Source organism: Micromonospora sp. DT233 (assembly GCF_049841815.1).
GTDB lineage: Bacteria > Actinomycetota > Actinomycetes > Mycobacteriales > Micromonosporaceae > Micromonospora.
On sequence record NZ_JBNCLB010000009.1, the window covers coordinates 1 to 85,289 of the forward strand.

The 85,289-nt window shown below is 74.1% G+C and carries 85 protein-coding genes and 1 pseudogene; 48 read left to right on the forward strand and 38 right to left on the reverse strand.

Annotation, left to right across the window (positions count from 1 at the left end; translation table 11 throughout):
- Positions 1–748: 748 nt before the first annotated feature.
- Positions 749–1,237 carry an RICIN domain-containing protein gene (locus ACLQ2V_RS19460; protein ID WP_425719946.1) on the forward strand — a complete coding sequence of 163 codons (489 nt, stop codon included), beginning with the start codon at positions 749–751 and terminating at the stop codon, positions 1,235–1,237.
- A gap of 1,041 nt (positions 1,238–2,278) precedes the next feature.
- On the opposite strand, the gene ACLQ2V_RS19465 is transcribed toward ACLQ2V_RS19460, so the two are convergent.
- Positions 2,279–3,448: an ISAs1 family transposase gene (locus tag ACLQ2V_RS19465; RefSeq protein WP_425719947.1), complete on the reverse strand. Its 1,170-nt coding sequence runs from the start codon at positions 3,446–3,448 to the stop codon at positions 2,279–2,281.
- Between the two features lie 352 nt (positions 3,449–3,800).
- Here ACLQ2V_RS19465 and ACLQ2V_RS19470 point away from each other — a divergent pair, with 352 nt between their 5' ends.
- Together ACLQ2V_RS19470 and ACLQ2V_RS19475 are read left to right on the forward strand one after the other, a co-directional pair.
- A complete protein-coding gene (locus ACLQ2V_RS19470; RefSeq protein WP_425719948.1) occupies positions 3,801–5,369 on the forward strand; it encodes an ISL3 family transposase in 1,569 nt (522 codons plus the stop codon).
- Positions 5,370–5,439: 70 nt separating this feature from the next.
- Positions 5,440–5,664 carry an RICIN domain-containing protein gene (locus tag ACLQ2V_RS19475; RefSeq protein WP_425720118.1) on the forward strand — a complete coding sequence of 75 codons (225 nt, stop codon included), beginning with the start codon at positions 5,440–5,442 and terminating at the stop codon, positions 5,662–5,664.
- 107 nt (positions 5,665–5,771) lie between these two features.
- Here ACLQ2V_RS19475 and ACLQ2V_RS19480 read toward each other — a convergent pair whose 3' ends face one another.
- On the reverse strand, positions 5,772–6,170 hold the full coding sequence (locus ACLQ2V_RS19480; RefSeq protein WP_425719949.1) for an antibiotic biosynthesis monooxygenase family protein: 399 nt from the start codon (positions 6,168–6,170) through the stop codon (positions 5,772–5,774).
- Positions 6,171–6,593: 423 nt separating this feature from the next.
- Here ACLQ2V_RS19480 and ACLQ2V_RS19485 point away from each other — a divergent pair, with 423 nt between their 5' ends.
- Entirely contained in the window at positions 6,594–7,091 is a 498-nt protein-coding gene (locus ACLQ2V_RS19485; protein WP_425719950.1) for an RICIN domain-containing protein, read from the forward strand.
- A gap of 168 nt (positions 7,092–7,259) precedes the next feature.
- On the opposite strand, the gene ACLQ2V_RS19490 is transcribed toward ACLQ2V_RS19485, so the two are convergent.
- The 3 genes from ACLQ2V_RS19490 to ACLQ2V_RS19500 are packed head-to-tail and all read right to left on the reverse strand — an operon-like array spanning position 7,260 to position 9,367.
- Positions 7,260–7,583, reverse strand: a complete 324-nt coding sequence (locus tag ACLQ2V_RS19490; protein WP_425719951.1) for an antibiotic biosynthesis monooxygenase family protein — start codon at positions 7,581–7,583, stop codon at positions 7,260–7,262.
- A 28-nt stretch (positions 7,584–7,611) separates the two neighbouring features.
- On the reverse strand, positions 7,612–8,409 hold the full coding sequence (locus ACLQ2V_RS19495) for an exodeoxyribonuclease III (protein WP_425719952.1): 798 nt from the start codon (positions 8,407–8,409) through the stop codon (positions 7,612–7,614).
- Positions 8,410–8,446: 37 nt separating this feature from the next.
- Complete coding sequence (locus ACLQ2V_RS19500; RefSeq protein WP_425719953.1) at positions 8,447–9,367, reverse strand: proteasome assembly chaperone family protein; 921 nt, start codon at positions 9,365–9,367, stop codon at positions 8,447–8,449.
- 396 nt (positions 9,368–9,763) lie between these two features.
- Here ACLQ2V_RS19500 and ACLQ2V_RS19505 point away from each other — a divergent pair, with 396 nt between their 5' ends.
- The 3 genes from ACLQ2V_RS19505 to ACLQ2V_RS19515 all read left to right on the forward strand — a co-directional run bounded on the left by ACLQ2V_RS19505 (position 9,764) and on the right by ACLQ2V_RS19515 (position 11,869).
- Positions 9,764–10,789 carry a peptidase M23 gene (locus ACLQ2V_RS19505; protein WP_425719954.1) on the forward strand — a complete coding sequence of 342 codons (1,026 nt, stop codon included), beginning with the start codon at positions 9,764–9,766 and terminating at the stop codon, positions 10,787–10,789.
- Between the two features lie 83 nt (positions 10,790–10,872).
- A complete protein-coding gene (locus ACLQ2V_RS19510; protein ID WP_425719955.1) occupies positions 10,873–11,019 on the forward strand; it encodes a hypothetical protein in 147 nt (48 codons plus the stop codon).
- A 46-nt stretch (positions 11,020–11,065) separates the two neighbouring features.
- Positions 11,066–11,869, forward strand: coding sequence for an EcsC family protein (locus ACLQ2V_RS19515; protein WP_425719956.1), 804 nt, complete (start codon positions 11,066–11,068; stop codon positions 11,867–11,869).
- A gap of 60 nt (positions 11,870–11,929) precedes the next feature.
- Here the strand turns inward: ACLQ2V_RS19515 and ACLQ2V_RS19520 are convergent, their stop codons facing one another.
- Positions 11,930–12,778: a GDSL-type esterase/lipase family protein gene (locus tag ACLQ2V_RS19520; protein WP_425719957.1), complete on the reverse strand. Its 849-nt coding sequence runs from the start codon at positions 12,776–12,778 to the stop codon at positions 11,930–11,932.
- Between the two features lie 189 nt (positions 12,779–12,967).
- Between ACLQ2V_RS19520 and ACLQ2V_RS19525 the strand changes: the two genes are divergently transcribed.
- From ACLQ2V_RS19525 to ACLQ2V_RS19550, 6 genes and pseudogenes are all read left to right on the forward strand, one after another.
- Entirely contained in the window at positions 12,968–13,231 is a 264-nt protein-coding gene (locus ACLQ2V_RS19525) for a DUF6343 family protein (RefSeq protein ID WP_425719958.1), read from the forward strand.
- 15 nt (positions 13,232–13,246) lie between these two features.
- A complete protein-coding gene (locus tag ACLQ2V_RS19530) occupies positions 13,247–14,659 on the forward strand; it encodes an NADP-dependent succinic semialdehyde dehydrogenase (protein WP_425719959.1) in 1,413 nt (470 codons plus the stop codon).
- A gap of 40 nt (positions 14,660–14,699) precedes the next feature.
- On the forward strand, positions 14,700–15,659 hold the full coding sequence (locus tag ACLQ2V_RS19535) for a TIGR03885 family FMN-dependent LLM class oxidoreductase (RefSeq protein WP_425719960.1): 960 nt from the start codon (positions 14,700–14,702) through the stop codon (positions 15,657–15,659).
- Entirely contained in the window at positions 15,656–15,913 is a 258-nt protein-coding gene (locus tag ACLQ2V_RS19540) for a UBP-type zinc finger domain-containing protein (RefSeq protein WP_425719961.1), read from the forward strand. The genes ACLQ2V_RS19535 and ACLQ2V_RS19540 overlap by 4 nt, the downstream gene beginning before the upstream one ends.
- A gap of 108 nt (positions 15,914–16,021) precedes the next feature.
- Positions 16,022–16,597 (forward strand): annotated as a pseudogene (locus ACLQ2V_RS19545) (snapalysin family zinc-dependent metalloprotease); the annotation flags it as partial.
- Positions 16,598–16,725: 128 nt separating this feature from the next.
- Positions 16,726–17,307, forward strand: a complete 582-nt coding sequence (locus tag ACLQ2V_RS19550) for a GNAT family N-acetyltransferase (protein ID WP_425719962.1) — start codon at positions 16,726–16,728, stop codon at positions 17,305–17,307.
- 110 nt (positions 17,308–17,417) lie between these two features.
- Here ACLQ2V_RS19550 and ACLQ2V_RS19555 read toward each other — a convergent pair whose 3' ends face one another.
- The 3 genes from ACLQ2V_RS19555 to ACLQ2V_RS19565 form a co-directional block, all read right to left on the reverse strand.
- Positions 17,418–17,603, reverse strand: coding sequence for a DUF397 domain-containing protein (locus tag ACLQ2V_RS19555; RefSeq protein WP_425720119.1), 186 nt, complete (start codon positions 17,601–17,603; stop codon positions 17,418–17,420).
- Positions 17,600–18,349, reverse strand: coding sequence for a Scr1 family TA system antitoxin-like transcriptional regulator (locus ACLQ2V_RS19560; RefSeq protein WP_425720120.1), 750 nt, complete (start codon positions 18,347–18,349; stop codon positions 17,600–17,602). The genes ACLQ2V_RS19555 and ACLQ2V_RS19560 overlap by 4 nt, the downstream gene beginning before the upstream one ends.
- Positions 18,350–18,544: 195 nt before the next feature.
- The gene (locus tag ACLQ2V_RS19565; protein ID WP_425719963.1) at positions 18,545–21,163 is read right to left on the reverse strand and encodes a glycoside hydrolase family 9 protein; all 2,619 of its coding nucleotides are present in this window, start codon (positions 21,161–21,163) and stop codon (positions 18,545–18,547) included.
- Between the two features lie 223 nt (positions 21,164–21,386).
- Between ACLQ2V_RS19565 and ACLQ2V_RS19570 the strand changes: the two genes are divergently transcribed.
- A complete protein-coding gene (locus ACLQ2V_RS19570; RefSeq protein WP_425719964.1) occupies positions 21,387–22,115 on the forward strand; it encodes a PP2C family protein-serine/threonine phosphatase in 729 nt (242 codons plus the stop codon).
- A 60-nt stretch (positions 22,116–22,175) separates the two neighbouring features.
- Here ACLQ2V_RS19570 and hrpB read toward each other — a convergent pair whose 3' ends face one another.
- A complete protein-coding gene (gene hrpB, locus ACLQ2V_RS19575) occupies positions 22,176–24,767 on the reverse strand; it encodes an ATP-dependent helicase HrpB (RefSeq protein WP_425719965.1) in 2,592 nt (863 codons plus the stop codon).
- 222 nt (positions 24,768–24,989) lie between these two features.
- Here hrpB and ACLQ2V_RS19580 point away from each other — a divergent pair, with 222 nt between their 5' ends.
- The gene (locus tag ACLQ2V_RS19580) at positions 24,990–25,616 is read left to right on the forward strand and encodes a GOLPH3/VPS74 family protein (protein ID WP_425719966.1); all 627 of its coding nucleotides are present in this window, start codon (positions 24,990–24,992) and stop codon (positions 25,614–25,616) included.
- 36 nt (positions 25,617–25,652) lie between these two features.
- On the forward strand, positions 25,653–27,173 hold the full coding sequence (locus tag ACLQ2V_RS19585) for an amino acid permease (RefSeq protein WP_425719967.1): 1,521 nt from the start codon (positions 25,653–25,655) through the stop codon (positions 27,171–27,173).
- 103 nt (positions 27,174–27,276) lie between these two features.
- On the opposite strand, the gene ACLQ2V_RS19590 is transcribed toward ACLQ2V_RS19585, so the two are convergent.
- The gene (locus ACLQ2V_RS19590) at positions 27,277–28,104 is read right to left on the reverse strand and encodes a SigB/SigF/SigG family RNA polymerase sigma factor (protein ID WP_425719968.1); all 828 of its coding nucleotides are present in this window, start codon (positions 28,102–28,104) and stop codon (positions 27,277–27,279) included.
- A 467-nt stretch (positions 28,105–28,571) separates the two neighbouring features.
- On the opposite strand from ACLQ2V_RS19590, the gene ACLQ2V_RS19595 reads away from it, so the two are divergent.
- Positions 28,572–29,306: a hypothetical protein gene (locus ACLQ2V_RS19595; RefSeq protein WP_425719969.1), complete on the forward strand. Its 735-nt coding sequence runs from the start codon at positions 28,572–28,574 to the stop codon at positions 29,304–29,306.
- Here the strand turns inward: ACLQ2V_RS19595 and ACLQ2V_RS19600 are convergent.
- Entirely contained in the window at positions 29,255–30,844 is a 1,590-nt protein-coding gene (locus tag ACLQ2V_RS19600; protein ID WP_425719970.1) for a phospholipase D family protein, read from the reverse strand. The two genes, ACLQ2V_RS19595 and ACLQ2V_RS19600, sit on opposite strands and share 52 nt — an antisense overlap.
- Positions 30,845–30,986: 142 nt before the next feature.
- On the opposite strand from ACLQ2V_RS19600, the gene ACLQ2V_RS19605 reads away from it, so the two are divergent.
- Positions 30,987–31,115, forward strand: a complete 129-nt coding sequence (locus ACLQ2V_RS19605) for a hypothetical protein (protein WP_425719971.1) — start codon at positions 30,987–30,989, stop codon at positions 31,113–31,115.
- A gap of 47 nt (positions 31,116–31,162) precedes the next feature.
- Positions 31,163–31,693 carry a GNAT family N-acetyltransferase gene (locus ACLQ2V_RS19610; protein WP_425719972.1) on the forward strand — a complete coding sequence of 177 codons (531 nt, stop codon included), beginning with the start codon at positions 31,163–31,165 and terminating at the stop codon, positions 31,691–31,693.
- Between the two features lie 166 nt (positions 31,694–31,859).
- Here ACLQ2V_RS19610 and ACLQ2V_RS19615 read toward each other — a convergent pair whose 3' ends face one another.
- Positions 31,860–32,447, reverse strand: coding sequence for a general stress protein (locus ACLQ2V_RS19615; protein WP_425719973.1), 588 nt, complete (start codon positions 32,445–32,447; stop codon positions 31,860–31,862).
- A gap of 205 nt (positions 32,448–32,652) precedes the next feature.
- Between ACLQ2V_RS19615 and ACLQ2V_RS19620 the strand changes: the two genes are divergently transcribed.
- Positions 32,653–33,432, forward strand: coding sequence for a glucose 1-dehydrogenase (locus tag ACLQ2V_RS19620; protein ID WP_425719974.1), 780 nt, complete (start codon positions 32,653–32,655; stop codon positions 33,430–33,432).
- Positions 33,433–33,507: 75 nt separating this feature from the next.
- Here ACLQ2V_RS19620 and ACLQ2V_RS19625 read toward each other — a convergent pair whose 3' ends face one another.
- Complete coding sequence (locus tag ACLQ2V_RS19625) at positions 33,508–34,902, reverse strand: glycoside hydrolase family 6 protein (RefSeq protein WP_425719975.1); 1,395 nt, start codon at positions 34,900–34,902, stop codon at positions 33,508–33,510.
- Positions 34,903–35,033: 131 nt separating this feature from the next.
- On the opposite strand from ACLQ2V_RS19625, the gene ACLQ2V_RS19630 reads away from it, so the two are divergent.
- Positions 35,034–35,534 (forward strand): metallophosphoesterase family protein, encoded by a 501-nt coding sequence (locus ACLQ2V_RS19630; RefSeq protein WP_425719976.1) that lies wholly within the window; start codon positions 35,034–35,036, stop codon positions 35,532–35,534.
- Between the two features lie 92 nt (positions 35,535–35,626).
- The gene (locus ACLQ2V_RS19635) at positions 35,627–36,598 is read left to right on the forward strand and encodes an NAD(P)/FAD-dependent oxidoreductase (RefSeq protein WP_425719977.1); all 972 of its coding nucleotides are present in this window, start codon (positions 35,627–35,629) and stop codon (positions 36,596–36,598) included.
- Between the two features lie 30 nt (positions 36,599–36,628).
- On the opposite strand, the gene ACLQ2V_RS19640 is transcribed toward ACLQ2V_RS19635, so the two are convergent.
- From ACLQ2V_RS19640 to ACLQ2V_RS19650, 3 genes are all read right to left on the reverse strand, one after another.
- The gene (locus tag ACLQ2V_RS19640) at positions 36,629–37,927 is read right to left on the reverse strand and encodes a cation:proton antiporter (protein ID WP_425719978.1); all 1,299 of its coding nucleotides are present in this window, start codon (positions 37,925–37,927) and stop codon (positions 36,629–36,631) included.
- A gap of 129 nt (positions 37,928–38,056) precedes the next feature.
- Positions 38,057–38,734, reverse strand: a complete 678-nt coding sequence (locus tag ACLQ2V_RS19645; protein ID WP_425719979.1) for an HAD family hydrolase — start codon at positions 38,732–38,734, stop codon at positions 38,057–38,059.
- A 10-nt stretch (positions 38,735–38,744) separates the two neighbouring features.
- Positions 38,745–40,901, reverse strand: a complete 2,157-nt coding sequence (locus tag ACLQ2V_RS19650) for a SpoIIE family protein phosphatase (protein WP_425719980.1) — start codon at positions 40,899–40,901, stop codon at positions 38,745–38,747.
- A gap of 216 nt (positions 40,902–41,117) precedes the next feature.
- Here ACLQ2V_RS19650 and ACLQ2V_RS19655 point away from each other — a divergent pair, with 216 nt between their 5' ends.
- Complete coding sequence (locus ACLQ2V_RS19655; protein ID WP_425719981.1) at positions 41,118–41,987, forward strand: mechanosensitive ion channel family protein; 870 nt, start codon at positions 41,118–41,120, stop codon at positions 41,985–41,987.
- Between the two features lie 47 nt (positions 41,988–42,034).
- On the opposite strand, the gene ACLQ2V_RS19660 is transcribed toward ACLQ2V_RS19655, so the two are convergent.
- Positions 42,035–42,427 carry a DUF6401 family natural product biosynthesis protein gene (locus tag ACLQ2V_RS19660; RefSeq protein ID WP_425719982.1) on the reverse strand — a complete coding sequence of 131 codons (393 nt, stop codon included), beginning with the start codon at positions 42,425–42,427 and terminating at the stop codon, positions 42,035–42,037.
- A gap of 155 nt (positions 42,428–42,582) precedes the next feature.
- Here ACLQ2V_RS19660 and ACLQ2V_RS19665 point away from each other — a divergent pair, with 155 nt between their 5' ends.
- Complete coding sequence (locus ACLQ2V_RS19665) at positions 42,583–43,029, forward strand: hypothetical protein (RefSeq protein ID WP_425719983.1); 447 nt, start codon at positions 42,583–42,585, stop codon at positions 43,027–43,029.
- 34 nt (positions 43,030–43,063) lie between these two features.
- On the opposite strand, the gene ACLQ2V_RS19670 is transcribed toward ACLQ2V_RS19665, so the two are convergent.
- From ACLQ2V_RS19670 to ACLQ2V_RS19690, 5 genes are all read right to left on the reverse strand, one after another.
- On the reverse strand, positions 43,064–43,276 hold the full coding sequence (locus tag ACLQ2V_RS19670; RefSeq protein WP_425719984.1) for a hypothetical protein: 213 nt from the start codon (positions 43,274–43,276) through the stop codon (positions 43,064–43,066).
- A gap of 237 nt (positions 43,277–43,513) precedes the next feature.
- Positions 43,514–43,777: a hypothetical protein gene (locus ACLQ2V_RS19675; protein ID WP_425720121.1), complete on the reverse strand. Its 264-nt coding sequence runs from the start codon at positions 43,775–43,777 to the stop codon at positions 43,514–43,516.
- Between the two features lie 145 nt (positions 43,778–43,922).
- The gene (locus tag ACLQ2V_RS19680) at positions 43,923–44,384 is read right to left on the reverse strand and encodes an SRPBCC family protein (protein ID WP_425719985.1); all 462 of its coding nucleotides are present in this window, start codon (positions 44,382–44,384) and stop codon (positions 43,923–43,925) included.
- A 48-nt stretch (positions 44,385–44,432) separates the two neighbouring features.
- Positions 44,433–44,849 carry a DUF2795 domain-containing protein gene (locus ACLQ2V_RS19685; RefSeq protein ID WP_425719986.1) on the reverse strand — a complete coding sequence of 139 codons (417 nt, stop codon included), beginning with the start codon at positions 44,847–44,849 and terminating at the stop codon, positions 44,433–44,435.
- Between the two features lie 100 nt (positions 44,850–44,949).
- Positions 44,950–45,927, reverse strand: coding sequence for a YihY/virulence factor BrkB family protein (locus tag ACLQ2V_RS19690; RefSeq protein ID WP_425719987.1), 978 nt, complete (start codon positions 45,925–45,927; stop codon positions 44,950–44,952).
- Between the two features lie 176 nt (positions 45,928–46,103).
- Here ACLQ2V_RS19690 and ACLQ2V_RS19695 point away from each other — a divergent pair, with 176 nt between their 5' ends.
- A complete protein-coding gene (locus ACLQ2V_RS19695) occupies positions 46,104–46,505 on the forward strand; it encodes a ChaB family protein (RefSeq protein WP_425719988.1) in 402 nt (133 codons plus the stop codon).
- Between the two features lie 30 nt (positions 46,506–46,535).
- Here the strand turns inward: ACLQ2V_RS19695 and ACLQ2V_RS19700 are convergent, their stop codons facing one another.
- A complete protein-coding gene (locus tag ACLQ2V_RS19700) occupies positions 46,536–47,969 on the reverse strand; it encodes an aldehyde dehydrogenase family protein (protein WP_425719989.1) in 1,434 nt (477 codons plus the stop codon).
- A 95-nt stretch (positions 47,970–48,064) separates the two neighbouring features.
- Here ACLQ2V_RS19700 and ACLQ2V_RS19705 point away from each other — a divergent pair, with 95 nt between their 5' ends.
- Positions 48,065–49,669, forward strand: a complete 1,605-nt coding sequence (locus ACLQ2V_RS19705) for a phytoene desaturase family protein (RefSeq protein WP_425719990.1) — start codon at positions 48,065–48,067, stop codon at positions 49,667–49,669.
- Between the two features lie 78 nt (positions 49,670–49,747).
- Here ACLQ2V_RS19705 and ACLQ2V_RS19710 read toward each other — a convergent pair whose 3' ends face one another.
- A complete protein-coding gene (locus ACLQ2V_RS19710) occupies positions 49,748–50,518 on the reverse strand; it encodes a polyprenol monophosphomannose synthase (protein ID WP_425719991.1) in 771 nt (256 codons plus the stop codon).
- 109 nt (positions 50,519–50,627) lie between these two features.
- Positions 50,628–51,167, reverse strand: coding sequence for an SRPBCC family protein (locus ACLQ2V_RS19715; RefSeq protein ID WP_425719992.1), 540 nt, complete (start codon positions 51,165–51,167; stop codon positions 50,628–50,630).
- A gap of 211 nt (positions 51,168–51,378) precedes the next feature.
- On the opposite strand from ACLQ2V_RS19715, the gene ACLQ2V_RS19720 reads away from it, so the two are divergent.
- From ACLQ2V_RS19720 to ACLQ2V_RS19760, 9 genes are all read left to right on the forward strand, one after another.
- The gene (locus ACLQ2V_RS19720; RefSeq protein ID WP_425720122.1) at positions 51,379–53,064 is read left to right on the forward strand and encodes an HAD-IIIA family hydrolase; all 1,686 of its coding nucleotides are present in this window, start codon (positions 51,379–51,381) and stop codon (positions 53,062–53,064) included.
- Positions 53,061–54,035 carry a glycosyltransferase gene (locus tag ACLQ2V_RS19725; RefSeq protein ID WP_425719993.1) on the forward strand — a complete coding sequence of 325 codons (975 nt, stop codon included), beginning with the start codon at positions 53,061–53,063 and terminating at the stop codon, positions 54,033–54,035. The genes ACLQ2V_RS19720 and ACLQ2V_RS19725 overlap by 4 nt, the downstream gene beginning before the upstream one ends.
- Complete coding sequence (locus ACLQ2V_RS19730) at positions 54,020–55,237, forward strand: glycosyltransferase (RefSeq protein WP_425719994.1); 1,218 nt, start codon at positions 54,020–54,022, stop codon at positions 55,235–55,237. Before ACLQ2V_RS19725 ends, ACLQ2V_RS19730 begins: the two co-directional genes overlap by 16 nt.
- The gene (locus tag ACLQ2V_RS19735) at positions 55,237–56,055 is read left to right on the forward strand and encodes a D-sedoheptulose-7-phosphate isomerase (RefSeq protein ID WP_425719995.1); all 819 of its coding nucleotides are present in this window, start codon (positions 55,237–55,239) and stop codon (positions 56,053–56,055) included. The genes ACLQ2V_RS19730 and ACLQ2V_RS19735 overlap by 1 nt, the downstream gene beginning before the upstream one ends.
- A 1-nt stretch (position 56,056) precedes the next feature.
- Positions 56,057–57,553 carry a PfkB family carbohydrate kinase gene (locus tag ACLQ2V_RS19740; RefSeq protein ID WP_425719996.1) on the forward strand — a complete coding sequence of 499 codons (1,497 nt, stop codon included), beginning with the start codon at positions 56,057–56,059 and terminating at the stop codon, positions 57,551–57,553.
- Positions 57,554–57,564: 11 nt separating this feature from the next.
- A complete protein-coding gene (locus tag ACLQ2V_RS19745; protein ID WP_425720123.1) occupies positions 57,565–58,251 on the forward strand; it encodes an SDR family oxidoreductase in 687 nt (228 codons plus the stop codon).
- Positions 58,248–59,234 (forward strand): glycosyltransferase family 9 protein, encoded by a 987-nt coding sequence (locus ACLQ2V_RS19750; protein WP_425719997.1) that lies wholly within the window; start codon positions 58,248–58,250, stop codon positions 59,232–59,234. The genes ACLQ2V_RS19745 and ACLQ2V_RS19750 overlap by 4 nt, the downstream gene beginning before the upstream one ends.
- Positions 59,218–60,201, forward strand: a complete 984-nt coding sequence (locus tag ACLQ2V_RS19755) for a DNA topoisomerase IB (RefSeq protein ID WP_425719998.1) — start codon at positions 59,218–59,220, stop codon at positions 60,199–60,201. The genes ACLQ2V_RS19750 and ACLQ2V_RS19755 overlap by 17 nt, the downstream gene beginning before the upstream one ends.
- Before the next feature lie 126 nt (positions 60,202–60,327).
- Complete coding sequence (locus ACLQ2V_RS19760) at positions 60,328–61,530, forward strand: serine hydrolase domain-containing protein (protein WP_425719999.1); 1,203 nt, start codon at positions 60,328–60,330, stop codon at positions 61,528–61,530.
- A 77-nt stretch (positions 61,531–61,607) separates the two neighbouring features.
- Here ACLQ2V_RS19760 and ACLQ2V_RS19765 read toward each other — a convergent pair whose 3' ends face one another.
- Together ACLQ2V_RS19765 and ACLQ2V_RS19770 are read right to left on the reverse strand one after the other, a co-directional pair.
- Complete coding sequence (locus tag ACLQ2V_RS19765) at positions 61,608–61,829, reverse strand: hypothetical protein (protein ID WP_425720000.1); 222 nt, start codon at positions 61,827–61,829, stop codon at positions 61,608–61,610.
- Positions 61,826–62,551 carry a hypothetical protein gene (locus ACLQ2V_RS19770; RefSeq protein ID WP_425720001.1) on the reverse strand — a complete coding sequence of 242 codons (726 nt, stop codon included), beginning with the start codon at positions 62,549–62,551 and terminating at the stop codon, positions 61,826–61,828. The genes ACLQ2V_RS19765 and ACLQ2V_RS19770 overlap by 4 nt, the downstream gene beginning before the upstream one ends.
- A gap of 164 nt (positions 62,552–62,715) precedes the next feature.
- On the opposite strand from ACLQ2V_RS19770, the gene ACLQ2V_RS19775 reads away from it, so the two are divergent.
- Positions 62,716–62,967 (forward strand): FadR/GntR family transcriptional regulator, encoded by a 252-nt coding sequence (locus ACLQ2V_RS19775; RefSeq protein ID WP_425720124.1) that lies wholly within the window; start codon positions 62,716–62,718, stop codon positions 62,965–62,967.
- 392 nt (positions 62,968–63,359) lie between these two features.
- Here ACLQ2V_RS19775 and ACLQ2V_RS19780 read toward each other — a convergent pair whose 3' ends face one another.
- The 5 genes from ACLQ2V_RS19780 to ACLQ2V_RS19800 form a co-directional block, all read right to left on the reverse strand.
- Positions 63,360–64,886 carry a hypothetical protein gene (locus tag ACLQ2V_RS19780; protein WP_425720002.1) on the reverse strand — a complete coding sequence of 509 codons (1,527 nt, stop codon included), beginning with the start codon at positions 64,884–64,886 and terminating at the stop codon, positions 63,360–63,362.
- Positions 64,887–65,391: 505 nt separating this feature from the next.
- Positions 65,392–65,985 (reverse strand): hypothetical protein, encoded by a 594-nt coding sequence (locus ACLQ2V_RS19785; protein WP_425720003.1) that lies wholly within the window; start codon positions 65,983–65,985, stop codon positions 65,392–65,394.
- A gap of 316 nt (positions 65,986–66,301) precedes the next feature.
- Positions 66,302–66,805: a hypothetical protein gene (locus tag ACLQ2V_RS19790; RefSeq protein WP_425720004.1), complete on the reverse strand. Its 504-nt coding sequence runs from the start codon at positions 66,803–66,805 to the stop codon at positions 66,302–66,304.
- A 60-nt stretch (positions 66,806–66,865) separates the two neighbouring features.
- Positions 66,866–68,497 (reverse strand): RecQ family ATP-dependent DNA helicase, encoded by a 1,632-nt coding sequence (locus tag ACLQ2V_RS19795; protein ID WP_425720005.1) that lies wholly within the window; start codon positions 68,495–68,497, stop codon positions 66,866–66,868.
- 147 nt (positions 68,498–68,644) lie between these two features.
- A complete protein-coding gene (locus ACLQ2V_RS19800; protein ID WP_425720006.1) occupies positions 68,645–68,770 on the reverse strand; it encodes a hypothetical protein in 126 nt (41 codons plus the stop codon).
- Between the two features lie 147 nt (positions 68,771–68,917).
- Here ACLQ2V_RS19800 and ACLQ2V_RS19805 point away from each other — a divergent pair, with 147 nt between their 5' ends.
- Entirely contained in the window at positions 68,918–70,468 is a 1,551-nt protein-coding gene (locus ACLQ2V_RS19805) for a glycoside hydrolase family 3 protein (RefSeq protein WP_425720007.1), read from the forward strand.
- A gap of 115 nt (positions 70,469–70,583) precedes the next feature.
- On the opposite strand, the gene ACLQ2V_RS19810 is transcribed toward ACLQ2V_RS19805, so the two are convergent.
- Positions 70,584–71,804, reverse strand: coding sequence for a cysteine desulfurase-like protein (locus tag ACLQ2V_RS19810; protein WP_425720008.1), 1,221 nt, complete (start codon positions 71,802–71,804; stop codon positions 70,584–70,586).
- A gap of 95 nt (positions 71,805–71,899) precedes the next feature.
- On the opposite strand from ACLQ2V_RS19810, the gene ACLQ2V_RS19815 reads away from it, so the two are divergent.
- From ACLQ2V_RS19815 to ACLQ2V_RS19845, 7 genes are all read left to right on the forward strand, one after another.
- Positions 71,900–72,265, forward strand: coding sequence for a hypothetical protein (locus ACLQ2V_RS19815; protein WP_425720009.1), 366 nt, complete (start codon positions 71,900–71,902; stop codon positions 72,263–72,265).
- 60 nt (positions 72,266–72,325) lie between these two features.
- Positions 72,326–73,150 (forward strand): DUF1206 domain-containing protein, encoded by an 825-nt coding sequence (locus tag ACLQ2V_RS19820; protein ID WP_425720010.1) that lies wholly within the window; start codon positions 72,326–72,328, stop codon positions 73,148–73,150.
- A 79-nt stretch (positions 73,151–73,229) separates the two neighbouring features.
- Positions 73,230–74,465, forward strand: a complete 1,236-nt coding sequence (locus ACLQ2V_RS19825; RefSeq protein ID WP_425720011.1) for a mechanosensitive ion channel family protein — start codon at positions 73,230–73,232, stop codon at positions 74,463–74,465.
- A gap of 270 nt (positions 74,466–74,735) precedes the next feature.
- Complete coding sequence (locus ACLQ2V_RS19830) at positions 74,736–75,170, forward strand: phage holin family protein (protein WP_425720012.1); 435 nt, start codon at positions 74,736–74,738, stop codon at positions 75,168–75,170.
- A complete protein-coding gene (locus tag ACLQ2V_RS19835; RefSeq protein ID WP_425720013.1) occupies positions 75,167–75,517 on the forward strand; it encodes a DUF3618 domain-containing protein in 351 nt (116 codons plus the stop codon). The genes ACLQ2V_RS19830 and ACLQ2V_RS19835 overlap by 4 nt, the downstream gene beginning before the upstream one ends.
- Entirely contained in the window at positions 75,514–75,786 is a 273-nt protein-coding gene (locus tag ACLQ2V_RS19840; protein WP_425720014.1) for a DUF4235 domain-containing protein, read from the forward strand. The genes ACLQ2V_RS19835 and ACLQ2V_RS19840 overlap by 4 nt, the downstream gene beginning before the upstream one ends.
- 318 nt (positions 75,787–76,104) lie before the next feature.
- A complete protein-coding gene (locus tag ACLQ2V_RS19845) occupies positions 76,105–76,308 on the forward strand; it encodes a cold-shock protein (RefSeq protein WP_091424054.1) in 204 nt (67 codons plus the stop codon).
- A 165-nt stretch (positions 76,309–76,473) separates the two neighbouring features.
- Here the strand turns inward: ACLQ2V_RS19845 and ACLQ2V_RS19850 are convergent, their stop codons facing one another.
- Positions 76,474–76,668 (reverse strand): hypothetical protein, encoded by a 195-nt coding sequence (locus ACLQ2V_RS19850; protein ID WP_425720015.1) that lies wholly within the window; start codon positions 76,666–76,668, stop codon positions 76,474–76,476.
- Between the two features lie 91 nt (positions 76,669–76,759).
- Positions 76,760–77,743 carry an aldo/keto reductase gene (locus ACLQ2V_RS19855; protein WP_425720016.1) on the reverse strand — a complete coding sequence of 328 codons (984 nt, stop codon included), beginning with the start codon at positions 77,741–77,743 and terminating at the stop codon, positions 76,760–76,762.
- Between the two features lie 85 nt (positions 77,744–77,828).
- Here ACLQ2V_RS19855 and ACLQ2V_RS19860 point away from each other — a divergent pair, with 85 nt between their 5' ends.
- The gene (locus ACLQ2V_RS19860; protein WP_425720017.1) at positions 77,829–78,623 is read left to right on the forward strand and encodes a trans-aconitate 2-methyltransferase; all 795 of its coding nucleotides are present in this window, start codon (positions 77,829–77,831) and stop codon (positions 78,621–78,623) included.
- Positions 78,620–79,645, forward strand: coding sequence for an adenosine deaminase (locus tag ACLQ2V_RS19865; protein ID WP_425720018.1), 1,026 nt, complete (start codon positions 78,620–78,622; stop codon positions 79,643–79,645). The genes ACLQ2V_RS19860 and ACLQ2V_RS19865 overlap by 4 nt, the downstream gene beginning before the upstream one ends.
- A gap of 289 nt (positions 79,646–79,934) precedes the next feature.
- Here ACLQ2V_RS19865 and ACLQ2V_RS19870 read toward each other — a convergent pair whose 3' ends face one another.
- Both ACLQ2V_RS19870 and ACLQ2V_RS19875 read right to left on the reverse strand, forming a co-directional pair.
- Positions 79,935–81,389, reverse strand: a complete 1,455-nt coding sequence (locus ACLQ2V_RS19870; protein ID WP_425720019.1) for a HAMP domain-containing sensor histidine kinase — start codon at positions 81,387–81,389, stop codon at positions 79,935–79,937.
- A gap of 29 nt (positions 81,390–81,418) precedes the next feature.
- On the reverse strand, positions 81,419–82,108 hold the full coding sequence (locus ACLQ2V_RS19875; protein WP_425720020.1) for a response regulator transcription factor: 690 nt from the start codon (positions 82,106–82,108) through the stop codon (positions 81,419–81,421).
- Between the two features lie 73 nt (positions 82,109–82,181).
- Here ACLQ2V_RS19875 and ACLQ2V_RS19880 point away from each other — a divergent pair, with 73 nt between their 5' ends.
- Both ACLQ2V_RS19880 and thrS read left to right on the forward strand, forming a co-directional pair.
- Positions 82,182–83,102 carry an ADP-ribosylglycohydrolase family protein gene (locus ACLQ2V_RS19880; protein WP_425720021.1) on the forward strand — a complete coding sequence of 307 codons (921 nt, stop codon included), beginning with the start codon at positions 82,182–82,184 and terminating at the stop codon, positions 83,100–83,102.
- A 97-nt stretch (positions 83,103–83,199) separates the two neighbouring features.
- Complete coding sequence (gene thrS, locus ACLQ2V_RS19885; protein ID WP_425720022.1) at positions 83,200–85,203, forward strand: threonine--tRNA ligase; 2,004 nt, start codon at positions 83,200–83,202, stop codon at positions 85,201–85,203.
- Positions 85,204–85,289: the final 86 nt, after the last annotated feature.

The following is an 85,289-nucleotide window of genomic DNA, read 5'->3' on the forward strand; positions in this document are numbered from 1 at the left end:
GGCCCGGCTCGTCGCGTACGCGGAGCCGGTCACGGAGCAGCCCCAGGGCGCCGCGTCCTGACCCGGCCGAGGGGGGGGGGGGGGGGGGGGCCCCCCCCCCCCCCCCCACGACGTGTGGGTGGGCGGCGGCCGCCGCGGGAACCGTGGCCCCTCCGCTAGCTTTCGATGATCAGGGCGTGGAACAGCCGTCGGAGTTCGTTGACGGTGAGCGGAATCAGGCTGTCCTGGCTGGTGGTGTTGGTTGTTGCCGCAGCGGCAAGGAACGCGTGAGCGGCGATGACGAGGCGGCCTGGAACGATTCCACGGGCTTCCTGGGTGCTCCGGAATTCTCATCTGTTGATCCGTCGTGCTCGCGGTTGGTGCCGCCTCTGGTGCCGGCCGCCGCCCCCACCCCGGCACCGACAACGTCGCCGGCTACCTCCGGGGCGGGGGCGCGGTTCGGCCGACCGGGTGTACGGCGACGACAGGCCGCCGGAACCGGGCCGATTGCCTGCGGTGGGCGGTGGGTGGGTATTGCCTCCGCTACTCCGGGTGGCACTCCGGCCCCTGCTGAGCCTGCGTGTCGCTGTTTGTGGGCCTCTTGCGTCACCGTCCACGTTAGGTGAATGGCGTCGAGGGGGACGTTGTCATCCCCTTTTAGGGGAGTCGTCCGTAGTGGAGCTTGCCGCTGATGGAGGTGCCTGCGAGACTGCCCATGCGTGTTACGGGAACGTTGCGCGGGTGAATCTTTGGCGAGGAAGAAGGAAGTATGAGAGTTGGAAGTTTCAAACGAGTCATTGCCAGGTTGGCAGTGGTAATGGTGGCGATCGGTGCCCCGGCAATGGTCACGGCGACGCCCGCCCAGGCCCAGTACGTCCCGGTCAACGCCTGGGGGAAGCTCTACAATGAGACCTCGATCGGCCATTCTCTGTATAGCGTAAATCCAAATTATTATATCTTTATGTCGTCCATCACTCCGCGGCAATCTTGGATCATCAAGGACAACGCGCCCAACGGGCATACTATTTTCCACGCTGCGGGCTGCCTGGACAGCAACGCTGCGGGAAGCGTCTACATTTTGGGTTGCAACAACGGCGATTATCAGCGGTGGCACTTCTATGCGATGCCTGGAACGAGCAACCACTGGCAGATCGAAAACAAGGCCACCGGCCTTTGCCTGAGTGTAAATCCTGGCGAAGTTCTGGCTGCCCGCTATTGTGAAGATAAGCCTGCTAATCGCTGGTTTGTTATTAGCTGAGCTGGGTCCTCGGTAGATGTCGGGTTCGCGCCTGGTGCTCGCGAGGCGCCAGGCGCGTAACCGCAAGGAGATCGGTGGTGTGGCCCGCGCCTGCTCGCTGTCGGGCCTGGGTCGGGGGCGGCACTTGCGTGACCACGAAGCCGATTGCGGAAAATTCCGTGCCACTCCTGTTCGGAGGGTTCATGCTTCGGGTCGTCGATAGCGGAATCTGACCAGTCGTAGGTGTCTTTGCGAGGCCGTGCCTAATGGTGCGGTAGGTGCGCCGCCGCCGAGGCGTTCGGCCCGGGACGGCCCGGCGGCCCATGCCTGGTAGGCCTCTTCGTTCTTTCATGTCGTCGTGTGGACGAAGTAGCGCGTGTCGCCGGCCATGGGGCGCAGCAGCTCGAAGCCGAAGAAGCCGGGGCGCCGTCCACCGCGCCGGCCCGGGCGGTGAACCACCCCTCCAGATCCTCGCCCGCGCCGTCCGGGACGTCGATTGCGATGATTTTGGGTGGCGAAGCGCCGCCCCAGTTCCTCGCCCGCGTACCCGGACCACTCCTGTCGGGTGTCGGTGTCGCGGCTGTCGACCGCGAACCGATGCTCGTGCGATGTCGCGGTGGGGGCGAGCGCCGGCCTGGGCGACCTGGCCGTGGTCGGCCGCGCGGGCAAGGACTACAGGGGGCAGCGCCAGGCCTGCTGAGCCGCACTGGGGTGTCTTTCGTCGGCGCAGGGCGTGGCTGTCGGGGTCAGCCCGGTAACCATCGTTTGCGTCGGCGGGGGTGCACCGGTCGTCCCGTCGCTCGCGTTCGGGACATCCGAAGAGGGATATGGCCGTATTTGGATGGGCGATGCGATGCTTCCCGTCGTGCGTGCGACGACGACCCGGCACCTGGGATGAGGAGCGCGCCGGATAGGTGGAGGAAATATGAGAGTTAGGTTCAGGGGAGTCGCCGCGCGGGCGGCACTGGTGCTGGTGGCACTCGCCGCCCCGCTGGTGGTAACGGGGGCACCCGCCCAGGCGCAGTATGTCTCTGTCTATAAGCCAGGGCCCCGGCAAAGTCGTCAGGTGATGCCGAGTAGTGCCAGCGGACGGGTGCTGTCGCGGGCGTGATGCCGGTTGGCGGCGGCGATGTTGGTGGTCCCGGTCAGGCGCAGGGCGCCGATGGCGGCGTTGCGTAGTGCGGCCATGACTTCGGGTCCGGTGCCGGTGCGGATCTGGGATCGGTCCTCGTCGTAGGTGACGTCGCGAACCCAGTGGACCTTGTTTTCAATCGACCAGTGGCCGCGGATCCACGTCGCCAGTTGTGCCGGTTTCGCCTGGTGCACGAGCAGGTCGGTGATGGCGTAGATGGTCTCGGTGGTGAAGCGTTTCGGCTGGTCGAGGCGGCGTCTGCGGCGGCGGATCTGGATGGCTTGGGCGGCGTGGGGGAAGTGGATGCCGGTGGAGATCGTCAGGATCTTGCAGCTGCGGATCTCGCGGCGGCCGTGTCCGCGGTCGGTGTCGCGGGTGGCGTCGGGGACTGCCCGCCAGGGCAGTGCGGTGAGCTGGGCGTGCAGGTGGGGCTGGTTGCCTTTGACGGTCAGGATCCAGTGTGCGCCGCGCTCGGCGAGGTAGGTGACGTGCTCGCGTTGGCAGTGCAGGGCATCGGCGGTGATCACGGTGTCGTGGAGGTCGCTGATCTGGTCGAGTAGCGGCGCGAAGCGGGTGATCTCGTTGGTCTTGCCGTCAACGTCGATGCTGGCCAGGACCACACCGGTGACCTGGTCGCAGGCGGTCATCACGTGCCGGGCCGGGGTGCCGGTGGTGCGGGAGCCGCGCAGGGCCTTGCCGTCGACGGCGATCGCCCGCGGGGTCGTCGAGGTTGTGGCGGTGGCCCGGCCGGCGAGCCAGACACCGATCGCCGCGGTCAGTAGCTGCGGGTCCATGGCCTGCAATAGCCGACGGATCACCGCCTCCGACGGGCGCCGGTCGGGAGCCATGCCCAGGGCGAGAGCCGTAGCTGCCGGAACGTCAGCGACCCATTCGGCGATAGCGGCGTACGAGCGGTAGCCGGAGACCACAGCGCACACGGCCGCGGTGACCACGACGGTCAGTCGGTGCCGGACACCTCGCCGGGCCCGTGGATCAGGCAGACCAGCGAGCGCCGCGGGCAGCCCACCAGCGGTTTCCGGCACGGTCAGATCCGGTGCGCAGGACAGGGACGAGATCAGCGATGATGGCAGCGCGGGCATGACTCACTTCGAACGATCAGCATGGCGTAGGAACCTTGATGATCTTCCGAACAGGTCATGCCCGTCTTGCTACCACCAGCAGCGGCGCTTCTACTCCAAGCCCCACAAGTCAGACACCGTCACGACTTTGCCGGGGCCCTGGTCTATAAGCAGGGAACCTCATTCCGGAACCTCGGAGTGGCGGGTAACATCTTCATTCCGCCCAACAACAACGTCCAGTACGAATCCGTGTATGGCACTTCGTGGTCCATTACGGACAAGCCGCCGAACGGGCTGTCGGTTCCGCCTGAAAACTGGCTCTGGCACACATTTTGTGAGTCGCGCTCGTCGGTAGTTCGGGTTGGGTGCCCGGATGGAGATCATTAAGGCGTTGCTGCCGCATCTGGTGGGCCTGCGGTTGGAAGCGGTGGTGGTCCGGGGCGTTGGGGTCAGGATTGACGCGGCGACACGGACGATGCGGGCACCATGCGGGGCCTGCGGCACCTGGTCGACCAGGACGCATGGTCGCTATGTGCGGCGGCTGGCGGATGTCAGGTTGGGTGGCCATGAGGTGCTGGTCGCGTTGACGGTCCGTCGGTTCACCTGCGCCAACGCCGAATGCGGCCGGCGGACGTTCGTCGAGCAGGTTCCCGGCCTGACCAGACGGCATGCCCGTCACACGGTTCTCGCGGCAGGTGACTTGCAAGCCGTCGCGGTGGCGTTGGGCGGTCGACCGGGCGCCCGACTGGCCCTTCGGTTGGCGGTGTCGGTGTCGCGGATGACGTTGATCCGGATGATCCGGCGGATGCCCGAACCGCCGCCGGTGACACCGTCGGTGCTGGGCGTGGATGACTTCGCCCGCCGTCGTGGGCACCGCTACGCCACCGTGCTACTCGACATGCACACACGCCAGCCAATCGACGTCCTGCCCGACCGCACCGCCGACACTCTCGCCGCCTGGCTGCGCGAGCATCCCGGAGTCCAGATCATCTGCCGGGATCGTGGTGGCAGCTATGCCGAAGGCGCACGCAAGGGGGCACCTGAGGCGATCCAGGTCGCCGACCGGTGGCACCTGCTGAAGAACCTCAGCGACACCGTCGAGAAGGTCATTCGCGGGCACCGCCGATGCCTACGGGAGCACACTGATCCGACACCTGCCCTGGCAGCGCCGGTCACGGAGGAGCTGGTTAGGACGGGCCGTCGGGCGGCGAATACCCGCCAACGCCACGCGGCCGTGCACGCCCTGCGCGCCGAAGGACTGTCGATCAGCGCAACTGCCCGCCGCCTCGACATGAACGTCAGGACCGCCCGCAAATACGCCCACGCCGCCACGGCCGAGGCGTTGATCGGCCCGAACGCCAGCAGCACACCCAGCATCCTCGCCCCGTTCCACTCCTACCTGCGGCAACGCCTCACCGACGGTGTCCATCAGACCGCCGACCTGCACGCTGAAATCGTCGCTCGCGGCTACCAGGGCAGCCTGCGCGTGCTGCGGGACTGGCTCGCCACCAACCGCACCCGGCCCACCCCCATGACGCTCCGGGTGCCGTCGGCCCGGCGGATCACCGCATGGATCATGCGCCCCGGACAAAAACTCACCGACGATGACCACAGCCAGCTCGCTGACGCCCGCGGCCGGTGCCCCGACCTCGACGCCATCGCGGACCTCGCCCGCGGGTTCGCCGCCCTGGTCCGCCACCAGGGCACCGCTCGACACCTCGACACCTGGATCGACCGCGCCCGCCACGCCGGATATCCCGAAATCCGCGGCTTCGCCGCAGGCCTCGCCAACGACCGCGACGCCGTCGTCGCCGGCCTCACCCAACCCTGGAGCTCAGGACCGGTCGAGGGGCAGGTCAACCGCATCAAAACCATCAAACGACAGATGTATGGCCGCGCGGACCTCGACCTCCTCCGCAAACGCGTCCTCGCCACCCCATGAGCCGTCGCCAAGATCAATCACAGAATGTGTGCCAGAGCCAGGATTGGGGCGGCGTTGACACGGGCATGAGATCAAGGCCCAGGGGGTTTGCCTGGACAGCAACTTCGCCGGCAATGTCTATGTAGGGGGATGCAACGGCGGCGCCTACCAGCGGTGGCACATGAATAAAATTGGCCCTGCCTTGTATAACGTTATCAACGTGGCAACCGGCCGTTGTCTGGACGCAGGCGCGAATTGGGATGTCTACACCCTGCCCTGCAACGGCGGCAACTACCAGAAGTGGCAAATCTTTTAGTCGTTGATAGTCGGTCACGGGCCTGGCGTGCGAGGAACGACGTCAGGCCCGTGACCGACACAGACGGCTGGGTAGCCCGTGTCACCCGGCTGGCTTGCCGATCCGGGTCAGGGTCGGGGCGGCACCTGTAGGACCACGTCGAACTCCAGCAGGCTCGCGCCGGGGGCCACCGGCCGCGGCTGCTCGCCGCCCTCGCCACCGCCGGCGTGCGCGGCCCGGGACGGCCCGGCCGCCCACGCCTGGAAGTCCTCCTCGGTCTCCCACTTCGTGTAGACGAAGTAGCGCGTGTCGCCGGCCACCGGGCGCAGCAGCTCGAAGCCGAGGAAGCCGGGGGAGCCTTCCACCGCGCCGGCCCGGGCGGCGAACCGCTTCTCCAGCTCCTCGCCCGCGCCGTCGTCGGGCGGGGTGTGGTTGCGTCGCCCGTTCGGGAAGTCCGCCGTCCTACGGCGGTCATTTTTTGTTTTCGGTCGAAAGTTCTGTGTGCCCTGTGTGGGTGTGCCCTGCACGGTCCCGGAACGACGGTCGGCAAGGCCGGCGGGTCAGGGGCAGGGGCGAGGGCCGACCGGCCGGGTGTGCGGCGAGGACAGGCCGCCGGGGCCGGGGCCGATTGCCTGCGGTGGCCGGTGGGCGGGTGAATCACGCCGACAACGGGATCGCTTCCGCTGCTCCGGGTGACACTCGCGGCCTCTGCTGAGCTTGCGTGTCGCTGTTTGTGGGCTAATTGCATCACTGTCCACGTTGAGCGAATGGCGTCGAGGGGGACGTTGTCATCCCCTCTTAGGGGAGTCGTCCGCAGTGGAGCTTGCCGCTGATGAAGGTGCCTGCGAGACTGTCCGTGCGTGTTACGGGAACGTTGCGCGCGTGAATCTGTCGCAAGGAAGAAGGACGAGAATATGAGAGTTGGAAGTTTCAAACGTATCATTGCCAGGTTGGCAGTGGTCATGGTGGCGATCGGTGCCCCGGCGATGGTCACGGCGACGCCCGCCCAGGCGGTGTACGTATCCGTGAAAGCAGGCGGACAATTGAGGAATTTTGCTGTTCCGAGTGTAGGGCTGCTCCGGACGGGCTCGCAGCCCGTGCCGCCGAACACCCAGTCCATCTCGATGGGGTCGCCTCCCTTTAGCTGGGCCATCTACGACGGACCGCCGAGGGGCCACGAGATCTATTTCAATAACCTGGTGGGCAATTCTAGTTGCATGGACAGCAACGCTGCCGGGCAGCTTTACTGGATGAACTGCAACAACGGCGCTTACCAGCGGTGGCACTTCAACCTGATCGATTGGAGGGTCGATCCGGTTACCGGAAAGGTGTTCAACGCCTACGAGATCATCAATACGGCCACCGGGCGCTGTCTGGATGGCAACGGCCAGCTCGCGTACACCGGGGGCTGCAACAAGGGGCTCTACCAGCGGTGGTTCATCCGCTGATCGGCGAGCAGGGATAGCTGTGGCCGCAGTCGTCGGTCGCGGCCTGGTGCGCGGGGGAGATGCGCCAGGCCGCGACCGACGACGCGTGGGTGGGCGGCGGCCGCCGCCTACTGCGGGAACCGTGGCCCTCCGCTAGGAGCGCGTGGGCAGTTGAGTCGCCGACCCGGATCAGGGTCGGGGCGGCACCTGTAGGACCACGTCGAACTCCAGCAGGCTCGCGCCGGAGGCCACCGGCCGCCGCTGCTCGCCGCCCTCGCCACCGCCGGCGTGCGCGGCCCGGGACGGCCCGGCCGCCCACGCCTGGAAGTCCTCCTCGGTCTCCCACTTCGTGTAGACGAAGTAGCGCGTGTCGCCGGCCACCGGGCGCAGCAGCTCGAAGCCGAGGAAGCCGGGGGAGCCCTCCACCGCGCCGGCCCGCGCGGCGAACCGCTTCTCCAGCTCCTCGCCCGCGCCGTCGGGGACATCGATTGCGTTGATCTTCACGATTGCCATGGCTCCACCCTAGCGACGGCACCTGGGCTCAGGATGACTCGACCGTCGGGGCCAGGTCGGCGTCGACCACGATCGGGGCGTGGTCCGAGGGGCCCTTGCCCTTGCGGGCCTCTCGGTCCACGTACGCGGCGCGCACCGCGTCGGCGAACTGCGCGGACGCGTACACCAGGTCGATTCTCATGCCCTTGTTCTGGTGGAACATCCCGGCCCGGTAGTCCCAGTACGTGTACGGGTGCGGGCCCTTCATCGCCGTCGGCACCACGTCGCGCAGCCCGAGGTCGCGCAGCGCCGCGAGGGCGGCCCGCTCGGCGGGGGTGACGTGGGTGGAGGTGACGAAGAGCGCCGGGTCCCAGACGTCGGCGTCGGTGGGGGCCACGTTGAAGTCGCCGCAGACGGCCAGCGGCAGCCCGCCGGCCAGCTCAGCTTCCAGGGCGTCGCGCAGCCCGGCGAACCAGGCCAACTTGTACGCGTAGTGCGGGTCGTCGACGGCCCGGCCGTTGGGCACGTACACCGACCAGACCCGCAGCCCGGCGCAGGTGGCCGAGATGGCGCGGGCCTCCGGGGCGGGGAAGCCCGGCTCGTCGGGGAAGCCGACGGTCACGTCGGCCAGCCCGACCCGGGACAGGATCGCCACCCCGTTCCACCGGCCGTCGCTGTGGCTGGCCACCGTGTAGCCCAGCTCGCCCACCTCGGCGACCGGGAACGCCCCGTCGGGGCACTTGGTCTCCTGAAGGCAGACGACGTCGGGGCCGGTGGCGGCCAGCCACTCGAGCAGCCGGGGCAGGCGGGCCTTCACCGAGTTCACGTTCCACGTCGCCAGGCGCATGGCTCCACCCTGCCGCATCCCCGCCCCGGCCACCCGCTCAGTTCCCCGGGGTGTCGCCCGGTCGGCCCTGCTCGGCCAGGAACCGTTCCAGCTCAGCGCCGAGCTCGTCGGCGGTGGGCAGGGGACCGGCCTCGGCGGCCAGCAGGCTCTTCTCGCCCCGGCCCCGGGCGAACGCGTCGTACTGCTCCTCGAGGGCCGCGACGAGGGCGGCGGCGTCCTCGGTCTGGGCCACCTGCCGGTCGATCTCGACCCGCACCACCTCGGCGGCGGTGCCCAGCGCGTCGCGGGGCAGCAGCAGCCCGGTGCTGCGGGACACCGAGGAGAGCAGCACCTCGGCGGCGGCCGGGTACTCGGTCTGGGCGACGTAGTGCGGCACGTGCGCGGCGAAGCCGACCGCGTCGCGCCCTGCCTCGCCGAGGCGGAACTCGAGCAGTTGCCCGACGCTGCCGGGGACCTGGACGCGTTGCAGCCACGGCTCGTGGCCGGCGATCAGCTCGGGCCGGGTGGCGTGCGCGGTCACCCCGGCCGGCCGGGTGTGCGGCACGGCCATCGGGATCGAGTTGAGCCCGACGGTGAGCCGGACGTCGAGCCGGGCGGCGAGCCCGGTGACGGCGGCCACGAAGCGCTCCCACTGCAGATCCGGCTCGGGGCCGGTGAGCAGCAGGAAGGGCGTCTCGTCGTCGTCGCGCAGCAGGTGCAGCTCCAGCTTCGGCGCCTCGTAGCCCTCCCAGTGGTCCTCGACGAAGGTCATCGGCGGTCGCCGGGACCGGTAGTCGTAGAGCTGGTCGACGTCGAAGCGGGCGATCGGGCGCGCGTCGAGGGAGGTGAAGAGCTGCTCACGGGCCAGCCGGGTGGCGCTGCCGGCGTCGACGAAGCCGGTGAGGGCCTGGATGAGGACCGGCTGCCCGAGTTCGGGCAGCTCGTCGGAGAGCTCGTAGAGCTCGTGTGGGTCGAGCACCGGTGCGGACCTCCCTGGAATGTGCTGACGGGGCGCCGTGTCGCGCACGGCCCCCGCTTCGAGGAACGTACCCGCCATCCTTGTGCATTCCTGCCTGCGTCGGAGGATCCGGCGGAAGGTCATGATCACAATTGGGTGAACCCCGTGGCCACCGCCCTCCACCGAACGGGTGACCCGGCGGGAGGGGCGGGGCGGGGCGAGGCCGTGGGGCCGATCCGGGGGGTTGTGGACCCGCTCGGCCCACGACGGCCCCCGACGGAGGTTGGTCCGGTCCGTCCGGCTCGTGCCCGTGTCGGCCCGTGGCTGCCGGGATGCCCGAGGGGAGGGGCGGGAAGTGTGGTGATGGCCACCCGAGGGGCCTGGCTTATCCGGATTTGCCCCGTCTAGCCTCGTCGAATGCGTGACGACGGCACCCTCGACGACCGACAGAGCCCGGACACGGCGGTTGGCCGTTCGGACGTTACCCCCTCGTCCGAACGGCCAGCTTCCCCCACCGCCGGTGGCACCCGCCCAGAATGCCAGCGGCGTCCCTCTCTCGGTGACGGCAGCGATACCCCGACACAACGCTCGACTAACCTCCTCGACCCCACCGATTCAGAAGTTCCCGACCCCGCCGACCCCGCCGGGCGGGAGTCGAGTGGCGACGCGGCGGTCCGGGCGACCCCGGCGCGCCGCCGGGGCCGGGCCGCGCTGGCGCTGGCCGCCGGCCTGACCTGCTGCCTCGGGCTGGCCGCGCTCGCCCAGACCCGGTCGGAGACCGGCGGCACCGAGCGGGCCGCCGCCGCGGCCGGCGGCGCCGACCTGGCGGCCCGGGCCGCCGCCGAGGCCGCCTCCCGCGCCCGCAACCGCACCCCGGCCGGCACCCCGTCCGCGTCCCCCACCGGCCCCACAGCCACCCCCAGCCCCTCCGCCACCACCGCCGCGCCGGCCGCGCCCCGCAAGCCGACCCAGCGTGCCCGGCCGGTCCGCTCCGCCGACCCCGCCCCGGTGGCGGGGCTGACCAGGACGCAGATGGCCAACGCGAAGGTGATCGTGCAGACCGGCCGGAAGATGGGCGTGCCCCGACGCGGGCTGGTCATCGCCGTGGCCACCGCGATGCAGGAGAGCAACCTCTACAACGTCGCCAGCGGCGTGCTGCCCGAGTCGCAGAACTACCCGCACCAGGGCGTCGGCTGGGACCACGACTCGTGCGGGCTGTTCCAGCAGCGGACCAGCAGCGGCTGGGGCGAGGTGGGCCAGCTGATGGACCCCGAGTTCGCCACCCGGCAGTTCCTCGCCGCGCTGGAGGAGATCCCGGGCTGGAAGGAGCTGCCGCTGGCCGTGGCGGCCCAGGCCGTGCAGGTCTCGGCGTACCCGGACCTCTACGCCCAGCACGAGGAGCGCGCAACCGAGGTGGTCGAGGCGTTCCTGCCCGCCACGTAGCGGTCGGTGGATCGGGCGCGGGAACCGATTGAGGGTTGCTCCGACGGGGTACACATGGTGCAGGCAACCCACAGGAGGACGTCATGTCAGCTCTGCTGCAGCGAATCACCCAGTTCCTCCGGTCCCCGAAGGGGCAACAGCTCGTCGACCGGGGCCGGCGCGAGATGGCCAAGCCGGCGAACCAGCAGAAGCTGAAGAAGGTGGCCTCCCGGCTGTCCACCCGACGCTGATCGCCGGCGTCGTCGTCCCGCACCCGCACCGACCCCGGGAGCTTTCGTGACCGACCCCGCCCCCGTCGACGGCCAGCCCGTCACCCCCGCGCCGGCACCGGCCGCGCGCCCGCCGGCCGTCCCGCCGGAGGCCGGCGGGCCCCGCCCGCCGGAGGTGGTCCCGCCGGTGCCGGACGCCCCGGAGACGCCGCCGGCCCGACTCTGGGACCGGATGCGGGAGGACCCGCAGTACGCCCCGGAGCACCTCGCCCTGGAGGCGGTGCGCCGCCTCGGACCCGAGGCGGCGCAGTGGGCGGCGCGGGCGCGGGCGGAGCGGCCGGCGGTGACCGCCGAGGAGTTGGCCGTGCAGGCGGCCCGCAAGTTCGTCGGCCTGGCCCGGCTCTCCGGCGCGGTCTCGGGCGCGGCCGGGCTCCCCGGCGCCGTGCTCGACGTCGGGGTGCTGGCCTGGACGCAGGCCCGGATGGTGCTGCACATCGCGGCGGCCCACGGGGTCGACCCGACGCACCCGGACCGGGCCACCGATCTGCTGGTGCTGCAGAAGGTGCACAAGGTGGCCGAGACCGCCCGGCTGGCGCTGGGGGTGGCGGCCGGCCGGGAACGGGCCGGCGCGCTCTTCGGCCGCAGCGGGCAACCCGCGCTGGGCAAGGTGATGGTGCGGCTGGGCATGCGGCTGGCCCAGATGGCCGGGGTGCGGGCGGCCAAGCGTCTCTTCGCCAAGGTCATCCCGGGCGCGGCGATCGTCCTCGGCACCTGGGCGAACTCGTCGGCCACCAAGGATCTCGCCGAGCGGTCCCGGCAGCTCTACGCCAGCACGGCCCCGCCCGGCAGCATTCCCCGACCCCGCACCTGAGCCCGGCTACCCGCGCCGAGCCGCCCGGCCGCCGGGCGGCTCGGCGTCGGCCGTTCGGCGTCAGTCGAAGCCGGCGGCCCGCCAGGTGGCGTCGGCCAGCCGGCTCTGCCCGGCGACGTTCGGGTGGAACCAGTCGAGCGCGTTGACCAGGGCCAGAGTGAACCGCACCCGGTGCACCGCCCCGCCGTCGTAGCGGCAGCGCGAGCCGTACGCCCGGCAGGCGGCCTTCAACTCGGCGTTGTAGGCGTCGATCCGGTCCCGGACCCGGGCCCGGCGGGCCACGTCGGCCGGGGCGGTCGAGGTCGCGTCGGCCAGCAGCGACGGGCAGATGCCCCGCCGCCAGGCCCGCACCGCCCGGGAGTCGGTGTGCCCGACCTCCCAGAGCCGGTGCAGGTCGGGGATGCTGACCACCAGCACCCGCGCCTTCGGACGCCCCTTGCGCACCACCCGCAGGCCCTTGTCGACCTGGCTGCGGAAGGTCGCCGTGGGGGTCATCTCGTCGACGTCGTCGCGGCACGCGTCGTTGGCTCCGATCAGCACCGTGACGTAGTCGGCGCGGTCGCGTACCGCCGCCTCGGCCTGCCCGGCCAGCGCGGCGGCCCGCGCGCCGGGCACCGCGTGGTTGCGCCCCTTGCCGCGCAGCTTCGGGTTGCGGTCGAGCAACCGCTGGTAGTGGCTGTCCACCCGCAGCCCGTCCCCGGTCGACCATGAGTTGCGCTCGCACGAGTTGAGCATCAGGCAGGAGCCGAAGCCGGCGGTGATCGAGTCGCCGAGCGCCGCCATCACGGCGGGCGTGCCGGGCACGGGCGGTCCGCCCGTCGGCCGGGGGTCGGCGCTGCCGTCGCTCTCGCAGGCGAGCGCGACCAGGGCGAGCAGGCAGGCGACGGAGGCCACCCAGCGTCGAGGCATGATTCCCCAGTCCCGCGGCGGAGTGCGACAGCGCGGTAACCCTACGCGGAGCGCCGGGGCGCACGGTGGTCACGAGTCGGATTTCCGGCAGTAGGGACGCCGGGCCACGTCGATGTGGTAGAGGGCGTCGGTGACCCGGCGGTGCCGGCCGGACCGGTTAACCGCGCCGATCGGGGGTAGGTCGAGGAGATGACGAAATCGCAGCCCCGGCGGGCCCGCGGGACGGTGGGCCACGCCTACAGCGCGCTCAATCTCCGCCTCGTGCTCGCCGCGTTCGGGCTGGTGACCATGGCGGTCTTCGCCGTGCTGGCGTTCCGGGCCGACCTGGTGTGGCTGGGCGTGCTCTGCGCGCTCTTCGCCGTCGTCGCCGTGGTCGACCTGGTCGTCATCGGGCGTCGCCGCGCCGCGCGCCGCCGGGAGGAGCCGGGCGCGCGACACTCGCTGTTCGAGTGAGACGAGGAGTACGAGATGCCCATCGCCACCACCAACCCCGCCACCGGGCAGCTGCTCAAGTCGTACGACCCGATGTCGGCCGAGCAGGTCGACGCCGCGATCGAACGGGCGGACCTGGCCTTCGCGGACCTGCGCCGCACCACGATCGACCAGCGGGGGCGGTGGCTGAACGCCGCCGCCGACCTGCTCGACGCCGAGCGCGACGAGACCGCCCGGCTGATGACCACCGAGATGGGCAAGACGTACGCCGCCGCCCAGGCCGAGGTGACCAAGTGCGCCGCCGCGTGCCGCTTCTACGCCGCCAACGCCGAGCGGATGCTCGCCGACGAACCAGCCGACGCGCCCGCCGTCAAGGCCGTACGCGCCCTGGTCCGGTACCAGCCGCTCGGGCCGGTGCTGGCGGTGATGCCGTGGAACTTCCCGCTCTGGCAGGTCATGCGCTTCGCCGCCCCGGCCCTGATGGCCGGCAACACCGGCCTGCTCAAGCACGCCTCCAACGTGCCGCAGACCGCCCTGTACCTGGAGGGGCTGTTCCGCCGCGCCGGCTTCCCCGAGGGCGCGTTCACCACCCTGCTGGTCGGCTCGGACGCCGTCGACGGCATCCTCAGCGACCGCCGGGTCCGCGCCGCCACCCTCACCGGCAGCGAGGGCGCCGGCCGCTCCATCGCCCAGATCGCCGGTCGGGAGCTGAAGAAGGTCGTGCTGGAACTGGGCGGCAGCGACCCGTTCGTGGTGATGCCCTCGGCCGACCTGGAGCGGGCCGCCGAAGTCGCCACCACCGCCCGCTGCCAGAACAACGGGCAGTCCTGCATCGCCGCGAAGCGCTTCATCGTGCACGCCGACGTCTTCGACGCCTTCGCCGAGCGCTTCGCCGCGAACCTGGCCGCGCTGCGCGTCGGCGACCCGATGGACGCCGACACCGACGTCGGCCCGCTGGCCAGCTCCGGCGGCCGCGACGAGGTGCATGCCCAGGTGCGCGACGCGGTCGAGCGGGGCGCGACCGTGCTCTGCGGCGGCGAGCTGCCGGCCGGCGACGGCTGGTACTACCCGCCGACGCTGGTCACCGACCTGACCCCGCAGATGCGGATGTGGTCCGAGGAGGTCTTCGGCCCGGTCGCCGGGCTGTACCGGGTCTCCTCCTACGCCGAGGCGATCGAGGTGGCCAACGGCACCGCCTTCGGCCTGGGCGCCAACGCCTGGACCACCGACCCCGACGAGCAGGAGCGCTTCGCCACCGACCTGGACGCCGGGAACGTCTTCGTCAACGGGATGACCACGTCCTTCCCCGAGCTGCCCTTCGGCGGGGTGAAGAATTCCGGGTACGGCCGGGAGCTCTCCGCGCTGGGCATGCGGGAGTTCTGCAACATCAAGACGGTCTGGGTGGGGCGGGGCGAGGCGTCGGCCGGGGCGGGCGCGCACGCCGAGTAGCGCGGTTGACCGGACGCCGTCGTGGGTAGGAGGTGCGCCCATGACGGTGTTCGGTTTCCACGCGTCCCACGAGCAGATCCACCCCGCTGAGCTGCTGGAGGCGGTGATCCACGCCGAGCGGGCCGGTTTCGACGCCGCCATGTCCTCGGACCACTTCTCCCCGTGGAGCGCCCGGCAGGGGCAGTCCGGGTTCGCCTGGTCCTGGCTCGGCGCGGCCCTACAGGCCACGAACCTGCCCTTCGGCGTGGTCAACGCCCCCGGCCAGCGGTACCACCCGGCGATCATCGCGCAGGCGATCGGCACCCTCGGCGCCATGTACCCGGGGCGGTTCTGGGCCGCCCTGGGCACCGGCGAGGCCAGCAACGAGCACATCACCGGCGACGGGTGGCCCCGCAAGGACGTGCGCGCCGCCCGGCTGCGGGAGTGCGTCGACGTGATCCGCGCGCTGCTGGCCGGCGAGGAGGTCAGCCACGACGGCCTGGTCACCGTCGACCGGGCGAAGCTCTGGACCCGCCCGGAGCAGCCGCCCGCCCTGATCGGCGCGGCCGTCAGCGTGGCCACCGCCCGCTGGTGCGCGGAGTGGGCCGACGGCCTGATCACCGTCAACGCCCCCGTCGAGCATCTCCGGGAGATGATCGACGCCTACCGCGACGCCGGTGGCCGGGGCCCGCTGCACCTGCAGGCGCACGTGAGCTGGGCGCCCGAGCAGGGCGAGGCCGAGGCGATCGCGTACGACCAGTGGCGCAGCAACGTCTTCCCCCCGCCGATCTGCTGGGACCTGGACACCGCCGAGCACTTCGACGTGGTCTCCGCCGACGTGCCGATGGAGAAGATCACCTCGACGGTCCACGTCTCGGCCGACCTCGGCCGGCACGTCGGCTGGCTGGAGGAGTACCTGGAGCTCGGCTTCGACCAGATCGCCCTGCACCACGTCGGGCAGGAGCAGCGGTCCTTCATCGACGCGTTCGGCGCGCAGGTGCTGCCGAAGCTGCGCCGATGAGCTGCGAGCATCTGGAGCGGGCGGGTGCCGCCGAGCCGGTGACCACCTCGCAGTGCCCCGGCTGCGTGGCGGCCGGCAGCACCGAACCGAGGCGGCTGCGGGCCTGCCTGACCTGCGGGCACGTGGGCTGCTGCGACTCCTCGCCGTACCGGCACGCGACGCGGCACTTCGAGGCCACCGGGCACCCGGTGATGCGCTCGGTCCAGCCGGGGGAGTCGTGGCGCTGGTGCTACGTCGACGAGGAGTTGGGCTGACGCGGCTCGTATGAGGCAAGCGCTATGCGCCCGGATCACCCACCGCCGCCTAGAATCGACTCTTATCGATTCTAGGCGGCGGTGCCGCCGTGATCTGAGGGAGTGCGTGTGATCCGACGACGTCTGTTGCGCGCGGCGGGAGCCGTGGCCGCGGTGGTCCTGTCGGCGGCGGGCATGGTGGCCGCCACCGGGACCAGCGCGTCCGCCGTCCGGACCGTCTACTACGACGCCAGCCGAACCGGCGAGTTCCGCACCAACTTCGACCAGGCCGCCCAGATCTGGAACAGCCGGGTCAGCACCGTCCGGCTGCTGCCGGGCACCCCCGGCAACATCACCATCTACGTCGACAACGGCTGGCCGAGGGCGCAGACGACGTCGCTCGGCAACGGCCGGGTGTGGATGGGCTGGGAGGCGGTCGACGACGGCTACAACCGGACCCGGATCGCCACCCACGAGATCGGCCACATCCTTGGCCTGCCGGACCGGCGCACCGGGCTCTGCTCCGACCTGATGTCGGGCAGCAGCGCGCCGGTCTCCTGCACCAACGCGAACCCGAGCTCCGCCGAGGCGTCCCGGGTCAACTCGCTCTTCTCCGGCGGCCTCGCCGCGTCGACCACCGAGCAGACGTACGTCTGGAGCGGCGAGGACGCCGCCCGGGAACTCACCCAGGTCGGCGGCCCGCCCGTCGCCTGAAGGCCGCATCCCGCGCCACCGGGGCGCCCGATCCTCCCGCGAGGGGATCGGGCGCCCCGGGTGCGTACGCGGGGAAAACCGGTTGTCGGCACCGGCCGCGCGCTGCTGGGGTGTCGGGCATGAAATCGGTGCGGGTGCGGGCGGCGACGGCGGGGGAGCTGGTCGCGCTCCAGCGGATCGAGGCGGCCTCGGGTGAGCCGTTCCGCGACATCGGGATGGCGGGCATCGCCGACATGCCGCCGCTGCCGCTGGACGTGCTCTCCGGCTACCAGCGGGCGGGCCGCGCCTGGGTGGCCGTCGCCCCCGCGCCCGTCGCCCCCCTGCCTGTCGCCCCGCTGCCCGCCGCCCTTGGGCCCGTCGTCCCGCCGGCCGGCGAGCCGGTCGCCTTCGTGGTGGTCGACCTGGTCGACGGCGCGGCGCACGTGCAGCAGCTCAGCGTGCGCCCGGACTTCGCCCGCCGTCGCATCGGCGCCGCCCTGCTCGACCACGTCGCCGCCTGGGCGGCCGGGCACGGCCTGCCGGCGCTGACCCTCACCACGTTCCGCACCGTGCCGTGGAACGCCCCCTACTACGCCCGCTGTGGTTTCCGGGAGCTGACGCGGGACGAACTTACCCCCGGCCTGGCCGCCGTGTTGGCCGCCGAAGCGGCGCTGGGGCTGGACCCGGCCGCCCGGGTCGCCATGCGTCGTCGGGTGGGCTGACTGCCGGGCCGGCCGCCGCGCGCTGTGGGGCTGCCCGCCGGGCGCTTTGAAGCTGGACCGGCTACGACGTCGGGCAACAGTGCGGCGGACCTGCTGGCGGTGTGGAGCGATCAGTCGTGGTGTGGCGGGCGGGCGACGAAGGCGCGCCAAGCGGTGGGGTGAAAGCGGAGTGCGCCCAGGTCGCGCCGCTTGGAGTCGCGGACGAGGACCACGCCGGGCAGGTTGTCGGCCACCTCGACGCAGTCGCCGCCGTTGGAGCTGCTGCGGGTGCTGGTGCGCCAGCGGGCCCCGATCATCTCAGCCATTCTCGCCCCTTCAGGAGCTGGATGGACTGGTCGCGCGGCAGCGCCACCGACCTCACAGTGTCCCAGACCCGCCACAGAGGAGCAACGTCCTGGGTGATCCGCCCGGCGGCCTGGTCGTCGAGGTATCCGAGGTCGTCTGCGTCGGCGAGGCTGGCGATGACGAACGCCCCCGCCTGGCCGGGGTGGAAGCCGGCCCGCAGCGGCAGGATGTGCAGCAGCACGCAGGGGCGCTCCGCCACGGCGATGAGGTGGTCGAGCTGAGCGTGCATCACCTCCGGGTCGCCCCGGCGCAGCGCCGCCTCGTCGACGACGAAGACCGTCAGTGGTGGGTGCGCCCGGTCGAAGACCGCCGCCTGCCGGGCCAGCCGGGCCGCCACGTACCCCTCCACCTCGTCGTTGGCGAGCGGCCCGCTGCTCAGCACCGCGTGCGCGTACCCCTCGGTCTGCAGCAGTCCCGGCAGGACGGACGGCTGGAACGAGCGCAGCGAGGTGGCCTCCCGCTCGAGGTCGGCCCACGGGCGGAACCAGGCCGGCTCGCGCGGGCGCAGCACCTCCGGCCAGAGGTCACCGATCCCTCGGCCCAGCGCCCGGGCCACCGCGGCCCGGTGCCGGGTCTGCGGGACCGCCCCGGGCCTCACCCACCGGGCCGCCGTCTTCGGGTCGACGCCGATCCGCTCGGCCAGCGACTCGGCGGTTTCGCCCGCCTCCACCATCGCCACCCGCACCAGGTCGTTCACTGCCGGTCGCACGTCGTGCACATCCGCCTCCAGTCAGGACGCCTACAAGCGCCTGCCGACGTTACCCGCACCCTCCGTGTCGGTGCAGTGACACGCGGGAGTCCTGGGTGTGGCGTTGCCCCGGCCCCGGCACCCCGGAGTGCGGCCCGGCCCGGCCCGGAGTGCGGGCCGGGCCGAGCCGGGGTGGGGCGGGGGTCAGGACAGGGTGCAGGGGGAGCCGTTGACCGTGATCAGGCCGGGGGCGGGATTGGCGCCGCCGGTGGTGGTGGCGTTGAAGCCGAACGTGACGGTGGCGCCCGGATTGATCCTGGCGTTGTGCGACTCGTTCTTGGCGCTCACCGTGGCCCCGGCCTGAGTCACCTTCGCCAGCCAGGCCTCGCGCACCTGCTGGCCGCCGGTGAAGGCGAAGCGGGTGGTCCAGCCGTTGATCGCGGTGGTGCCGGTATTCCGGACGGCCACCTGGGCGGTGAAGCCGGTGCCGCCCTGCCAGGCGCCGTAGTTGGTGTACGTGGCGGCGCAGGTCGACGCGGGCACGGCCGCCGCGTCGTCCTGGTCGGCGAGGAACGACGCCAGCCAGGCCAGCGCCGAGTTCCAGTTGATCGCCACCTCGTTGGTCGAGTACGAGTTGATGTCGTCGACGTAGCAGAACTGCGGTGCGCAGCCGGCCAGCAGGTTGGCCGAGAACGGGTCCTGCAGGCCGGCGTTCGCGCCACCGGCCAGGGAGCCGGCCGGCGGGTTCGGCAGGGTCGGGTCGAACTGGTTGCCGAACATCCGGCTGTGCTGGTTGCGGGCGTGGTGCTCACCCCACCCGGTGACGTACGAGATGTTCAGCGCGTTGCGGCCGAGCAGGTAGTCGGCCGCCTGCACCGCCCCGTTGCGGTACTTCGCGTCGCGGGTCAGGTCGAAGGCGGTGGCCAGCACGATCGCGTTGTTGGCGATGTTGCCGTTGGCGCCCCAGAAGTAGCTGTTGGCGTCGCCCGGCATCGGCAGCCCGTACGCCTGACCGCGGAGGATCTCCAGGTAGCGGTCGGCGGCGGCGGTCACCGAGGCGCGCACCCGGTCGCGGTCGGCGGTGGGCAGGCCGTTGGGCACGGTGGCCAGGTCGAGGCGGCCCAGCGCGGCCACGCCCTGCCAGCCGAAGCCCTGGTCGCCGAAGACCGCGCCGGTGTGGTGCCGCGAGGCGGTCAGGTCGGTGCGGTAGGTGGCCTCGCCGGTGCTCAGGTACAGCTCGGCGGCGGCCCAGTAGAACTCGTCGCTGACGTCGGTGTCGTCGTACGCGCCGCCGCCGGTGGCGTCGTTGGGGCTGGCGAGGATCGCCGGGTGCGCCTTGGCCGCCGCGTACGCGGTCTTCGCGGCGGTGCCGCAGCGCGTCGCGAACGCCGCGTCGTACGGGGCGAAGAGCCGGGCGCACTGGGCGGCGACGGCGGCCAGGTTGAGGGTGGCGGCGGTGGATGGCGGGTGCAGCTCGCGCGGCTGCGGGTCGTCGGCCGGGTCGAGCGGCAGCCCGGTCCAGTTCTTGTCGTGGATCTTGTGGTGCGCCATCCCGGCCAGCGGCTTGCCGGCCGGCACCTGCATGCGCAGCAGGAACTCCAGCTCCCAGCGGGCCTCGTCGAGGATGTCGGGCACTGCGTTGCCGCGCTCGGGCACCCGCAGGGTGCTGTCGGCGAGCCCCGCGCCGCCGTCGGCGGTGGCCGCGGTCTTGGTCCGCTCGAAGGTGTTCAGCAGCTGGTAGGTGGCGATGCCGCCGTTGACCACGTACTTGCCGTGGTCGCCGGCGTCGTACCAGCCGCCGCGCACGTCGAGGGAGTAGTCGCAGACCCCCGGCTGGCAGGGCACGCTGGTGTCGCCCTGGTTGGGGGCGACGCCCAGGTGGCCGGCGCGGCGGGCGTACTCCTCGCCGACCAGGTCGCCGTCGATGGCGATGCCGCTGCGCTGGATGTAGAAGAACTGCAGGGCGTCGGAGCGCAGCTTGTCGTAGAGGGTGCCGGAGATGTCGAACGGGTGGCTGGTCTCGCCGTCGGCGACCAGGGTGTAGCCGGTGCCCGGGGTGCGGTACGCGGAGAAGTCCACGGTCTGCACGTTCTGGCCGGAGGCCGCGTCGACCCCGCGCGGGGTGCTGCGCCCGCTGGCCACGACCGCGCCGGCGGCGGAACGCAGCTGCCAGTCGAACGGGGCGGTGGCGTCGGTGACCACGGTGGCGTTCTTGGGGCCGCCGGGGAGGTAGCCGACCTGGTTGACCCGCACCCGGGGGCCGGTGTCCGGCTCGTACGGCGCGGCCGGCTCGCCGCCGCGCAGCGAGACGTTGTCCAGGCAGATGGTCTGCTCGGCGGCGGCCCCGCCGACCTGGAAGATGAGCTGGGTGCTCGGGTTGTCCTCGCTGGCCGTGAAGGTGGTGCTGACGTGCCGGCTGGTGGCGGTGGCGGCGGCGTCCACGGCGGCGTACTGCGTGTAGGGGGCGGCGGGGATCTGGAGCACGGCCCGCACGGTGGTGCCGGGGGTGGCGGTGATGTCGAAGGAGAGCTCGTACTCGGCGCCGGCGGTCAGCGGCACGGCGTCCTGGCCGATGCCGGCGTCCCAGAGGTTGGCCAGCCCGCCGGGGACGGTGGCGCAGCCCCGGCCGTCGGTGACGCCGAGCGTGCCGGTGCCGTAGGAGAACCAGGGGGAGACGCCCGCGCCGAAGTCGCCGTTCTTCAGCTGCTCGGGGGCGTCCGGGGGGACTTCGGCGTGGGCCACGCCGGCGGTGGTGCCGGTGAGGGCCAGGGCGGTCGCCGCGGCGAGCGCCGCGAGGCGTCGCCGGCGTCGGGATGGCGTCACGGGGGTTCCTTTCGGTGGGGACGGGGCTGCACCGATTCTGGGAGCGCTCCCAATATCGCCTCGATGTTTCCAGCGGGTGCCCGTCATGTCAATCGACGGCTCTGGATAAGAGCGGGCTGATTCGGTGACGGTCCGGATCCGCCCGGTGAGATTCGCCTCGCCACACGACGTCGTGGCGATCACCTAGAGACAACTCCGCCCTTCAACTGGCAGGCTGCCTCCCATGACCCTGAAGCTGTGTTCCGTGGGGGCGAGCGACCGCGGCCTGATCCGCAGCGGCAACCAGGACGCCCTGCACGCCGGGACCTGGCTCGTCGCCGTCGCGGACGGCATGGGCGGGATGGCCGCCGGCGACCTGGCCAGCCGCATCGCCATCGACGCGATCGCGCCACTGGACCTGGCGACCCCCGAGCACGCCCTCGTCGCCACCCTGCAGAGCGGGATCGAGCTGGCCACCGCCCGCATCCGGCAGGCGGTCGAGGAGGACGCCGAGCGGCAGGGCATGGGCACCACCCTCACCGCGCTGCTCTTCGCCCGCACCGGAAGCTGCCTCGCCCTGGCCCACGTCGGCGACTCCCGCGCCTACCTGCACCGCGAGGGGGTGCTCAAGCAGATCACCCGGGACGACACCTTCGTGCAGATGCTCGTCGACCAGGGCGTGATCAGCGCCGACGAGGCCGCGAGCCACCCCCGCCGGGCCGTGGTCACCCAGGCGTTGCAGGGCGGGGAGGTCTCCCCGTCGTACGCGACGATGGTGCCCCGCGCCGGCGACCGCTGGCTGCTGTGCAGCGACGGGCTCTCCAACGTGGTCCGCCCGGACACCCTCGCCGAGACGCTCGGCACCCACCCGGACCGCGCCGAGTGTGCCCGGCGGCTGATCGACCTGGCACTGCGCGCCGGCGGCCCCGACAACGTCACCGTCGTCGTCGCCGACGTGGTGGCGGAGGGCTGACCCGGCCGACGTGGTGGCGGAGGGCCGACCCGGCCGCCGCCCACCCTCCCGGCGCGGGGGTCAGCGGCGGCGCGGTGCCGCCCGGCGGGTCGGCTCCGCCGTGGTCGGGTCCTGCGGCCAGGGGTGGCGGGGATAGCGCCCGCGCAGCTCGGCGCGGACCTGCGGGTACCCGGTGCGCCAGAACGAGGCCAGGTCGGCGGTGACCGCCACCGGCCGCCCGGCGGGGGAGAGCAGGTGCAGCAGCACCGGCACCCGCCCGTCGGCGATGCGGGGCGCGTCGGCCCAGCCGAAGGTCTCCTGCAGCTTCACCGCGAGGACCGGGGCGGCCGGGTCGGCGTAGTCCACCCGCACCCGCGAGCCGCTGGGCACGGCGAGCCGCTCCGGGGCCAGCTCGTCCAGCCGGGCCGCCTGCCGCCAGGGCAGCAGCCGGCGCAGCGCGCCGGCCACGTCGACGCGGGCCAGGTCGGCCCGGCGGCGGGCACCGGCCAGCTCCGGGCCGAGCCAGTCGTCGATCCCGGCCAGCAGCGCCTCGTCGCCCACGTCCGGCCACTCCGGGCCCAGCGCCTGCCGGCAGAACGCCATCCGCTCGCGCAGCGCCCGCGCCGCCGGGGTCCAGGTCAGCAGGGTCAGCCCGGCGCGACGCAGGCCGTCGCGCAGCGCGTCCGCCAGCAGCGCCCGGTCGGGCCGGGGCAGCGGCCGGGCCACCAGCTCGATCGCGCCGAGCCGGACCACCTCCCGGGCCACCACGTCCCCGCCGGACCAGGCCACCTCCCGGTCGGAGCGCAGCAGCGGCCCGCCGGCCTCCCGGGCGGTCGCCTCGTCCACGGCGGCGGCCCGCCGGATGCGGGCGGTCGGCGCGCCGGGGGAGCGGTCGGCCACCGCGACGGCCAGCCACGCCGTGCCGGTCAGCGCCGAGCCCGGCGCCAGCTCCGCCTCGGTCCCGCCGGCCATCAGGTACGCCGACCCGCCGGCCCGGCGCACCCGGGCCAGCCGCTCCGGGTACGCCAACCCGACCAACAGCCCGGCGGCGAGGTCGTCGGGCAGCCGCCCCGATCCGCCGCCCCCGGAGGGCCGCACCGCCCGGGAATCCGACGCGGGTCTCGGCCGGCCGTTCGACGCGGGCGCGCCGCCGTGCCGGGGCGGGCCGTCGGGCAGGGCGGCGCGCAGTCGGCGTACCTCGGCCCGCCAACGTGCCGTGGCGGCCGGGTCCGCGCCCGCGCGCAGCCGACGCCAGGCGGCGGCCAGGTCGTCGCCCGGCCCGGCGGCGCTCTCCTCGGCCAGCAGCGCCACCACCTCGGCGGCCCGGTCCGGGCCGACCAGCGACGCACCGTCGAGCAGCGCCCGAGCCAGCCGGGGGTGCGCCCCCGCGTCGGCCATCGCCCGACCCCGGGCGGTGATCCGGCCCTGCGCGTCGACCGCGCCGAGGGTGGTCAGGGTGTCCCGGGCGACCGTCATGGCGGCGACCGGCGGCGGGTCGGGCAGCGCCAGCCCGGTGCCGTCCGGGTCGCCCCAGGCGGCCAGTTGCAGGGCGAAGCCGGTCAGGTCGGCGGTGGCGATCTCCGGCTCCGGCTGCGCGGCCAGCCGGGCGTGGGTGGCCTCCGACCAGCAGCGGTAGACGTGCCCGGGGGCCTCGCGCCCGGCCCGGCCGGCGCGCTGGGTGGCCGCCGCCCGCGACACCGGCACGGTGACCAGCGCGCCCAGCCCTCGGGCCAGGTCCATCCGGGGCACCCGGGCCAGGCCGGCGTCGACGACCACCCGCACCCCGGGGACGGTGAGGCTGCTCTCCGCGACGGCGGTGGTCAGCACCACCCGCCGCCGGTCGGCCGGGCGCAGCGCCGCGTCCTGCTCCGCGCCGCGCAACCGGCCGTGCAGCGGCAGCAGCGCCACGGCGTCGGACAGGCCGGCGAGCCGGCGGGTCACCCCGGCGATCTCGCCCACCCCGGGCAGGAAGACCAGCAGGTCGCCGTCGCGCTCGGCCAGGGCCCGCCGCACGGTGGCCGCCACGTGGTCCAGCAGCGCCGGGTCGACCCGGCCGGCCCCGGCGGGGGTGACCGGCCGGGGCGGCGGGGCCCACACCCGGGCCACGGGGTGCAGCGCCGAGTCGGCCCGGACCACCGGGGCGGGGGTGCCGTCGACGCCGAGCAGCGCGGCGAAGGTCTCCGCGTCCGGGGTGGCCGACATGGCCGCCAGCCACAGGTCGGGGCGCAGCGTCTCCCGCGCCTGCGCGCTGAACGCCAGCGCCAGGTCGGCGTCGAGTTGCCGCTCGTGGCATTCGTCGAGCAGCACCGCGTCGACGCCGGGCAGCTCCGGGTCGTGGTGCAACCGGCGCACCAGCAGGCCGGTGGTGACCACCTCGATGCGGGTGGCGGGGCCGATGCGGCGCTCGCCGCGCACGGCGTACCCCACCCGGTCGCCGACCCGCTCCCCGAGCAGCGCGGCCATCCGGTGCGCCGCCGCGCGGGCGGCCACCCGGCGCGGCTGGGCGATCACCACCCGACCGGCGACCGCCCCGGCCACGGCCAGCGGCGCGAGGGTGGTCTTGCCGGTGCCGGGGGGCGCCACCAGCACCGCGCCGCCGCCCGCGCGCAGGGCGTCGAGCAGCGCCGGCAGCGCGGGCCGGACCGGCAGGTCGAGAGGTACGTCGGCGAGCATCGTCCTACTGTCGCACCGTCGGAGCGGCTCGCCGCCCCGGCGTCGCCCATGGTGCGCGGTCGGGGCGCGCGGCGATCACCCTCCGGTGCCGTACCGGCAAGATCCGCAGGTCAGGACGGCACGTTGTGCGACCGCCGGGGCCGAGAGTTGCATTGCCCAGTGTGGACGTGCATCCTTTCACCCGGCGTCGACCAGTTGTGACCATCCGTTCGGGAGGCTCGTTTGCTCACCGCCGACGAGTTCTATCTGATCGCGCACAACGACAGTCGGGGCAGGGCGAAGCTGCACGCCAGCGCGACGGGCCTCGGCCTGGCGGCCGGACTCCTCGGCGAGCTGGTCCTCTCCGGGCAGCTCACCATCACCGGCGGGAACGTGATGGTGGTGGACCGGCGTCCCCCGGCCGACGCCCTCGCGCACACCGTGCTCGACCAACTGGTCGGCGAGTCCCAGCACCAGGCGGTGCGCACCTGGCTGAGCTTCCTCGGGCAGAGCGCGACGACGTCGGTGGCGGAGCGGCTGGCCCGCGCCGGGGTGCTGCGCCGGCAGGAGACCCGCCGGCTGCTGCGTACCAGCGTCAGCTACCTCCCGATCGACCTCAACGCGGTCGCCTGGCCGGCCACCCGGCTGCGCGCCCTGCTCGACCAGCCGGAGCCGCCGACCGTGCCGGACGGGCTGCTGTTCGGCCTGGTCTGCGCCACCGGGCTCACCCGCGAGGTGCTGTGGAGCGGCGGCGACCAGGCTCACCACCGGCTCAGTGTCCTCATCCCGGCGTTGCCCCTGCCGTTGAAGGAGCTCGTCGCGCAGACGGAGGCCGCCGTCGGCGCGGCGGTGCTGCGCGGAATGCCCTGACGGTACGACGTCTCTCACCCCTCGGAGCGCGATCCCATGCCCGCAGTCACGGTCGAACGACCGAGCAACGTCTCCGACGCCCTGGCCCGTGGCCGGCTCGGCGTGCCGTCGGTGATCTTCTTCGTGATGTCCGCCGCCGCGCCGCTGACCGTGGTGGCCGGCCTGGTCCCCACCGGCTACGCGGTCACCGGGATCACCGGGCTTCCGGTGGCCTTCCTGGTGGTCGCCGCGGTGCTGGCGCTCTTCTCGGTCGGATACGTGGCGATGGCCCGCCAGGTGGAGAACGCGGGCGCGTTCTACGCGTACGTCTCCCGGGGGCTGGGCCGCCCGGCCGGCATCAGCGTGGCCTGGATCGCCATGATGTCCTACGACGCGCTCCAGGTCGGCCTCTACGGCGTGATCGGGGCGGCGTCGGCCCCGCTGCTGGAGGGCCTCTTCGGGGTGGCCCCCGCCTGGTGGCTGGTGGCCCTGGCCGCCTGGGCACTGGTCGCCGTGCTGGGGTTGCTGCGCATCGACGTCAGCGGCAAGGTGCTCGCGGTGCTGCTGGTCGCCGAGGTCGCGGCGATCCTGCTGTTCGACCTGGGGCAGCTCGGCCACCCGGCCGGCGGCTCGGTCAGCCTCGCCGCGCTCTCCCCGGACCACCTGTTCGTCCCGGGCGGGGCCGCGCTGCTGGTGATCGCCGCGACCGGCTTCGTCGGCTTCGAGTCCGCGGTGGTGTTCAGCGACGAGAGCCGCCACCCGAGGCGCACCGTGCCGCGGGCGACCTACCTGTCGCTGGCGGTCATGGTCATGGTCTACGTGCTCTCCGCCTGGAGCCTGACCGTGGCCACCGGCCCGGAGCAGGTCGCCGGGCAGGCCGGCGAGCAGGGCCTCGACCTGGTGTTCAACCTGGCCGGCACGCACCTCGGCGACACCGCCGCCACCATCGGGCAGGCGCTCTTCGTGACCTCGGTGCTGGCGGCGATGATCTCCTTCCACAACACCACCGCCCGGTACATCTTCGCGCTCGGCCGGGAGCGGGTGCTGCCGGCGCCGTTCGGGCGGACCTCGCCGCGCACCGGGGCGCCGCAGGCCGCCTCGATCGCGCAGAGCGGCCTCGGCCTGCTGGTGATCCTGGTGTACGCGACCAACGGCTTCGACCCGGTGCGCGAGCTCTTCTACCACCTCGGCCTGGCCGGCGGCTTCGGCGTGCTGCTGCTGACCGCCGTCGTCTGCGTGGCGATCATCGTGTTCTTCGCCCGTAACCGGGTCGAGGAGAGCCTGTGGCGGCGGGCGCTCGCCCCGGGGCTGGCCGCCGTGGCGCTGCTGGTCATGATCGTGCTGGCGCTGAAGGACTTCCACGTCCTGCTCGGCGTGCCCGCCGACTCGCCGCTGCGCTGGGCCATTCCGGCGGCGTACCCGGTGATGGGGCTGGTCGGCCTGCACTGGGCGCTGCTGCTGCGCGGCCGGCGTCCGGACGCCTTCGCCCGGATCGGGCTGGGCGTGGAGAGCGCGGCGCTCCTCGACGACGTGACGCCCGAGCCCGGGGCCGACCCGGCCCCGGCACCGCGGCGCTGACCGCCCGCGGCGCACGTGGAAGGGCCCGGTCGGCGAACCGCCGACCGGGCCCTTCTCGCCGGGCGTCGGTGGCCGACCCGCGGGCCGGCCACCGACTCACGTCCTAGTAGGTGCCGTCGAGCTGGCCCCGCAGCTTGGTCAGCGCCCGCGCCAGCAGCCGGGACACGTGCATCTGCGAGACGCCGATCTGCTCGGCGATCTGCGACTGGGTCAGGTTGCCGTAGAAGCGCAGGGTGAGGATCTTCTGCTCGCGCTCGTCCAGCGTGGCCAGCGCCGGCCCGAGGGCCACCCGCAGCTCGGCCAGCTCGAACTCGCCGTCCTCGCCGCCGAGCATGTCGCCCAGCTCGGTGGCCCGGTCGCCGTCGCCGGTGGGGGTGGAGAGGGAGACCGCGTTGTAGGCGCGGGCACCCTCCAGGCCCTCCAGGACCTCTTCCTCGGTCAGCTTGAGGTGGGCGGCGATGTCGGCGACCGTCGGGGAGCGGCCCAGGGTCTGCAGCAGCGAGCTGTTGGCGTCGGAGATCGCCAGGCGCAGCTCCTGGAGGCGACGCGGCACCCGGATGTCCCAGGTGCGGTCGCGGAAGTGGCGCTTGAGCTCACCGATGATCGTCGGGATGGCGTAACCGGCGAAGTCGACGCCGCGCGACGGGTCGAACTTGTCGATCGCCTTGATCAGGCCGACGGCGGCGGTCTGCGCCAGGTCGTCGGTGGGCTCGCCCCGGCCGCTGTAGCGGTGGGCGAGGTGGTTGGCGAGCGGCAGCCAGGCCTCGATCGCCCGGTCGCGCAGGGCGGCGCGGGACGGGTGGCCGGCCGGCAGCGCGGCCATGGCGTTGAGGAGGTCGGCGGCGCTGTCGGTGAGCGCTCGCGGATCCAGCTTCTCCGTGGTCGCGGCCGGCGGTGTCTTCGTCTGCTCGCTCATCGTTGGCGCGGTCATTGGTGGTCCTCCCTGCACCTCGTCCGCGGATAAAAGACGTGACGCTTTGGTTTAACTGGGGTTAGTCCGTTCGGGACTCACCCTAACCTGATCGGCTCCCCGAAATCTAGCCGAAAGTACGATGTACCTAAGGTGTGTTGCGGGGCAAAAGCCGCATAGGCCGCACAAAGTTGCGAACTTGTGATCGCGATTACTGGTTCGCCGCCCGTTCGGCCAGGTCGGCTCGGCCCGATGGCCGACGACCATGGGCGTTCGGTGGTCGGTCTCCCGCCGGCCGCCGCGGCACCGGCGGCGGCCGGCCCCGGTGGGCGGGTCGACCGGCGAGCAGCGTCGGCCGACCGGTTGATGTGCCGGGCGCGATGTCGAGAGGAAGGTCGACCCGCCGCTCCGGCTGTCGGCTTTCCGTCGTTGTCGCGCCCACGGGACGCGCCGTAGCGTCGCGGAAAACCCCCTGGCCCGGAGGCACCGTGCAGCTCGACCCCACCGCTCCGCACCTCGTCGTGCACAGCCGCATGCTCTACCTGAGCTGGCTGCCGGCGGATCCCGACGCGGTGGACGCCCTGCTCCCGGCCGGCCTGCGCGCCGACGCGGACCGCCGGGTCTTCATGAACCAGTACGTGGTCGACGACGAGACCCAGACCTCCGGGCTCGGCGCGTACTCGCTGACGTTCCTCGGCGTCTCGCTGGCCGCCGACGTCCCAACCGGCTGGTGGGCCCACTTCCTCTGCTCCAGCCCCCGGGTGCGCGGCTACGCCGCCGCGCGCCGCGCCCCGATCGCGCCCGGGCGCACCTGGCTGGAACTGCGGGGCGACACGCTGGTGGCGCAGACCGAGGTCGACGGGATGCCGCTGATCCGGACCCGGGCCCGCGTCGGCGACACCGGCCACGCCGTGCACAGCGGCCAGCACCGATACCGCTACGGCTCCGACGGTGACGTGCTCGGCGGCGTCTACCCGTACCTGGCCGAGCCGGTGGACCCCTTCGAGGTCGAGTCGGTCGACTTCCTCGACCCGGGCCACCCGGTCTACCCGCTGCGCCCCGCGAACCCGCTGGTCGTCACCCGGGGGTTCTACTCACCGCGGGCGTCGTTCGCGTGCCCCGGGGTGCAGGACGTGCCGGCCCACCCCCCGGCGGCCGGCCACGGGCCCGGTCAGAAGGTCCCGGCCAGCCGGTCCCGCAGCGGTCTGCCGTCCGGGTCGTAGAAGAGCCGGTACGCGGGCAGCGCCCAGGCGCGGGTGAGCCAGGGCAACCGCTCCGGTCGGTGCGGACGCAGCCGACCCGGCGGCCGGGGCCCGACCCGGCCCGAGTCGTGCCAGCGTTGCAGGGCGTCGGCCGCCGACGTGATCGCCTCGACCGCCGAGGCCGGGTCGAGCAGGTCGTCGTCCTCGCCGCCGGCCGGGTCCCGGTCCAGGTGCTCGCGCCACAACCGCAGCCGCAGCTCCCGGGCGAAGCGCCGGGCGCCGTCGCCCTGCCCGGCGGGATCGACCGGGGCGCGGGGGTCCGGGGTCTCGTCGAGCACCGCGCAGGAGAGCTCGCTGTCGTGCGTCCAGGAGCGGCGGTTGAAGTTGTCGCTGCCCACGCTGGCCCACACGTCGTCGATCACGCACACCTTGGCGTGCACGTAGACGGGGTCGGCGGCGTGGTTCTCCACGTCGAAGACGTGCACCCGGTCCGGGGCGGCCTTGCCGCACAGCGCCAGCGCCTGCTCCCGGCCGACCATGTTCGGCGGCAGGGCGAAGCGGCCGTCCACGTCCGGGTGCCGGGGCACGACGGCCACCAGGTGCAGGTCGGGATGGGCCCGCAGCGCGCGGGCGAAGAGGTCGGCCACCTCGGCCGACCAGAGGTACTGGTCCTCCAGGTAGATCAGCCGCCGGGCCCGGCGCACCGCCTTGGTGTAGCCGCGTGCCACCGTCCGCTCGCCGTCGGGGGCGAAGGGGTAACGCGGGCGCACCGCCGGATAGGTGCGCAGCACCTGGATCTGGTGCGGGCCGCACGGCGGCGGGTCGGTCGGCTGCTCGGGCAGCGGGTCGGGGGAGAGGTCCGAGCCGCGCAGCCGGTCCCGCAGGTACGCCAGCGGGTTCTCCGAGTCCAGCGGCATCGGGTCGGTCCACCGCTCCCGGAAGACCGTGTCCAGCGCGCCGACCACCGGCCCGCGCAGGGCGAGCTGCACGTCGTGCCAGGGCGGGTTGGTGCCGTAGCGGGGGGACATCGCCACCGGCTGCGGGTCGCCGGCGTGCTCCTCGTCGTCCCGGCGGCTGTGGCACAGGTCGATCCCACCGGCGAACGCGACGTCCCGCTCGGGGGCCGACGGGTGGCGCAGCACCACCAGCTTCTGGTGGTGCGAGCCGCCCCGGCGGACCCGCTGGTCGAGCAGCACCTCGCCGCCGGCCGCGCAGATCGTCTCGCTGAGGCTGCGGTTCTCCGCCTCGCTGAACGACAGGGTGTCGAGGTGGGAACGCCACAGCAGGCCCTTGACCACGACGCCACGCTGGGCGGCGCGGCTGAACAGTTGGGCCACGGTCGGCCCGTCCGGGCGCATCCGCTCGTCGGGGTCGCCTCGCCAGTCGGTGAAGAAGAGGTGGTCGCCGGCCTGCAACGCCTCCACCTCGTCGACCAGCCGGTCGAAGTACGCCGAGCCGTGAATCAGCGGCTCGGCGAGGTTTCCGGCCGTCCAGACGGGTAACTCGGAGGCCGGGTTGGCGCGTTCCTCCGCGGTGAGGAACCAGTCCCGTAACGGCACGCTCCAGCCTCCCGAGGTCGACGTCGTTCTCACGGTAGGGCCGCCGCGCCGAGTCTGCACGCCAAGCGGCATCGCCGGTGACCTGCCCGACAACGCGCACGACGTCACCGGATTCCGACGCGAACATCGAGGAGGCCGCATTATGCCGATCGAGACGACCGACGCCGTGACCGAGTCCCGCGAAGAGCCGGTGGAGAGCGAACGCGGGGCGCTGGTGGCCGTGTTGGTGATGGTGCTGCTGGGGGTGGCGGGGATCTTCGCCGTCTCCTGAGCCCGCCGGGGGATGGCGGGGCCGGCGGCGTGCCAGACTCCTGCTTCGTGGACCCCGTCGTGCTCGCCGCCCCCGGACTGCTGCTGCGCCCCTGGCGGGAGGCCGACGCCCCGGACGTGCTGGCCGCCCTGGGCGACCCGGAGGTGGCCACGTGGAACCCGCAGGGCGAGATGGACGAGGCACGGGCGCTGGCCTGGGTGCGGCTGCGGGCCGACTGGTCGGGCGGCGCGCACGTCTCCCTCGCGGTCGCCGACCCCGGCGACACCACGCTGCTGGGGTCGGTGTCGATCCACGGCATCAACGGCGGCAACGCCGGCGTCGGCTACTGGACCGTGCCGGCGGCCCGGGGGCGGGGCGTCGCCACGGGCGCGGTGCGCCGGCTCACCATGTGGGGATTTGCGGCGCTGGGCCTGCACCGCATCGAGCTCTGTCATGCCGTGGCGAACCCGGCGTCCTGCCGGGTGGCCGACCGGGCGGGCTACCTCGCCGAGGGCACGCTGCGCCAGTCGTACCGCTACGGCGACGGCCGTCGCCACGACGAGCACCTGCACGCCCGCCTCGCCACCGATCCGGGGTGACCCACCGCCGGCCGGGTCGAGCCGAGAGCCGCCGCCAGCCGTCGCGGGCGAGAGCCGGGCGTGGCACCGCACCGACGACTGCCCCGGGGGGCGCACCCCCGGGGCAGTCGCATCGTGTCGGGCCGTTGCGTGTCAGCGGCCGTCGGGTCGGCGCGGCCCGTCGGCCTCAGCGGGCCGTGGGGCCCGTCGGCGTCAGGTGCATCCGGTCCAGCAGTTGCCGGGCCCGCTCGGCCAGGTCGGTGTCTACGGTGACCGCGTACTGCCCGGCGCGCAGCGAACTCGCGGACGTGAAGTCCCGCCGGCCGCCGGTCATCGCGTGCGCGACCGCGCCGAAGACCGCGCCCCAGATCGCGCCCACCACCAGGCCGACCAGGATCACCGCCACCCAGTTCCCGGTGGCGAAGATGCCGAAGAGTAGCCCGATGAAGAGGCCGAACCAGGCGCCCGTGCCCGCCCCGGCCAGGGCCGCCCGGTCCGTGGTGATCCGGCCGAGCACGGTCTCGACCAGGGTGAGGTTCGTCCCCACGATCGCGGTGCGTTCCACCGGGAACCGGTTGTCGGCCAGGTAGTCCACCACCCGCTGCGCGGAGGGATAGTCCGGGTACGACCCGACCGTCACCGTCGAGGTGCCGGCCGGTTTCCCGGGGTCGTCGCCGTGCGGCGGGGCCGTCCGGCCCGCCGGACCGGACGGGAGGGTCGTGTCGCCCGGCATCCCGGGCTGCCAGGCCGCGGTCGAGGTCGAAGGTCTGGTCATGAGCGTCCTCCTTCGTCGACCTCCCGCGTTCCCCCGGGCGGGGGCCGGTAACGCCCCCGCCCGCGCCGATCCGCCCGCCGCGCCCGACCCGCCGCCGACCGGCATCCCGGGCGGACGGCGACGAATGCTCGTCGGCCGCACGGGTAGGCCGGCCGGTGGGCCGGACCGTGCCGACCGGCACGGGACGAACGGAGGGAGCACGCTGATGACCGGACGACTCGACGGAAAGACCGCCCTGATCACCGGCTCGGACTCGGGCATCGGCCAGGCGACGGCCATCGAATTCGCCCGCGAGGGCGCCGACGTGGCGGTGCACTACCTGCACGACCGGGCCGGGGCCGAGCACACCCGCGACGAGGTGACGCGCGCCGGCCGGCGGGCGACGGTGGTGCACGGCGACATCGCCGACGAGCGGCAGGTGGAGGCGATGTTCGACGAGGCAATCGCGGAGTTCGGCGCGCTCGACGTGCTGATGAACAACGCCGGGGTGGACGCCTCGGGCGTCGAGGTGGCGGACCTGGACACCGAGACCTGGGACCGGGCCATCCGGACCAACGTCTACGGGGCGTTCTTCGCCTCCCGCCGGTTCGTGCGGCACCGCCGCGACCAGGGCGGACACGGGAAGATCATCAACGTGACCTCGGTGCACCAGGAGGTGGCCCGCGCTGGCGGCTCCGACTACGACACCAGCAAGGGCGCGCTGTTGGAGTTCGCCAAGACCCTCGCCCTGGAGGTGGCGCCGATGCACCTCAACGTCAACAACATCGGGCCGGGGATGGTGCTGACCCCGTTCAACCAGCAGGCCATCGACGACCCGGCGTACCTGGAGGAGCAGGTGCAGTCCATCCCGTGGAAGCGGGCCGCGCAGCCGGCGGAGATCGGCCGGCTGGCCGTCTTCCTGGCCAGCGACGACGCCGACTACGTGACCGGGTCGACGTACTTCATCGACGGCGGGCTGATGCAGAACCAGGGCCAGGGCGCCTGACCCCGGCCCTGGCTGGGCGCTGCGCGCGCCGCGACGGGCGGGACCCCGGATGCGCGGGGTCCCGCCCGACGGGAATCAGGCGCAACTTCCGCCATTGAGGGTGAAGCCGGTCGGGGTGGGCAGGCTGGTGCCGGAGTAGGTGCCCTGGAAGCCGACGCTGATCGTGCCGCCGGCGGGCACCGAGCCGTTCCAGGGGGAGTTGCGCACGGTGATCTGGTTGCCGCTCTGGCTCCACTCACCGTTCCAGCCGCTGGTCAGCCGGACGCCGGAGGCGGCGGTGAAGGCCAGCGTCCAGCCGTTGAGCGCACCGGCCCGGTTGGTCACCTTCAACTCGGCGGTGAACCCGCCGGCCCAGGTGTTCGGGGTGAAGGTGACCGTGCAGGCGCCCGCCGGGGGGTCGCTCGGCGGCGGCGAGGTGGGCGGGGGAGTCGTGGGCGGGGGCGTCGTCGGCCCCGGCGTGGTGGGGACCGGCGTGGTCGGGACGGGGGTCGTCGGGACCGGGCCGGCGGCCACGGCCAGGTCGTAGGCCCGCTGCGGGACGAACGTCCCGGCCGCCGCGATGCAGCCGTCGGCCTCGCCGGGCAGCTTCACCCAGAGGTACGCGTCGATCGCGGCGTCGCCGGTGGCGGTGGTGCTCGGCGTGCCGATGGCCCGCCCCGCCGGGTCGCACCACTCGGAGCCGGCCGGCCCGTTGCCGTTGCGGCTGGTGTCGATGACCGCCCTCAGCCGGGAGACGCCGGTGGCGGCGATGACCTGCTTGGCGTACGCGACGGACTCGGCGGTGGTGCGGTAGTTGGAGACGTTGAGCGAGATGCCGTCGGCGCTGTTGGCGATGTCCGCCCCGTTGAGCCGGGAGGCGATCTCGGCGGGGGCCAGCCACGCCGAGTGCCCGGCGTCGAAGTAGACCTTCGCCTGCGCGGAGCCGGCCTTGAGCTTCTTGCCGGCGTACGCCATGGAGGCCTTCGTCTCGGCCTGCTGGCTGGCGTTCTGGCAGCTCGTCATCAGCGGGAGCACGTCGGGCTCCAGCACGATGGTGGCGGGCCGCCCGCCGAGGCCGGCGGCGACCTGGTCGACCCACTGGCGGTAGGCGGTGTGGCTGGGGGCACCGCCGGTGCTGGCGCCGCTGCAGTCGCGGTTGGGGATGTTGTAGACCACCAGGATCGGGATCTTCCCCGCCGCGGCGGCGGCCCCGACGAACTGGTCCACCTCGCCGCGTACGGTCGAGGTGTTGGTGGTGGTGTACCAGCGGGCCTGCGGCACGCTGGCGATCCGGTCCCGGATCACCGCGGCGCGCGAGTCGTTGGGGTTGGCGGCGACCCAGCGCGCGGCGCTGGCCTGCGGGTCGACGTAGAAGGCGGAGTCGGCGGCCGCGGCCGGCGTCGACCCGAGGAGGCCGAGCGCGACGGTGGTGGCGGCGGTCAGTGCGGTCGCGCCGGCGGCCAGGGCCGCGAGCGCCGGTCTGGGGGTCATGGGCGTCCCTCACGGATCGACGAGTATGCGTGGAAGCGCTCCCACGTGTTCCCGTCAAGGTACGCGTTCGTTGCCGGCGTGTGAAGACCCCGCGTCGCCGCCGCCCACCTCCGGCGGCGACAATGGTGGGCGTGCGCCTGGTGCTGACCGCCGACACCCACGTCCCCAAGCGGGCCCGTGACCTGCCCGAACAGCTCTGGGCGGCGATCGACGCCGCCGACGTGGTGCTGCATGCCGGCGACTGGGTCGACGTCACGTTGCTCGATGCGATGACGGCTCGGGCGCGCCGCCTGATCGGGGTGTACGGCAACAACGACGGGCCCGGGCTGCGGGCCCGGCTGCCCGAGGTGGCCCGGGTCGACCTCGACGGCCTGCGGGTCGCGGTGGTGCACGAGACCGGCCCGCGCGACCGCCGGGAGGAGCGCTGCGCCGCCGCCTACGGCGACGTCGATCTGCTCGTCTTCGGCCACTCGCACATCCCGTGGGACACCGTGGCCCCCGGCGGGCTGCGGCTGCTCAATCCCGGCTCGCCCACGGACCGGCGGCGTCAGCCGTACGCCACCTACCTCACCGCGCGGGTGGCGGCGGGGCGGCTCGCCGACGTCGAGCTGCACCGCCTGCCGCCGCGCTGAGTCGGGCCGCCACGGGCCCGGCTCAGCGACCCGGCCCCCGGGTCGGCCCGTTCATGCCACCGGGGGCGGGTCGGAACCCCTACGATCGGCGGATGCACGGGGAGCGGGCGCGGGTCGTGGTGGTCGGGGCGGGCATCGCCGGGGTGGCCTGCGCCACCGAGCTGCACCGGGCGGGGGTCGACGTGCAGGTCCGCGAGCGGGCCCGGGTGGTCGGCGGCCGGATGGCCAGCAAGCGCTTCGACGGGCGGCCGGCGGACCTCGGGGCGGCGTACTTCACCGTCAGCGACCCGGACTTCGCCGAGGTGGTGCGCGGCTGGGCCGCCGCCGGGCTGGCCCGGGAGTGGACCGACACCTTCGTGGCGTACTCGGCCGCCGGCCGCCGCGAGGTGCCCGGCCCGATGCGCTGGGCGGCTCCGCGCGGGCTGCGGTCGCTGGTCGAGCAGCTCGCCGCCGACCTGCCCGTGGTGGTCGACCGGCTGGTGCTCGGCGTCGAGCGCGGCGAGCGCGGCCCGTACGTCGACGGGGAGCGCTGCGCCGCCGTGGCGCTGGCCGTGCCGGGCCCGCAGGCGGCGCTGCTGCTGGACCCGGCGCTCGGCGCGGCCACCGACGCCGTGCAGGCGCAGGGCTGGTCGCCGACGCTGAGCGGGGTGCTGCGCTTCTCCACCCGGTCCTGGCCGCGGTTCCGGGGGGCCTTCGTCAACGACCACCCGGTGCTGAGCCTCGTCTGCGACGACGGCGACCGGCGCGCCGACGACGCCCCGGTGCTGGTCGCGCACACCACCCCCGGCTTCGCCGCCGGTCACCTCGCCCAGCCCACCGGGGCCGCCCCCGCGCTCGAGCAGGCCGTGCGCGACCTGCTGGGCCTGCCCGAGCGGGCCGCGCACGTGCACGTGCACCGCTGGACGTACGCGCAGCCGACGGTCCCCGGCGGGGCCGGGACGTACCACCTGGACGACGACGGGATCGGCCTGGCCGGCGACGCCTTCGGCAAGCCCCGCGTGCAGACCGCCTGGCGCTCCGGCCGCGACCTGGGCCGGGCCCTGGCCGCCCGCCTGGCCGGCTGAGCCCGGCGCCGCCGGCGGCCTGTCGCGGCCTCAGGCGGCGGAGGGGGCGGGGTCGCGCTCGGCGGGCCCCCCGGTGCGCTCCGCGGGGTCCTGGGTGCGCTTGCCCTCGCGGTCGAGCAGCTGCATCACCGGCGTGGCGGCGATACCGTGCACCACCACCGAGACGACCACCACCAGCCCGACGGTGGCCCAGACCAGGTCGGCCTGCGGGAAGTCGGCCTTCGTGGTGGCGTACGCCAGGTAGTAGAACGAGCCGACCCCCCGGATGCCGAAGAGCGAGATCACCCAGTGCTCCGCCGGCCGCCCCGGCGCCCCGCGCAGCGACAACCAGCCGAACAGCGGCCGGACCAGGAAGATCAGCGCCAGCCCGACCAGCGCCGCCGGCCAGGTCAGCGGGGCCAGCAGGCCGCCGACGACCGCACCGCCGAAGAGCAACAGCAGCAGTACGGTGAGCAGCCGCTCGACCTGCTCGGCGAAGTCGTGTAGCACCGAGTGGAACTCGTGGGTGCGCTCGGCCGCCCGGATCGCCCGCGCCGCCACGAAGACGGCCAGGAAGCCGTAGCCGCCGACCACCTCGACCAGCCCGTACGCCAGGAAGGTCGCCGCCAGGGCCAGGAAGCCCTCGGAGTGCCGGGCCAGCCGCAGCTTGCTCGGCGCGCGGAAGAAGAGCTTGCCCAGCAGCCAGCCCACCAGCAGTCCACCGCCGACACCCATGGCCAGCTTGTAGAGCACGTCGACGGCGAACCACTCGGCGAACCAGTCGCGCGGGGCGAGGCTGGTGGTGGCGATCGCGATGGCCGCGTACACGAAGGGGAAGGCCAGGCCGTCGTTGAGCCCGGCCTCCGAGGTCAGCGCGAAGCGCACCTCGTCCTCGGAGTCCTCCACGTCGGTCGGCTCGCCGACCTGCACGTCGGCGGCGAGCACCGGGTCGGTCGGGGCGAGCGCCGCGCCCAGCAGCAGCGCGGCGGCCGGCACCAGCCCCGCCCACCACCAGCCCAGCAGGGTCACCGCCGCGATGCAGAGCGGCATCGCGATCGCCAGCAGCCGCCAGGTCGACGACCACCTCTTCCAGCTCAACGGCCGGTCGATCTTCAGGCCCGCGCCCATCAGCGCGACGATCACGCCGATCTCGGTCAGGTGCGTGGCGGCCTCGGAGTATTTCAGTGGGTCCGGATTGGGCAGTCCAACCGGGAGTATGAAGATCAACATGCCCAGGCCGAGGAACGCGATCGGCATCGACAAGGGACGGTGTTCCAGCACCCGGGGGAGAATGCCGGCGAGCAGGGCACCCAGGCCCACCACCGCGAACGCGACGTCTACCGGTTCCACGGCACCACCTTTCCGCCTCGCCCGCGGCGCGGGCAGGTGGTGCGAAAGCTTGCCCCGTCGACGGTCGCGGTATGCGCGTCGACCGGAACCGATGCGATGCCGCAGCTCACATCGCTGCCGCGCCGGGGCTCAGCCCAGGGCCGCGATGGGGGAGTCCGAGAGCGCGTCCAGCAGCGCGGCCGGGTCGTCGTAGACGGCCACCGCGCCCGCGCCGGCCAGCTCGCCCCGGCTGGTGCCGCCGCAGGTCAGGCCCACGCAGGGGATGTCGAGCTTGCCGGAGGCGGCGACGTCCCAGACCGAGTCGCCGACGAAGACCACCCGGGAGGCGTCCAGACCGGACTCCCGCAGCGCGGCGACCAGGATGTCCGGCGCGGGCTTGCTCTCCTCGGCGTCGTCGGCGCAGGTGACCGTGTGGATCACGTCGTCGGCGTCCAGCGCCCGACGCAGCGCCGCCACCTCGTGCTCGGCGGCCGAGGTGGCGAGCGCGATCCGCAGCCCCCGGGCCGCGCAGGCGCGCAGCAGCTCGGCGGCGCGGGGCAGCGGGGTCAGCCGCTCCCAGTACTCCTGGTAGAGGCTGCTGTGCGCCGCGTTCAGCTTCTCGTCGGCGCCGCGGTCCCGCTCCGGGCCGAGCAGGTGGTCGAGGAGCTTGTCCGCGCCCATCCCGATGGCCCGGTGGATCACCGCCATCGGCACCGGCCGGTCGGCCTGGCGCAGCGCCTCCCACCAGCTCACGGTGTGCAGGTACGTGGTGTCGACGAGGGTGCCGTCGACGTCGAAGAGGACCCCACGGGGCTTGTCGCTGGACATGGCTGCGGTCCTACCCGCTCGGGCGGTCGTCGATGCCTGGCGGCTCGGTCGGAATGAGGATCTCGAACCAGACGGTCGACCCGCGCACGGTCGGGTCGGTGCCCCAGGCGTCGCTGAGCTGCTCGATCAGGCCCAGCCCGCGGCCCCGGCTGCTCAGCGTGTCGGTGCGGGCCCGGGTCACCGCCCCCCGGGTGCCGGAGTCGGCCACCGACACCAGCAGCCGCTCCGGGCTGAGGTCGATCTCGACGCGCGCGGCGGTGCCGGCGTGCAGCAGGGCGTTGGTGGTCAGCTCGCTGGTGCAGAGCACCGCCGCACCGATCACCGACTCGGGCACCTGCCAGTCGCCGAGCTGGGCGGTGAGCCAGTGGCGTACCCGGCTCGGCGCGGTCGGCTCCGCCGGCATCTCCATGCTCGCCGAGCGGCTCGGCATCAGCGCGTGCTCCACCGCCAACACCGCGACGTCGTCCTCCGTGGCACCCTCGACGGCGGCGGTCGCCACCGCGCACAACGCCCGGGGGTCCCCGCTGGCGGCGGCGGCGACGGCGGTGGCGAGGGCGTCCAGCCCGGTGGTCAGGCTCTGCCGCCGCCGCTCCACCACCCCGTCGCTGAACAGCAGCAGCGTGTCGCCGGGGGCGAAGCGGACCGTGGTGGTGTGCGGGGCGCAGCCCAACCCCAGCGGGGCCCCCGGCGGCACGTCCAGGTAGACCGCTCGGGGCTCGCCGCCGGGTGCGCAGCGGCGCAGCAGCGGCGCCGGATGGCCCGCGCTGGCCAGCGTCAGCCGCTGCCGGGACGCGTCGACCACCCCGAACACCACGGTCACGAAGAGCTCCTGGGTGCCGGTCTCGGTGCTCAGGCTGCCCACCAGGCGGTCCAGCCCGGCCAGCACGGCGTCCGGCCGGGGGTCGGCCAACGCCAGGGCCCGCAGCGCGGCGCGGACCTGACCCATCCGCGCCGCCGCCTGCACGTCGTGCCCGGCCACGTCGCCGAGCACGATGCCCAGCTCGCCGGTGGGCAGCAGGAACGCGTCGTAGAAGTCCCCGCCGGCGGCGTTGCCGTCGACGCCGGGATCGTACCGGGCGGCGATGCGCAGCCGGGGCAGGTCCGGCAGGTGCGCCGGCAACATGCTGCGTTGCAGCAGTTGGGCCGTGCCGTGCTGGGTCTCGAACCGGCGGGCCCGCTCCGCCGCCTGGCCGATCAGCTCGGCGGAGGCGGCCAGCAGGGCCCGCTCGGCGGCCGCCCACGGGTGCGCCCGGTGGTAGCCGACGGTCAGGCCGCCGCGCAGCGCGGAGGTCCGCAGCGGCTGGGCGGCCAGCGCCCGCACCTTCTGGTCGTGCCGGTCGATCGCGGTGTCCCGCAGCGGCTGGCCGTCGCCGACGAACTGGGGCACCCCGCTGCGGGCGGCGACCACCAGTGGGCCGGGGGAGTCGGCGGGCGAGCGCCGCCACAGCGGGGGCAGCCGCTCGTCGGCCTCGTCGAGCAGCTCCCCGCGCACCCGCCGGACCGTGCGCCACCCGGCGCCGTCGTCCACGCCGAAGGTGACCCGGTCGGCGTCGAAGGCGGTGAGCAGGTAGCGCAGGGCCACTCGGGCCACGTCGTCCAGGGTGAGGGTGCCGGCCAGCGCGGCGGCGACGTCGCTGAGGCTCTGCAACTGCGCGGTGACCTGCGTGGCCTCGGTGGCGACCGTCAGCACGCCGACGATCTGCCCGGCGCTGTCGCGCACCGGCGAGTAGCCCCGGGTGAAGACCGACTGCTCGCGGGCGCCGTGGCGGTGCCGGTCGAAGGGGAGCACCGCCTCCTTCTCCAGGAACGACTCGCCCAGCCGGTAGGCGCGTTCGATCACGTCGCCGACGCCCGGCTCGGCCCACACGTCGGCGAAGACCTCGGGCGCCGGGCGACCCACCGCGCCCGGGTGGCGGTCGCCGATCAGCGTGGCGTAGCCGTCGTTGTAGAGCAGCAGCAGGTCGTCGCCGTACGCGAAGGCCATCGGCACCGGGGAGGCGAGGACGAGGTCGACCACCCCCCGTACTGCCGGGTCCCAGCGCGGCCGTGGCCCGAGCGCCGTCCCGGCCCAGGGATGGCCGAGTACGACGCCCGCCGCGTCGGAGACGGGCGGCTCCGGGGCGGCGGGCGTTGCTGGCGTGGGCGCTCGCCCAACCGTGCCTGGCATGTCCGCAGCCTATCCGGAGCGCCCGGCCGGCAACCCGAGCGCGTCACCGAACCGAGACCGACGGGGCATTGCTCTTCCGGCCGGCGGTCTGGTGCCCGCAGGGCGGCTCCGGGCCGACCTGGGGGAAATGTCGGAAAAATAGGCAGCCGTCGCCCGGCGTGCTGCCGCACGTGACGGGTATGCCCGCGCCGAAGTCCATGCGACAGGAGGGACACCATGCAGAAAACCCTCGCGGTCGGGCAGGTAGACGTAGGGGATGCCCTGACCGACATGTGGAGGTCGGTGCTGCTGTTCATCCCGAGGGCGATCGCGTTCGTCGTGATCCTCGTGGTGGGTTGGCTCATCGCCAAAGCGGTCCTCAAGATCGTGGACACGGTACTGGAACGGGTGGGGTTCGACCGGGCGGTCGAACGAGGTGGCATCCGGCGTGCGCTGGAACGCACCAAGTACGACGCCAGCGACATCCTGGCGAAGTTGGCGTACTACGCGGTCCTGCTGTTCACCCTGCAGTTCGCCTTCGGGGTGTGGGGGCCCAACGCGATCAGCGACCTGATCCGGGGGGTGGTCGCCTGGCTGCCCCGGGCGTTCGTCGCGATCGTCATCGTGGTGATCGCCGCCGCGATCGCCAACGCCGTGCGTGACCTGGTCAGCGGCTTCCTCGGCGGCCTCTCGTACGGCCGGGTGCTGGCCGACGTGACGGCGATCTTCATCCTGGCGCTCGGCATCATCGCCGCGCTCAACCAGGTGGGCATCGCCACCACGGTGACCACGCCGGTGCTGGTCGCGGTGCTCGCCACGGTGGCCGGCATCCTGATCGTCGGCCTCGGCGGCGGACTGGTGCGGCCGATGCAGGCCCGCTGGGAGGGCTGGCTCAACCGGGCCTCGGAGGAATCCCGCGCACTGCGGGAGCACCGCCAGGCCCAGGGCGCCGGCCGGGGCGACGTCGAGCGGCGGATGGCCGACCGCACGGGTGCCGGACGCACCCAGGCCACGCCGATGCCGGAGGGCTCCATGACCGGCGGGGGACAGGGCACGTACCGCTCCGGCGGCGACGAGACCCAGCAGTTCGGTCGCCCGACCGGCTGACCGGGACGGCACGAGGGGAGGGGGCCCACGGGTCCCCTCCCGCTCGGCTACCGCGGGTCAGGTCGGCTGGTGGGCAGCGGCGGTGCCGCTCGGGTGTCCAGCGAGCGGGCCAGGGCGCAGACCGCCAGCAGGCGGGTGAGCAACCAGTCCGGTTCCGACCAGTCCACCGGCCCGGCGGGCGACTGCCAACCGTGCTCCCGCGCCGCGTCCCGGGCTCCCTCGGCGTACCCGGCGAGCGCGGCCCGGCTCAGCGGTCGACGGTCGCCGCCGAGGCTGTCCCGCACGGCGGCGGCGTGCTGGTCGACCTCGGCCAGCAGCGCGGGTCGGGCGGCGGCGGCGGCGAGCCCGGTCGCACCGATCGAGGCGGCCAGCGCGGCGAGGACGGCGTTGGCGGACTCCACGGCGGCGCGGCCGGCCACCCGCTTCGAGGACACACGCATGGGAAGTGAGGGTAGCCGCCCGGTGACCCGGCCGGTCTCGGCCACTCGGCCGGCCCCGCCGGGCCACCCATCGCCGGGCACCGGCCGCGCGGACCGAGCCGGTCGCGGCGGGGCGCAAGTGCGGACGGGCGCGTCGCCGACACAGGGAGGCACGGATGGGACACCAGGACGAACCGGCCGGGGAGCACCGCCGCCCGGCGGGCGTCAGCGACACCACCGTGGCGGCGCTGGGCAGGCTCAGCGCGGCCCTGGAGACGATCGAGCAGGTCCGTGGGCACCTCTACGCGCTGCACCAGCTCGTCGGCCACGCCGACCTGATGCTCGACGAGGCCATCGAGAGCTTCCGCGCGGCGGGGCACCACGGCATCGCCGACCGGCTCGCCATCGACCTGCTCGGCCGCAACGTGATCGCCGGCCGGTGGACCTTCCAGATCGTCGAGGACTTCGACGACGGGTACTACGCGCTCTTCCGGGACATCGACCGCCAGGCCTGCGAGGAACTGGTCGGCGGCCGGCGGCACCTCTACGAGGCGGAGATGAAGGAGCGGCGGCGTACCCACGGTCGCCCCGGCCACGAGGCGCGACCGGCCGACGCGGGCTGACCTGCGCCGCCTGGTCGGGCGACGGGCGCGGCGGCTAGTCGGAGGAGGGGGCGCCGGCCGGGCGACGCCGGGAGGCGTCGTCGGCGATGATCACGGTGGCCACCATCAGGGCCACGCAGAGGCTGAACAGCCACGAGTCGTCGGGGGCGAACCTGGCGGCGACCGGAGCCTGCACGGCGGCGAGGAGGAAGCCGAGCCAGGCGAGGCGGCGCTGACGAAGGGTGAGAAAGCCGGAACCCTGCTGCATGGCGAAAGTCTTACGCGGCAGCCCTCGATAGCCGACCCCCGACGGGACGATTATGGATGGCCTGCCCCATTTTCCCACCGCCCGTACCGCATCTCTTGCCGTTTCGGGGGACGCGGTGTTCCCCCTTGGTTGATCCAGCGACCGGCCGGGATCGCGCGAATCGACCCGCCGCCGAATCTTGGACGGTTGTCGTCCACCGGGGACCACAACCGTCCAAGATTCGCTCATTCGACGAGGTCACATGGTGTCCGGGCCGGTGCGACCCATGGTCGACGGGCGGTACGCGCGGTCGGCGTCGGTGCGCTCCCGCTCCCGCTCGGCGGGGGCCGCGTCACGGTCCACCGCCTCGGGGCCGTGCCCGAAGGCGGCCTCCTCGCCGGCGTCGTTGCCGGTCACGTCGTCGGACTGCCCGTCGAGCGTCGACCGGGCGATGGCCCGGTCCAGCTCCTCCAGGGGAAGTCGTTCCTCGTCGCGCCACACGTGGCTGTCGTTGTCGGTCATGCTGTCGCCGTACCCGGGGCCGCCGAGGGCAAACGGGCGCTGCCGGGCCACCGACGCGCGATCGGCCGGCGGCCGTCGTACCCGGAACGCGGTGATGGCCGCCGGGAACCCGGCGGCCATCGGAGAACGCGTCGCGGCGAGCGGATCAGGGCTGCGGGCGGTCCACGGCGCCCCGCCAGGCGCCCGTCTCCTGACCGCGCCGCTCGATGAACGTCTTGAACCGCTCCAGGTCGCCCTTGGCGCGGTGGTCGACCACGCCGAGCTTGGCGCCGGCCTGCTCGACCACGCCGTGCGGCTCGAACTCCAACTGGAGGGTGACCCGGGTGTTGCCCTCGTCGAGGCGGTGGAAGGTCACCACGCCGGCCTGCTGGGTGCCCCCCGTGGAACGCCAGGCGACCCGCTCGTCCGGGAGCTGCTCGGTGATCTCGGCGTCGAACTCCCGCTTCACCCCGGCGATCTCCACCGTCCAGTGGGTCATGGTGTCGGTGACCTGCCGGACCTCCTGCACCCCCTCCATGAAGTGCGGGAACTCCTCGAACTGGGTCCACTGGTCGTACGCGGTCCGGATCGGGACGGCCACGTCCACGTGCTCGGTAACGTCACTCATCGGCAGGTCCTCCTCGGGGTGTCGGATGTGGGTGGGACGGGGTGCGGCCTACCAGCGGGTCGTCTCGTTGCGGTGCCCGAGGGCGGCCCACACCTCGGAGACGGTCTGGTAGCGGGTGCCCGGCGGCAGACCCTCCAGGGCGGCGACGACGTCGTCAGGGGCGTCGTTGTCGCGGGCGTTCGCGACCAGTGCCTCCCGGTCGCCGGGCAGGGCGGTCATCGTGATGTACCGCCCGAGCCTGCTGCGCGCCTCGACGTCCGCCGAGCTCATCCCCTTCGGTGCGCCGGTACGCAGCTCGCCGGCCGGCGCGGTGGTCGGCTCCGGCTGGTCCTCACCCGCGGGCTCGGGCTGCCGGAACTCGTCGACCCGGGAGCCGGCGGCACCCGGGCCCTGCACCAGGCCGCTGACCTCCTGGCTCATCTGATCGTCGAGCCTCGGGCTGTGCTTGCTGCTGCCACGTTCCATGTCTTCTGCGCTACCCGGCGGGGCCGCCGATAAACCGAGAGCGACGCCGCAACGGCGCAACCGGTCACGAATCGGCCGGCACCCGCAACGGCGCGACCGGTCACGAATCGGCCGTGGCCCGGGGGGTCAGCACCGGCTCGCGCGGATCCGGGTCGCCGGCCTGCATCGCCCGGCCCCGTTGCAGCTCGGCGTTGATCTGCACGCCCAGCATCAGCGCCGAGTTGGACAGGTAGAGCCAGACCAGGAACGCGATCACCGCGCCGAGGCTGCCGTACGTCACGTCGTACGAGCCGAAGTTCGCCACGTAGAGGCCGAAGCCGAAGGAGGCCAGGGCCCAGGAGAGCAGGGCGACCGCCCCGCCCGGGGTGAGCCAGCGGAACCGGGGTTGGCGCACGTTCGGGGCGATCCAGAACAGCAGCGACAGCAGCCCCATCATCACCAGGGCCAGCACCGGCCACTTCGCCACGCTCCACACCGTCCGGGCCAGCCCGCCCGCGTGGACCAGGTCGCCCACCGCGTCGGTGACCGGGCCGCTGACGATCAGCCCGGTGGCCACCACCGCCACCAGCACCAGCGTCACGGCGGCCAGGCCGATCTGGAGGGGTCGCAGCTTCCAGACCGGCCGCCCCTCGGTCACCCCGTAGACGGCGTTGGAGGCCCGGGTGAACGCCCCGATGAAGCTGGACGTCGACCAGAGCGCGCCGAGCAGACCGAAGCTGAGCAGCGCCTTCGCGCCGCTCTGCTGGTCCACCACCGCGCGCACGATGCTCACGAAGCTGTCGTTGCCGACCACCGAGCCGGCCCCCACGTCGCGGGCCAGGTCGATCACCGTGTCCACCGTCCGCTCCCCGTCGGAGACCAGGCCGACCAGGGCCACCACCACGATGGTGGACGGGAAGAGCGCGAGCACCCCGTAGTAGGTCAGGGCGGCGGCCCAGTCGAGGCAGTCGTCCTGGACGAAGTTCTTGACGCTGCGCACCAGCACCCCGCGCCAGGTGCGCCAGCTCAGTTGGCGTACCCGCCGGGGCAGCCGCGCCCGGTCGGGGGCGGCCGTGTCGGGTTCCGTCGTCGCTGCCATGACCGCTCCCTGGGCCCCGGCGGCGCGGGGTGACCGGTCCACCCGCGCTCGCCTGGTCCCGCCGGTACCCGCAGCCGGAATTCGACAAACCCGGCACGGACCGGCCACCGGTTTGGGGGTGCCAGCCGGGGGAAGGACCGAGACGACCACCCCAGACCGATGCGAAGGAGGACGACATGCCCGCGCGCGAGGTACTGCCCAGCACGCTGCGGCGCTCCCCGGAGAAGGCGCAGCGCACCTGGGAGAAGACGCACGACTCGGCGGTCGAGACCTACGGCGAGGGGGAGCGGGCGCACCGGGCCGCGTTCGCCGCCGTGAAGCACCAGTACGAGAAGGTCGGCGACCACTGGGAGGCCAAGGGCCGCAAGGGGCCCAGCGACCGGCAGGCGGCCGGTGGCGGCCCGGCCCGCCGCGCCCCCACGGCCGGCGGCGTGGACGCCAACGCCACCAAGGAGCACCTGATGGGGGTGGCCCGCAAGCTCGACATCCCCGGCCGCTCCCGGATGACCAAGGGTGAATTGGTCAAGGCGATCGAGAAGGCCAACGACCGCAGCACCCGCAAGGCCCGCGGCGGCTGACCCGCCGCCGCTCGACCGCCCCCCGCCGGGTCACCAGCGACCACCGGCGGGGGGCTCGAGGTGTACGGCCTTCGTGGCCGTGAACTCGTCGAGCAGCTCCGGGCCGTAGCCGAAGCCCTGCCCGCTGCCCCGGCGCGGGTGGGCCGCCCCGCCGGGGGCCCCGCCGAAGACCGCGTTGACCTTCACGGTGCCGGCCGGCAGCTCCCGCCAGGCCCGCTGGGCGTGGCTCATCGACCCGGTGAGCACCGTGGCGGCCAGCCCGTACGGCGAGTCGGCGGCGCAGCGCAGCGCCTCGTCGAACGAGTCGACCACCACCACCGGGGCGACCGGCCCGAAGGTCTCCTCGCGGACCAGCGCCATCTCGTGCCGGCAGTCGGTGACCACGGTCGCCGGGTAGAACGCCCCGGGCCCGTCGGGCACCGCACCGCCGACGCGGATCCGCGCCCCGCCGGCCACCGCCGCGGTCACCTGAGCGTGCACGTGGTCGCGGTGCCGCCGGTCGACCAGCGGCCCGAGCTGGGTGGCCGGGTCCCGGCCCGGCCCGGTGCGCAGCGCCCCGGCCCGCCCCACCAGGGCGTCGACGAAGTCCCCGGCGACGTCGCGGTGCACGTAGATCCGCTCCACCGCGACGCAGATCTGCCCGGCGTTGGCGAACGCCCCCAGCGCCGCCTGCTCGGCGGCCCAGGCCGGGTCCACCCCGGCGTCGACGATCAGCGGATCGCTGCCGCCGTTCTCCAGCAGCGCCTTCGCCCCGCTGCGGGCCGCCGCCTCGGCGATGGACCGGCCGGTCGCCGTGGAGCCGACGTGCGCCACCACGTCCACGTCGCCGCCGGCCAACGCCGCGCCCACCGCGCCGCCCCCGGTGAGCAGCGACAACACGCCGGCGGGGAGCACCCCGTCCAGGGCCCGCGCCAGCAGCCAGCCGGTCGCCGGGGTCCGCTCGCTGGGCTTGTACAGCACCACGTTGCCGGTCACCAGGGCCGCGCCGAGCAGCCCGCAGGAGACCGCCACCGGGTCGTTCCACGGGGTGATCACGGCGACCACGCCGCGCGGCTGCGGCACCATCAGGTCGATGGCGTCGGCCGCGCCGAGCAGGCTCCGCCCGCCGCGCAGCGGGCCCAGCTCCGCGTACTGCCGCAGGGTGGCCACCCCCGCCTCGACGCCGCCCCGAGCGTCCGCGAGGGGCTTGCCCATCTCGGCGGTCACCGCCTCGGCCAGCTCCCCGGTCACCGCCTCGACCGCGTCGGCGGCCCGGTGCAGGGCCGCCGCCCGCGCCGCCGGGGCGGTCGCCGCCCACTCGGGCGCGACCTCCCGCGCCGCCTCCACCGCCTTGCCGACCTCGTCCGCCGTGGCCACCGGCACGGCGCTGACCGGGGCGCCGTCGGCCGGATCGTGGACGACCAGCTCGCCGCCCGCGCCCCCCGCCCCCCACACCCCGCCGATGAGCTGCGCAACCGTGTACATGCGGCAGCGCATCCCCCGGCCGACCCGACGCAAACGCGTTTCGGTCGGCGACCGGACGGGTAGCCGGGTTCGATGATCCCGACGGGTGCCCGGCGATGAGTCCGACCGGTGTCCAGACGGCGGACGCCGTGGTCGTCGGCGCGGGCCACAACGGCCTGGTGGCCGCCAACCTGCTGGCCGACGCCGGCTGGGACGTGCTGGTCTGCGAGGCGACCGGGGCCCCCGGCGGCGCGGTGCGCTCGGCCGAGGTGACCGCCCCCGGCTACCTCAGCGACCTCTACAGCTCCTTCTATCCCCTCGGCTACGCCTCCCCGGTGCTGGGCGGCCTCGAGCTGGAGCGGCACGGGCTGAGCTGGACCCACGCCCCCGACGTGCTGGCCCACCTGCTGCCCGACGGCCGGGCGGCGGTGCTCAACCGCGACCTGGACACCACGGCCGCCTCCCTGGAGACGTTCGCGCCGGGCGACGGCGAGCGCTGGCGCGAGGCGTACGCCGAATGGCTGAACGTCGCCGGGCCGCTGCTGGAGGCCATCACCACGCCGTTCCCGCCGGTGCGCGGCGGGGTCGGCCTGCTGCGCCGGCTGCGGGTCGGCGGGGCGCTGCGGCTGGCCCGCCGGCTGCTGGTGCCGGTGGGCCAGCTCGGCGACGAGCTCTTCGACGGCGAGGGCGGCCCGTTGCTGCTGGCCGGCTGCGCCCTGCACACCGACCTGGCCCCGGCCGACGCCGGCTCCGGGGTGTACGGCTGGCTGCTGGCCATGCTCGGCCAGCAGGTCGGCTGGCCGGTGCCGGTCGGCGGGGCGCAGCGGATCACCGACGCGCTGGTGGACCGGCTGACCGACCGGGGCGGCCGGATCCTCTACGGCGCCCGGGTCGACCGGGTGGTCACCGCCCGGGGCCGGGCGTTGGGGGTACGCACCGTCGGCGGCACCGCCTGGCGGGCCCGCAGGGCGGTGCTGGCCGACGTCCCCGCCCCCGCGCTCTACCTGGACCTGGTCGGCGCGGGGGCGCTGCCGCCCCGGCTGGTGCAGGACCTGGCGCACTTCCGGTGGGACGGCTCCACCGTCAAGGTCGACTGGGCGCTGTCCGGGCCGGTGCCGTGGCGCAACCCGGCGCTGGCCGGCGCGGGCACCGTGCACCTGGGGGCGGACCTCGACGGCCTGACCGGGTACGCCGCCGAGCTGGCCCGGGGGCGGGTCCCGGCCGAGCCGTTCCTGCTGCTCGGGCAGATGAGCGTGGCCGACCCGAGCCACTCGCCCCCGGGCACCGAGTCGCTCTGGGCGTACACCCACCTGCCGTTCCGCCGCGACTGGCGGGCCGAGGAGGTGGCCGCGCACGTGGCGCGGATGGAGCAGGTCATCGAGGACGCCGCGCCCGGCTTCCGCAGCCGGGTGGTGGGGCGGCACGTGGCCGGCCCGGCCGACCTGGAGCGGGGCGACCCGAGCCTGGTCGGCGGGGCGCTGGGCGGCGGCACCGCGGCGGCGTACCAGCAGCTCTTCCTGCGGCCGATCCCCGGCCTGGGCCGCGCGGACACCCCGATCGACCGGCTCTACCTGGCGAGCGCGTCGGCCCACCCGGGCGGCGGGGTGCACGGCGCGCCCGGCGCGAACGCGGCGCGGGCGGCGCTGGCCCGCGACCGGGCCGTCACCGGCGGGCTCTACGCGCGGGCGATCGGCGCGGCCCACCGGGCGGTCTACCGCTGACCGTGCCGCGTCGGCCTGGCCCCGCCGTCCCACCGCGACGAAATCGGCCCGGCCCCGCGTGCGGGCCGGGCCGTCAGGTCAGCGATCCTCGATGTTGCGATGCCGGGTACGCAGCTTGAACGGCATCAGCGCGCTTTCGATCTTGGTGGCGGTGGTCATCTTCGACAGCCCGTCGCGGCGCTCCTCGAAGCGGATCGGCACCTCCAGGATGGTGTGCCCGAGCTTCGTGGCCAGGTAGTGCATCTCCACCTGGAAGCTGTAGCCGTTGGACTGCACCCGCTCCAGGCCGATGTCGCGCAGCGCGTCCGCCCGCCAGATCTTGAACCCGGCCGTGAGGTCGCGGATGCGCACCCGCAGCAGCGTGTGCACGTAGAGGTTGGCCCAGCCGCTGAGCGCCCGCCGGTACAGCGGCCACGCCTCGTCGAGCTGGCCGCCGGGCACGTACCGGGAGCCGATGACCACGCCCGCCTGGGTGGAGAGCAGCGCGCCGAGCATCCCGGGCAGCGCCTCCGGCGGGTGGGACAGGTCGGCGTCCATCTGCGCCACGTACTCCGCGCCGTCGTCGAGCGCCCGGCCGATGCCGTCGACGTACGCCCGGCCGAGGCCCTCCTTGCCGGCGCGGTGCAGCACCCGCACCCGGCCGGGGTGTTCCTGGGCCAGCTTGTCGGCCACCTCGCCGGTGCCGTCCGGGGAGTTGTCGTCGGCGACCAGCACCGTGAGGCCCGACAGCGGCAGCGCGAGGAGCCGCTCGACCACCACCGGCAGGTTGCGCGCCTCGTTGTAGGTGGGGACCACGACGGTCAGACGCGCGTTCCGCCACGGTTCGGGCAGCTGCACGGGTTCGATCATGACGGACATCCTCGGTTTGCCGACAGGGTTACCTGAGAGGGTAGCCAGTTGACCTATCGCCGTCGTCAAGGCTCCCCGTCTGCTGCGCGGGCGCGGGTGTGTGCGCCGGTCAGCGCCCCGCGTCCGGCCCGGTCACCGGTGCCCGGTCGGTCGCCGCCGCGGACCCCGGCTCCGCGCCCCGGTCGGTCACCGGCTCGGCCACCCGGTCGGTCGTCGGGTTGCCCGTGCGCCGGGTCGCGATGTCGGCCAGCCGGCGCAGCGTCTCCCGGTTGCGCCGGTGCAGCACCAGGTCGTTGAGCTTGTTGCGGACCCACCGCAGCGGGCCGGCGGCGAAGTCCTCGCCGATGCGCACCCGGGTGGCGTCCGCGCCGACCGGCTCCAGGGTGAACACCACGATGGCCTCCCCGGCCGGCCAGAAACCGGCCCGGATCACCAGCTTCTGCGGCGGCTCGCAGAGCAGCACCGTGGAGGTGTCCTGCAACGAGAACGGCCACGGCCCGGCCTTGTGGTGTAACTGGGCGCCGACCCGGGGCCAGGCGTCGTCCACGTCGCGCATGTGCACCGTGCCCACCACCCAGTCGCTGTACGTCCAGCCGTCGGCGAGGACGTCGAAGACCCGCTGCGGGGGTGCCTGTATCACTTGCTCCACAACTGCCACCGTCCTTTGCTACCCGAGGTTGGGCCGGCGCTAACGACCCGCGCGGGTTAGCTTCTCGGCGGCGGCGGGTAACGCCGCACCGGAGCCGTCGCACCCGCCGTACCGAAGCCGCCGCGCCCGCCCGCCCGCGCCCCGAGCGCGGCCGGCGACGACGTTTACTCCCCGGGGCGCAGGGAACGCGCCGCCCGTGCGACGGGACCAGATGGAGCCGGATCGGCGCAGGTCAGCCCGGGTCGACCCGGGGGCCGGGCGGCGGCGCGGCGGCGTCCTGTTCGACGCGGTGCTGCTGGACCGCGACGGCACGCTGATCGAGGACGTGCCCTACAACGGGGACCCGGAGAAGGTGCGCCCGATGCCGGGGGCGCGGGCGGCGCTGGACCGGCTGCGGACGGCCGGGCTGCGGCTGGGGGTGGTGACCAACCAGTCCGGGCTGGCCCGGGGCCTCTTCACCGCCGCCCAACTGGCCGCGGTGCACGCGCGGGTGGAGGAGCTGCTCGGCCCGTTCGACTCGTGGCGGGTCTGCCCCCACGACGACGACGCGGGGTGCCCGTGCCGCAAACCGGCACCGGGGCTGGTGCACGCCGCCGCGGCCGACCTGGGCACCACGGCCGGGCGGTGCGTGCTGGTGGGCGACATCGGCCGGGACATGGCGGCGGCCCTGGCGGCGGGGGCCACGGGCATCCTGGTGCCGACGCCGGTGACCCGGGGCGAGGAGGTCGCCGCGGCCCCGTACGTGGCGGCGACGCTGCCCACGGCGGTGGAGGAGATCCTGCGCCGGCAGGCCGCCGTGACCCCGGCGCGGCCCCGGCGCGGCGGAACGGTGCTGCTGGTACGCGCCGACTCGGCCGGGGACGTGCTGGTCACCGGGCCGGCGGTGCGGGCGGTCGCGGCGCACGCCGAGCGGGTGCTGCTGCTCTGCGGGCCCCGGGGCCGGGAAGCGGCCCGGCTGCTGCCGGGGGTGGACGAGATCGTCGAGTGGCCCCTGGAGTGGATCGACCCGGACCCCGCCCCGGTGCAGCCACGCCGGGTCGAGGCGCTGCTGCGGCGGCTGACCGCCCTCGCCGTGGACGAGGCGGTGATCTTCACCAGCTTCCACCAGTCGCCGCTGCCGCTGGCGCTGCTGCTGCGCCTGGCCGGGGTGCCCCGGGTCAGCGGGATCAGCGACGACTACCCGGGCAGCCTGCTCGACGTGCGGCACCGGGTGCCGCCGGGGGTGCCCGAGCCCGAACGCGCCCTCTCCCTGGCCGCCGCCGCCGGCTACGCCCTGCCCGCGCCCGACCAGCCCCGGCTGCGGCTGCGCCGCGACGCGGTGCCACCGCCACCGCCCGGCCTGGACGAACCCGGCTACCTCGTGCTGCACCCCGGCTCGTCGGCGACCTCGCGGGCCTGCCCGCCGGAGCTGGCCGCCCGCATCGTCGGGGTGCTGGCCGGGGCCGGTCACCGGGTGGTGGTCACCGGCGGGCCCGACGAGCGGGAGCTGACCGCCTCGGTGGCCGCCGCCGGGGGCGTCGACCTCGGCGGGCGCACCGGGCTGGCCGAGCTGGCCGGGATCATCGCCAACGCCGGCGCGCTGGTCGTCGGCAACACCGGCCCGGCGCACCTGGCCGCCGCCCTGGGGGTGCCGGTGGTCAGCCTCTTCGCCCCCACCGTCCCGTTCGGGCAGTGGGGGCCCTACCGGGTGCCGGCCGTGCGGCTCGGCGACGCCGACGCGCCCTGCCGGGACACCCGGGCCACCCGCTGCCCCGTGGCCGGCCACCCCTGCCTGGCCGGGCTCGACCCCGGCGCGGTCCTGGCGGCGGTACGCCTGCTCGGCGTACCCCCGGTCGCCGGGCGGTCGACGGCGGCGGCCCGCGCGGTCGTGCCGGCCGGCGGCGGGGGCGGCCGATGAACGTCCTGGTCTGGCACGTGCACGGCTCCTGGGCCACCTCCTTCGTGCACGGCCGGCACCGCTACCTGGTGCCGGTCACCCCCGACCGGGGCCCCTGGGGCCTCGGCCGGGCCCGCACCTACCCGTGGCCCGAGCGCGCCGTCGAGGTCACCCCGGAGGCGCTCGCCCGCGCCGAGGTCGACGTGGTGGTCCTGCAACGCCCGGAGGAGTTCGAGCTGGCCTGCCAGTGGCTGGGGCGACGGGTCGGCCGCGACGTGCCGGCGATCTACGTCGAGCACAACACCCCCAAGGGCGACGTGCCGGAGACCCGGCACCCGATGGCCGACCGCGACGACCTGCTGCTGGTGCACGTCACCGGCTTCAACGAGCTCTTCTGGGACAGCGGCACCACCCGCACCACGGTCGTCGAGCACGGCGTCGTCGCTCCGAAGGTCGAGTGGACCGGCGAGCTCGACCGGCTCGCCGTGGTCATCAACGAGCCGGTACGCCGCTGGCGGGTCACCGGCACCGACCTGCTGCCCCGCTTCGCCGCCCTCGCCCCGCTCGACGTCTTCGGCATGGGGGTGGGCGGGCTCGCCGAGCGGCTGGGGCTGCCCGCCGACCGGCTCGCCACCCACGACGACGTGCCGCAGGAGCTGATGCACGCCGAGCTGGGCCGGCGGCGGGCCTACCTGCACCTGTGCCGGTGGACCTCGCTGGGGCTGAGCCTGATCGAGGCCATGGCCATCGGCATGCCGGTCGTCGCGCTGGCCACCACCGAGGCGCCGGTGGCGGTGCCGCCGGAGGCCGGCGCCCTCTCCACCCGCGTCGGGGAGCTGGTGGGGGCGACCCGCCGCCTCCTCGACGACCCGCAGGCCGCCCGCCGGGCGGGCGCGGCGGCCCGCCGGGCCGCCCGGGAGCGCTACGGACTGGACCGTTTCCTCGCCGACTGGGACCGCCTGCTGGAGGAGGAAGTATGCGCGTCGCGATGATCTCGGAACACGCCAGCCCGCTCGCCGTCCTCGGCGGCGAGGACGCCGGCGGCCAGAACACGCACGTCGCGGAGCTCTCCGCCGCGCTGGCGGCCGCCGGGCACGACGTGCGGGTCTACACCCGCCGCGACGCGGTGGACCTGCCGGTGCACGTGTCCGGCCCGGACGGCTACGACGTGGTGCACGTGCCGGCCGGGCCCGCCGAGCCGGTCGCCAAGGACGCGCTGCTGCCGCACATGCCGGCCTTCGGTCGCTGGCTGGTGCAGCGGTGGCGCGGCGGGGAGTGGGCACCCGAGGTGATCCACGCGCACTTCTGGATGAGCGGCCTCGCCGCGCTGGCCGCCGGCCGGCGCAGCGGGGTGCCGGTGGTGCTGACGTACCACGCCCTCGGCACCGTGAAGCGCCGCTACCAGGGCGCGCAGGACACCAGCCCGCCCGGCCGGATCGAGCGCGAGCGGGAGTTGGGCCGCGCGGTCGACCGGGTCGTCGCCCAGTGCCAGGACGAGGTGGGCGAGCTGGTCCGGCTCGGGGTGCCCCGGTCGCGGATCACCGTCGTGCCGTCGGGGGTCAACCTCGCCACGTTCGCGCCGCTGGGCCCGGCCGCCGAGCGGGACCCGGGCCGGGCCCGCATCCTCACCGTCGGCCGGCTGGTGGAACGCAAGGGCTTCCAGGACGTGATCCGGGCGATGACGCGGGTGCCCGCCGCCGAGTGCGTGGTGGTGGGCGGCCCGCCCGAGGGACTGCTGGAGGCCGACCCGCACGCCCGCCGGCTGCGGGCGCTGGCCGCCTCGTGCGGGGTCGCCGACCGGGTCACCCTGGTCGGGGCGGTGCCCCGCGAGGAGATGGCCCGCTGGTACCGCTCCGCCGACGTGCTGGTCGCCGCCCCCTGGTACGAGCCGTTCGGGCTCACCCCGCTGGAGGCGATGGCCTGCGGCGTGCCCGTGATCGGCACCGCCGTCGGCGGGCTGACCGACACCGTGCAGCCCGGGGTGACCGGCGAGCTGGTCCCGGCCCGCGACCCCGACGCGCTGGGCGCCGCGATCCGCCGGCTGCTCGACGACCGGATCCGCCGCTTCGCGTACGCCGGGGCGGCCCGCGACCGGGCCCGCCGCCGCTACTCCTGGGCGGCGGCGGCCGACCGGCTGACCGAGGTGTACGGGCAGGTGGCGGCGGTGCGCCGCCCGGCCCGGGTGGTCGCCTGATGGCCGCCGTCCCGGCCCGCCCCGACGGTGGGGCGGCCCCGTCGGTGCTCGACGCGCACCTGGCGCACCTGGCCGCCGCGCTGCCGTCGCTGCGCGGCTGCGAGGAGCTGCTGGCCCGGTGGGGCGCGGAGCTGGCGCACCGGCTGGCCGCCGGGGGGCGGCTGCTGGTGGCCGGCAACGGCGGCAGCGCCGCCGAGGCCCAGCACCTCACCGCCGAGCTGGTCGGCAAGCTGCGCGACGACCGCGAACCGCTCTCGGCCATCGCCCTGCACGCGGAGACCTCCGCCCTGACCGCCATCGGCAACGACTACGGCTACGCCGAGGTCTTCGCCCGCCAGGTGCGCGCCCACGGCCGCCCCGGCGACATCCTGCTGCTGCTGACCACCAGCGGCACCAGCGCCAACCTGCTCGCCGCCGCCGACGCCGGCCGGCGGGCCGGGCTGCGCTGCTGGGCCTTCACCGGCCCCGCCCCCAACCCGCTGGCCGACGCCTGCCACGACACCCTGGCCGTGGCGTCGGCGGACGGCCAGGTCGTCCAGGAGCTGCACCTGCTCTGCGCGCACGTGCTCTGCGAGTACGTCGACCGGGTGCTCCCCGCCGCCCGCGCGGCGGCAGGCCCCGCGACGGTGGGGCCGGCGGGGGCGACGGTCGGCGCGGTCGGTGCGCCGGCCGGGCCGGTGCGCGCCGGGGTCGAGGTGGCGCTGGACGGCGGGGCGGACCGGCCGGGCGGAGCCGAGCCGGTCGGGGCGGACCCGGTCGAGGTGGCGCTGGACGGCGGGACGGACCGGCCGGTCGAGGCGGGACGAGGGGGCGAGTGAGATGGCGGGACCCGTGGTGGTGGTCGGTGACATCCTGCTCGACCGGGACGTCGAGGGGGTGGTCAACCGGCTCTGCCCGGACTCCCCGGTCCCGGTCCTCGACGAGTCCACGGCCGTGGACCGGCCCGGCGGCGCCGGCCTGGCGGCGGTCTTCGCCGCCGCCCAGGGCGCCGAGGTGGCCCTGGTGACCGCGCTCGCGGACGACGCCGGCGGGGCCCGCCTCGCCGAACTGCTGGCCGCCGCCGGCGTGCGGCTGTACGCGCTGCCGCTGCGCGGCGCCACCCCGGAGAAGATCCGCCTGCATGCCCGGGGCCGGGTGCTGCTGCGACACGACCGGGGCGGCCCGGCCGGCGAACCCGGCGCGCCGAGCGACACCGTGCTGCGGCTGCTCGCCCACGCGTCCGCCGTGCTGGTCAGCGACTACGGCCGGGGGGTGGCCCGGCAGCCGGCGCTGCGTTTCGCGCTCGCGGCGACCCGCGCGCCCGTGGTGTGGGATCCGCACCCGCGCGGGCCGGCGGCGGTCCCCGGCGTGCACCTGGCCACCCCGAACGAGTCGGAGGTACGCGAGCTGGTGCAAGACGCCGCCGGGGAGTCCCGGCTGGCCACCGCGTCCCGGGGCGCGCAGGAGCTGCGCCGGCGCTGGCGGGCCGGCGCGGTCACCGTGACCCTGGGCGGCGACGGCGCGCTGCTCTGCCACGCCGGGTCGACCCCGCTGGTGGTGCCCGCGCCGGCCCGCGCCGAGGGGGACACCTGCGGCGCGGGGGACCGCTTCGCGGCGACCGCCGCCGTGGCGCTGTCCCGGGGCGCGCTGGTCTCCGAGGCGGTGCGGGCGGCGGTCGCCGAGGCGTCGGCGTACGTCGCCGCCGGGGGAGTGGCCGCCGCGCTGCCGCCGCCCGGTCCGGCCCCCGTGCCCGCTTCCCGGCCCGCCGCCGGGGAGCGGGTCGGCGTCGTCGCCGCCGCCACGGTGGTCGCCTCGGTCCGCGCCGCCGGTGGCACCGTCGTCGCCACCGGCGGCTGCTTCGACCTGCTGCACGCCGGGCACCTGGCCACCCTGGAGGCGGCCCGCCAACTCGGCGACTGCCTGATCGTCTGCCTCAACTCCGACGCCAGCGTGGCCGGGCTGAAGGGGCCGGACCGGCCGGTGGTGGCACAGGGCGACCGGGGCCGGCTGCTGGCGGCGCTGGGCTGCGTCGACGCGGTGCTGGTCTTCGACGAGCCCACCCCGGAGGCGACCCTGACCTGGCTGCGCCCGGACGTCTGGGTCAAGGGCGGCGACTACGCCACCGGCGGCGAGCCGGGACTGCCCGAGGCGGAGCTGCTGCGCCGCTGGGGCGGGCACACGGTGGTCGTGCCGTACCTCGACGGGCACTCCACCACCGACCTGATCGCCGCCGCCCGCGCCGGCGGGGCGAGCACCGGGCCCGCCCCGCCGTCCGGCGTGCCGGTGGAGGCGACGGGGCGCGGCGCGGACGCTACGACGGCGAAGGGGGCACGATGACCGCGAACGCGGTGGGGGCGGGACCGATCGTCCTGGTCACGGGCGGGTCGAGCGGGTTGGGGGCGGCCGTGGTGACGGCCGTGGCGAACTCCGGCGGCCGGCCGCTGGTGCTGGACCGCAACGCGCCCGCCGACGGGGTGCCGTGGGCCGAGTGCGACCTGGCCGACACCCGGGCCGCCGAGGCGGCCACCCGGGCGTTGGCCGAACGCGCCGGCGGGCTCGACGCCGTCGTCACCGCCGCCGGCATCGACGTGCCGGGGCGGCTCGCCGACGTGCCGGGGGAGACCTGGGAGCGGATCGTCACGGTGGACCTGCTGGCCACCGCCGCGGTGATCCGGGCCGCCCTGCCCTGGCTGGAGGAGTCGCGGGGCAACGTGGTCACCGTCGCCTCCACCCTCGGCGTGAAGGCGGTCGGCGACGCCACCGCGTACTGCGCCGCGAAGTTCGGCGTCGTCGGCTTCACCCGCGCCCTCGCCGCCGAGCTGGCCGGGGCCGTCGGCGTCACCCTGCTCATCCCCGGCGGGATGCGTACGGCGTTCTTCGACACCCGCGACGCCCAGTACCGGCCGGGTCCCGACGCCAGTCTCAACGACCCCGCCGACACCGCCGCCGCCGTCCTGTTCGCCCTCTCCCAACCGCCCGGCAGCGCCGTACGCGAGCTGGTCGTCTGCGCGGAGCGGGAGTCGTCGTACCCGTGATCCTCGTGCTGCGCGCCCTGGGCGTCGGTGACCTCGCCACCGCGGTCCCCGCGCTGCGTGCGTTGCGCGCCGCGTACCCCTGCCGGGAGCTGGTCCTGGCCGCCCCGCGCTGGCTGGCCCCCCTGGTCGGGCTCGTCGGCGGCGTCGACCGCCTGCTGCCCGTCGACGGCCTCGACGGCCTCGACGCCCTCCCCGGGCCCGGAGGCGCGCCGCAGCTCGCGGTCAACCTGCACGGGTGCGGCCCCCGGTCGCACCGGCTGCTGGCCGCCACCGGCCCCGGCGGGCTGCTGGCCTACGCCAACCCCGCCGCCGACCACCTGGACGGGCCGGGCTGGCGCGACGACGAACACGAGGTGGACCGCTGGTGCCGGCTGCTGGCCTGGTACGGCATTCCGGCCGACCGCGACGACCTGGCCCTGTCCCGCCCCGCGCCGGACCGGGTGCCGACCGGGGTCACCGTCGTGCACCCCGGCAGCAAGGTGCCCGCCAAGCGCTGGCCGGCGCGGCGCTTCGCGGCGTTGGCCCGGGAGCTGACCGACCGGGGGCACCGGGTGCTGGTCACCGGGTCGGCCGACGAGCGGGAGCTGGCCGGGCGGGTGGCGTACCACGCGGGGTTGCCGCCGCAGGCGGTCCTCGCCGGCCGCACGGACCTCGGCGACCTCGCCGCCCTCGTCGCCCACGCCCGCCTGGTGGTCAGCGGCGACACCGGCGTCGCGCACCTCGCCACCGGCTACGGCACGCCGTCGGTGGTGCTCTTCGGGCCGGTGCCGCCGGCCCGGTGGGGGCCGCCGCCGGACCGCCCCCGACACCGGGTCCTCTGGGCCGGCACCGCCGCGACCGGCGGTGCGGCGGCACGGGATTGGTCCCCCTCCGCCGGGGTACGAACCGCTGCGACACTGACGGCCGTCGGTGTCGACGACGTGCTGGCGGCCGTGGACGAGGCGGAACAGGCGGTGCGGATCTCCGGTGCGGTTACGGCGTAGTGATCCGGGCGGGCCGGGGTACGGCCGGCGGCGCAGCGGCAAGGGCTGGGCCTTCCTCGACCCGGCCGGCGGGACGCTCCGTGACCCCGACGAGCTGGCCCGGCTGCGGGGGCTGGTGATCCCGCCGGCCTGGCGGGACGTCTGGATCTCGCCGCACCCCAACGGGCACATCCAGGCCATCGGGATCGACGCCGCCGGCCGCAAGCAGTACCTCTACCACCCCCAGTGGCGGCGCAAGCGCGACGAGGCGAAGTTCGACCACGTGCTGCGGGTGGCCCACCGGCTGCCGGTGCTGCGCGAGCGGGTGGAACGCGACCTGGCCGGCCGCGAGCTGAACCGGGACCGGGTGCTGGCCACGGTCGCCCGCCTGCTCGACATGGGGATGTTCCGGGTCGGCAGCGACCAGTACGCCGTCGGCGACGACGCCACCTTCGGCGTGGCCACGCTGCGCCCCGAGCACGCCCGGCAACGGGGCGGCTGCGTGGTCTTCGAGTTCCCCGCCAAGGGCGGCATCGAGCAGGTGCGCCGGATCTCCGACCCGCAGCTGTGCCGGGTGCTGCTGCACCTGCGCCGGCGGCGGCGCGACGCCGAGCGGCTCTTCGGCTACCTCGACGGCCGGGACTGGCGCGACGTGCGCAGCGACGAGGTCAACGAGTACCTGCGCGACGCCAGCGGCGGCGAGATGACCGCTAAGGACTTCCGCACCTGGCACGCCACCGTGCTGGCCGCCACCGAGCTGGCCAGCCGGGGGCCGGCACGCTCGGTCACGGCCCGGCGCAAGGCGGTCGCGGCGGTGATGCGCGAGGTCGCCGAGCTGCTCGGCAACACCCCGACGGTGGCGCGGACGTCGTACGTGGATCCCCGGGTGGTCGACATGTTCCACGACGGGGTGGTCGCGCCGGTGGGCTCGGAGATGCCCCGGGAGGAGGCCGAGCGGCGGGTGCTGAAGCTGCTGGAGGAGGCCTGAGGCGCCGGCGCGGGCAGCGGGGTAGCGCAGGCTGTACCGGGAGGAGGGCAGCAGGCAGGATCGTCTCCTTTTCGGACTCCTTGCACCATTGATGGTGTCAAGCGTTACCGAGATCGAGGAGTGATCATGCCCGCGAAGCTGGACAATTCCGCCCGCCGTCGCCGCCGGAGCCTGCGGCTGGCAGCCGGCGCGTTGGCCGTCGTCACCAGCGCCGCCCTGGCCACCCCCTCGGCGTTCGCCGCCGCCGAGACCAGCCGCAACGCCGCCCCGAGGGACGCGGTCCAACAGCAACTGGACGGCCTGGTCGGCAGGGACGGCTTCCCCGGGGCGCTCGCCTCGGTGCGGGGCGCCGGTGGGCGGGTCCGTGACTACACCGCCGGAGTCGGCGATCTCCGGACGCGCGGCCCGGTTCCTCGCGATGGCCAGGTCCGCATCGGCAGCAACACCAAGACCTTCACCGCCGTGGTCGTCCTGCAGCTGGTGGGTGAGGGCCGCATCGACCTGGACGCCACGGTCGAGCACTACCTGCCCGGCGTCGTGCGCGGCCACGGCAACGACGGCAACAAGATCACCGTACGCCAGCTGCTGCAGCAGAACAGCGGGCTGCCCGACTACGACGATGTGCTCTTCACCAAGGCCGAGGACCTGATCGACAAGAGTCACTCGTACTACGAGCCGCGCCGGCTCGTGGACGCCGCGCTCACGAGTGCGCCGCACTTCAACCCCGGAGAGAGGTGGGAGTACAGCAACACCAACTTCGTCCTCGCCGGGCTCATCGTCGAGCAGGTCACCGAACGTCCGATCGGCGAGGAGATCACCAACCGCATCATCAAGCCGCTCGGTCTGCGTGACACCTACTGGCCGGGCGTCGGGGAGCAGCGGCTCCGGGGCACCCACCCGCACGGCTACGTCGCGGTGGCCCCGGGCGCACCGTGGGTGGACGTCACCGACATGGACCCGTCCCTGGGCTGGGCCGCAGGCCAGCTGGTCTCGACCCCGGACGAGCTGCGGAGCTTCTTCGAGGCGCTGATGGCCGGGCGGTTGCTCAAGCCCGCCCAGCAGGCGGCCCTGACGAAGACCATCCCCGCGCCCGGCTTCGAGCCGACCGGCGAGTACGCGTACGGCCTCGGAATCGCCCGGCGCGAACTCTCCTGCGGCGGCTTCGGCTGGGGACACGGCGGCGACATCCAGGGCTTCGAGACCCGCAACCTGGTCACCCGGGACGGCCGTAGCGCCGTGGTGGCGGTGACCGGCCTGCCGACCTCCGAGCAGATGCTCAACGACGTGAACAACAGCGTCGACGTGGCGATCTGCGGCACCGGCCGCTGAGGCGGTTACGGCACCGGGCATCCACCGGCGACACCGGCCGCCCCCCGTTACGGGGGGCGGCCGGTGTCGCCGGTGCATCAGTCGTTGAGGACCTCGAAAGAGCCGGCGGCACGGGGCGCGGTGGGGCCGCGTCGAATCGCCGCGAGCAGGTCTTCCGCCGTGCGCGCCGCCGGGCAGCACGGCACCCGGCACACCGGGCAGCGCCCGTCGCGACCGGGGGCGTGCCGACGCAGGACCGTGCGGGCCGCCAGGGCGAGCCGGTTGCGGATCTGGGCCAGGGAGAGCAACGGCGCGGTCACCGGGTCAGCCCGACCAGCGCGGCCAGTCGCGCCACGTCGGCCGGCATCGGCCCGCAGCGGTGCACGTCGGCGAGCACCGTACACGCCACCGGCCGGCACCGGATCTCCGCCGGGGCGGTCCGGTGCGCGTCGACCAACGCGCGGCCCGCCCGCAGCAGGTCACCCACCTGCAGGTACGCCCGCGCGGCGTCGATCAGGTGCGCGGCCCGATGCTCGACGGGCAGGCGCCCCCACCCGCTGCCGCCGATGGCCTTCTCGTGCCAGGCGACCGCCTCGGCGCCGTCGCCCAACTCGACCGCCGCCACCACCCGGGCCGCCGCCACGGTGGTGGGTCCGAACTGATCCCGGCCCTCGCCGACCCGCTCGGCGGCCTTGGCCGCCTGGTCGAACAGCTCGGCGACGCCGGGCGCGTCGCCGCAGACGGCGGCGGCCAGGGCGGCCTCGACCAGCAGCGTCCCGCACAACGCCAGCTCCCCCGGCGGCCCGTCGTGCGGCACGGCCGGCGCGATCCGCTGCGCGGCGGCGATCGTCACGCCCATCGCCAGCCGGCCCCGCTTCGTCGCGCGCAACGCCTGCCCGAGCGGGATCGCCGCCGTCGCCTGCCGCAGCGGGTCACCGCCGGCCACCGCCATCGCCCGGTCGGCGGCCAACCACGCCAGGTCCGGTTCCCCCAGCTTCACCAGCGCCGACGCCATGATCCGGTACACCCGCGAAGAACGCATGGCTTCCTCCTTGCGTCGCGACCTTGGAAGACGTGGATGCCCAAGTGTGGGAAGTCCGCTCGGGCATCCACGTCGGCGAGGACGGTCCGACAGCGCCAACCGAGGGAAGCGGCCTCTTTTGCAACCTCCAACAGGTACCGTTGGGTAGTCAAGGGTTGGGGCAGGTGGTCTACTCGGGTTGCCAACCGAGGAGAAGCACCGTGCCACCGCGTTACCGCTATGAGCAGATCGCCGACGACCTCGCCGCCCGCATCGCGTCGGGAGAGTTCTCACCCGGTTCCAAGCTGCCCAGCCGGCGAGAGTTGATCGAGCAGTACGGGGTCACCGAACCGGTGATCGACCGCGCCATGCAGGTGCTCCGGATCAAGGGGATGACGGAGACGCTGCCGGGCGTCGGTGTCTTCGTCGCCGAGTAGCGAACTCCGCCTCGCGCCCTCCCACAGGCCCAAGATCCGAGCATTTTCCCTGAAAATGCTGCCTGAATTGGGCGTTCACCCAGCATTTTCCCTGAAGATGCTCGGATCTTGACCGGCGTCCGGGTGGACAGCTCCGCCGCCGCGACATCTACGGCGCACATCTGAGCAAGCACAACGATCGTCGTCCATAGGCGCCCTGCGAGCCCTTCGGTACGCGAAGATCGATGTCGGAGGCCCCCGCTTCCCGCTCGCCGCCGTCCCATCCCTCCCTGCAGGGTCAAGATCCGAACATCTTCCCCGAAGATGCTGCCTCGGACGGCGTTCACACAGCATTCTTCCTGAAGTTGCGCGGATCTTGACTGTGGGAAGAGCGAGTGGCGGCTGCTCACCCGTCACGATGCGTCCCTCAGGATGCGGTGCATCTGACGTACCGGCAGGGCCGGGTTGGCTGCCGCGTAGAAGGCCAGGTCCGGGTCGTCGAGCAAGGCGATGATCCGCTTTCTCGGCAGGCGTCGGCAGCCGGCCATCGCTTGCCGGACGGCGGTATCCGGATCGGCGGAGAGGTGGTCGACGAGTTGCGGGTCGGCGTGTGGGTCGAGAGCGACCAGGTGCCGTACCGCCGGATCCGGGTGGGTGGCGAATCGGGCCAGTCCCGCGACGGGGAAGTTCGGCAGCGAGGTGAGTCGGTCCCGGCCGCAGCCGTCGTACTCGAGAAAGCAGCGTGCCAACAGCGCCGGTGGCGCCTTGGGGTGGTGCTGGGCGAGCAGCACCCTGGTGCCGAGGTCGCTGTCCTCGGCGAGGGCGGCGACCAGGGGCGTCGGTAGCTGCGGATGGCGGGCCGCGCGTCGACGCAGCAGCGGATTGACCGATCTCGCCCATCGCAGCGCGTCGGCGAGAGGCGGCACCGATTCGTCCGGTGCGTGCTGGACGGAGAGGCTGCACCCGTCCCGGGGGCCGTAGTGCCCGGCGCCGGCAACCGTCGCGAGATCGATATCTATGCCGGCCCGCTGCTGTTCGGTGAGGTGGGGGTGGACGGAGACGGCGGTGCGGACCTCGGCCGTCGGGTCGGCAGCGAGTCGGAGCGCCTGCGCGCCGGTCAGGTCGGGGCGGGTGGCGAGTTTCCGGCGGACGTCGGCGGCAGGGTGGCCGAGCAGTGTCTCCACGACGTCGGGCGGCGTCGACGCATTGGTGGCGACGAAGCACACGGCTTCCACGTCGCCACTGGCCAGCACCTGGTCCACCAACGCTCGGGAGAGCGGCCGCTGCAGCACCGACCAGAAGGCGTGGCAGTGCGTCGAGGGCAGGTCCGCGGGCTGCATGAGGCGCCGCTGCTCGGCTTGGGCCTGCGCGGCTGCCGCCCGGACCTCGGGGACCGGGTCCCCCAGCAGGGTCTCCCGCGTCGGATCGTCCAGGAAGTGCAGAGCGCCCGCAGCGAAGCGGCGCACCCCGGGCTGCGGGTGCCCGGAGGCCAGCAGGAACAGTCGCCGCTCATGGCGCATCGCGAAGGCCAGTTCCCAGAGCAGTTCCTCGCGGGTGAACGGCACCCCGGTAGGTGGTTCGTCGAGAAGGGTCAGCAGCCGCACCAGCGCGGCGTCGGAGAGTGGTTGCTGCCCGGGACGCCCGAACGCCCGGGTCCACACCTGCCACTGTGGGTCGTCCAGGAGCCCGCTGCGGGTCCGCGCAGCCACCCCGGGATGTTCGGCCAGCGCGATACGTACTCGGCGGGACGGGTGTCGTGCCATCACGTCCTGCACGGGCATCGGCAGGTGGGCGCGGCCTCGTAACCCCTCGCATGCCTGCTCCGGCCACTGGTGGATCAGCCGGAGCAGCACATCGGTCGGTGCCGCCGGGTTCTGGGCCAGGCCGCGCAACAGCGGCGCCGAGGCCGGAATCTGATCCGTCGACACCTTTCCGATCATGGCGCGGATCCTAATGCCCCCACCATCGATGTCCGGCCATCGGTGCAGGGCATTCGCCATTCGACCGGCATACCGAGGCCGCCCCGGCACTGCTGTCCACCGTGGTGGCGTTGTTCCGGCCCGTCCGACCCACCCTAGGCCCAAGATCTGCGCACCTTCTCCGCAGATGCTGGGTCGATCGGCGTTCAACCGGCCCGAAGATGCGCAGATCTTGGGCGTGGGGGAGTAGGGAGGGCTGCGCCGCGAAGAGGCATACGCCGCGAGTAGGCGGATCAGTTGCCGGCGATGGCGGCCCGGGAGCCGCCGACGGTGCCCCGGACGGCATTGGCGGCCAACTCCTTGACGCGGCTGGTCGGCAGCGGGTTGCCCGGGTTGTCGAGGAACCAGCTCTGCTGCTCTTGCGGGCGGGCCGGGCGAGGACGAGCAACCGGCGGAAGTCGCCTCGCCCCTCCCGCAGGTCCAAGATCCGAGCATTTTCCCTGAAAATGCTGCCTCAATTGGGCGTTCACCCAGCATTTTCCCTGAAGATGCTCGGATCTTGACCGGCGTCCGGGCGCGGACGAAGTTGTGTGGATCTTGGCCTGTCGCCTGGGCGAGCGTCACGAGGGTGGCCGGTCACCGCCCGGCCGAATCGCTCGGCGACGTCCTGGATCACGAGGTTCGACGGGGTGCGGAAGTCTTCGAACCGACCGGCGATCGACTGGTCTAGCAGCGGTTCGTGTCGCTGCGACGGCAGGCCCGCGAGGCCGAGGAACCAGCGCACCTGTCGACAGTGCCACTGCCAACCGCCGTCCGCGCAGGTCCGGTCGACCACCACGGTGACCAGGTGCAGCAGCGCCTGCTCCCACCGGGCCGGATCGGCCGGCTCGGCGGCGAGTGACGGCAGGAACCGGTCGAAGCGTTCGGAGAGCTCCTCCAGCCACCCCCGCCACTCGATCAACGAATCGGTGACCGCGCCGAGCGTGTGCTCCGGGTCGCCCATGCTGTCGTGGGGGCAGCACCACGCGTGGACGGGGCCGCCGTCGAAGTCCGCCTCACCGACGCCCCACCGCCAGCCCGAGGCCCAGTGCCCGTAGTGACCGACGATGGCGAAGCTCATCTCGTTGACCCACCGGGTGCCCTCTTCCTGCGCCCATTCGTACGACGCCGACCTGTCGGCGCGGTCGGACGGGCCTGGTGGGGACGGCGAGCGCGGGCGGCAGGGACCGGATGACGGCCGGGGCCTGGCCCGGGTCGAAGGGCTTTCCCGGCCGGGTCCACCTCCGGCCAGGTCAGGTCGTAAGGCCTGATCCTCGGGTCGTAGCTGCGCCGGTATGGCGGGTCGGACAACGGGCGGCCTCCGGGGAGAGTGGGGCGAAAGCGCCGTTCCGGCCGCCCTCCGGTTATGGGGAACGGCCGGCCCGACGCCCACAAGATCAGTCGTTGAGGACCTGGGAGAGCCGGTCGCGGAAGCGCCGCTCGGAGTCGCTGACCTGGTCGCCGCCGAGGCCGAGGATGCCGCCGCTGGACGCCGCGCCGACCACGTTCTCGGCGACCTTGATCAGCCAGTGCTTGTAGGCGCCGGCCTCGCCCTCGTCGACCTTGTCGACCAGCAGCCGGGCCGCCGAGGCCGCCCGGTTCAGCACGTCCTCGATCATCGCCCGGGGATCGGTGGGCACGATCACCGGCAGCTCCTCGCCGGCGTCCGGGTCGCCCACCCGGGAGACGAGCTCGGTCGCCACGGCGGCGACGAGCGGGCTGGCCGAGTCCCGGCCGGCGGAGATGGTCTCCATGCCGGCGGCGTTCTCGGCCATGGTGCGGCGGGAGCCGTCGCTCTCGGCGGCGCTCGCCGCCGTCAGCACCGCCTGGGGCAGGCCGACCAGCAGCCCCCACTCCTCGTCGGAGAAACCGAACCCGGTGTACGCCGGCTGCTCGATCACGGCCGAGCTCCTCTCATCTGTCTGACTGGGTGACGCCGTGGCACGGTGGCCCGGCTCAGGCTAGTCGAGGGTCAGCAGACCCTGTTCGGACACGACGGGCACCGAGAGCGTCTTGTAACCGACCTCTTCGAAGAGGACCGTCATCCGGTCCTCCTCGTAGCTGAGCACCATGCCGCTGCCCCACTCCGGGTGGCGCACCTGGCTGTGCACGGGGAAGGGCCCGCTGGCCCCGTCGTCGGCGACGCTCGTGCCGGCCAGGCAGTTGTCGCAGTGCCCGCAGACCTCGGTCATCTGCTCGCCGAAGTAGGCCAGCAGGTGCTGCCCCCGGCAGCCGGTGGTCTCGGCGAAGGCCCGCATCATGTCGGTGCGCGAGCGGGTCACGGTCTGCTGGCGTTCGGCCTCGGCCCGCGCGGCCTCGCCGGCCTCGACCGGCATCGGGGCGTACCGGGGGACGCCGATGCGCTGCCTCGCGCGCGGCTCGGCGGCGCCGACCTGCTCCAGCAGGGCGAGATACTGGCCGAGCTTGCGCGGCCCCAGGCCGGTCAGCTCGCGCAGCTCCTTCTTGGTGACCGGCTTGGCCCGCAGCAGGGCGGCCAGGTCGCGCAGCTCGTCGGGGTCGGGCAGGCCGCCGGAGAAGAAGCGTTGCAGCCCGACGTCCTCGGCCTGCCAGAGCAGCAGCACCCGGGCCTGCGCCCCGTCGCGTCCGGCCCGGCCGATCTCCTGGAAGTAGCTGTCCGGCGAGTCGGGCAGCGCCATGTGCACCACCCAGGCGATGTTGGGCTTGTCGATGCCCATGCCGAACGCCGAGGTGGCCACCATGATCGGCACCTCGTCGGCGAGGAACGCCTCGTGCAGCTCGTTGCGTGCCCCGGTGGGCATCCCGCCGTGGTAGTACTGCGCCGGATAGTCGGCGTCGGTGAGCCGGGCGGCCAGTTCCTCGGCCGCGCGCCGGGTCGGCACGTAGATGATCCCGGGGCGCTGGTCCTCGCGCAGCAACGCGATCAGCCGCCGCCACCGGTAGTCCTCGGTGGGGCAGTGCGCCACCTCGAGGAAGAGGTTGGGCCGGTCCAGCCCGGAGACCACCACCTCGGCGTCGCGCAGCCGCAGTCGGGCGATGATGTCGTCGCGTACCGGGGGTGAGGCGGTGGCGGTCAGGGCGACCACCGGGGGCCGGCCGATGCCCTCGATGAGGTGGCCCAGCGCCAGGTAGTCGGGGCGGAAGTCGTGCCCCCACGCCGAGATGCAGTGCGCCTCGTCGATGGCGACGAGGGCCGGCTTGAGCGACTTCACCTCCGCCATCCGATCGGGGTTGGCGAGCTGCTCCGGGGTGATGAAGAGGAACTCGGCCCGGCCCTCGCGGATCTCGGTGATCGCCTCCGCCTGCTGGGCGGGGCTCTCGTCCGAGCTGATCCGTACCGCCCGCAGTTCCGGGCGCTGGCGCTCGTTGAGCGCCGCGATCTGGTCCTGTTGCAGGGCGAGCAGGGGGGAGATCACCACGGTCGGGCCGGGGATCAGGCTGGCCGGGATCTGGTAGATCGCCGACTTGCCGGCGCCGGTGGGCAGGACCACCAGGGCGTCGCGGCGCTTCATCACCGCGCGCATGGCGGCGAGCTGGTTGGGCCGCAGGGCGGTCCAACCGAACAGGCTGCGCGCCGCGCGCCGCAGCGTCATCGCGTGCGTGGACAGTTTCATCGAGGTCCGGAGGTACCCGAGACGATCAACAACGAAACCCGGCCGGGGACGCGGCGGGCCCCGATGTCGGCGCGGCGCTCAGCGGCGGCCGACCGCCGCCCGGTCGGGAGGGCTCAGCGGCGGCCGAACGACGCCCCGGTGGCGGGCTCAGCGGCGGCCGAACATCGCCCGGATGGCGGCGAAGAGCAGCAGGCCGCCGACGACCAGACCGAGCAGGCGTACGCCGGGCACGTCGGCCACGCTGGTGGCGTCGGCGAGGGGCACGGATGGCATCCGCAAACTCTCCCACGCGGCGACCGCCGAACGCCACAGACTAACAGTAAGGTTTATTGACTATTTAAGTTCCCGGTGTGACCATGGCAGGACCGTCCGCAGCCGGCGGCCGGTCCGCAGCGAAAAAGACGGGGGTACGGCAGCCGCATGAGCAGCGCACCGAGGGGGAGGCTGGCGGCCCTGGCAGCCGCCGTCCTGCAACCAGGATTCGTCGGCACCACCCCACCGCCCTGGGTCCGCCGGTGGCTCGGTGAGGGGCTCGGCTCGGTGGTGCTCTTCGCCCGCAACATCGTCGACCTCGACCAGGTCGCCGCCCTCACCGCCGCCCTGCGCGCGGAGCGCCCCGACGTGGTCGTCGCCATCGACGAGGAGGCCGGCGACGTCACCCGGATCGAGTCCGCCCGGGGCAGCTCCCGCCCCGGCAACTTCGCCCTCGGCGCGGTCGACGACCAGGAGCTGACCCGCGCGGTGGCCCACGACCTCGGCCGCGAGCTGGCGGTGGCCGGCGTGACCCTCAACTACGCCCCGGACGTCGACGTCAACTCCAACCCGGCCAACCCGGTGATCGGGGTCCGGGCCTTCGGCGCCGACCCGGCCCTGGTCGCCCGGCACACCGCCGCCTGGGTGCAGGGTCTGCAGTCCGGCGGGGTGGCCGCCTGCGCCAAGCACTTCCCCGGCCACGGCGACACCCGCGTCGACTCGCACCACGACCTGCCCCGCATCGGCAAGACCCGCCGACAGCTCGACGCCTGCGAGCTGGTCCCGTTCCGGGCCGCCGTGGCCGCCGGGGTGCGGGCGGTGATGACCGGCCACCTGCTCGTACCCGCGCTGGACCCGGAGCTGCCGGCCACCCTCAGCCCGCGCATCCTCGGCGGCCTGCTCCGCGACGAGCTGGGCTTCTCCGGCGTGGTGGTCACCGACGCGGTGGAGATGCGGGCCGTCGCCGACCGGTACGGCTTCGCGGGGGCCGCCGTGCGCGCCCTCGCCGCGGGCGCCGACGCGATCTGCGTCGGCGGCGAACGCGCCGACGAGGGCGCCGCCCGCGAGCTGCGCGACGCCATCGTGGCCGCCGTGCTGACCGGCGAGCTCAGCGAGGACCGGCTGGCCGAGGCGGCCCAGCGGGTCGGCCGGCTCGCCACCTGGACCACGGCCGCCCGCGCCGGCGTGCCGACCCGCTCCGACGCCCGCCCGGACGGCTCACCGGTCGGGCTGGCCGCCGCCCGCCGGGCGGTCCGGGTGACCGCGCGGCGCGCGAGCGCCCCGACGCTGCCACTGGCCGCCGCCCCGCACGTGGTCGAGTTCGAGCCGCCGCGCAACATCGCCATCGGCGCGGAGACCCCCTGGGGCATCGCCGCCCCGCTGGCCGCCCTGCTGCCCGGCACCACCACGCTGCGCCTCGGCGAGGCCGACCTGCCGGCCGACGCGACCGCCGGGGCGGCCGGCCGGCCGCTGGTGCTGGTGGTCCGCGACCTGCACCGGCACGACTGGATGCGGGTCGCCGTCCGGCGGGCCGTCGCCGCCCGCCCCGACGCGGTGGTGGTCGAGCTGGGCGTGCCCGCGCTGGTCACCGGCGCGCTGCACGTGGCCACCCACGGCGCCACCCGGGCCGGGGCCCGCGCCGCCGCCGAACTGCTCGCCGGCCGCCGCTCTCGCCCCACCGCCCCCCTGACCGACCTAACCCACCCCGCAACCCGCTAACCCACCCCCCACCCCCACCCCCCACCCCCACCCCCACCCCCACCCCCACCCCACCGTCGGGTTGATCAAGAGGTTTGTGTCAGCGCAGAGATCGTTCCTGACGTAAACCTCTTGATCAACGCGTGCCGGGGTGGTCGGCCAGGCGGTCCAGCTCCGTGAGCAGCCGGTCCACCTCGTCTGGGGTGTTGTAGTGGTAGATGCTGGCGCGGATTGCGCCGCCGTCGGTGCGTAGGCCCATCGCCTGGAAGTACTCGTAGGCGTAGTAGTCGCCGTGGGCCAGGCAGAAGCCGCGTTCGCCGAGCGCGGCGGCGGTGTCGGCCGGGGTGCGCCCGGCCAGCCGGAACGACACCGTGGGGCAGCGCCGGGCCGCCGAGCCGTACACGGTGATCGCCGGGCGGGCGGTGAGGCCGGCGAGCAGCCGGGCGAAGACCTGCTCCTCGTGCTCCCGGGCGGCGGTCAGGCCGGCGCGTACCCGCGCCCGCCGGTCGCCGGTGGCGGCCGGGTCCAGCCCCGCCAGGTGCTCCACGGCGGCGGCCAGCCCGGCCAGCAGCGGGAAGCTCGGGGTGCCGTACTCGAACCGGTCGGGCACCGCGTCGGAGGACGGACGCAGCTTGGCCGGGCGCAGCGCCGCCCAGACGCCCGCGTCGGCCACCATCGCCGCCAGGTGCGGCCCGGACCACTTGTAGGCGCTGGTCACCAGGAAGTCCGCGCCGAGCGCGGCGACGTCGGTGGGGCCGTGCGGCACCGTGTGCACCCCGTCCACGCAGAGCAGCGCCCCGGCCGCGTGCGCCACCGCGGCGATCGCCGGCACGTCCGGCATCGTGCCGATCGCGTTGCTGCCGGCGGTCACCGCGACCAGCCGGGTCCGCTCGCCGACCAGCTCGGCGTACTGGTCGGCCGGCAGCTCCCCGGTGGCGCGGTCGAACTCCGCCCAGCGCACGGTCGCGCCGGCCGCCTCGGCCGCCTGCACCCACGGCCGCACGTTCGCGTCGTGGTCCAGCCGGGAGACCACCACCTCGTCGCCGGGCCGCCAACCCGCGCCGAGGGTACGGGCCAGCGTGTACGTCAGCGCGGTCGCGCTCGGCCCGAGCACCACCCCCTCCGGCCGCGCCCCGAGCAGGTCCGCCACCGCGCCACGGGCGGCGGCCACCAGCTCCAACGACCGGCGACCCGGGGCGTACGCGGCGCTGCGGTTGCCGACGGCGGCGCGCATGGCGGCGGCGACCGCGTCGACGACGCAGGCGGCGCTCTGGGTGCCCCCGGCGCCGTCGAGGTGGACGTAACCCTCGGCCAGGGCGGGGTAGGCGGCCCGGGTGCGGGCGATGTCGAACGGCATGGAGCGCACCCTAGCCCCGCCGCCCGGCCCGGCTGAGCGGGCAAGGGGCCCTTGCCGTGCGGCGGAGGGTCGCGGGAGTCTCGTACCCTGACCGGGTGACCAACCGATCCGGTACCTCCCCGTCCATCCCCGTCCGTCGGGCCGCCGGCCTGCTCGCCGGCCTCGCGCTGGGTGTCGCCCTGCTGGCCGGATGCAGCTCCGAGGGTGCCTCCACCGACTGCGGCCTGGACGCCTGCACGGTCACCTTCGACCGGGGCGTCGACGCCAGCGCCACCATCCTCGGTGTCGAGGCCAAGCTCGTCGGCGCCCAGGGCGACCAGGTGACCGTCGAGGTCGCCGGCGAGCAGCTGTCGCTGACCGTGGGGCAGCAGGCCACGGAGGTCGGTGGCTTCGCCGTGACCCTCGACAGCGTCACCGACCAGGAGGTCAAGATCCGGGTTTCGCGTAATCCCAGTAACTGATCGTCGCCGTGCGGCGGTGGCCGACGTTTGGGGATCTCCCCAATCGGAGATTGTGGCGACATGTCACTCACCCAGAACGCCGAAGCCACCGCCTCGCAGGCTGCGAACAGCCGGTGGCTCGAACTACTCGCCCGCGCCGGCTTCATCGGCTACGGCGTCGTGCACCTGCTGATCGCCTGGCTCGCCCTGCAGATCGCCTTCGGCGAATCGGGCGGCAAGAGCGGCGACCAGTCCGGTGCGCTCAGCACCCTGGCCGAGAAGCCGATGGGCAAGTTCCTCTGCGTCGCCATCGCCGTCGGCATGCTGGCCATGGCCATCTGGCAGGCGCTGGAGGCCGCCGTCGGCCACCAGGCCGAGCGCGGCAAGGAGCGGATCCTCGAGCGCGTCGCCTCCGTCGCCCGCACCCTGGTCTACCTCTACTTCGCCTGGACGGCCTGGAAGGTCTTCTCCAACGCCGGCTCCGACAGCGGTGACCAGTCCGAGGCGCTGACCGGCAAGCTGATGACCTCCTCCGGTGGCCGGGTGCTGGTCGGGCTGGCCGGTCTGGTGCTCGCCGGCATCGGCATCGGTCTGGTGGTCTACGGCTGGAAGAAGAAGTTCGAGAAGCGCCTGAAGACCGGCGAGATGGACGCCCACACCCGCACGCTGGCCCGTCGCCTCGGCATGGCCGGTTACATCGCCAAGGGCGTCGCGTACGCCATCGCCGGCCTGCTGGTCGTGCTGGCCGCGGTCAACTACGACCCGGAGAAGGCCCGCGGCCTGGACTCGGCGCTGCGCACCCTGCGGGACCAGTCCTACGGCCCGGTGCTGCTCGTCCTGGTCGCCCTCGGGATCGCCTGCTACGGCGTCTACTGCTTCCTCCAGTCCCGGTACCGCAAGGTCTGACCTGGCCGGATCGGCACGCAGCGGGCACCATTGGGCCTTTGCCCGGCCTCGGGTCGTCCGCTGAAGGGGAGAGACATTCGTGCAGAACTTCCTCACCACGATCGTCGCCGCGCTCGCCGCGGCGGCGATCGCCCTTTTCCTGGCCGGGGTGGTGCACCGGCTGATCCGGAGGTTCGGCCGGCGTAACCTGCTGCTGAGCGAGCTGGGCGACCACACGCACCGGCCCTTCCAGGTCGCCGCGACGGTCCTCGCCGTGCAGTTCGCCGTCCGCTTCTTCACCGGCTACGCCGTCGGCGACACCTGGCGGCAGGTCGTGCTGCACGCCCTGGTGCTCGGCATCATCGCCTCGGTGGCCTGGCTGGTCGCGTCGCTGCTGGTGGTGATCGAGGACGTCGCCCTGGCCCGGTTCCGGGTCGACGTGCCGAACAACCGCAACGCGCGGCGGGTGCGCACCCAGGTGGTGATGCTGCGCCGGCTGACGATCGCGGTGATCGTGGTGCTGACGGTCGGTGTGATGCTGATGACCTTCCCGAGCGTACGGGGGATCGGCGCCGGGGTGCTGACCTCGGCGGGTGTGGTCGGTGTGGTGGCCGCGCTGGCCGCGCAGAGCCTGCTCGGCAACGTCTTCGCCGGGCTCCAGCTCGCCTTCAGCGACGCGGTGCGCCTCGACGACGTGGTGGTCGTCGAGGGGGAGTGGGGTCGGATCGAGGAGCTGACCCTCAGCTACGTGGTGGTGCAGATCTGGGACGACCGTCGACTGATCCTGCCCACCTCGTACTTCACCAGCAAGCCCTTCCAGAACTGGACCCGCACCGAGGCGGCGGTGCTCGGCACCGCGGAGTTCGACGTCGACTGGTCGGTCGACGTGCAGGCGATGCGGGAGGAGCTGCGCCGGCTGGCGGAGAGCAGCGACCTGTGGGACGGGCGGGTCTGCGTACTCCAGGTGACCGACGCCACCGGCGGGGTGCTCAAGGTGCGGGCCCTGGTCAGCGCGGCGGACGCCGGCAGCCTGTGGGACCTGCGCTGCCTGGTGCGCGAGCACCTGGCGGCCTGGATCCGTGACCACCGCCCGACGGGGCTGCCCCGGATGCGTACCGAGGTGGGCGACGCCTCGGGGGCGCTGCCCTGGCAGTCGGCGCGGCCCCGCCCGGTGCGCCGCGGCGCGGACGGCGACGTCCCCGACGACGCCCGGGTCTTCGGCGGCAGCGACGACGGCGCCGCCCGCAGCGAGACGTTCGTCGGCCCCGACGACGCCGTGCGCGCCGAGGCACCCACGCCCGATCCCGCGCCGCTGCCCGCCGACTCCCGCCGCTGACCCCCGCGCCCCGCACCCCGCACCCCGTAGCCGGCGCGGTGGGCCAGTCGTCTTCGCGCCGGCCTGGGGCGCCCGGACGGGTACGTGCCCTGCGCGCCCCGCCCCGTCGCCTCGGCCCTGCCGGGATCGGTGGTCGGTGGCGGGAGGTTTGACCGGTCCTATCCGGGGAAGGCCCTTCGGCGCGCTCGATCCCGACACGGCCTTGCGCGCATAGGATTGACGGGCGACGACTCCGGGCATACAGCGCGGTGATGGTGGAAGGAGGACAGCATGGCTGACGTCGCGAATCACCGCACGTCTCGGACCGGGAGCGAGCCGTCCACTGCCGAATTGGTGCAGCGGGCCACGGAACAGGTCTCCCGGCTCGTTCGGGACGAACTGGCGCTGGCCCGGGCGGAGTTGACCCAGAAGGGCAAACACGCCGGGATAGGGATCGGTTTGTTCGGCGGCGGCGGGGCCCTGGCGTTCTACGGGCTCGGCGCGCTGATCACCGCGGTGATCCTGCTGCTGGCGCTGGTGCTGCCCGCGTGGCTGGCGGCGCTGATCGTCGCGGCGGCGCTCTTCCTGGTGGCCGGGATCCTCGCCCTGGTCGGCAAGAAGCAGGTCAGCCAGGCGGTCCCGCCGGTGCCGGCGGCGACGGTCCGCAGCGTGCGGGCGGACGTGGACACCGTGACCGCTGCGGTGAAGGACAGGGGACGGGCATGACGAGCAACGGCACGGGCGACGGCGACACCGAGGCGCTGCGTGCGGAGATACGGCGAACCCGGGTGGAGTTGGGCGAGACGGTGGAGGCGCTGGCCGCCAAGGCCGACGTCAAGGCCCGGTTGAGGACCTCCGCCGAGCAGGCGAAGGAGCGGATGCGGGAGCAGACCGCGCAGACGGTGGCCCGGGTGCGCGGCCAGGCGGCGCAGGGCGTCGAGGCTGCCCGCGACCGGACGGGCCCGGTGGTGCAGAGCGGGCTGCGTGCTGGCCCGGCACCGTGGGCGGCCATCGCGGCCGGCGCGGTGGCCACCGTGATCGTGTTGTTGATCATCAGGGGGAGGCGCAGGTGAGCAGGGGGATCGGCAAGGCGGCGTACAAGCCGGTCGGGGTGGTGATGGGCCTGGCCGCCGGTGCGGTCGCGGGGGCGATCTTCCGGCAGCTCTGGAAGGTGGCCGCCGGCGACGACGACGCCCCCAGCGCGACCGACGAGGACCGCGGCTGGGGCGAGGTGCTGGCCGCCGCCGCCCTGCAGGGCGCGATCTTCTCGCTGGTCCGGGCGGCCGTGGACCGTGGCGGTGCGGTCGGGGTGCGCCGGCTGACCGGCCGCTGGCCCGACTGACCGGTCAGACATAGACGACGGGCCCCCCCTCCGCCTGGTGCGCAGGGGGGCCCGTGGCGTTCGGCGCAAAGGGCTCTTCGTGCGATGGATCCCGTTCGTCCGGCCGGAATTCTGGCGCTCTTCGGGGCCCCTGTCGGAGAATTCCGTCGGGTACGCTGTGCAAAGTTTTCGCTACGTGGTTCGCTGTTCCACGCCGTGCGGGCTGCGGTGTGGTGGAGAAAAGTCTCCTATCTAGGGGGCCGCCTCAGGCGCCGCTGCTCGAAAACGGCCAATCGGCCGCACGGCGTGCTCGGCCGCCAGTTTTAGAAGGAGATTCACATGGCGCAGGGAACCGTGAAGTGGTTCAACGCAGACAAGGGCTTCGGCTTCATCACCGTCGACGGCGGGGGTGCTGACGTCTTCGTCCACTTCTCGGCGATCCAGTCCAGCGGCTACCGCACGCTGGAGGAGAACCAGCGGGTGGAGTTCGAGATCGCCCAGGGCCAGAAGGGCCCGCAGGCTGAGCAGGTCCGCCCGATCTGAGCAGCCCCGGTCGGTGAGCCCGTCCCCCCGGGCCGGCCGACCAGGATCACGTGAAGCCCCGCGTCCCCTCCGGGAGGCGGGGCTTTCCGTTGCCGCCCGGTGCGGGCGGCCGGCCGCACCGGGCGGTCGGATGTCCCCCGGGTGCGGGCGGGCGGCCGCCGGTGGTCAGATCCGCCGTCGGCTGCGCAGGCCGAGCCAGAGCGTGCCCAGTCCGATCAGGACCAGCGCCGGTCCGATCAGCACCCAGATCCGTTGGTCGGTCATGAGGCTGCCCTCGACGTAGCCGAGGCCCTGCACCGTCCAGAGTGCGCCCAGGACCATCGCCAGCAGGCCGAGGGTGAGCGGGAGCCAAGCCTTCATCGCGTTCCTCCTGCGCCGGTGGGCCGGGTCCGCCGGCCCGGTCCAGCATGCGGGCTGTCGCCGGGGTGTGCCAGCACCACCGGGCGGCGGGTCACCACCGCTGGTGCACCTGGGGCCGGACCAGCTCGTCGTAGGTGTCCCGGACGGCGGCCAGCTCGGCGGGGGTCAACGGCGGCAGGTCGGCGGCGGCGGTGTTCTGGCGGGCCTGGTCGGCGTCGCGGGCGCCGGGGATGACCACGGTCACGCCGGGCTGGTCGATGACCCAGCGGAGCGCGAAGCGGGCCAGGGGGCGCTGCGCCCCGGCGAGCGGGGCGAGCCGGCGCACGGCGGCCAGGCCGGTGCCGAAGTCGACCCCGGAGAAGGTCTCCCCGACGTCGAACGCCTCCCCGTGCCGGTTGTAGGTGCGGTGGTCGTCGGCGGCGAAGGTGGTGTGCTCGTCGTACCGCCCGGAGAGCAGACCGCTGGCCAGCGGCACCCGCGCGATGATCCCGACCCCGGCGGCCGAGGCGGCCGGCAGCACCCGCTCGAGGGGCTTGAGCCGCAGCGCGTTGAGGATGATCTGGACGCTGGCCACACCCGGCCGCGCGATCGCGGTGAGCGCCTGGTCGCACGTCTCCACGCTGACCCCGTAGCCGGCGATCCGCCCGGCGGCGACGAGGGCGTCCAGGGCGTCGAAGACCCGGTCGTCGCCGAAGACCGCCGTGGGCGGGCAGTGCAGCTGCACCAGGTCCAGGGTGTCCACGCCGAGGTTGGCCCGGGACCGGTCGGTCCAGGCCCGGAAGTTCTCCGCCGTGTACGCCTCCGGCCGCTGCTCGACCCGGCGGCCCATCTTGGTCGCCACGGTCAGCCCCGCGTCGGGTCGAGCCGCCAGGAACCGGCCGATGAGCCGTTCGCTGCGCCCGTCGCCGTACACGTCGGCGGTGTCGAGGAAGGTGACGCCGGAGTCCACCGCGGCGGTGAGGACGGCCAACGCCTCGTCCTCGTCGACCCGGCCCCAGTCCGCGCCGAGCTGCCAGGTGCCGAGCCCGACCACGCCGACGTGCCGCCCGAGCCGAGGGAAGGTGCGCTGCTCCATGCGCCGAGCCTAGTGATGGGCTTGCCCGGCCCCGCAGCGGGCCGTACGGTGGCCAACAAGACGGACGTACGGTTTGGGAGATGCCATGTGGGATCCGACGGCTTACCTGCGCTACGCCGACGAGCGGTCCCGGCCGTTCCACGACCTGCTCGCCCGGGTTCCGGCGCAGCGGCCCCGCACCGTGGTCGACCTCGGCTGCGGCCCCGGCACGCTGACCGCCACCCTGGCCCGGCGCTGGCCGGCCGCCCGGGTCGTCGGCCTCGACTCGTCGGCCGAGATGATCGAGCGGGCCGCCGCCCTGGGCGAACCGGTCGACTTCGCCGTCGCCGACGTGCGCGACTGGCACCCCGGCCCGGACGTCGACGTGCTGGTCGCCAACGCGGTGCTCCAGTGGGTCCCCGGGCATCGCGAGCTGCTGACCCGGTGGGTCGCCGAGCTGCCCGCCGGGGCGTGGCTCGCCGTGCAGGTGCCGGGGAACTTCGACGCCCCCTCACACCGGGCGCTGCGCGAGGTGGCCGGCACGGGGCCGTGGGCGGCCGAGCTGACCCCGCTGTTGCGCGCGGCCCCGGTCGACGACGCGGAAAGCTACGCGGCGCTGCTCACCGGGGCGGACTGTGCGGTGGACGCCTGGGAGACTACCTACGTGCACCTGCTGCCGGCCCCCACCGACGCCGACCACCCGGTGCTGACCTGGATGGAGGGCACCGGGCTGCGCCCGATCCGGGCGGCGCTCGACGACCGCCGGTGGGCCGAGTTCCGCTCCGCCCTGCGGGCCCGCCTCGCCGAGGCGTACCCGGTCCGGCGGGGGCAGGTGTCCTTCCCGTTCCGCAGGATCTTCGTCGTCGCCCGCACGGGCGCCCACGCTCAGGAGAACCCGTGACCGACCTGTCCACTTTCATCGCCGCGCTGCCCAAGGTGGAGCTGCACGTGCACCACGTCGGCTCCGCGTCGCCGCGCATCGTGGCGGAGCTGGCCGCCCGGCACGCCGGGCGCAGCCCGGTCCCGGCGGACCCGGACGCCCTCGCCGACTACTTCGCCTTCCGCGACTTCGCCCACTTCATCGAGATCTACCTCAGCGTGGTGGACCTGATCCGCGACCCCGAGGACGTCTGGCTCCTCACCCACGAGGTCGCCCGCGAGCTGGCCCGCCAGCAGGTCCGCTACGCCGAGCTGACCGTCACCCCGTACTCGCACGTGCGCCGGGGCATCCCCGCCCCGGCGTTCTGCGAGGCCATCGAGGACGCCCGCAAGCGGGCCGAGGCCGACTTCGGCATCGCGCTGCGCTGGTGCTTCGACATCCCCGGCGAGGCCGGGCTGGCGGCCGCCGAGGAGACCCTGCGGATCTGCCTGGACGAACGCCCCGACGGGCTGGTCGGCTTCGGCCTGGGCGGCCCCGAGATCGGGGTGCCCCGGCCGCAGTTCAAGCCGTACTTCGACCAGGCGCGGGCGGCTGGGCTGCGCTCGGTGCCGCACGCCGGGGAGACCACCGGCCCGCAGACCGTCTGGGACGCGCTGCGCGACCTCGGGGCGGAGCGCATCGGCCACGGCATCTCCGCCGCCGAGGACCCGCGACTGCTGGCCCACCTCGCCGAGCGGCGCATCCCCCTGGAGGTCTGCCCGACCTCCAACGTGCGGACCCGGGCGGTCGCCTCGCTCGACGCGCACCCGCTGCCCCGGCTCGTCGAGGCCGGGGTGCTGGTGACGATCAACTCCGACGACCCGCCGATGTTCGGCACCACCCTCAACGACGAGTACGCCGTGGCGGCCCGCCTGCTCGGCCTCGGCCGCGACGGGGTGGCCGCGCTGGCCGCCGACGCGGTGCACGCCTCGTTCCTGGAGCCGGGGGAGCAGGCCCGGCTCACCGCCGAGATCGACGCCTACCTGGCCGCGACGGCCCGCTGAGCCGCGGGCCGGCCGGCCGCGCCGGCCGCCGAACGGAGAAGACCCCGGCGGGGTGCCTACGCCGCCGGGGTGGGGGGCGCGCGCGGCGGGAGTTGGTTGTGGGGGGACCTGGCTCCCGCCGCGCGCACGAACTCCACCGGCCTGGAACCATGGGGGGCACGGCCGGCGGAACTGGTGGGTTCTTCGAAACTCTCTCAGCTCGGGCCCGCCGCGCCGACGCCGTTAAGCCGGATCTAAGGAAGACTTGCGGCTGCCCAAAGCCCGGCCGCCGGCACCGGCCGCCGGGGCGTCAGCGCTGCGCCGGGCGCTGCCGGGGCCAGCGTCGGCCGCCGCCCTTCTGCTCCCGGGCCTCCCGGGTCATCCGACCCACCAGGCCGAACCGGCTGACCTGCCGTGGGGTCGCCTCCGGGTCGGCCAGCAGCATCACCACGCTGGCCCCGCCGAGCCGGGCCCGGTCGATGCTCACCGAGCCGTTGGCCTGCAACGCCACCCGTTTGGCGATGTCCAGCCCCAGACCGGTGGAGCCCTGGTCGCTGGCGCCCCGGCGCAGCGCCCGGTCGGGGTCGGTGATCCCCGGGCCGGCGTCGTCGATGCGGATGGCCACGTACCCGTCGCGCCGGGAGACCGCGACCTCGAAGGCCGTGCCCTGCGGGGTGTAGCGGAACACGTTGCCGATGACCGCGTCGAGGGCGGCGGCCAGCTCGGCCCGGGGCACCGGCGCCGGGATGCGCAGCTGCGCCCCGCTGACCCGGTGCGGCCGGTTCTGGTCGCCGGCCAGCGCCGCCCAGAACACCATCCGGTCCCGTACCACCTCGCTGACGTCGCAGACGGCCGGGCCGGTCTCGTGGACGACCGCCTTGCGGGTGGTCTTGATCAGCACGTCGATCTCACCCTCCAGGGTGACGATCGCCTGCCGGATGCGGCGGATGGTGCGCCGCCGGTCCAGCTCCGCCTCGGTGAACGACCCGACGCTGGTGTCGTCGGAGTCCAGCCCCTCGGCGTCCAGCCGCAGCACGGTCAACGGGGTCCGCAGCCGGTGCGACAGGTCCGCCACCAGCTCCCGCTCGTCCGTGCTCGCGGTCGCCATCCGATCCGCCATCCGGTTGAACGCGTGCCCGGCCTCGGCCAGCTCACGCGGGCCACTGGGGTCCACCCGGACCGCGAGGTCGCCGTCGCCCACCGCGCGGGCGGCCTGCACCAGCCCTCGGGCCGAGTCGACCGCGCGGGCCGCCACCCGGTCCACCACCACCACGGCGGCCCCGACCAGGGCCACCGCCACCGCCCCCAGCAGCAGCCACCGGCGGCCGGAGCCCGCGTCGAGCGCGGCGTCGCCGACGAAGACCTCGACCACGGCCACCGTGTCGCCGAGCACCACGGGGTCGAGCCGGAGCACCCCGCCGGGCACGTCGACGATCAGCGACCGCCGCTGCGCCACGGCCCGGTCCAGCGCCGCCGCGTCGGCCCGCCCGACATCCGCCGGCCCGGCGTCGGCCCGCTTGGCGTCGGCCCGCTTCGCCCCGTCGCGCTCCACGACGGGCAGGCGGTGCACCACCGGGCGGGTCGCCGGGTCCTCGCCGCTGGCTTGCACCGCGCGCCGCACGACGGCCGGATCGGTGCTCACCGCGAGCGCGCCGGTGACCAACGTGCTGCGCCGGGCGGCGTCGGCGAGGGCATCGTCACGGGTGCGTCCGTCGAGGACCAGCCCCAGGGGGACCAGGAACGCGAGCGCGACGAGCAACCCCATTCCGGCCGTGACCCGGGCCAGCGCGAACCTCAGTCCGGGGCCACCAGCCGGAAGCCGACCCCCCGCACGGTGCGCAGGTAACGCGGCTTCGCCGCGGACTCGCCCATTTTGCGGCGCAGCCAGTACAGGTGAACGTCGATGGTCTGGTCCTCGCCGACCGATGGCTGCCGCCATACCTCCTCCAAGAGTTCCCGGCGGGACACTACCCGCCCGGGTCGGGCGGCCAGGTACGCCAACAGGTCGAATTCCTTGCGGGTCAGCGCCAGCGGCACCCCGTCGAGCAGGGCGCTGCGCTCGCCGACGTCCACCCGCAGGCCGCCGACGGCGTGCACGGCCGGCTGCACGCTGCGGCTGGCCCGCCCCGCCCGGCGCAGCACGGTGGTGATCCGGGCGTCCAGGTGCGCGCCGGTGAACGGCTTGACCATGTAGTCGTCGGCGCCCGCCCGCAGCAGCCGTACCACCGACTGCTCGTCGTCGCGGGCGGTGGCGATGATGATGGGGACGTCGGTGATGCCGCGCAGCATCCGCAGCGCGTCCGCGCCGTCCAGGTCGGGCAGGCCGAGGTCGAGCACCACCAGGTCGGGGGTCTGCGCGGCGACCCGACGCAGCGCGTCCAGCGCCGTGCCGACGGCATGCACGGCATGCCCCCGGTCGGCCAGGGAGCGCAGCATCGCGCCGCGTACGACGTGGTCGTCTTCGACCAGAAGGACGGTGGCCACGTCAGCACCGTACTCGGGGTGGCAAGTCGATGACGTTGCGGTGCACCCGGATACCGGGCAAGCTGGCAGCACCATGTCCTTCACGCTCTTCCCGGACACCCGCCTCGCGCTCGCCGGGGACAGCCTCGCCGGCCTCTCCGTCGGCGACGCCCTGGGCTCGCAGTTCTTCGTCCCCGGCCGCCGCCCCGCCGACCTCGCCGCCGGCCGGCTCCCCGCGCCGCCGTGGCAGTGGACCGACGACACCGAGATGGCCTGCTCCGTCGTCGCCGAGCTGGCCGCCGCCGGCACGGTCGACCGGGACCGGCTGGCCCTGGCCTTCGCGCACCGCTGCGAGCCGTACCGGGGTTACGGCCCCGGCGCGGTGACCATCCTGCGGCTGATCCGCACCGGCACGCCGTGGCCCGTCGCCGCCGCCGCCGCGTTCGACGGGCAGGGCTCCTGCGGCAACGGCGCGGCGATGCGGGTCGGGCCGCTCGGGGCGTGGTTCGCCGACTCGACCCGGCGGGCGGCGGCCCAGGCGCGGGCGTCCGCCGAGGTCACCCACGCCCACCCGGAGGGGATCGCCGGCGCGGTCGCGGTCGCGGTGGCCGCCGCCCTGGCCGCCCGGGCCCGCCTCGACGGCGACCGCCCGCCGCCCGCGCGGCTGCTGGCCGCCGTGGCCGCCGCCCTCGACCCCGGCGGCGAGGTGCACCAGGGGGTACGCCGGGCCGGCGGCCTGCTCGGCCGCCCCGTGCCGGTCGCCGCCGACGCGCTCGGCAACGGCTCCCGGGTCACGGCGCAGGACACCGTCCCGTTCACGCTCTGGGTGGCCGCGACGTTCCTCGACGACTACCCGGCCGCGATCCGGGCCTGCGTCGAGGCGGGCGGGGACGTCGACACCACGGCGGCGATCGTCGGCGCGGTGGTCGCCGCGCATGCCGGGGTGGCCGCCCCGGGCGGGGTGCCCGCCGACTGGCTCGCCGCCCGCGAGCCGCTGCCCGACTGGGCCGGCTGACCCCTCGGTAATGCGCTAGGAAGGGACCCTCCCCTTCCCGCTAGCATCAGCGGGAGCGGCCGGCCGGCCGCAGGCGTCGCAAGCCGGAGGAGTCACCGTGTCAGCACCCCGTACCCCCGTCGTGGCCGACCCCGTCGTCGTCGCCGCCGGGACGACGGCGGCCGACGCGGTGGCCGCGGCCGGGCTGCCGTCCAACGGCCCCCGGGCGATCGTCGTGGTCCGCGACCCGCAGGGGCAGCTCCGCGACCTGGACTGGACCCCGGCCGAGGACGTCAGCGTCGAGCCGGTGGCCCTCGACTCGCCGGACGGGCTGAACGTGCTGCGCCACTCCACCGCGCACGTGCTCGCCCAGGCCGTGCAGGACGTCTTCCCCGAGGCGAAGCTCGGCATCGGCCCGCCGATCGAGAACGGCTTCTACTACGACTTCGCCGTCGACAAGCCGTTCCAGCCCGACGACCTGGCCAAGCTCGAGAAGCGGATGCAGGAGATCGTCAAGTCCGGGCAGCGGTTCCGCCGCCGCCGCTTCGGCAGCCTGGACGAGGCGAAGGCCGAGCTGGCCGCCGAGCCGTTCAAGCTGGAGCTGATCGACGTCAAGGGCGAAGGGCTGGACTCGGCCGAGGTGATGGAGGTGGGCGGCGGCGAGCTGACCATCTACGACAACCTCGCCGCGAAGGAGGACACGGTCTGCTGGTCGGACCTGTGCCGGGGCCCGCACCTGCCGAGCACCCGGCTGATCGGGGCGTTCAAGCTGATGCGCTCGGCCGCCGCGTACTGGCGGGGCAGTGAGAAGAACCCGCAGTTGCAGCGGGTGTACGGCACCGCGTGGCCGACCCGCGACGAGCTGAAGGCGTACCTGAAGCTCCTGGAGGAGGCCGCCCGGCGCGACCACCGCAAGCTCGGCGCGGACCTGGACCTGTTCAGCTTCCCCGACGAGCTCGGCTCGGGCCTGGCGGTCTTCCACCCCAAGGGCGGCATCATCCGCCGGGAGATGGAGAACTACTCGCGCGTCAAGCACGAGGAGGCCGGCTACGAGTTCGTCAACACCCCGCACATCACCAAGGGCCACCTGTACGAGGTCTCCGGGCACCTGGACTGGTACGCCGACGGCATGTTCCCGCCCATGGAGATCGACGGCGCCAAGTACTACCTCAAGCCGATGAACTGCCCGATGCACGACCTGATCTTCCGGTCCCGGGGGCGGTCCTACCGGGAGCTGCCGCTGCGGATGTTCGAGTTCGGCACGGTCTACCGGTACGAGAAGTCCGGCGTGGTGCACGGCCTGACCCGGGTGCGCGGGATGACCCAGGACGACGCCCACATCTTCTGCACCGAGGAGCAGATGGCGGGGGAGCTGAAGTCGCTGCTCGCCTTCGTGCTGGAACTGCTGCGCGACTACGGCCTGGACGACTTCTACCTGGAGCTCTCCACCCGCAACCCGGAGAAGTCGGTAGGCACCGACGAGAACTGGGAGCGGGCCACCGAGGCGCTGCGGTCGGCGGCCGAGGAGTCCGGCCTGCGGCTGGTCCCCGACCCGGGCGGCGCGGCCTTCTACGGGCCGAAGATCTCCGTGCAGGTCAAGGACGCGATCGGCCGGACCTGGCAGATGTCGACCATCCAGGTCGACTTCAACCTGCCGGAGCGCTTCGGGTTGGAGTACCAGGCCGCCGACGGCACCCGGCAGCGGCCCGTGATGATCCACCGGGCACTCTTCGGCTCGATCGAGCGCTTCTTCGGGGTGCTCACCGAGCACTACGCGGGGGCGTTCCCGGCGTGGCTGGCCCCGGTGCAGGTGGTGGGCATCCCGATCCGCGAGGACCACACCGACTACCTGCACGGCTTCGTCGCGGCGCTGCGCGCCGAGGGCATCCGCGCCCAGGTCGACGCGGGCGACGACCGGATGCAGAAGAAGATCCGCACCGCCCAGCAGCAGAAGATCCCGTTCATGGTGATCGCGGGCGACGACGACGTGGCCGCCGGGACCGTGTCGTTCCGCTACCGGGACGGTTCGCAGCGCAACGGGGTGCCGATCGCCGAGGCGGTGGCCCACGTGACGGACGTGGTGGCCTCCCGCAGCAACACCGGCCCCTCCGCCACGGGCTGAGGCACGACGCCGCGGGGGGGGGGGGGGGGGGGGCCCGCCCCCGGGGGGGGGGCGCCGCCCCGGCCCCCCGCCGCCAGCCCGCGCGG

What these genes read in the sequence shown, in the direction of transcription:
- ACLQ2V_RS19495 (WP_425719952.1), bottom strand. Translation starts at nt 8,409, where the DNA reads ATGCGCCTGGCGACGTGGAACGTGAACTCGGTGAAGGCCCGCCTGCCC.
- hrpB (WP_425719965.1), bottom strand. Translation starts at nt 24,767, where the DNA reads ATGCTCGCCGACGTACCTCTCGACCTGCCGGTCCGGCCCGCGCTGCCG.
- ACLQ2V_RS19690 (WP_425719987.1), bottom strand. Translation starts at nt 45,927, where the DNA reads ATGGCAGCGACGACGGAACCCGACACGGCCGCCCCCGACCGGGCGCGG.
- ACLQ2V_RS19695 (WP_425719988.1), top strand. Translation starts at nt 46,104, where the DNA reads ATGCCCGCGCGCGAGGTACTGCCCAGCACGCTGCGGCGCTCCCCGGAG.
- ACLQ2V_RS19520 (WP_425719957.1), bottom strand. Translation starts at nt 12,778, where the DNA reads ATGCCTCGACGCTGGGTGGCCTCCGTCGCCTGCCTGCTCGCCCTGGTC.
- ACLQ2V_RS19570 (WP_425719964.1), top strand. Translation starts at nt 21,387, where the DNA reads ATGACCCTGAAGCTGTGTTCCGTGGGGGCGAGCGACCGCGGCCTGATC.
- ACLQ2V_RS19665 (WP_425719983.1), top strand. Translation starts at nt 42,583, where the DNA reads ATGGGACACCAGGACGAACCGGCCGGGGAGCACCGCCGCCCGGCGGGC.
- ACLQ2V_RS19830 (WP_425720012.1), top strand. Translation starts at nt 74,736, where the DNA reads ATGGCTGACGTCGCGAATCACCGCACGTCTCGGACCGGGAGCGAGCCG.
- ACLQ2V_RS19770 (WP_425720001.1), bottom strand. Translation starts at nt 62,551, where the DNA reads ATGCGTTCTTCGCGGGTGTACCGGATCATGGCGTCGGCGCTGGTGAAG.
- ACLQ2V_RS19535 (WP_425719960.1), top strand. Translation starts at nt 14,700, where the DNA reads ATGACGGTGTTCGGTTTCCACGCGTCCCACGAGCAGATCCACCCCGCT.
- ACLQ2V_RS19660 (WP_425719982.1), bottom strand. Translation starts at nt 42,427, where the DNA reads ATGCGTGTGTCCTCGAAGCGGGTGGCCGGCCGCGCCGCCGTGGAGTCC.
- ACLQ2V_RS19700 (WP_425719989.1), bottom strand. Translation starts at nt 47,969, where the DNA reads ATGTACACGGTTGCGCAGCTCATCGGCGGGGTGTGGGGGGCGGGGGGC.
- ACLQ2V_RS19550 (WP_425719962.1), top strand. Translation starts at nt 16,726, where the DNA reads ATGAAATCGGTGCGGGTGCGGGCGGCGACGGCGGGGGAGCTGGTCGCG.
- ACLQ2V_RS19650 (WP_425719980.1), bottom strand. Translation starts at nt 40,901, where the DNA reads ATGCCAGGCACGGTTGGGCGAGCGCCCACGCCAGCAACGCCCGCCGCC.
- ACLQ2V_RS19705 (WP_425719990.1), top strand. Translation starts at nt 48,065, where the DNA reads ATGAGTCCGACCGGTGTCCAGACGGCGGACGCCGTGGTCGTCGGCGCG.
- ACLQ2V_RS19845 (WP_091424054.1), top strand. Translation starts at nt 76,105, where the DNA reads ATGGCGCAGGGAACCGTGAAGTGGTTCAACGCAGACAAGGGCTTCGGC.
- ACLQ2V_RS19625 (WP_425719975.1), bottom strand. Translation starts at nt 34,902, where the DNA reads ATGACCCCCAGACCGGCGCTCGCGGCCCTGGCCGCCGGCGCGACCGCA.
- ACLQ2V_RS19655 (WP_425719981.1), top strand. Translation starts at nt 41,118, where the DNA reads ATGCAGAAAACCCTCGCGGTCGGGCAGGTAGACGTAGGGGATGCCCTG.
- ACLQ2V_RS19710 (WP_425719991.1), bottom strand. Translation starts at nt 50,518, where the DNA reads ATGATCGAACCCGTGCAGCTGCCCGAACCGTGGCGGAACGCGCGTCTG.
- ACLQ2V_RS19760 (WP_425719999.1), top strand. Translation starts at nt 60,328, where the DNA reads ATGCCCGCGAAGCTGGACAATTCCGCCCGCCGTCGCCGCCGGAGCCTG.
- ACLQ2V_RS19855 (WP_425720016.1), bottom strand. Translation starts at nt 77,743, where the DNA reads ATGGAGCAGCGCACCTTCCCTCGGCTCGGGCGGCACGTCGGCGTGGTC.
- ACLQ2V_RS19505 (WP_425719954.1), top strand. Translation starts at nt 9,764, where the DNA reads ATGCGTGACGACGGCACCCTCGACGACCGACAGAGCCCGGACACGGCG.
- ACLQ2V_RS19620 (WP_425719974.1), top strand. Translation starts at nt 32,653, where the DNA reads ATGACCGGACGACTCGACGGAAAGACCGCCCTGATCACCGGCTCGGAC.
- ACLQ2V_RS19465 (WP_425719947.1), bottom strand. Translation starts at nt 3,448, where the DNA reads ATGCCCGCGCTGCCATCATCGCTGATCTCGTCCCTGTCCTGCGCACCG.
- ACLQ2V_RS19530 (WP_425719959.1), top strand. Translation starts at nt 13,247, where the DNA reads ATGCCCATCGCCACCACCAACCCCGCCACCGGGCAGCTGCTCAAGTCG.
- ACLQ2V_RS19785 (WP_425720003.1), bottom strand. Translation starts at nt 65,985, where the DNA reads ATGAGCTTCGCCATCGTCGGTCACTACGGGCACTGGGCCTCGGGCTGG.
- ACLQ2V_RS19540 (WP_425719961.1), top strand. Translation starts at nt 15,656, where the DNA reads ATGAGCTGCGAGCATCTGGAGCGGGCGGGTGCCGCCGAGCCGGTGACC.
- ACLQ2V_RS19510 (WP_425719955.1), top strand. Translation starts at nt 10,873, where the DNA reads ATGTCAGCTCTGCTGCAGCGAATCACCCAGTTCCTCCGGTCCCCGAAG.
- ACLQ2V_RS19810 (WP_425720008.1), bottom strand. Translation starts at nt 71,804, where the DNA reads ATGCCGTTCGACATCGCCCGCACCCGGGCCGCCTACCCCGCCCTGGCC.
- ACLQ2V_RS19805 (WP_425720007.1), top strand. Translation starts at nt 68,918, where the DNA reads ATGAGCAGCGCACCGAGGGGGAGGCTGGCGGCCCTGGCAGCCGCCGTC.
- ACLQ2V_RS19680 (WP_425719985.1), bottom strand. Translation starts at nt 44,384, where the DNA reads ATGAGTGACGTTACCGAGCACGTGGACGTGGCCGTCCCGATCCGGACC.
- ACLQ2V_RS19730 (WP_425719994.1), top strand. Translation starts at nt 54,020, where the DNA reads ATGCGCGTCGCGATGATCTCGGAACACGCCAGCCCGCTCGCCGTCCTC.
- ACLQ2V_RS19735 (WP_425719995.1), top strand. Translation starts at nt 55,237, where the DNA reads ATGGCCGCCGTCCCGGCCCGCCCCGACGGTGGGGCGGCCCCGTCGGTG.
- ACLQ2V_RS19725 (WP_425719993.1), top strand. Translation starts at nt 53,061, where the DNA reads ATGAACGTCCTGGTCTGGCACGTGCACGGCTCCTGGGCCACCTCCTTC.
- ACLQ2V_RS19880 (WP_425720021.1), top strand. Translation starts at nt 82,182, where the DNA reads ATGTCCTTCACGCTCTTCCCGGACACCCGCCTCGCGCTCGCCGGGGAC.
- ACLQ2V_RS19635 (WP_425719977.1), top strand. Translation starts at nt 35,627, where the DNA reads ATGCACGGGGAGCGGGCGCGGGTCGTGGTGGTCGGGGCGGGCATCGCC.
- ACLQ2V_RS19555 (WP_425720119.1), bottom strand. Translation starts at nt 17,603, where the DNA reads ATGATCGGGGCCCGCTGGCGCACCAGCACCCGCAGCAGCTCCAACGGC.
- ACLQ2V_RS19675 (WP_425720121.1), bottom strand. Translation starts at nt 43,777, where the DNA reads ATGACCGACAACGACAGCCACGTGTGGCGCGACGAGGAACGACTTCCC.
- ACLQ2V_RS19490 (WP_425719951.1), bottom strand. Translation starts at nt 7,583, where the DNA reads ATGGCAATCGTGAAGATCAACGCAATCGATGTCCCCGACGGCGCGGGC.
- ACLQ2V_RS19605 (WP_425719971.1), top strand. Translation starts at nt 30,987, where the DNA reads ATGCCGATCGAGACGACCGACGCCGTGACCGAGTCCCGCGAAGAGCCG.
- ACLQ2V_RS19820 (WP_425720010.1), top strand. Translation starts at nt 72,326, where the DNA reads ATGTCACTCACCCAGAACGCCGAAGCCACCGCCTCGCAGGCTGCGAAC.
- ACLQ2V_RS19800 (WP_425720006.1), bottom strand. Translation starts at nt 68,770, where the DNA reads ATGCCATCCGTGCCCCTCGCCGACGCCACCAGCGTGGCCGACGTGCCC.
- ACLQ2V_RS19850 (WP_425720015.1), bottom strand. Translation starts at nt 76,668, where the DNA reads ATGAAGGCTTGGCTCCCGCTCACCCTCGGCCTGCTGGCGATGGTCCTG.
- ACLQ2V_RS19615 (WP_425719973.1), bottom strand. Translation starts at nt 32,447, where the DNA reads ATGACCAGACCTTCGACCTCGACCGCGGCCTGGCAGCCCGGGATGCCG.
- ACLQ2V_RS19525 (WP_425719958.1), top strand. Translation starts at nt 12,968, where the DNA reads ATGACGAAATCGCAGCCCCGGCGGGCCCGCGGGACGGTGGGCCACGCC.
- ACLQ2V_RS19795 (WP_425720005.1), bottom strand. Translation starts at nt 68,497, where the DNA reads ATGAAACTGTCCACGCACGCGATGACGCTGCGGCGCGCGGCGCGCAGC.
- ACLQ2V_RS19685 (WP_425719986.1), bottom strand. Translation starts at nt 44,849, where the DNA reads ATGGAACGTGGCAGCAGCAAGCACAGCCCGAGGCTCGACGATCAGATG.
- ACLQ2V_RS19870 (WP_425720019.1), bottom strand. Translation starts at nt 81,389, where the DNA reads ATGGGGTTGCTCGTCGCGCTCGCGTTCCTGGTCCCCCTGGGGCTGGTC.
- ACLQ2V_RS19590 (WP_425719968.1), bottom strand. Translation starts at nt 28,104, where the DNA reads ATGACCGCGCCAACGATGAGCGAGCAGACGAAGACACCGCCGGCCGCG.
- ACLQ2V_RS19645 (WP_425719979.1), bottom strand. Translation starts at nt 38,734, where the DNA reads ATGTCCAGCGACAAGCCCCGTGGGGTCCTCTTCGACGTCGACGGCACC.
- ACLQ2V_RS19835 (WP_425720013.1), top strand. Translation starts at nt 75,167, where the DNA reads ATGACGAGCAACGGCACGGGCGACGGCGACACCGAGGCGCTGCGTGCG.
- ACLQ2V_RS19720 (WP_425720122.1), top strand. Translation starts at nt 51,379, where the DNA reads ATGGAGCCGGATCGGCGCAGGTCAGCCCGGGTCGACCCGGGGGCCGGG.
- ACLQ2V_RS19585 (WP_425719967.1), top strand. Translation starts at nt 25,653, where the DNA reads ATGCCCGCAGTCACGGTCGAACGACCGAGCAACGTCTCCGACGCCCTG.
- ACLQ2V_RS19670 (WP_425719984.1), bottom strand. Translation starts at nt 43,276, where the DNA reads ATGCAGCAGGGTTCCGGCTTTCTCACCCTTCGTCAGCGCCGCCTCGCC.
- ACLQ2V_RS19460 (WP_425719946.1), top strand. Translation starts at nt 749, where the DNA reads ATGAGAGTTGGAAGTTTCAAACGAGTCATTGCCAGGTTGGCAGTGGTA.
- ACLQ2V_RS19780 (WP_425720002.1), bottom strand. Translation starts at nt 64,886, where the DNA reads ATGATCGGAAAGGTGTCGACGGATCAGATTCCGGCCTCGGCGCCGCTG.
- ACLQ2V_RS19740 (WP_425719996.1), top strand. Translation starts at nt 56,057, where the DNA reads ATGGCGGGACCCGTGGTGGTGGTCGGTGACATCCTGCTCGACCGGGAC.
- ACLQ2V_RS19470 (WP_425719948.1), top strand. Translation starts at nt 3,801, where the DNA reads ATGGAGATCATTAAGGCGTTGCTGCCGCATCTGGTGGGCCTGCGGTTG.
- ACLQ2V_RS19860 (WP_425720017.1), top strand. Translation starts at nt 77,829, where the DNA reads ATGTGGGATCCGACGGCTTACCTGCGCTACGCCGACGAGCGGTCCCGG.